This window comes from Erwinia oleae (assembly GCF_000770305.1).
Taxonomy (GTDB): domain Bacteria; phylum Pseudomonadota; class Gammaproteobacteria; order Enterobacterales; family Enterobacteriaceae; genus Erwinia; species Erwinia oleae.
On record NZ_JNVB01000005.1, the window covers coordinates 1 to 108,763 of the forward strand.

Annotated in this window: 96 protein-coding genes, 3 tRNA genes and 2 pseudogenes; 59 read left to right on the top strand and 42 right to left on the bottom strand. The window is 54.5% G+C overall.

The window, feature by feature from the left end; genetic code table 11:
* The 4 genes from GS12_RS02660 to GS12_RS02675 form a co-directional block, all read left to right on the top strand.
* On the top strand, positions 1 to 1,064 hold a 1,064-nt coding region (locus tag GS12_RS02660; protein WP_034943648.1), incomplete at its 5' end, for an Ig-like domain-containing protein.
* Between the two features lie 114 nt (positions 1,065 to 1,178).
* On the top strand, positions 1,179 to 2,642 hold the full coding sequence (locus GS12_RS02665; RefSeq protein ID WP_084089552.1) for a TolC family protein: 1,464 nt from the start codon (positions 1,179 to 1,181) through the stop codon (positions 2,640 to 2,642).
* 22 nt (positions 2,643 to 2,664) lie between these two features.
* Positions 2,665 to 4,878 carry a type I secretion system permease/ATPase gene (locus GS12_RS02670; protein WP_084089546.1) on the top strand — a complete coding sequence of 738 codons (2,214 nt, stop codon included), beginning with the start codon at positions 2,665 to 2,667 and terminating at the stop codon, positions 4,876 to 4,878.
* On the top strand, positions 4,875 to 6,065 hold the full coding sequence (locus GS12_RS02675) for an HlyD family efflux transporter periplasmic adaptor subunit (RefSeq protein ID WP_034943651.1): 1,191 nt from the start codon (positions 4,875 to 4,877) through the stop codon (positions 6,063 to 6,065). Before GS12_RS02670 ends, GS12_RS02675 begins: the two co-directional genes overlap by 4 nt.
* Positions 6,066 to 6,124: 59 nt before the next feature.
* Here GS12_RS02675 and tehB read toward each other — a convergent pair whose 3' ends face one another.
* From tehB to norV, 3 genes are read right to left on the bottom strand one after another with little or no spacing between them, the layout of a single operon-like run.
* The gene (gene tehB / locus GS12_RS02680) at positions 6,125 to 7,012 is read right to left on the bottom strand and encodes an SAM-dependent methyltransferase TehB (protein WP_034943653.1); all 888 of its coding nucleotides are present in this window, start codon (positions 7,010 to 7,012) and stop codon (positions 6,125 to 6,127) included.
* Positions 7,009 to 8,163: an NADH:flavorubredoxin reductase NorW gene (norW, locus tag GS12_RS02685; RefSeq protein WP_034943655.1), complete on the bottom strand. Its 1,155-nt coding sequence runs from the start codon at positions 8,161 to 8,163 to the stop codon at positions 7,009 to 7,011. Before norW ends, tehB begins: the two co-directional genes overlap by 4 nt.
* Positions 8,164 to 8,167: 4 nt before the next feature.
* Positions 8,168 to 9,613 (bottom strand): anaerobic nitric oxide reductase flavorubredoxin, encoded by a 1,446-nt coding sequence (gene norV / locus GS12_RS02690; RefSeq protein ID WP_034943658.1) that lies wholly within the window; start codon positions 9,611 to 9,613, stop codon positions 8,168 to 8,170.
* Between the two features lie 158 nt (positions 9,614 to 9,771).
* Here norV and norR point away from each other — a divergent pair, with 158 nt between their 5' ends.
* On the top strand, positions 9,772 to 11,286 hold the full coding sequence (norR, locus tag GS12_RS02695; protein ID WP_034943661.1) for a nitric oxide reductase transcriptional regulator NorR: 1,515 nt from the start codon (positions 9,772 to 9,774) through the stop codon (positions 11,284 to 11,286).
* Between the two features lie 170 nt (positions 11,287 to 11,456).
* Positions 11,457 to 11,669 (top strand): hypothetical protein, encoded by a 213-nt coding sequence (locus GS12_RS02700; protein ID WP_034943664.1) that lies wholly within the window; start codon positions 11,457 to 11,459, stop codon positions 11,667 to 11,669.
* Between the two features lie 109 nt (positions 11,670 to 11,778).
* Here the strand turns inward: GS12_RS02700 and GS12_RS02705 are convergent, their stop codons facing one another.
* Complete coding sequence (locus tag GS12_RS02705) at positions 11,779 to 13,197, bottom strand: glutamate synthase small subunit (RefSeq protein ID WP_034917321.1); 1,419 nt, start codon at positions 13,195 to 13,197, stop codon at positions 11,779 to 11,781.
* Between the two features lie 9 nt (positions 13,198 to 13,206).
* Positions 13,207 to 17,667: a glutamate synthase large subunit gene (gene gltB / locus GS12_RS02710; RefSeq protein WP_034943668.1), complete on the bottom strand. Its 4,461-nt coding sequence runs from the start codon at positions 17,665 to 17,667 to the stop codon at positions 13,207 to 13,209.
* Positions 17,668 to 18,439: 772 nt separating this feature from the next.
* On the opposite strand from gltB, the gene arcB reads away from it, so the two are divergent.
* Complete coding sequence (gene arcB, locus GS12_RS02715; RefSeq protein WP_034943671.1) at positions 18,440 to 20,779, top strand: aerobic respiration two-component sensor histidine kinase ArcB; 2,340 nt, start codon at positions 18,440 to 18,442, stop codon at positions 20,777 to 20,779.
* Positions 20,780 to 21,637: 858 nt separating this feature from the next.
* Positions 21,638 to 22,354 (top strand): monofunctional biosynthetic peptidoglycan transglycosylase, encoded by a 717-nt coding sequence (mtgA, locus tag GS12_RS02720; protein WP_034943674.1) that lies wholly within the window; start codon positions 21,638 to 21,640, stop codon positions 22,352 to 22,354.
* A 17-nt stretch (positions 22,355 to 22,371) separates the two neighbouring features.
* On the opposite strand, the gene npr is transcribed toward mtgA, so the two are convergent.
* The 11 genes from npr to GS12_RS02775 form a co-directional block, all read right to left on the bottom strand.
* Positions 22,372 to 22,644, bottom strand: a complete 273-nt coding sequence (gene npr, locus GS12_RS02725; RefSeq protein ID WP_034917312.1) for a PTS phosphocarrier protein NPr — start codon at positions 22,642 to 22,644, stop codon at positions 22,372 to 22,374.
* Positions 22,641 to 23,495, bottom strand: a complete 855-nt coding sequence (gene rapZ / locus GS12_RS02730) for an RNase adapter RapZ (protein WP_034917309.1) — start codon at positions 23,493 to 23,495, stop codon at positions 22,641 to 22,643. The genes npr and rapZ overlap by 4 nt, the downstream gene beginning before the upstream one ends.
* A gap of 99 nt (positions 23,496 to 23,594) precedes the next feature.
* On the bottom strand, positions 23,595 to 24,077 hold the full coding sequence (gene ptsN, locus GS12_RS02735) for a PTS IIA-like nitrogen regulatory protein PtsN (protein ID WP_197060537.1): 483 nt from the start codon (positions 24,075 to 24,077) through the stop codon (positions 23,595 to 23,597).
* A gap of 201 nt (positions 24,078 to 24,278) precedes the next feature.
* Entirely contained in the window at positions 24,279 to 24,566 is a 288-nt protein-coding gene (hpf, locus tag GS12_RS02740; protein WP_034917304.1) for a ribosome hibernation promoting factor, read from the bottom strand.
* Positions 24,567 to 24,588: 22 nt separating this feature from the next.
* Complete coding sequence (gene rpoN, locus GS12_RS02745; RefSeq protein ID WP_034943677.1) at positions 24,589 to 26,022, bottom strand: RNA polymerase factor sigma-54; 1,434 nt, start codon at positions 26,020 to 26,022, stop codon at positions 24,589 to 24,591.
* 46 nt (positions 26,023 to 26,068) lie between these two features.
* Positions 26,069 to 26,794, bottom strand: coding sequence for an LPS export ABC transporter ATP-binding protein (lptB, locus tag GS12_RS02750; protein WP_034917300.1), 726 nt, complete (start codon positions 26,792 to 26,794; stop codon positions 26,069 to 26,071).
* Positions 26,794 to 27,342, bottom strand: a complete 549-nt coding sequence (lptA, locus tag GS12_RS02755) for a lipopolysaccharide ABC transporter substrate-binding protein LptA (protein WP_034917298.1) — start codon at positions 27,340 to 27,342, stop codon at positions 26,794 to 26,796. The genes lptB and lptA overlap by 1 nt, the downstream gene beginning before the upstream one ends.
* Positions 27,314 to 27,889 (bottom strand): LPS export ABC transporter periplasmic protein LptC, encoded by a 576-nt coding sequence (gene lptC / locus GS12_RS02760; protein ID WP_034917296.1) that lies wholly within the window; start codon positions 27,887 to 27,889, stop codon positions 27,314 to 27,316. Before lptC ends, lptA begins: the two co-directional genes overlap by 29 nt.
* Positions 27,886 to 28,443 (bottom strand): 3-deoxy-manno-octulosonate-8-phosphatase KdsC, encoded by a 558-nt coding sequence (gene kdsC / locus GS12_RS02765; protein ID WP_034917294.1) that lies wholly within the window; start codon positions 28,441 to 28,443, stop codon positions 27,886 to 27,888. The genes lptC and kdsC overlap by 4 nt, the downstream gene beginning before the upstream one ends.
* A 16-nt stretch (positions 28,444 to 28,459) precedes the next feature.
* Complete coding sequence (gene kdsD / locus GS12_RS02770) at positions 28,460 to 29,446, bottom strand: arabinose-5-phosphate isomerase KdsD (RefSeq protein WP_034917291.1); 987 nt, start codon at positions 29,444 to 29,446, stop codon at positions 28,460 to 28,462.
* Positions 29,447 to 29,459: 13 nt separating this feature from the next.
* Positions 29,460 to 30,440, bottom strand: coding sequence for a calcium/sodium antiporter (locus GS12_RS02775; RefSeq protein ID WP_034943680.1), 981 nt, complete (start codon positions 30,438 to 30,440; stop codon positions 29,460 to 29,462).
* 224 nt (positions 30,441 to 30,664) lie between these two features.
* On the opposite strand from GS12_RS02775, the gene mlaF reads away from it, so the two are divergent.
* The 7 genes from mlaF (at position 30,665) to murA (ending at position 35,475) form a co-directional block, all read left to right on the top strand.
* A complete protein-coding gene (gene mlaF, locus GS12_RS02780; protein ID WP_034919450.1) occupies positions 30,665 to 31,480 on the top strand; it encodes a phospholipid ABC transporter ATP-binding protein MlaF in 816 nt (271 codons plus the stop codon).
* A 4-nt stretch (positions 31,481 to 31,484) separates the two neighbouring features.
* Positions 31,485 to 32,267, top strand: a complete 783-nt coding sequence (gene mlaE / locus GS12_RS02785; RefSeq protein ID WP_034919448.1) for a lipid asymmetry maintenance ABC transporter permease subunit MlaE — start codon at positions 31,485 to 31,487, stop codon at positions 32,265 to 32,267.
* 4 nt (positions 32,268 to 32,271) lie between these two features.
* On the top strand, positions 32,272 to 32,820 hold the full coding sequence (gene mlaD, locus GS12_RS02790; RefSeq protein WP_034917286.1) for an outer membrane lipid asymmetry maintenance protein MlaD: 549 nt from the start codon (positions 32,272 to 32,274) through the stop codon (positions 32,818 to 32,820).
* 11 nt (positions 32,821 to 32,831) lie between these two features.
* The gene (gene mlaC / locus GS12_RS02795; protein WP_034943683.1) at positions 32,832 to 33,467 is read left to right on the top strand and encodes a phospholipid-binding protein MlaC; all 636 of its coding nucleotides are present in this window, start codon (positions 32,832 to 32,834) and stop codon (positions 33,465 to 33,467) included.
* The gene (gene mlaB, locus GS12_RS02800; RefSeq protein WP_034943687.1) at positions 33,467 to 33,763 is read left to right on the top strand and encodes a lipid asymmetry maintenance protein MlaB; all 297 of its coding nucleotides are present in this window, start codon (positions 33,467 to 33,469) and stop codon (positions 33,761 to 33,763) included. Before mlaC ends, mlaB begins: the two co-directional genes overlap by 1 nt.
* Positions 33,764 to 33,885: 122 nt before the next feature.
* Positions 33,886 to 34,140 carry a BolA family iron metabolism protein IbaG gene (ibaG, locus tag GS12_RS02805; RefSeq protein WP_034917280.1) on the top strand — a complete coding sequence of 85 codons (255 nt, stop codon included), beginning with the start codon at positions 33,886 to 33,888 and terminating at the stop codon, positions 34,138 to 34,140.
* Between the two features lie 72 nt (positions 34,141 to 34,212).
* Positions 34,213 to 35,475, top strand: coding sequence for a UDP-N-acetylglucosamine 1-carboxyvinyltransferase (gene murA / locus GS12_RS02810; RefSeq protein ID WP_034917279.1), 1,263 nt, complete (start codon positions 34,213 to 34,215; stop codon positions 35,473 to 35,475).
* Positions 35,476 to 35,514: 39 nt separating this feature from the next.
* Here murA and GS12_RS02815 read toward each other — a convergent pair whose 3' ends face one another.
* Both GS12_RS02815 and ispB read right to left on the bottom strand, forming a co-directional pair.
* Positions 35,515 to 35,787, bottom strand: a complete 273-nt coding sequence (locus GS12_RS02815; protein WP_034943690.1) for a helix-turn-helix domain-containing protein — start codon at positions 35,785 to 35,787, stop codon at positions 35,515 to 35,517.
* 278 nt (positions 35,788 to 36,065) lie between these two features.
* Positions 36,066 to 37,037 carry an octaprenyl diphosphate synthase gene (ispB, locus tag GS12_RS02820; protein ID WP_034917274.1) on the bottom strand — a complete coding sequence of 324 codons (972 nt, stop codon included), beginning with the start codon at positions 37,035 to 37,037 and terminating at the stop codon, positions 36,066 to 36,068.
* 253 nt (positions 37,038 to 37,290) lie between these two features.
* On the opposite strand from ispB, the gene rplU reads away from it, so the two are divergent.
* From rplU to cgtA, 3 genes are all read left to right on the top strand, one after another.
* Positions 37,291 to 37,602 carry a 50S ribosomal protein L21 gene (gene rplU, locus GS12_RS02825; RefSeq protein WP_034917271.1) on the top strand — a complete coding sequence of 104 codons (312 nt, stop codon included), beginning with the start codon at positions 37,291 to 37,293 and terminating at the stop codon, positions 37,600 to 37,602.
* Between the two features lie 15 nt (positions 37,603 to 37,617).
* Positions 37,618 to 37,875 (top strand): 50S ribosomal protein L27, encoded by a 258-nt coding sequence (gene rpmA, locus GS12_RS02830; protein ID WP_034890467.1) that lies wholly within the window; start codon positions 37,618 to 37,620, stop codon positions 37,873 to 37,875.
* A 313-nt stretch (positions 37,876 to 38,188) separates the two neighbouring features.
* Positions 38,189 to 39,370 (top strand): Obg family GTPase CgtA, encoded by a 1,182-nt coding sequence (cgtA, locus tag GS12_RS02835; protein ID WP_034943693.1) that lies wholly within the window; start codon positions 38,189 to 38,191, stop codon positions 39,368 to 39,370.
* Between the two features lie 54 nt (positions 39,371 to 39,424).
* On the opposite strand, the gene dacB is transcribed toward cgtA, so the two are convergent.
* Entirely contained in the window at positions 39,425 to 40,858 is a 1,434-nt protein-coding gene (dacB, locus tag GS12_RS02840) for a serine-type D-Ala-D-Ala carboxypeptidase (protein WP_034917266.1), read from the bottom strand.
* A gap of 250 nt (positions 40,859 to 41,108) precedes the next feature.
* On the opposite strand from dacB, the gene greA reads away from it, so the two are divergent.
* Positions 41,109 to 41,585, top strand: coding sequence for a transcription elongation factor GreA (gene greA / locus GS12_RS02845; protein WP_034917263.1), 477 nt, complete (start codon positions 41,109 to 41,111; stop codon positions 41,583 to 41,585).
* Positions 41,586 to 41,687: 102 nt separating this feature from the next.
* Here greA and yhbY read toward each other — a convergent pair whose 3' ends face one another.
* Positions 41,688 to 41,981, bottom strand: coding sequence for a ribosome assembly RNA-binding protein YhbY (gene yhbY / locus GS12_RS02850; protein WP_034917262.1), 294 nt, complete (start codon positions 41,979 to 41,981; stop codon positions 41,688 to 41,690).
* 127 nt (positions 41,982 to 42,108) lie between these two features.
* On the opposite strand from yhbY, the gene rlmE reads away from it, so the two are divergent.
* The 20 genes from rlmE (at position 42,109) to GS12_RS02945 (ending at position 63,434) form a co-directional block, all read left to right on the top strand.
* Complete coding sequence (gene rlmE / locus GS12_RS02855) at positions 42,109 to 42,738, top strand: 23S rRNA (uridine(2552)-2'-O)-methyltransferase RlmE (protein WP_034917259.1); 630 nt, start codon at positions 42,109 to 42,111, stop codon at positions 42,736 to 42,738.
* A gap of 178 nt (positions 42,739 to 42,916) precedes the next feature.
* Positions 42,917 to 44,827, top strand: a complete 1,911-nt coding sequence (gene ftsH / locus GS12_RS02860) for an ATP-dependent zinc metalloprotease FtsH (protein WP_034917257.1) — start codon at positions 42,917 to 42,919, stop codon at positions 44,825 to 44,827.
* 132 nt (positions 44,828 to 44,959) lie between these two features.
* Positions 44,960 to 45,793 (top strand): dihydropteroate synthase, encoded by an 834-nt coding sequence (folP, locus tag GS12_RS02865; protein ID WP_034943695.1) that lies wholly within the window; start codon positions 44,960 to 44,962, stop codon positions 45,791 to 45,793.
* 36 nt (positions 45,794 to 45,829) lie between these two features.
* Complete coding sequence (gene glmM / locus GS12_RS02870; protein ID WP_034943697.1) at positions 45,830 to 47,164, top strand: phosphoglucosamine mutase; 1,335 nt, start codon at positions 45,830 to 45,832, stop codon at positions 47,162 to 47,164.
* A 261-nt stretch (positions 47,165 to 47,425) separates the two neighbouring features.
* Positions 47,426 to 47,758 (top strand): preprotein translocase subunit SecG, encoded by a 333-nt coding sequence (gene secG / locus GS12_RS02875; RefSeq protein ID WP_034917249.1) that lies wholly within the window; start codon positions 47,426 to 47,428, stop codon positions 47,756 to 47,758.
* A gap of 38 nt (positions 47,759 to 47,796) precedes the next feature.
* A tRNA-Leu gene (locus GS12_RS02880) sits at positions 47,797 to 47,883 on the top strand.
* A gap of 59 nt (positions 47,884 to 47,942) precedes the next feature.
* Positions 47,943 to 48,019, top strand: a tRNA-Met gene (locus tag GS12_RS02885).
* Between the two features lie 215 nt (positions 48,020 to 48,234).
* Positions 48,235 to 48,687: a ribosome maturation factor RimP gene (gene rimP / locus GS12_RS02890; RefSeq protein ID WP_034917247.1), complete on the top strand. Its 453-nt coding sequence runs from the start codon at positions 48,235 to 48,237 to the stop codon at positions 48,685 to 48,687.
* Between the two features lie 24 nt (positions 48,688 to 48,711).
* Entirely contained in the window at positions 48,712 to 50,217 is a 1,506-nt protein-coding gene (gene nusA / locus GS12_RS02895) for a transcription termination factor NusA (RefSeq protein WP_034943698.1), read from the top strand.
* 24 nt (positions 50,218 to 50,241) lie between these two features.
* Positions 50,242 to 52,932 carry a translation initiation factor IF-2 gene (infB, locus tag GS12_RS02900; protein WP_034943700.1) on the top strand — a complete coding sequence of 897 codons (2,691 nt, stop codon included), beginning with the start codon at positions 50,242 to 50,244 and terminating at the stop codon, positions 52,930 to 52,932.
* A gap of 68 nt (positions 52,933 to 53,000) precedes the next feature.
* Positions 53,001 to 53,402 (top strand): 30S ribosome-binding factor RbfA, encoded by a 402-nt coding sequence (rbfA, locus tag GS12_RS02905; RefSeq protein WP_034917242.1) that lies wholly within the window; start codon positions 53,001 to 53,003, stop codon positions 53,400 to 53,402.
* Entirely contained in the window at positions 53,402 to 54,370 is a 969-nt protein-coding gene (truB, locus tag GS12_RS02910; protein ID WP_034943703.1) for a tRNA pseudouridine(55) synthase TruB, read from the top strand. The genes rbfA and truB overlap by 1 nt, the downstream gene beginning before the upstream one ends.
* Positions 54,371 to 54,453: 83 nt before the next feature.
* Positions 54,454 to 54,723, top strand: coding sequence for a 30S ribosomal protein S15 (gene rpsO / locus GS12_RS02915; protein ID WP_034917235.1), 270 nt, complete (start codon positions 54,454 to 54,456; stop codon positions 54,721 to 54,723).
* A 306-nt stretch (positions 54,724 to 55,029) separates the two neighbouring features.
* The gene (gene pnp, locus GS12_RS02920) at positions 55,030 to 57,162 is read left to right on the top strand and encodes a polyribonucleotide nucleotidyltransferase (protein ID WP_034943706.1); all 2,133 of its coding nucleotides are present in this window, start codon (positions 55,030 to 55,032) and stop codon (positions 57,160 to 57,162) included.
* 123 nt (positions 57,163 to 57,285) lie between these two features.
* Positions 57,286 to 58,170 (top strand): lipoprotein NlpI, encoded by an 885-nt coding sequence (nlpI, locus tag GS12_RS02925; RefSeq protein WP_034943710.1) that lies wholly within the window; start codon positions 57,286 to 57,288, stop codon positions 58,168 to 58,170.
* 104 nt (positions 58,171 to 58,274) lie between these two features.
* Positions 58,275 to 58,331: a protein YrbN gene (gene yrbN / locus GS12_RS25265; protein WP_106382000.1), complete on the top strand. Its 57-nt coding sequence runs from the start codon at positions 58,275 to 58,277 to the stop codon at positions 58,329 to 58,331.
* Between the two features lie 16 nt (positions 58,332 to 58,347).
* Positions 58,348 to 60,222: a DEAD/DEAH family ATP-dependent RNA helicase gene (locus tag GS12_RS02930; RefSeq protein WP_034917228.1), complete on the top strand. Its 1,875-nt coding sequence runs from the start codon at positions 58,348 to 58,350 to the stop codon at positions 60,220 to 60,222.
* A gap of 160 nt (positions 60,223 to 60,382) precedes the next feature.
* Positions 60,383 to 61,342, top strand: coding sequence for an ROK family protein (locus GS12_RS02935; RefSeq protein ID WP_235421042.1), 960 nt, complete (start codon positions 60,383 to 60,385; stop codon positions 61,340 to 61,342).
* Between the two features lie 101 nt (positions 61,343 to 61,443).
* Positions 61,444 to 62,604, top strand: coding sequence for an MFS transporter (locus GS12_RS02940; RefSeq protein ID WP_034943715.1), 1,161 nt, complete (start codon positions 61,444 to 61,446; stop codon positions 62,602 to 62,604).
* A gap of 20 nt (positions 62,605 to 62,624) precedes the next feature.
* Complete coding sequence (locus tag GS12_RS02945) at positions 62,625 to 63,434, top strand: Cof-type HAD-IIB family hydrolase (protein ID WP_034917221.1); 810 nt, start codon at positions 62,625 to 62,627, stop codon at positions 63,432 to 63,434.
* 6 nt (positions 63,435 to 63,440) lie between these two features.
* Here GS12_RS02945 and GS12_RS02950 read toward each other — a convergent pair whose 3' ends face one another.
* The 3 genes from GS12_RS02950 to ubiU form a co-directional block, all read right to left on the bottom strand.
* Positions 63,441 to 64,454, bottom strand: coding sequence for a luciferase-like monooxygenase (locus GS12_RS02950; RefSeq protein ID WP_034943719.1), 1,014 nt, complete (start codon positions 64,452 to 64,454; stop codon positions 63,441 to 63,443).
* A 160-nt stretch (positions 64,455 to 64,614) separates the two neighbouring features.
* Entirely contained in the window at positions 64,615 to 65,493 is an 879-nt protein-coding gene (locus tag GS12_RS02955; RefSeq protein WP_152601339.1) for a U32 family peptidase, read from the bottom strand.
* Positions 65,494 to 65,501: 8 nt separating this feature from the next.
* On the bottom strand, positions 65,502 to 66,497 hold the full coding sequence (gene ubiU / locus GS12_RS02960; protein ID WP_034943725.1) for a ubiquinone anaerobic biosynthesis protein UbiU: 996 nt from the start codon (positions 66,495 to 66,497) through the stop codon (positions 65,502 to 65,504).
* A 205-nt stretch (positions 66,498 to 66,702) separates the two neighbouring features.
* Here ubiU and ubiT point away from each other — a divergent pair, with 205 nt between their 5' ends.
* Positions 66,703 to 67,227: a ubiquinone anaerobic biosynthesis accessory factor UbiT gene (ubiT, locus tag GS12_RS02965; protein ID WP_052118337.1), complete on the top strand. Its 525-nt coding sequence runs from the start codon at positions 66,703 to 66,705 to the stop codon at positions 67,225 to 67,227.
* A complete protein-coding gene (locus GS12_RS02970; RefSeq protein WP_034917211.1) occupies positions 67,221 to 67,724 on the top strand; it encodes a GNAT family N-acetyltransferase in 504 nt (167 codons plus the stop codon). The genes ubiT and GS12_RS02970 overlap by 7 nt, the downstream gene beginning before the upstream one ends.
* On the opposite strand, the gene GS12_RS02975 is transcribed toward GS12_RS02970, so the two are convergent.
* Positions 67,711 to 68,016 carry a GIY-YIG nuclease family protein gene (locus GS12_RS02975; protein ID WP_034917209.1) on the bottom strand — a complete coding sequence of 102 codons (306 nt, stop codon included), beginning with the start codon at positions 68,014 to 68,016 and terminating at the stop codon, positions 67,711 to 67,713. The genes GS12_RS02970 and GS12_RS02975 overlap by 14 nt on opposite strands.
* Positions 68,017 to 68,113: 97 nt before the next feature.
* Between GS12_RS02975 and GS12_RS02980 the strand changes: the two genes are divergently transcribed.
* Positions 68,114 to 68,554, top strand: a complete 441-nt coding sequence (locus tag GS12_RS02980; RefSeq protein WP_034943727.1) for a YhbP family protein — start codon at positions 68,114 to 68,116, stop codon at positions 68,552 to 68,554.
* A 27-nt stretch (positions 68,555 to 68,581) separates the two neighbouring features.
* On the opposite strand, the gene GS12_RS02985 is transcribed toward GS12_RS02980, so the two are convergent.
* The gene (locus GS12_RS02985; RefSeq protein WP_034917206.1) at positions 68,582 to 69,103 is read right to left on the bottom strand and encodes a type 1 glutamine amidotransferase domain-containing protein; all 522 of its coding nucleotides are present in this window, start codon (positions 69,101 to 69,103) and stop codon (positions 68,582 to 68,584) included.
* A 157-nt stretch (positions 69,104 to 69,260) separates the two neighbouring features.
* Between GS12_RS02985 and GS12_RS02990 the strand changes: the two genes are divergently transcribed.
* Complete coding sequence (locus GS12_RS02990) at positions 69,261 to 69,896, top strand: NAD-dependent epimerase/dehydratase family protein (protein WP_034917203.1); 636 nt, start codon at positions 69,261 to 69,263, stop codon at positions 69,894 to 69,896.
* A gap of 87 nt (positions 69,897 to 69,983) precedes the next feature.
* On the top strand, positions 69,984 to 71,018 hold the full coding sequence (locus tag GS12_RS02995; RefSeq protein ID WP_034943728.1) for a permease: 1,035 nt from the start codon (positions 69,984 to 69,986) through the stop codon (positions 71,016 to 71,018).
* A 32-nt stretch (positions 71,019 to 71,050) separates the two neighbouring features.
* Here the strand turns inward: GS12_RS02995 and surE are convergent, their stop codons facing one another.
* Positions 71,051 to 71,929 carry a 5'/3'-nucleotidase SurE gene (gene surE / locus GS12_RS03000; RefSeq protein ID WP_034943731.1) on the bottom strand — a complete coding sequence of 293 codons (879 nt, stop codon included), beginning with the start codon at positions 71,927 to 71,929 and terminating at the stop codon, positions 71,051 to 71,053.
* Positions 71,926 to 73,239: an OprD family outer membrane porin gene (locus GS12_RS03005; RefSeq protein WP_034943733.1), complete on the bottom strand. Its 1,314-nt coding sequence runs from the start codon at positions 73,237 to 73,239 to the stop codon at positions 71,926 to 71,928. The genes surE and GS12_RS03005 overlap by 4 nt, the downstream gene beginning before the upstream one ends.
* Before the next feature lie 558 nt (positions 73,240 to 73,797).
* Between GS12_RS03005 and GS12_RS03010 the strand changes: the two genes are divergently transcribed.
* Positions 73,798 to 74,133 (top strand): ASCH domain-containing protein, encoded by a 336-nt coding sequence (locus GS12_RS03010; RefSeq protein WP_034943735.1) that lies wholly within the window; start codon positions 73,798 to 73,800, stop codon positions 74,131 to 74,133.
* Positions 74,134 to 74,211: 78 nt separating this feature from the next.
* On the opposite strand, the gene nrdG is transcribed toward GS12_RS03010, so the two are convergent.
* The gene (gene nrdG / locus GS12_RS03015) at positions 74,212 to 74,676 is read right to left on the bottom strand and encodes an anaerobic ribonucleoside-triphosphate reductase-activating protein (RefSeq protein WP_034943738.1); all 465 of its coding nucleotides are present in this window, start codon (positions 74,674 to 74,676) and stop codon (positions 74,212 to 74,214) included.
* Positions 74,673 to 76,811 (bottom strand): anaerobic ribonucleoside-triphosphate reductase, encoded by a 2,139-nt coding sequence (nrdD, locus tag GS12_RS03020; protein WP_034943740.1) that lies wholly within the window; start codon positions 76,809 to 76,811, stop codon positions 74,673 to 74,675. The genes nrdG and nrdD overlap by 4 nt, the downstream gene beginning before the upstream one ends.
* Positions 76,812 to 77,196: 385 nt before the next feature.
* Between nrdD and GS12_RS03025 the strand changes: the two genes are divergently transcribed.
* Positions 77,197 to 79,749, top strand: coding sequence for a DEAD/DEAH box helicase (locus tag GS12_RS03025; protein ID WP_034943742.1), 2,553 nt, complete (start codon positions 77,197 to 77,199; stop codon positions 79,747 to 79,749).
* Positions 79,750 to 79,753: 4 nt separating this feature from the next.
* Here GS12_RS03025 and GS12_RS03030 read toward each other — a convergent pair whose 3' ends face one another.
* The gene (locus GS12_RS03030; RefSeq protein WP_034943745.1) at positions 79,754 to 81,415 is read right to left on the bottom strand and encodes an alpha,alpha-phosphotrehalase; all 1,662 of its coding nucleotides are present in this window, start codon (positions 81,413 to 81,415) and stop codon (positions 79,754 to 79,756) included.
* Positions 81,416 to 81,754: 339 nt separating this feature from the next.
* Here GS12_RS03030 and GS12_RS03035 point away from each other — a divergent pair, with 339 nt between their 5' ends.
* Positions 81,755 to 84,145 (top strand): beta-N-acetylhexosaminidase, encoded by a 2,391-nt coding sequence (locus tag GS12_RS03035; RefSeq protein ID WP_235421046.1) that lies wholly within the window; start codon positions 81,755 to 81,757, stop codon positions 84,143 to 84,145.
* 36 nt (positions 84,146 to 84,181) lie between these two features.
* Here the strand turns inward: GS12_RS03035 and ridA are convergent, their stop codons facing one another.
* From ridA to argF, 4 genes are all read right to left on the bottom strand, one after another.
* Positions 84,182 to 84,568 (bottom strand): 2-iminobutanoate/2-iminopropanoate deaminase, encoded by a 387-nt coding sequence (gene ridA / locus GS12_RS03040; protein WP_034917182.1) that lies wholly within the window; start codon positions 84,566 to 84,568, stop codon positions 84,182 to 84,184.
* 69 nt (positions 84,569 to 84,637) lie between these two features.
* Positions 84,638 to 85,102, bottom strand: coding sequence for an aspartate carbamoyltransferase regulatory subunit (gene pyrI / locus GS12_RS03045; protein ID WP_034917181.1), 465 nt, complete (start codon positions 85,100 to 85,102; stop codon positions 84,638 to 84,640).
* A gap of 2 nt (positions 85,103 to 85,104) precedes the next feature.
* Entirely contained in the window at positions 85,105 to 86,037 is a 933-nt protein-coding gene (gene pyrB, locus GS12_RS03050; protein ID WP_034943748.1) for an aspartate carbamoyltransferase, read from the bottom strand.
* A gap of 243 nt (positions 86,038 to 86,280) precedes the next feature.
* On the bottom strand, positions 86,281 to 87,291 hold the full coding sequence (gene argF, locus GS12_RS03055; RefSeq protein ID WP_034943750.1) for an ornithine carbamoyltransferase: 1,011 nt from the start codon (positions 87,289 to 87,291) through the stop codon (positions 86,281 to 86,283).
* 158 nt (positions 87,292 to 87,449) lie between these two features.
* On the opposite strand from argF, the gene rraB reads away from it, so the two are divergent.
* Positions 87,450 to 87,863 carry a ribonuclease E inhibitor RraB gene (gene rraB / locus GS12_RS03060; RefSeq protein WP_034917175.1) on the top strand — a complete coding sequence of 138 codons (414 nt, stop codon included), beginning with the start codon at positions 87,450 to 87,452 and terminating at the stop codon, positions 87,861 to 87,863.
* 63 nt (positions 87,864 to 87,926) lie between these two features.
* Positions 87,927 to 88,685 carry a tRNA isopentenyl-2-thiomethyl-A-37 hydroxylase MiaE gene (miaE, locus tag GS12_RS03065; protein WP_034917173.1) on the top strand — a complete coding sequence of 253 codons (759 nt, stop codon included), beginning with the start codon at positions 87,927 to 87,929 and terminating at the stop codon, positions 88,683 to 88,685.
* A 263-nt stretch (positions 88,686 to 88,948) separates the two neighbouring features.
* On the opposite strand, the pseudogene GS12_RS03070 reads toward miaE, so the two are convergent.
* From GS12_RS03070 to pepA, 5 genes and pseudogenes are all read right to left on the bottom strand, one after another.
* Positions 88,949 to 89,600, bottom strand: a pseudogene (locus GS12_RS03070) (hypothetical protein).
* A 297-nt stretch (positions 89,601 to 89,897) separates the two neighbouring features.
* Complete coding sequence (locus GS12_RS03075; RefSeq protein ID WP_034943752.1) at positions 89,898 to 90,395, bottom strand: GNAT family N-acetyltransferase; 498 nt, start codon at positions 90,393 to 90,395, stop codon at positions 89,898 to 89,900.
* Between the two features lie 94 nt (positions 90,396 to 90,489).
* Positions 90,490 to 93,345 carry a valine--tRNA ligase gene (locus GS12_RS03080; protein WP_034943755.1) on the bottom strand — a complete coding sequence of 952 codons (2,856 nt, stop codon included), beginning with the start codon at positions 93,343 to 93,345 and terminating at the stop codon, positions 90,490 to 90,492.
* A gap of 5 nt (positions 93,346 to 93,350) precedes the next feature.
* Positions 93,351 to 93,812 carry a DNA polymerase III subunit chi gene (locus GS12_RS03085; RefSeq protein WP_034943758.1) on the bottom strand — a complete coding sequence of 154 codons (462 nt, stop codon included), beginning with the start codon at positions 93,810 to 93,812 and terminating at the stop codon, positions 93,351 to 93,353.
* A gap of 4 nt (positions 93,813 to 93,816) precedes the next feature.
* Positions 93,817 to 95,328: a leucyl aminopeptidase gene (pepA, locus tag GS12_RS03090; RefSeq protein WP_034943761.1), complete on the bottom strand. Its 1,512-nt coding sequence runs from the start codon at positions 95,326 to 95,328 to the stop codon at positions 93,817 to 93,819.
* Between the two features lie 259 nt (positions 95,329 to 95,587).
* On the opposite strand from pepA, the gene lptF reads away from it, so the two are divergent.
* The 4 genes from lptF (at position 95,588) to GS12_RS03110 (ending at position 99,604) form a co-directional block, all read left to right on the top strand.
* Complete coding sequence (gene lptF / locus GS12_RS03095) at positions 95,588 to 96,688, top strand: LPS export ABC transporter permease LptF (RefSeq protein ID WP_034919440.1); 1,101 nt, start codon at positions 95,588 to 95,590, stop codon at positions 96,686 to 96,688.
* The gene (gene lptG, locus GS12_RS03100; protein WP_034917160.1) at positions 96,688 to 97,764 is read left to right on the top strand and encodes an LPS export ABC transporter permease LptG; all 1,077 of its coding nucleotides are present in this window, start codon (positions 96,688 to 96,690) and stop codon (positions 97,762 to 97,764) included. Before lptF ends, lptG begins: the two co-directional genes overlap by 1 nt.
* Before the next feature lie 454 nt (positions 97,765 to 98,218).
* Complete coding sequence (locus GS12_RS03105) at positions 98,219 to 98,620, top strand: DUF2382 domain-containing protein (protein WP_052118338.1); 402 nt, start codon at positions 98,219 to 98,221, stop codon at positions 98,618 to 98,620.
* A gap of 30 nt (positions 98,621 to 98,650) precedes the next feature.
* The gene (locus GS12_RS03110) at positions 98,651 to 99,604 is read left to right on the top strand and encodes a YsnF/AvaK domain-containing protein (protein WP_052118339.1); all 954 of its coding nucleotides are present in this window, start codon (positions 98,651 to 98,653) and stop codon (positions 99,602 to 99,604) included.
* Between the two features lie 13 nt (positions 99,605 to 99,617).
* Here GS12_RS03110 and GS12_RS03115 read toward each other — a convergent pair whose 3' ends face one another.
* From GS12_RS03115 to GS12_RS03125, 3 genes are all read right to left on the bottom strand, one after another.
* On the bottom strand, positions 99,618 to 100,898 hold the full coding sequence (locus GS12_RS03115; protein WP_034943763.1) for a DUF445 domain-containing protein: 1,281 nt from the start codon (positions 100,896 to 100,898) through the stop codon (positions 99,618 to 99,620).
* Between the two features lie 31 nt (positions 100,899 to 100,929).
* Positions 100,930 to 102,432, bottom strand: a complete 1,503-nt coding sequence (locus GS12_RS03120) for a helicase HerA-like C-terminal domain-containing protein (RefSeq protein WP_034943801.1) — start codon at positions 102,430 to 102,432, stop codon at positions 100,930 to 100,932.
* A gap of 174 nt (positions 102,433 to 102,606) precedes the next feature.
* Positions 102,607 to 103,104, bottom strand: coding sequence for a DUF2501 domain-containing protein (locus GS12_RS03125; protein WP_034943765.1), 498 nt, complete (start codon positions 103,102 to 103,104; stop codon positions 102,607 to 102,609).
* Positions 103,105 to 103,415: 311 nt separating this feature from the next.
* On the opposite strand from GS12_RS03125, the gene GS12_RS03130 reads away from it, so the two are divergent.
* The 6 genes and pseudogenes from GS12_RS03130 to GS12_RS03155 all read left to right on the top strand — a co-directional run.
* Positions 103,416 to 103,500: transfer RNA gene (locus GS12_RS03130), tRNA-Leu, on the top strand.
* A 164-nt stretch (positions 103,501 to 103,664) separates the two neighbouring features.
* Positions 103,665 to 104,927 carry a tyrosine-type recombinase/integrase gene (locus GS12_RS03135; protein ID WP_034943768.1) on the top strand — a complete coding sequence of 421 codons (1,263 nt, stop codon included), beginning with the start codon at positions 103,665 to 103,667 and terminating at the stop codon, positions 104,925 to 104,927.
* A gap of 336 nt (positions 104,928 to 105,263) precedes the next feature.
* Entirely contained in the window at positions 105,264 to 107,123 is a 1,860-nt protein-coding gene (locus GS12_RS03140; RefSeq protein ID WP_034943771.1) for a DEAD/DEAH box helicase, read from the top strand.
* Positions 107,120 to 107,545, top strand: a complete 426-nt coding sequence (locus tag GS12_RS03145; RefSeq protein ID WP_034943773.1) for a hypothetical protein — start codon at positions 107,120 to 107,122, stop codon at positions 107,543 to 107,545. The genes GS12_RS03140 and GS12_RS03145 overlap by 4 nt, the downstream gene beginning before the upstream one ends.
* A gap of 191 nt (positions 107,546 to 107,736) precedes the next feature.
* Positions 107,737 to 108,540 (top strand): annotated as a pseudogene (locus GS12_RS03150) (IS630 family transposase); the annotation flags it as partial.
* A 69-nt stretch (positions 108,541 to 108,609) separates the two neighbouring features.
* A partial coding sequence (locus GS12_RS03155; RefSeq protein ID WP_034943778.1) for a transposase occupies positions 108,610 to 108,763 on the top strand: 154 nt, incomplete at its 3' end.

Here is a 108,763-nt window from a genome sequence, read left to right on the forward strand (position 1 = left end):
ATGATACCGACTTTACGTTGCTCGACGGCAAAGCAGGCCATGACACTCTTACCTGGCGTGGAGAGGCCGACCTGAATCTGAGCACGATTGCTGACAAGGTGAAAAATATTGAGGTCATCGATCTCAGGATTAACGGTACGGCGACGACGTTGACGCTGACCGAACGCGATATTGAAAAGATCACCGACGATAAAAACGCGCTTTATATCCGGGGGGGAAGTAACGACGCTTTATCGCTACAGGGGATGTGGAATGTTATCGGAACAGAGACATTAAACAATATTGTTTATACGCTCTATACCCACACGACGTCTGAAGGAAAAGTGATCAAGCTTTACGTTCAGGCGGGGCTGACCTTCAACGAGATGCCAGAGTTTATCTCAGGTGTTATCACGGCTGAAGAAGTGCAAACCGTCTCTGTCGAGTCGGTCAGTCAACATGGCGAAACTGTTCATCTTTCGGAAGGCGAGGTGAGTTTCAAAGGCGCCTGGGGCACGCTGTTTATTAATGAGACAGGAGAATATACCTACGTTGCCGACGAAGCCTTTGCACATAGCGGCAATCGTGACGTCTTTACCTATACGCTTTCTGACGGAAGCAAAGCGACGCTGAGCATCGAGCTGGGTATCGATATTGATGGCAGCAACGGAGGGGAACTCACCTTCACCGGCACCGGCGGCAACGATGTTTTCCAGGTCTACGACACCGATTTCATCTCTATAAACGGGGCTGAAGGAGGCGACACGCTTGCCTGGCATGGTAGCGAAACCCTGAATCTGAGTCTTATTTCGTCAAAAGTCTATAATATTGAGAGTATCGATCTTCTGGATAATGGAAATAATGACCATCTGCTTATCAGCGCCGAAAGCTTGCTGAAAGTGACTGATGACAATAATACGCTGTATGTCAGAGGTGCAGATGGAGATACGGTAATGCTGAATGGCAAATGGGAATCGTCGGGAGATTTGCTGGTTAACGGGGTTAATTATAAACATTACACCAGTTCCACAATGGACGGTTCCGTTGTTCAGCTTTATGTTGAGGACGATGTAGCGATCGGTTAATAACGCGTTATTGAAAAATAAAAAAGGGCTGTCCCGTTTGGGGCAGCTTTTTTTATCACGCGCAAAGAAAGTTAAATTTAACTTTACGGCGCAATAAGACGCTATTTATTGATTATGAAAAGACTATTTTTATTATCCTGTTGGTCTGTTTTACTGCCTTTCTCGGCGGTGGGAGCGCCTCTTGTTCCTGAGCCGGCATCAGCCATGACGGGCGCTGCCGCTGGTTTTTGGGGCGCGTTTTACCCCTCTCCCACGCCAGGTTTCGCTGGCGGAAAAACACCGGATGGGCTATCAAACACACCGTCCGAAGAAATTGAAATGCAGCCCGTTCCAAAAGACAATCATGATGAATTACCTGACGACTGGCAGTCGGCCATTCATCTTGCTGTCAATCAACATCCTTCTATCAGCAGCAGCATTGCCGTCCTGGAATCAACCACCTTTAATATTGAAGCCGCCAGTGCAGGCTACCTGCCTGCTTTAACCGCAGGCATTACCTCAGGTCGTCAGCAGCAGGAGAAGGACGGGCAGATTGCGACAGTCGGCCTTTCGCAGATGCTGTACGATTTCGGTAAGACCGGCAGCGCAGTCGATCAGGCCAGCGCGAAATATCTGCGACAGCAGGCGACCGTACTGGGGCAAATTGATACGATCATCCAGCAAACTGCGCTGACATTAAACGAAGTTTATCGTTACAGACAGCTAACGCTGAGCGCCAGAGATCAGGTGACATCGCTGCGTAATATCCTCAACCTGACACGGCTGCGCGCAGATGCCGGGGCAAGTACGCGCGTTGATCCCGTCCAGGCGCAGGCGCGCGTTGAGGCGGCCGAAGCGCAGCAGCAAGAACTGGAAATCAGACTGCAACAGGAGAATTACCGATTGCAGTCGCTGCTTGGACGTCCCATTGCACACGCCCGGATCTCTGCGCCGGGTGATCTGCTACCTGTGATTGAGGGGCTGGGCGGACGCGCCGATCTGAATAAAAATCCTGCCATTATGGTTGCACAGGCAGACGTTGCGCTTGCCGGGGCAGAATTGCGCCAGTTCAAAGCGCAACGTTACCCGACGCTCTCACTTGAAGCTAATACAAATAAATACATTGGCGGAATGGCTAACTCGCAAAGCCGTAATCATTATCAAAACATATTTTTGTCATTGAACAGTACCCTTTATCAGGGCGGTGCAATGGTGGCGCAGGAGAATGCCGCCATCCGTGCGCTCGACGCCGCGAAAACGGCTGTTAATACAAGGAAGATGGAGCTGACCGACCAGTTACGCAGTACTTTTCAAAGTATGAAAGGTCTGCAATACAATATAAAACTGCTGAAGAAAAGGATGAAAACGATTACTGAAACGCGCATGTTATATCGCGAACAATATTTATCATTGGGTAACAGGAATGCTTTGGATTTATTAAATGCCGAGCAGGAAATATATCGCGCCGAACAGGATCTGATCAATGCTGAACGTGATTTGTGGGCCTCAGCGGTGAACTATAGTTCTCTTTCCGGAATGGCGAGAAAAATATTCAACTTTAATGGGAGCATTATTCAAGGCTTGCAGCTCTCACAATAAGTAAAAGGATTTAACGGAACTTATGATGATGGACAATGATAATCACCCGCAAAATAATTCAGCATCATGTGAAAAGAAAAAAGATTACTCCGCCTGGCTGGAAGCATTACTGCTTGTCGCAAAACATTATCGTCTTAACAGTTCCCTGGAGCGGGTGAAAAGTGAGTCTGAATGGCGTGCGCAAACGCTTTCCCAGGATTTGCTGATCGAAAAAATGGCCCGTCAACTGGGTCTGGTCGCCGTTTTTGATGATTTTAACGTGGGAATGCTCGATCCGTGGCGTTTGCCGCTGGTTGTTGACTGCGGCGAACGCGGTATCGGCGTAATAACGACGATAGGGAATGAAAATAATGTCGGCGTCATTCTTGCCGGCGAAAAACAGTTGCAAACTGCTATCTGCATTGATGACCTGGTCAGCAGCGTGCGACGCGTGCTGCTGCTCAAACCTGAAACCTCTGTTCCCGATGCGCGGGTAGATAACTATATTGAGCCACATCGCCCAGACTGGCTCTGGCAAACGATTTTGAAGGAGTGGCCTGCCTATATCAATGTGATGTTCGCGTCGCTCATTTCGAACGTACTCGGATTGTCAGCCATGCTTTTCACCATGCAGGTTTATGACCGGGTCATTCCCTCTCAGTCAGTGCCATCGCTGTGGGTACTGTTTTTTGGTGTGATGATTGCGCTGACGTTTGTTTTTATCATGCGCGTGCTCAGAACGCATATTTCTGACTCCGCTGGTAAGAAGGCTGATTTGCGTATTTCCGACCGGGTATTTGGTCATGCGCTGCGCATTCGTAATGATGTCCGGCCTAAATCGACGGGATCATTTATTGCACAAATTCGCGAGCTCGAGCAGATCAGAGAATTGATTACCTCCACCACTATTTTAGCGATAGCCGATCTCCCCTTTGTCCTCATCTTTCTGTTTATTCTCTGGTTGCTGGGCGGATGGCTGGTACTGGTGCCGCTGGCGGCTATTCCGATGATCATCATCCCTGGCCTGCTGGTTCAACGTCCGCTGGCCGCGCTTTCTAAAGCCAACATGCGTGAATCGGCGATACGCAATGCCATGCTGGTGGAAACCGTACAGGGCATGGATGATATCAAACTGCTGCGCGCAGAACCGTTCTTTCAAAATCAATGGAACCACCTGAATGAAACGATCGGCAAAACCTCTAAAAAACAGCGTCTTATCAGCGGCTTGTTAACCAGCTGGACCAGTGAAGTGCAAACCATCGCCTATGTGAGCGTGGTACTGGTTGGCGCCTTTTTTGCCATGAATGGCGATTTGTCCACGGGCGTGCTGATTGGGTGTTCAATGCTCGCTTCACGCATGATGGCGCCGCTGGGGCAGATGGCCATGATCCTGGGAAAATGGCAGCAGGCGAAGGTCGCGCGTGCGGGACTGGAAAACCTGCTGAGTAGCGCAGTCGATCAGCCTGAACGGAGTGTACAAATCCATCGTCCGAGAATCGACGGGAAGTATGAGATGTCCGATGTCAGCTTTCGTTACCAGCCGGATGCGACACAACCTGTCTTCGCTGTTAAAAAACTGGTGATCAATGCCGGCGAGAAAGTTGCGCTACTGGGTCGCAACGGTTCAGGAAAATCAACGCTTTTGCAAATGATGGCGGGTCTGCTTCAGCCACAGGAAGGCGCGCTGATGCTCGATGGCGTCCGTCTTTCCTCTCTTGATCCTCTGGATGTACGCCGCGATGTCAGCTTCGTGGGGCAAACATCGTCACTGTTTTTCGGTACCATCCGCGAGAATTTGCGGCTGGGCATGCCGTTAGCAACGGACGAGGAGATGCAGGAAGCGCTGACGCTCAGTGGAGCGCTATCGTTTGTCCGTCAGCTTCCGGATGGCATGGATTATCAGTTACAGGAGGGCGGCCAGGGGTTATCTGGCGGGCAACGGCAGCTATTGTTGCTTGCCCGCGCGCTCTTGCGGCGTCCCAGCGTGCTTTTGCTGGATGAGCCAACGGCCTGGCTTGACGACGGGGCAGAAAAATACCTGATTGAAAGACTGCAAAACTGGATGAAAGACAAAACGTTAATTATAGCAACGCACCGGCCCGCCGTGGTTCAGCTCGTTGATCGTATTCTCCTGATCGATAACGGGCAGATTGTCCGCGATGGCAATAAAGCCGACATGCTGGTTTCTCCGGCACAAGCAAAGGCCGCGCCGCATCAGGGAAAAGTTAATCTGTCATCGCAGGGAGCGGCATCATGAAAACCCCTTTTTTGTCCCTGATGAAAAAAATGAAGCAGCGGCGACCGGGCGCGCTCTTTTCCTGCAATGGTCTGATTCTCTGGTCGGTGATGGCGATGATGGCGGCCTTCTTTCTGTGGGCCAGTCATTTTGAACTGGATGAGGTGACCGTCGGCATCGGAAAGGTGGTGCCCAGCTCTCATGCGCAAATTGTCCAGTCCCTTGAAGGCGGCATCCTCAAAGAGCTTAAAGTGCATGAAGGCGATGTCGTTGAGGCAGGGCAGGTGCTGGCATTGCTGGACCCGACGCAGTTCAATTCAGGCTTACAGGATAGTATCGTTCACCTGCGTGCGGCCATGGCAACATCTGCGCGTTTACAGGCCGAGACGGAAGGTAATGAGCTTGTTTTCCCGCCTGAAGTGCTGGAGGACCAGAACCTGGTCGACGCAGAAATGGCGCTTTATCACTCACGTAGAGAAAATCTTAACAGAAGCGTTGCCGGGCTGGAGGAAGCGCTTCGGTTAATCAGACGAGAGCTGAGCCTGACGACTTCTTTAGTGGCAAAGGGCGCGGCCAGTGATGTTGAAGTATTGCGCCTCAAGCGCCAGGCGAACGATCTGCAAAGCAAACTTCATGAGGTGACCAATCAATATATTGTGCGCGCTCGCGAAGAGCTGGCAAAAGCTAACGCTGAAATTGCCTCGCAACGTTCAATTATTATTGGTCGTGCTGACTCGCTGAAAAGAACGGTCATCGTTGCGCCGGTCAGAGGTATTGTAAAAGACGTCGAGGTCAATACGGTTGGCGGTGTGATCCCTCAGCGCGGTAATCTTTTGGAAATTGTGCCGCTGGATGAACAGTTGATGATTGAAGCACATATTGCTCCGGCGGATGTGGCATTCATTACTCCCGGACAGCGCGCCGTCGTGAAGCTCACCGCGTACGACTTCAATATTTATGGGGGACTTGAAGGCAAAGTTGCGTTTATTTCACCGGATACCATTCAGGATGATGTCCAACGGGATAAATACTTTTATCGCGTCTCAATCCGCACTGAAAATGACTATCTGACGAACAAAAAAGGAAAACGCTTCCCAGCCTATCCCGGCATGATAGCGATCGCTGAAATTCACACCGGCAGTAAAACCATCATGGAATACCTGTTGAAGCCCCTGAACAGGGCGAAAGAGGCTCTGCGGGAGAGATAGAAAAAGGGGGAAGCAATCAGGCTTCCCCCTTTTCTTTGATGGCTGGCGAAACTCAGGCCTCAGCCGACTGACTGTATTGCCTGCATCTGTACTTTTTGCGCCAGCAATGTGGCAAACCGCATTTTAATGCGATTTCCCTGCGCATCCACCTTATGCAGCGCGCCGGGGTTTTCATTGTATTTGATGATCTTCCAGCCGTTGTATTTTGCCCGCAGTTCGCCAGGTTTGAAGGTAAACGGAAACGGCATCACACAGGGATAATCAGGGGTATCCATGGCGGCAACAATAAGGTTATAGCCACCATCAGCGGTGGCGCGCTGCATCTGCTCAATCAGTGGCGTGGGCGTTTCCGGTTGCAGGAACATCATCACCACCGTGGAGAGAATAAAATCATAGCGTCCCTCAAGCGTAACCTGATTAAGATCGCGCTGCGCCAGCGTAACGTTGGTGAGTTTCTCTGCCGCCATAATCGACTGAAGATGGCGCAGACTGTCGGCGCTTTTATCCCAGCCTTCAACCCGGAAGCCACGCTGATTGAGATAGAGTACGTTACGGCCGTTACCGCATCCAAGATCAAGCACGCGGCCTGGCGGGATCAGACGCGCTGCTTCAATCACTTCTGAGTGGGGCGCGGTGAGCGAGTACTTGTGATGATAATACTCCTCCGGGCGGCAGTAAAAAGCCAGTTGACACGCCACATCACTGCTGACGCTGTCGATGCGATGCCACTGCTGCGGCAGGATACGCGGCGGCTGATTTTCTGGCGTAAATATAAATGAATCAGTAACCTGGCCATTCGCGGTTAATAAAGAAAAATTTACCGTGCCTTTCAATACCGTAAGCTGCGCCCGGACGCCTTCACGGGTGTTGTGTTGCTGTTTAAACGCGTCAGGAAGGGTATCAGCATGCCAGATCGGCAGTGTTTTATAGCAAATCAGTTCTGTCATGATTGTGTATCCGGGGCGGGCGTGCCCAGCTGTTTGACAAGTGGAAAAGCCTGTTTCGTTTCCTCTTCAGTGACTACAAAACCCGTCAAGTCGCCGGCAGCGCTGTATCCTTTCGCCACAAGTCCCCGGGGGCTTAGCTGCATCTGCCATAGCAGATCCTTCGAGCCGGTATTGCCGGCAAGCTGGAATGGACAATCAGGCGTTTTAACCTTGATAAGTGCCGCAGGCAGCACCAGCGCGGCACGTTCGCCGGTAAGATTTCTTGCCAGTGTCATTGCTGCTAATTGGGCAGGCTGGAGATACGGCAGACATTTGCCTTCCACTTCGGCGCAGTCGCCAAGAGCAAAAATATCAGGATTCGACGTGGCCAGACCTGAGTCGACTACGATACCCCGCCGCGTTTCTAACCCGGCGGCGGCGGCCAGCGCCGTATTAGGTTTCAGGCCAATAGCGCATATTGCGGCATCGCAAGAGACCGTGCGGCCGTCGCGCAGAAGCACATTAAGTCCGCCTTCCTGCTTTCCGACCGCTGATATCTGGCTGTTCAGATACATATCCACGCCCGATTGGCAGAGATGTTGCTGAAGACGCGCGCTGACTTCGGCTGGCATCAGCGAAGAGAGCAGGTGACTGGCTCGGTCGATTACGGTCACCTTTTTACCGGCGCGGTTGAGATCCATCGCCAGCTCGGTGCCGATCAGCCCGCCGCCTGTCAGCACGACGTGGGACGCTTTTTGCAACACCTCCTGAGACTGACGATATGCCTGCTGGCTATTGAGCGTAATCATCAGTTCCGCACCTTCAAAGTCAGGTACGATGGCTTCAGCGCCCAGGGCAAGCACCAATTTGCCATAGGAAAACACACCGTTTGATGTGGTTATGGTACGCCTGACTGCGTCGATATGGGTGACCTGCGTATTTGCGTGCAGAAGCACGCCATTTTGTGCTGCGAACTCATCAGCGACGACGCGGGTAAGATCGTCTGCCGAGAGCCGCTGACTGGCAATGTGGCTCAGGTCAGGTTTGTTATATTCATCACAGCTGTCGGCGGCAATCAGCCTGATGGTGATGTCTTTGTTGCGCTGGCGCAGGTTTTTCACCAGTTGGCGCGCCGCAAAGCCGCTGCCGATGATAATGATATCGTCAGACATGCCGTTAGCCCTCGCACGCATCGAATACGGATTTTCCTAAGCCACATTCAGGACAGAGGAAATCATCCGGCACGTCAGCCCATGTGGTGCCGGGCAGGACATCCTGCATCGGTTCGCCGAGCGCAGGATCGTAGATCCACTGGCAGACAGAGCACTGCATACGGCCTGCCACGCCTGGCTCGCTCTCCGGCGCGGCATTGACGGCCAGCTCGCTGGCGGGCTGAACAACCGGCGCCGCAACTGCCTCGACAGGCGAAAGTGCCCACTGACGGGCGATATAGCGACCGTGTTCACGGCAAATTTCCAGCGCATCACTGTCCGGACGCCATTTCGTTTTCAATGCAATAGCCGTTTCAAAACCGGCATCCATCAGGCGGGTTTGAATGCGGTCTACCGCGCCGCCGGTCCAGCCATAGCTACCGAAAGCAGACGCTTTTTTGTTGCGAAAACGCAGGCCCGCCATCTCTTCCAGCATGCCGGCAATTTTCGGCATCATAACGTTATTCATCGTGGACGAACCTACCAGGATGCCTTTAGAGCGGAATACCTGCGTCAGGATCTCATTCTTGTCGTGGCGGGAAACGTTGAAGATTTTTACCGCTACGCGTGGATCGATTTCATGAATGCCCTGGGCGATGGCATCGGCCATCATGCGGGTATTGTTGGACATGGTATCGTAGAGCAGGGTGATGCGGTCTTCCTGGTAATCAGCGGCCCAGTCGAGATAGTGCTGGACGATCTGGGTCGGATTATCGCGCCAGACCACACCGTGCGAGGTAGCAATCATATCGACCGGTAGATTAAAGCCGAGGATCTCAGTGATCTTCGGCGTCACCAGGCGGCTGAAAGGCGTGAGAATGTTTGCGTAATAGCGTTGGCACTGCTCAAACAGCTCGCTTTGATCCACTTCATCGTTGAACAGGTGTTCATCACAATAATGCTGGCCGAAGGCGTCGTTGCTGAACAGTACGGCATCGCCAGTCAGGTAGGTCATCATGCTGTCCGGCCAGTGTAGCATCGGTGTTTCAACGAAAATCAGCTGCTTGCCATTGCCAATATCCAGCGTGTCGCCGGTTTTCACCACGTTGAAGTTCCACTCCGGATGGTGGTGATGACCATTAATAGAGTCAATCGCGTTTTCGGTACAGTAGATGGGCGTATTTGGTATACGCGACATCAGTTCAGTCAGTGCGCCCGCATGATCTTCTTCCGCATGGTTGATAATGATGTAATCAATGCGCTTGAGATCGATCTCCATTGCCAGGTTGGTGACGAAATCGCGACTGAATTTATGATCAACCGTGTCGATCAGTACGTTTTTCTCTTCCTGAATCAGATAACTGTTATAGCTGGTGCCTTTAAACGTTTTATATTCCGTGCCGTGAAAATCGCGTACTTCCCAGTCGCGCTGTCCTGTCCAGGTGATGTTGTTTTTAACATGAATGCTCATGGAGACGTCCTCAATAAAATAACCGATGTCAGCGTTTCATTGCACGCCGCATGCCACTTTTTATTTCATTGATTTTTAATGTTTTATTATTGAGGTGTTGTCATCATGACAATTATAAATTATTGTCTTTTTAACAATACCGTTGTGGAAAAGACATCATGAGCCTTGCCGTTAACACGCTCGCTGAAATCGCCGTGGAAATTCAGCTCTGTCTTTCAAAGCCCGATCGCTTCCATCGCATCATCAGCATTATCCACCGCCTGCTGGAGTGCGACGCCACGGCGCTTTTAGGCTACGAGGCGCATCTCTTTCGTCCACTGGCAACGGCTGGCCTCGCCGCCGACGTGATGGGGCGGCGTTTTCAGCTCGAAACACATCCACGACTGGAAGCGATCGCGCGTGCAGGAGACGTGGTGCGCTTTCCGGCTGACAGCGAGCTGCCCGATCCTTACGACGGCTTAATCTCTGAGCATCAGGAACTGCATGTTCACGCCTGCGTCGGGTTGCCGCTCTTTTCCGGTCAGACGCTGATTGGCGCGGTGACGCTGGACGGCATGAACGCCACACAGTTTGATGCCTGGGGTGACGAAGAGCTGCGCGTTATCGCCACGCTGGTTGCCAGCGCGCTGAACAATGCGCTGTTGATGGAAAAGCTAGAAAAGCCGGGAGCCGCGACCTTCCTTCTCCCGGTTGAAGAGGTGAACGAAGCGCAGGGCGAAGAGATGATTGGCGACTCGGTAGCAATGGCGCAGTTAAAAAAAGAGATTGGCATTGTGGCCGCCACCGATCTGAACGTGTTGATCACCGGCGAAACCGGGGTCGGAAAAGAGCTGGTGGCGCGCGCGCTTCATCGCCAGTCGGCACGGAGCAACCACCCGCTTATTTATCTGAACTGCGCGGCGTTGCCGGAAACCGTGGCGGAGAGCGAACTGTTTGGCCACGTCAAAGGTGCCTTCACCGGCGCGATCCACACCCGAACCGGTAAGTTTGAGATGGCTGATGGCGGCACGCTTTTTCTTGATGAGATCGGTGAGCTGCCACTGACGCTACAGGCGAAGCTGCTGCGCGTGCTGCAATATGGCGACCTCCAGCGCGTGGGCGAGGATCGACCGCTGAAGGTAGACGTCAGGATCCTTGCCGCCACTAACCGGGATCTGCGCCAGGCGGTGGAAACGGGGGCTTTTCGTGCAGATCTCTTTCACCGACTGAGCGTCTTCCCGCTACATATTCCGTCACTGCGGGAGCGGGGGGCGGATATTGTGCTGCTGGCAGGCTATTTCTGTGAGAAGTGTCGGGTGAAATTTGGGCTTCAGCATCTGGCGCTGGGCACAGGCGTGCGCCAGATGTTGGAGAGTAAGCCGTGGCCCGGCAATATTCGCGAGCTGGAGCATGCTATTTACCGCGCCACGATTATTGCTCAGGCCGAAGCGGCTGGCGATCGGGTTACGCTGCTGCCCTCGCATTTTCACAGCGGCGGCGCGAGGGAAGCGCTTCCCGCCGAAGCGGATGACAATGAACACACGACGTTGCGTGATGCAACGGATACCTTCCAGCGTCGTTATATTCTTCAGATGCTTCGCGCCAGTGACAATAACTGGGCGGCCTGTGCGCGGCGACTGGCGATGGACCCCGGCAATCTGCATCGGCTGGCCAGGCGTTTAAATATTAAATAGAAATTTGTACAGCTTATTTCAGTCATTTTAATTTATGGTGTAAGTAATCCGATCGGCAAATGCCAGGATTTTTAATCTACCGGGTATAAAGAATAAAATTCTTTCGATATGCTCCTTGAAAATATTTCCTTATAATTATGTTGACAATCAATATGGAGGAGTATAATTAAATGAAACTGTTAACTATTAAAGAAACGTATAATGTTGCGGGTGGCAGAAATATCGCTGAGGGTTTTTCACAAGGAACTGAATCTGTTTCAGATTATATATACAAAATTCCTCATCAAAATCCAATTATTGCGGCTATTTCAAATGTTATTGATTGGGTCAAGAGCTGGTTTAACCCACAAGGCATCGTTTTTTTAACGGCAAAATCTAAATAGTTAAAAAGTATTAGTGCTCAATACAAACCACCAGTTTATATAAAAACCTCGCAGTTTTTCTCTGCGAGGTTTTTTTACCATCCGTTATTTCATACGCTCTGACGTTATTTTACACTTCAAGATAATCCATGATGCCTTCCGCCGCCTTACGTCCCTCGGCGATGGCCGTCACCACTAAATCAGAACCGCGTACGGCATCGCCGCCCGCAAAGATTTTTGGGTTGCTGGTCTGGAAAGCGTTATCGCTGCCTTCCGGCGCGATAATGCGGCCCTGTGAATCCAGTTCAACGCTGTGCTGCTCCAGCCAGCTCATCGCGTGTGGGCGAAAACCAAACGCCAGGATCACCGCGTCAGCAGGCACAACATGTTCAGAACCCGGCACGATCTCCGCGCGGCGGCGGCCGTTCGCGTCCGGCTGGCCCATTTCGGTACGCGCCATTTTTACGCCGCATACGCGGCCGTTGCCGTTGATCTCAACGCCAAGCGGCTGCACGTTAAACTGAAATTCCACGCCCTCTTCGCGCGCGTTTTTCACTTCACGTTTAGAGCCGGGCATATTCTCTTCATCGCGACGATAGGCACAAATCACATGGGTTGCGCCCTGACGCACGGCGGTGCGCACGCAGTCCATCGCGGTATCACCGCCGCCCAACACCACCACGCGTTTTGCGCTCATGTTGATGTAAGGCTCTTCTTCGCTGTGCGCAAAGCCCATGGTGTTTTTGGTGTTGGCGATCAGGAACGGCAGGGCATCGTAAACACCCGGCGCCTCTTCGTTCTCCAGGCCACCTTTCATCGACTGATAGGTGCCGACGCCGAGGAACACCGCGTCATAATCCGTCAGCAGATCGTTTATCTGCACGTCGCGACCTACTTCGGTATTGAGGTGAAACTCAATGCCCATCTCGCTGAATATTTCGCGACGGCGGGTCATCACTGATTTTTCCAGCTTGAAAGCAGGAATGCCGAAGGTCAGCAGGCCGCCGATTTCAGGATGGCGATCGTATACCACCGCCTTCACGCCGTTGCGCGCCAGCACGTCGGCGCAGGCGAGACCGGCCGGGCCTGCGCCGATGATCGCAATACGCTTGCCGGTTGGCTTCACGCCGTCCAGGTTGGGTTTCCAGCCCATCTCCAGCGCCTTATCATTGATATAGCGCTCAATATTACCGATGGTGACCGCGCCGAATTCGTCGTTCAGGGTGCAGGAGCCTTCGCAGAGGCGATCCTGCGGACAAACGCGGCCGCACACTTCCGGCAGGCTGTTGGTCTGGTGAGAAAGCTCTGCGGCCTCAATAATGCGTCCTTCGTTGGCCAGCTTCAGCCAGTCGGGAATGTAGTTATGCACCGGGCATTTCCACTCGCAGTAGGGGTTGCCGCATGAAAGACAGCGGTCGGCCTGCGACTGCGCCTGCGTTTCCGAGAAGGGCTCGTAGATCTCCACAAATTCGATTTTGCGGACTTTAAGCGGCTTCTTGGGCGGATCAACGCGCTGCAAATCGATAAACTGATAAACGTTTTGACTCATCGTAACCTCTTACTGCGCCTGCACCCGCAGCTCCGCTGCGGAACGACTGCGGTGACCCAACAATGCTTTCACATCGCTTGATTTTGGTTTAACCAGCGAGAACTTTGACGACCACGCCGGCCAGTTAGCCAGCATCTCTTCGCCGCGTGATGAACCAGTATGGCTGACGTGTTCGGTGATCAGGCCGCGCAAATGCTCCTCATGGATGGCCAGATCGTCAACGTTCAGCACTTCCACCAGCTCCGGATTCACCCGCTTACGGAACTCACCGTCTTCATCGAGCACATAGGCGAAGCCGCCGGTCATGCCTGCGCCAAAGTTGACGCCGGTGCGTCCCAGCACGCAGACAATGCCGCCGGTCATGTATTCACAGCCGTTGTCGCCAATACCTTCAACCACGGTAATCGCCCCGGAGTTGCGCACGCCGAAGCGTTCACCCGCGCGGCCCGCAGCAAACAGTTTGCCGCCGGTGGCGCCATACAGACAGGTGTTGCCGATGATGGTCGCTTCATGACTGCGGAAAGCCGAACCTACCGGCGGACGCACCGCCAACATGCCGCCCGCCATACCTTTGCCGACGTAGTCGTTGGCATCGCCGGTCAGCGTCAGTTCAACGCCGCCTGCGTTCCAGACGCCGAAGCTCTGGCCCGCCGTGCCGCTGAAGTGCGCGCGGATCGGATCGGCAGCCAGCCCCTGATCGCCGTGGATCAGCGCAATGGCGCCGGACAGCGTAGCGCCCACTGAGCGATCGGTGTTGCGAATGTCGAAGTAAAACGTTTTGCTCTGCTTCGCTTCCACAAACGGCATCGCCTGATCGTGTAAGGCCTTGTTCAGTGCGCCGTTATCAAAGGGCGGATTGCTTTCGGTGCAGTACACGGCTTTTCCCGGCATCGGCTCTGCGGTTTTCAGCAGCGCAGAGAGATCGAGGTTTTGCTGTTTCGCGGTGAAGCCTTCCAGCTCGGTCAGCAGATCGGTGCGACCAATCAAATCGACCAGCCGCTTCACGCCCAGCTCCGCCATGATTTCACGGGTTTCCCGCGCGATAAATTCGAAGTAGTTCGTCACGCGGTACGGCAGACCGTGGTAATGGTTTTTACGCAGTTTCTCATCCTGCGTTGCCACGCCCGTTGCGCAGTTATTGAGGTGACAAATGCGCAGGTATTTACAGCCCAGCGCGACCATCGGCCCGGTGCCGAAGCCAAAGCTTTCCGCGCCGAGAATGGCCGCCTTAATGATGTCGCGACCGGTTTTCAGGCCGCCATCCACCTGGAGGCGGATTTTGTGGCGCAGGCCGTTAGCCACCAGCGCCTGCTGCGTCTCCACCAGACCCAGCTCCCACGGACAGCCGGCATATTTCACCGAACTCAGCGGGCTGGCGCCGGTGCCGCCGTCATAGCCGGCAATAGTAATCAAATCGGCATAGGCTTTCGCCACGCCGGTGGCGATGGTGCCCACGCCTGGTTCTGAAACCAGTTTCACGGAGATCATCGCTTTCGGATTGACCTGTTTCAGGTCGAAAATCAGCTGCGCCAGATCCTCAATCGAGTAGATATCATGATGCGGCGGCGGAGAAATCAGCGTCACGCCCGGCACGGAATAGCGCAGTTTAGCGATATAAGGCGTGACTTTATCGCCCGGAAGCTGTCCGCCTTCGCCTGGCTTGGCGCCCTGCGCGACTTTGATCTGGATAACGTCGGCGTTAACCAGATAAGCCGGCGTCACGCCAAAGCGGCCGGAAGCCACCTGCTTGATGCGCGACACTTTGTTGGTGCCGTAGCGGGCGGGATCTTCGCCGCCTTCGCCGGAGTTGGAATAGCCGCCCAGGCTGTTCATCGCCTCGGCCAGCGACTCGTGCGCTTCAGGGCTGAGCGCGCCGATAGACATTGCGGCGGTGTCGAAGCGTTTGAACATTTCGCTGGCGGGCTCCACGTCGTCAAGGCTGACGGCCGTGGCATCGCCAGGCGTTACCGCCAGCAGGTCGCGCAGCATGGCAACCGGGCGCTCGTTAACCAGCTTTGCATATTGCTGATAATCGTCGTACTCGCCGCTGCGCACCGCTTTTTGCAGCGTTGCCACCACGTCGGGGTTATAGGCGTGATACTCGCCGCCGTGGACGTATTTCAGCAGGCCGCCCTGGTCCAGCGGTTTACGCGCGAGCCAGGCACGACGCGAAAGATTCAGCAGATCCTGCTGGAAATCCGCGAAGTTGGCGCCGTTGATGCGACTGACCACCCCCTGGAAACAGAGCCCGGAGACATCGCGATGCAGGCCCACCGCTTCGAAAAGCTTTGAACAGCGGTAAGAGGCGATGGTTGAGATGCCCATTTTGGACATGATTTTGTACAGGCCTTTATTGATGCCGTTACGGTAGTTCAGCATCAGGCTGCGGTAATCCTTCACAATCACGCCGCTGTCCGCCATTTTCGCCAGCGATTCATAGGCGAGATAGGGATAGATAGCGGTCGCGCCGAAGCCCAGCAGCACGGCGAAATGGTGCGGATCGCGCGCGCTGGCGGTTTCAACAATGATGTTGGCGTCGCAGCGCAGGTTCTTCTCAACCAGGCGGCTTTGTACCGCACCCACGATCATCGGCGCAGGCACCGGCAGGCGCGTTTGGCTGATAGCGCGATCCGACAGCACCAGCAGCACGGTATCGGCTTTCACCAGCGCTTCTGCCCGGTCGCACAGCGTATGGATGGTTTCCTCCAGCGAGGCGTCGGCAGGATTGAAAGTACAATCCAGCGTGTCGGCACGGTAGTGCTCATCGCCCTGGCTGATTAACTGCTGAAAATCTGAATAGAGCAAAACCGGCGATTTAAAGCTCAGGCGATGCGCCTGACCTTCTGCTTCGCAGAACACGTTCATTTCGCGGCCGATGCTGGTCGCCAGCGACATCACATGCGCCTCGCGCAGCGGATCGATCGGCGGGTTGGTTACCTGCGCAAACTGCTGGCGGAAGTAGTCATAGATGATACGCGGACGGCTGGAGAGCACGGCAAACGGCGTATCGTCGCCCATTGAGCCCGTCGCTTCCTGGCCGTTTTCGCCGAGAACGCGAACGATCGCGTCCAGCTCTTCGCCGCTGTAGCCGAACTGCTTCTGGAAGGTGGCGAGCAGATCGTCGTCCAGCTGGCGGCTGCCCACCTGATCGTCAGACAGGCTTTCGAACGGCACCAGGCGGCGTACGTTTTTCTCCATCCACTCTTTATAAGGATGGCGGCTTTTCAGGTCGTTATCGGTTTCCGCCGAATGCAGAATGCGGCCTGCGCGCGTATCAATAACCATCAGTTCGCCAGGGCCGACGCGGCCTTTTTCAACCACTTCATCAGGCTGGTAGTCCCAGATGCCCACTTCGGAAGCACAGGTGATCAGCTTGTCTTTGGTTATCACGTAGCGCGCCGGGCGCAGGCCGTTACGATCCAGGTTACAGGCGGCGTAGCGTCCGTCGGACATCACGATGCCCGCCGGGCCATCCCACGGTTCCATATGCATGGAGTTGAAGTCGAAGAAGTCACGCAGCTCCGGGTCCATATTCGGGTTATTCTGCCAGGCCGGCGGCACCAGCAGGCGCATCGCACGCACCAGATCCATGCCGCCGCTGAGAAACAGCTCAAGCATGTTATCCATTGAACTGGAGTCAGAACCGGTTTCATTAACGAAAGGCGCAGCGTCCTGCAAATCGGGGATCAGCGGCGTTTTAAATTTGTAAGCGCGCGCGCGCGCCCATTGGCGGTTACCGGCGATGGTGTTGATTTCACCGTTGTGCGCCATATAACGGAACGGCTGCGCCAGCGGCCAGCGCGGCACGGTATTGGTGGAAAAACGCTGGTGGAACAGGCAGATGGCGGATTCAAGACGCAGATCCGCCAGATCCAGATAAAAGCGCGGCAGATCCGCAGGCATGCACAGGCCTTTATAAATATTGACCTGGTTTGAGAAGCTGCACACGTAGAACTCTTTATCGTCGACGCGTTTTTCAATGCGGCGGCGCGCCATGTAGAGGCGGCGCTCCATATCACGCGGACGCCAGCCCGCAGGCGCGTTAACAAAGAGCTGCTCAATACGCGGCATTGAGGAGAGGGCGATTTCGCCCAGCACGTCCTGGTTGACCGGGACTTCGCGCCAGCCGACCACGGACAGCGTTTCCCGCAGCACTTCCTCTTCCACGATGCGGCGGCTCTCCTGAGCCTGTTCATCATCCGGATTGAGGAACAGCATGCCGACCGCGTAGTTTTTGGCCAGCCGCCAGCCGCGCTCTTCCGCTACCACGCGAAAGAAACGATCGGGCTTCTGCAACAGCAGACCGCAGCCGTCGCCGGTTTTGCCATCGGCAAGGATTGCACCACGATGCTGCATTCGGGCCAGCGCGTGAATGGCGGTACGCACAACTTTATGGCTTGGTTCGCCTTCTATATGGGCGATCAGACCGAAACCACAGTTATCCTTTTCAAGGGATTTATCGTACAACATATCAGTGAACCTCCCCAGGCTCTGCGGACTCCCTGCGCCGACGACGGGCAGACGTAGAAAGGGCATGGCGACAGGTTTTACGAGCAGTGCTCACCTTTTAAGTCGCCCCTCACGTCTTTCCGTTAGCGTCGGTGTCACAAGCATTGAGGACTTGCTTCAGAGGGAAATCTCAATTACTGCATAAGTATGACGGGTTACTACCCATCCAGAAAGCTTCCAGCGGATTTCCAACTTATCGGGAAAGCGAACGCAGGTCAACCAGCGCCCTTACTGGAGGATTTTCCTCTCTTTTATCGTTTAACTTCCTTATTTATAAAGCATTTATTCCGATTTTTCTTATCCGAATTTCACCTTGTGAGGTGGAAGAAGTGTGAGCTGTCTCACTATGGTGCAGGGGGCAAATCTCTGCACCATGCTGGTGCCGGGGAGAATATCAGCATAAAAAACTGCCTTATCTCGCTTTATCGCTGAAATAGACTGTTTTTCAGTGTGTCATCTGTTTGAATGAAACAGCGCGACGTCATTAGTAAAATTAATTACTGCTGAAATGATTAAATCGCCATTTTTAATGAATTTTTATTCGTTTTTACACGGCGAACAGGGCACTTTTCCACACAAACTATCCTGGTTTGGGGCTGGCAGGCGGGCAACCGCGCGATAAATCTGCACAAATGCGGAGCAAATCCGCAGTGACAGGTTATGCCGGGCGCGCGCAAGTTTCTGTTATCCTTTTACGTTATTATTGCGCATCGAAGCCCGCAAGGAATCCTTTATGAAACAAATTCGTCTGTTAGCGCAGTACTACGTCGATCTGATGGTGAAGCTGGGGCTGGTGCGTTTTTCGCTGCTGCTGGCCTCTGCGCTGGTGGTGTTGGCGATGATTGTACAGATGGCCGTGACGATGGTGCTTCGCGGGCACGTTGAGAGCATTGATATTGTGCGCTCAGTCTTTTTTGGGCTGCTAATCACGCCCTGGGCGGTCTATTTTTTGTCGGTGGTGGTCGAGCAGCTTGAAGAGTCGCGCCAGCGCCTGACGCGTCTGGTTGATAAACTGGAAGAGATGCGCCATCGCGATCTGCAACTGAATCAGCAGATGAAAGAGAATATCACCCAGTTGAATCAGGAGATTGCCGATCGTATCAAGGCGGAGGAAGCACGCCTGCTGGTGGTCGATAAACTGAAGGAAGAGATGGCGCGTCGCGAGCAGGCGCAGACGGAACTCGAGCAGCAATCCTCTTTCCTGCGCTCTTTTCTGGACGCCTCGCCCGACCTGGTTTTTTATCGCAATATCGATCAGCAGTTCTCCGGCTGTAACCGGGCAATGGAGCTGCTGACCGGCAAAAGTGAAAAGCAGCTGATTGGCCTGACGCCGCGCGAGGTGTACGACGACGAAGCGGCCAGTAAAGTGCTGGAAACGGATGAGAAAGTGTTCCGCCACAACGTTTCGCTGACTTACGAACAGTGGCTGCATTATCCGGACGGGCGCAAGGCGTGCTTTGAGATCCGCAAGGTGCCTTATTACGATCGCGTGGGCAAGCGCAGCGGGCTGATGGGTTTCGGACGCGATATCACCGAACGTAAACGCTATCAGGACGCGTTAGAGAGCGCCAGCAGGGAGAAGACCACCTTTATTTCTACGATCAGCCACGAGCTTCGTACGCCGCTTAACGGCATCGTTGGCCTCAGTCGTATCCTGCTTGATACTCATCTTAATCAGGAGCAGCTCAACTACCTGAAAACGATTCACGTCTCGGCCATTACGCTGGGCAATATTTTCAATGACGTCATTGAGATGGACAAGCTGGAACGGCGCAAGGTGCAGCTTGATAATCAACCCATTGATTTTACTGGTTTCCTTTCCGACCTTGAAAATCTCTCCGGGCTGCTGGTACAGCCGAAAAATCTGGACTTTGTTCTGCAAGCGCAAACGCCGCTGCCGCATAAAATTATTACCGATGGCACCCGCCTGCGGCAAATTCTGTGGAACCTGATCGGCAACGCGGTGAAATTTACCCGGCAGGGCAGCGTCGTGGTGCGCGTCGCCTGTGAAGCAGACGATATGCTGCGCTTTGAGGTGGAAGACTCCGGCATGGGGATCCCGGCGTCCGAGCAGGAAAAAATCTTCGCGATGTATTATCAGGTGAAAGATCAGCACGGCGGAAAACCCGCAACCGGCACCGGCATTGGCCTCGCCGTATCGCGCCGACTCGCGCAGAACATGGGCGGCGACATCACCGTCCGTAGCGCGCCGGGTGCCGGTTCCTGCTTTACGCTCACCGTCAACGCGCCGCGTATTGCTGAACAGATTGAAGATGCGCAGTCCGATGACGATATGCCGCTGCCAGCGCTTCACGTGCTGCTGGTAGAGGATATTGAACTTAATGTCGTGGTGGCGCGCTCCGTGCTGGAGAAAATGGGTAGCAGCGTTGAGGTGGCGATGACCGGCGAGGCGGCGCTGGCGATGTTCGATCCTGATGAGTTCGACCTGGTGTTGTTGGATATTCAGCTACCGGATATGACCGGTCTTGACGTGGCGCGCGAAATTCATCAGCGCCACAGCGGTGTCCGGTTGCCGCCGCTGGTGGCGCTGACTGCCAACGTACTGAAAGATAAAAGAGAGTACCTTGCGGCGGGTATGGATGACGTGCTGAGCAAACCGCTGGCGGTGCCTGCGCTGGCGGCGGTCATCAAAAAATATTGGGATTTCCAGTCTGAAAAAAGCCCTGACGCTCAGGAGAAAAAAGTGGATGAGAAAAAGCTGGCGCTTCTCGATGTTCAGATGCTTGAGCAATACATTGAGCTGGTTGGGCCGCAACTGATTACGCAGGGCCTGGAGATGTTTGAAAAAATGATGCCGGGATACCTTGAGGTGCTGGATCTGAATATGACAGCGCGCGACCGGAAAGGGATTGCTGAAGAAGGTCATAAAATCAAAGGCGCAGCCGGCGCGATAGGCCTGGTGCACTTACAGAACATTGCCAAACAGATTCAAAGCCCGGAGCTGCCAGCCTGGTGGGATAACGTTCAGGAATGGATTGATGAACTTAAGCAGGAGTGGCGAAATGACGTTGAGGTGTTACGTGAATGGGTAGCAGGGTTAGAAAAAAAATGACCCCGACCGAAGCCGGGGTGCGCGAATACTGCGCCAACACCAGGGAAAAGGGTAACCTGCGCTATTCTTTTAAGGAGAATGTTTAGCCCAGGCAAGGTATTGGTTAAACGCTATGTTACTACTTTAACAAAGTCCGAAATAAATGTGATCAGATTCATTAAAATGTGTGATGTAGAGCAGCGTCTGTAGTAAGGAAACATTAATTTGCTGACACAGTCAAGTCCGGAATGAATTTTCATGCATTGTTGCGTTTTTTTTATGCGATTGTAGTCTCTTTTAACGTAGGGTGATTTACCCTCTCCCGCTAAACGTCGACAATTGTGCTAGCAATTTTTTTAATAAAATCAGTAACAATGCCAGGAACTTTAAGCTGCTGTAAATACTCTTTTTTAACGAGACGCCTTGTCGGTGGTCTGACGCGGGTGTTTTACGCTGCGATAAAAAAAAAGCGGCGCCGCATTGTCAATGTATGTTGACGAAATGGAAAGTTAATCGCACCACCGAAGTGAATGCAGATGGCATGACGCCGCCATACGCAGGTGGAGCATTCAACGTTATTTGCAGCGCCTTTGATGAGTTTTGCAAATGCTTACGCTGAAAACTTATAAGCATCATGAATCAATTAACGCCAGGCAAATCTTATTTTTCTTACGAAATTCGTGCCGTCGCGGCGGACAAATTTTGCACATGGAACCGATTCCTGAAAACGGAAGTGGCTCAACAATAACGGCATTTTTAACGCGGCAACCGACGGTAAGGAAAAAGATTCATGCAGTGTTAATTTTTGATCAGCGGCAAAAGAGGGCAGTAACCTCGGATTGTTACAGGAATTGATAAGAGAGCGATGGAAATATCACTATGAGTCAGAGGAAAGCTTCCGCTGTGGGGCGCATCAGACAGTGGCTGCTACGCGCGGTATTAGCGGTAGCCACTATCTGGATTGCAGGCATTTTACTTTTTTCATTTTTACCCGTGCCGTTTTCAGCCGTGATGGTCGAGCGACAGTTGGGCGCGTGGCTGAGTGGAAACTTTCGCTACGTCGCGCATTCTGACTGGGCCGGGCGGGACGCGATCTCGTCATGGATGCCGCTGGCGGTCATTGCCTCTGAAGATCAAAAGTTCCCGACGCACTGGGGGTTTGACGTGCAGGCCATTCAGTCGGTGCTGGATAACGAAGGCGGGCGGATGCGCGGTGCTTCGACGCTGTCGCAGCAGACTGCAAAAAACGTCTTTTTGTGGGACGGGCGAAGCTGGGTACGGAAAGGGCTGGAAGCAGTACTGACGGTTGGCATTGAAACCGTCTGGACAAAAAGACGGATCGTCACGGTTTATCTGAACGTGGCGGAGTTTGGCGACGGCGTATTCGGCGTTGAAGAAGCCTCTCAGCGCTACTTCCATAAGCCTGCCAGCCGCTTAACGATGTCGGAAGCCGCGCTGCTGGCGGCCGTTCTGCCTAATCCCATCAGGTTTCGCGCCGATGCGCCATCGGGCTATGTCCGCCAGCGTCAGCAGTGGATTTTACGACAGATGAAGCAACTGGGCGGTGAAGGATTTATTCGCGAACACCGGCTTTAACGACAGCGCGGGAACGGTCAGTCTTCGTCGAAACCGGCGTTGAACAGCGCAATCACGGCCGTTAATGCCTGCTGCTCTTCCGGGCCGGTGGCTTCGATCTCTATTTGTCCGCCCTGCGCCGAATCCAGCATCAGCAGCGCGATAACGCTGCTGGCTTCGGCTTCGGTGCCGCTCTCGTTGCGCAGCAGAACTTCAGCGTCAAAACTCTGAACCAGTTCAAACAGCTTCATCGCCGGACGGGCGTGCATTCCCAACTTGTTGGTGATTTCAACGGTATGTCTGATGGTCATGATTTGCGTTTTTCCAGCGTGCGATGCCGCGACTGAACGTTCTTACCGCGCGAGCGGAAATAGTCGGCAAGCTGCTCGGCAATGTAAACGGAACGATGCTTACCGCCTGTACAGCCGATGGCAACCGTCAGATAGCTGCGATTATTGGTTTCAAGCATTGGCAGCCACAGTTCCAGATAGCTACGCGTCTGATAAATAAAGTTATGGACTTCCGTATGGCGGTCGAGGAAGGCGGCAACCGGACGATCGAGACCGGTCATCGGGCGCAGTTTCGGATCCCAGTGCGGATTGGGCAAAAAGCGCACGTCGAAAACGTAGTCAGCATCGATAGGGAGGCCGTGCTTAAAACCAAACGATTCAAACACCATCGTCAGTTCACGCTCGCGCTTGCCAAGCAGGCGGGTGCGCAGCATTTCAGCCAGCTCATGTACCGACATCTCTGACGTATCGACGATAAGGTCGGCGCGCGAGCGCAGCGGTTCAAGCAGATCGCTCTCTTCATCAATGGCGCTTTCCAGCGAAAGATTTTTACTGGAGAGCGGATGAAGTCGGCGCGTGTCGCTGTAGCGACGGATCAGCGTATTGCGATCGGCATCCAGAAACAGTAGCTGAGGGGAAAAGCTGTCCGGCAGATTCGTCAGGGCTTTCTCAAACACTTCCGGCGATTCAGGCATATTGCGCACGTCAATGCTTACTGCCGCCGAAATATTTCTGTCAGCAAGCGACTTTGCCAGTTCAGGCAGCAGGGTGACGGGCAGATTGTCAACGCAGTAAAAGCCCATATCCTCAAGCGCCCGCAACGCAACGGATTTGCCGGAGCCTGAACGACCGCTGACGATCATCAGCACCATGAGATATTCTCCTGATTTGCCTGTTGGCGGTTGGGAAGTCGCCTCAGCGCGACGGCTTCCCTTCCATATTACATGCCATCCCGTCTGCCGACGACTGGCTTAGTGGCTTTGTTCATGATCTTCCGCCATGATTTCATACAGTTCTTCATCGCTCTGGGCAGCGCGCAGACGGCGGCAAACGGTTTTGTCCGCCAGACGTTTAGCCACCAGCGAAAGCGTATGCAGATGCGTTTTACACTGATCGGCAGGCACCAGCAGCGCAAAAAGCAGATCAACCGGCTGGTTATCAATGGCATCAAAGGCGATAGGCTGGTCAAGTCGGATAAAGACACCGACCGCGCGCAGCGTATCTTCAATCAGCTTGCCGTGCGGGATCGCAATGCCGTTGCCAATGCCGGTACTGCCCATACGCTCGCGCGTCAGTATCGCCTCAAAGATCGTCTGATGAGGCAGATTAAGCTGTTTTGCCGCCAGTTCGCTGATGATTTCCAGCGCCCGTTTCTTGCTTTGGCAGTGTACGCCGCTCCGGGTACAGTCCACGCTCAGTACCGAGCGTAGTTCCAGTGTTGCATCATTGTTCATCATAGTTTCACTTACGTGCTCGCTTCCGCCTGGTCAATGGCGCTTTTTTATTACGTCGCCAGAACCGCAGCGCGGCGCCCCGGTCAACGACAGGCATGATACAGAGGTTAACGGCTCGTTCTCTTTGCAAGAGGACGAGCCGGACATCCCATCCTTATCATAGATAAGGATGTTGAAAAAATAATCAATGCCTGCGCAAAATTAGTGTTGTTTTAACTTGTCTTTATGTTTGTTTAACTGGCGTGTCAGCTTATCAATTAAGCCATCAATCGCCGCATACATATCTTTTTCTTCCGATGTGGCATGCAACTCGCCGCCGTTAACGTGCAGCGTCGCCTCCGCTATCTGGGTCACTTTCGCGACCTTCAGAACAATATAAACCTGATTGATGCGATCAAAATACTGCTCAAGCTTGGCAAATTTGCTGGTAACAAAGTCGCGCAGCGGCTCGGTGATTTCAACGTTCTGTCCGGTAATATTGAGTTGCATACTGTCTTCCTTATCTGTTCATTCAGACCAGCTGTTTACGCTGATTTGAAGGCGGGATGGATAAAGACTCTCGGTACTTCGCGACGGTGCGGCGAGCCACCATGATCCCCTGGCCGGAGAGCAGGGTGGTCAGCTTACTGTCACTCAGAGGCTTAGCGGGATTTTCCGCCGAGATTAATTTCTTCACCAGTGCGCGTATCGCCGTTGATGAGGCTTCGCCGCCACCTTCCGTACTGACGTGACTGGAGAAAAAATATTTGAGTTCAAAAATGCCGCGCGGGCTGTGCAGATATTTCTGCGTGGTGACGCGAGAGATCGTCGATTCATGCATCTCCACGGCGCTGGCGATATCGGCCAGCACCATCGGACGCATAAACTCCTCGCCCTGCTCAAAGAACGCCTGCTGCTGCTCAACGATGCAGCGGGTGACCTTCAGCAGCGTATCGTTGCGGCTCTCCAGACTCTTGATCAGCCATTTCGCTTCCTGCAAGTTGCTGCGAATAAACTGGTTGTCGCTGTCGTTGCGCGATGAGCCTCCCAGCGACGCATAGTGCTGATTAATGCGCAGTCTCGGCACGCTGTCGCTGTTGAGTTCCACCGCCCAGCGCCCGCTGACCTGTTTCACCAGTACATCGGGGATCACGTACTCCGGCTCGCTGGTGTTGATCGACTGGCCGGGACGCGGGTCGAGGCTCTGGATCAGCTGCATCGCATTTTTCAGCACGTCCTCTTTCAGACGCGTAATCCGCATCAGGCTGCGAAAGTCATGATTGGCCAACAGGTCGAGATGTTCGCCGACAATCAGCCTGGCTTCCGATAAAAACGGCTGATCGGGTAAGAACTGTGAAAGCTGAACCAGCAGACAGTCGCGCAGGTTGCGCGCGCATACCCCGATGGGGTCAAAACGCTGAACGCGCTTCAGCACCGCCTCGACTTCGTCAGGGGACAGATCTTCATCGCCAATGCTCTCAAGTATCTCTTCGAGCGTGGCGGTGAGATAACCGGTGTCGTCAACGGCGTCGACAATCGAGGTGGCAATGGCGCGATCCGTCTCGGTGAACGGCGTCAGCCCAACCTGCCACATCAGGTAGTCCTGAAGCGACTGGGTGGTTTCGCCCTGATAAACAGGCAGTTCGTCATCATGATAATCCGTACCGGTGCCCGAAGGCGTGCCGGCGGTGTAGATCTCGTCCCAGGTGGCATCCAGAGGAAGCTCTTCCGGCATCTCTTTCTGCTCAAGCGCTTCGCGCGTGTCCAGCGCTTCCTTCTCCTGGTACTCGCGGGTTTCGACCTCTTCGTGAAACTCCGTCTGTTCAAGCAAGGGGTTGGTTTCCAGCGCCTGCTGAATCTCCTGCTGAAGCTCAAGCGTGGAGAGTTGCAGCAGGCGGATGGCCTGCTGTAGCTGCGGCGTCATGGCAAGCTGTTGACTAAGCCTGAGTTGCAAACCTTGCTTCATATTCAGGGTACTATTTCCTTAAAACTTAACAGCGATGAATACCTTATCAGAGTCTGAACTCTTCTCCCAAATAGACGCGTTTTACCTGTTCGTCAGCAAGGATCGCTTCCGGCGAACCGTGGGCGATTAAGTGTCCCTGGCTGACGATGTAAGCCCGTTCGCAGACCGCCAGCGTTTCACGCACGTTGTGATCGGTGATCAGCACGCCCAGACCGCTGTCGCGCAGGTGCTCAATGATCTTTTTGATATCAATAACCGAGATGGGATCGACACCGGCAAATGGTTCGTCCAGCAGGATGAATTTGGGATTTGCCGCCAGCGCGCGGGCGATTTCAACGCGACGGCGTTCGCCGCCGGAGAGCGCCTGACCGATGTTGTCGCGCAGGTGCTCAATGTGAAACTCGCTCATCAGCTCGTTAGCGCGATCTTCTCGCTGTTCGGTGGTGAGATCTTCACGGATCTGCAAGACGGCCATCAGATTGTCATACACGCTTAAACGGCGGAAAATCGAGGCTTCCTGCGGCAGGTAGCCGATGCCGCGACGCGCGCGCGCGTGAAGCGGCAGGATGCTGATATCCTCATCATCAATAACGATGCGGCCCGCGTCGCGCGGCACAATGCCGACCACCATATAAAACGTGGTGGTTTTACCCGCGCCGTTCGGGCCAAGCAGGCCAACAATTTCGCCGGATTTAACTTCCAGGCTGACATCTTCCACCACGCGACGGCCTTTGTAAGCCTTCGCCAGATTTTCCGCAATTAAAGTCGCCATCAGTTACTCTTTTTTTGTCCGTCAGGGGCGTTGCCTTTGTCCTGAAGCTGTGACGGCACCAGGATCGTGGTGACGCGCTTGCCGCTGCTGCCGTAAGCCTGCATTTTCTGCTCTTTAACCAGATAGGTAATGCGGTCGCCTTTCACGTTGCTGTCGAGCTGTTCAAGAAACGCATCGCCCGTCAGCTCGACAAAGTCTTTCGCCAGCTCGTAATGCATTTTCTGCGCATGGCCTTTGACCGGTTTGCCGCTGTCCTGCATTTGATAGAAGGTGGCGGGCTGGCCGTAAGCGTCAACGATGGTTTTGTTGCTGTCGCCGCCCGGACGGGTGACCACTACTTTATCAGCGGTGATTTTAATCGAGCCCTGGGTCACGATAACGTTGCCGGTAAACGTGGCGACGTTGCCCTGCATATCCAGCGCCTGATTTTCAGAATCCACGTTGACCGGTTTGTCCGAGTCGCCTGTCAGCGCAAACGCCGGCAGGCTGGTGGCCAATAACAGGCCAAGCGTTAAGCGCTTAAGGTTGTTTTTCATTTTGAATTTCATAAGAGGTTTTGACCTTTTCAATCAACTCGGCAGTTTTTTTCCGTAAGTTTCCACGCATTTTCATGCCTGTAGAGTTAAAGCTGCTGCCATAAAGCGTAACACGATCGTCGGACGTGACGTCCTGCGTCACCAGGTTGACGATGGCATTATCCGTTTTTATGCGTTCCAACTGCGCATCTTTCGTCAGGCTATTCACCTCAACGTGACCGTAAAGGTACAGCATTCGGTCATTGGTCAGTTTGGCTTTGTCCGATCTTACCGACCAGGTCGGCACTTTATTGTCATCGTAGGTGGTCATTACCGGGTTATCGAACCAGCTAACCGACTCTTCAGAAAACCAGGTGACGGTATCGGAAACCAGTTTGTAGCTCAGCGTACCTTGCGGGTTATAGACCACCGTGTTGGAGCTTTGGCTGGTGTAGGTCGGCTCTTCACTGTTCGTTTTTTTTCTGGCGGCATCGTTATCGGTATCCGCGAGGTTCCAGCCGATCAATACGATAGCCACCAACGCCAACAACAGCGTCATCCAGCGCCTTGTTTTACTCATACAGACTGCCCTTTGGCATCATCAAACTTATCCTGTGCGATGAGAATCAGATCGCAAATTTCCCGCACTGCGCCGCGTCCGCCATTGATACGGGTGACATATTTTGCGCGTGGAAGCAGCACCGGGTGCGCATCGGCCACGGCAACGCTGAGGCCCACCTTTTCCATTACCGGCCAGTCGATCAGGTCATCGCCAATGTAAGCGACCTGTTCAGGCGTTAGCGACAGTGTATCCAGAAGTTCATGGAAGGCCAAAAGCTTATCGGACTGTCCCTGGTAAAGATGCGTAATGCCCAGCGTGGCGCAGCGATCTTCCAGCAGCTTTGCTTTACGGCCGGTGATAATGGCGACCTCTACGTCGGCGTTGAGCAGGCAACGGATGCCATAACCATCGCGGACGTTAAATGCCTTCAGTTCTTCGCCGCTGTTGCCCTGAAAAATGACGCCGTCCGACATCACGCCGTCCACGTCGCAAATCAGCAGTTTGATCTGCGCAGCACGAGTCATAACGTCTTTGCTGACCGCGCCGTAGCAGGTTTCAACCCAGGTACTCATTCGTCTTTCTTCCTCGTTAAACCACGCCCGCGCGCAGCATGTCATGCATATGCACCACGCCAAGCAGGCGATCGCCATCGGCGACCATCACGGCGGTAATATTTCGGCTCTGCATCAGATTGAGCGCTTCCACCGCCAGCGTGTTAGGCCGCACCCGAACGCCGCCGCTGGTCATCACGCTGGCGATGCCGGCATGCTGAATATCGATGCCCATATCAAACACGCGACGGAGATCGCCATCGGTGAATACGCCTTCGATCTTCATTAAATCATTGCAGATCACCGTCATGCCCATGTTTTTACGGGTGATCTCCAGCAGGGCATCACGTAATGAAGCATCGTGGCTGACGTGAGGAATATCATCGCCCGTGTGCATGATGTCATTAACCGTGAGCAACAGCTTGCGACCTAACGCGCCGCCCGGATGAGAGAGCGCAAAATCTTCGGCGGTAAAGCCACGCGCCTTCAGCAGCGCAACGGCCAGCGCATCGCCCATCACCAGCGTGGCGGTGGTGCTTGAGGTTGGCGCCAGGCCCAGCGGACAGGCTTCTTCCGGTACTTTAACACAGAGATGGATATCCGCAGCACGCCCCATCGCGCTCTCCGGTCGGCTGGTCATACAAATCAGTAACACATGCAGGCGTTTCAGTACCGGGATCAAGGCGAGGATCTCAGCAGACTCGCCTGAGTTGGAGATGGCGATCACCACATCGTCCGCGCTGACCATGCCCAGATCGCCGTGGCTGGCTTCGGCAGGATGAACAAAAAAGGCGGGCGTACCGGTACTGGCGAAGGTTGCCGCCATCTTTTTACCAATATGGCCTGACTTGCCGATACCCATCACCACCACTTTGCCTTTGCAGCCGTAAATACGCTCACAGGCCCGGGAAAAGTCGTGATTAATGTACTGATCGAGATGCTCCAGGCCCGCGCGCTCGATAGAAAGAACCTCTTTGCCTGCCTGTTGAAAATCAAAATTCGGGTCGAGCGGTTGCGGTGACATAGTTTTCAATCCTTTACCAGAGGGTAGCCGAGGGCAGCCAGAACAGCGTAGCAACCCAGGCCACAAAGCCACATAAAAGAAGCGCGCCAGCGGCTCTGCCGATACGGCGGCCACGCTGTAAGCACAGCACGGTAAACAGCGCGCTGACGCCCAGCATCACCCAGTAATCGCGCGAAAACGCCTGCGGATCGATGCTGCCCGGCTGCACTAAGGCAGGTACGCCCAGCACGATAGCCATATTGTAGATATTGGAACCGATTAGATTGCCGATAGCAATATCGTCTTCACCCTTAAGCGCCCCGGCAATGACCGTTGCCAGCTCCGGCAGGCTGGTGCCGACGGAAACGAGAGTCAGGCCGATAATCAGCTCGCTGATGCCAAAAAAGTCGGCAATAACGGTGGCGTTATCGATCACCATGCGCGTCGACATCGGCAGAATAATCAGCGCTACGGCCAGCCACAGGAAAGCCACGGTGTTGCCTGTTTCATCGCGCGGCAGTTCTTTGAGCTGTTCCTGGGTGAGCGTGTCATTGTTATCACGCTCGGCGCGCCGGGCGATTCTGATAATGAACAGCAGCCATGCCAGAGCGATAACAATCAGCGCCAGGCCGTCGTTGCGGCTGAGGGTGTTATCAAACAGCACCACGCCGCACAGCAAGGTGACCAGCAGCATCAACGGCAGTTCGCGACGCACCAGGTTGGAGTGCACGGTGAGGGGATGAAAGAGCGCGGCGCCGCCGACAATCAATAAGATATTAGTAATATTGGAGCCGACGGCGGTGCCAACAGCCATATCCATCTGTCCGTGCGTGGCGGCGGAAAACGCAACGATGAGTTCAGGCAGCGAGGTGCCGATGCCGACAACCGTCATGCCGATGATCAGCGGAGGAATGCCCAGCGAGCGGCAAAGGATGGCCGCGCTAAATACCAGACGATCTGCACCATATACCAGCAAAACTAAACCGATAATCAATAGTGCTGTAGCTACGAACATGAAAGATCCTTTGATCGGGTATAATTGCCGCGCGCCTTACATGACGATAAAACAGGGCGTTAACAGAAAGTGCCGCAATTTTGACGGTCTGCAAGCAAAAAGTAAACTTATGCCAGTTTTCGCCACGTCTGCGCGGTAAGTTTCTGTAAAACTATTCGATTCGGTAGGTAATAAGCTACCATCGGAGATACGTAATCCGCCTGAAGAAGAGGATGATAAGCATTATGAGCCAGACGGAGACGAATTTGGTGGACGTGCGCGGCGTCAGCTTTGCCCGCAGCGGCCGGCCGGTATTCGACAATATCTCGTTGACGGTGCCGAAAGGAAAGGTCACCGCCATCATGGGGCCATCGGGTATCGGTAAAACTACGCTGCTGCGATTGATTGGTGGTCAGCTTCAGCCGGACAGCGGTGAAATCTGGTTTAACGGCGAAAACATTCCCCGCCTTTCGCGCGCGCGACTCTACGAAACGCGGAAAAAAATGAGCATGCTGTTTCAGTCCGGCGCGCTGTTTACCGATCTGACCGTCTTTGAAAACGTGGCCTGGCCGCTGCGCGAACATACCCAGCTTCCGCCTGCGCTGTTACACAGCACGGTGATGATGAAGCTGGAAGCCGTCGGGCTGCGCGGCGCGGCGAACCTGATGCCTTCGGAGCTGTCAGGCGGTATGGCGCGGCGTGCGGCGCTGGCCAGGGCCATTGCGCTTGAACCCGAGCTGATTATGTTTGATGAGCCGTTTGTCGGGCAGGATCCCATCACCATGGGCGTGCTGGTTGCGCTGATTGATGAACTAAACCATTCGCTTGGCATGACCTGCATCGTGGTATCGCACGACGTGCCCGAAGTATTAAGTATTGCCGACTACGCTTATATCATTGCCGGGCAGAAGGTTATTGCCCAGGGAACGGCACAGGCGCTGCGTGAAAACAGCGACGACCGCGTGCGGCAGTTTATTGATGGCATTGCAGATGGTCCGGTGCCGTTCCGATTTCCCGCAGGGGATTATCTGCACGATCTGACCGGTTCAGGGAGTTATTAGCGTGATGTTTTATCAAACGCTGGCGTCGCTGGGACGTCAGGGAATCAATACCTGCGCCTCGTTTGGCCGTGCCGGGCTGATGCTTTTTCATGCGCTGTTCGGTATACCTCGTTTTCGTAAGCATGCGCCCCTGGTGATAAAACAGCTCTACAGCATCGGCGTGATGTCGCTGCTGATTATCATTGTTTCCGGCCTGTTTATCGGGATGGTGCTTGGGCTTCAGGGCTATCTGGTGCTGAATACCTATGGTGCGGAGAGCAGCCTTGGCATGCTGGTGGCGCTTTCGTTGCTGCGCGAGCTGGGGCCGGTGGTGACGGCGCTGCTATTCGCTGGGCGCGCGGGCTCGGCCCTGACGGCAGAAATCGGCCTGATGAAAGCCACCGAACAGCTCTCCAGTATGGAAATGATGGCGGTCGATCCGCTGCGTCGGATTATCTCTCCCCGATTCTGGGCGGGCTTCATCAGTATGCCGCTGCTGGCGCTGATCTTCGTGGCGGTGGGCATTCTGGGCGGTGTGATTGTCGGCGTGAGCTGGAAGGGGATCGACAGCGGATTTTTCTGGTCGGCGATGCAGAATGCGGTGGATGTGCGTACCGATATTCTTAACTGCATCATCAAAAGCGCCGTCTTTGCCTTCACCGTGACCTGGATTGCGCTGTTTAACGGCTACGACGCCATCCCGACGTCGGAAGGGATCAGTCGGGCGACCACGCGTACCGTAGTGCATGCTTCTCTGGCGGTACTCGGTTTGGATTTTGTGCTTACGGCACTGATGTTTGGGAACTGATGTAATGCAAACGAAAAAAAGCGAAATTTGGGTTGGGGCGTTTCTGCTGCTGGCGCTGTGCGCGGCGCTTTTTCTCTGCCTGCGCGTGGCGGATCTGAAGTCATTAGGTAACGAACCCACCTGGCGGCTGTACGCCACCTTCGATAATATCGGCGGCCTGAAAACCGGCTCGCCGGTGAAAATTGGCGGCGTGGTGATCGGTCGCGTTTCCGACATTGCGCTGGACGACAAAACGTTGTCGCCGCGCGTCACCATGGACATTGAAGAAAAATATAATCAGCTGCCCGATACCAGCTCGCTGGCTATCAGAACCTCCGGCCTGCTGGGCGAGCAGTACCTGGCGCTGAACGTGGGTTTTGACGATCCTGACATGGGAACCGCTATGCTTAAGGACGGCAGCGCCATCCAGGACACCAAATCCGCTATGGTGCTGGAAGACCTGATAGGGCAGTTCCTGTACAAGAGCGGTGACGGCAACGATAAACAGAATGCATCGCCGACGGCGCCGGAAGCCAGTGGGCAACCTGCACCTGACGCAACGACTCATCCATAAGAGGGCCCGGTATGTTTAAACGTTTTCTGATCATGGCAATGCTGGTTATTGCCCCTGTTGTCACCCACGCGGCGGCCGATCAAACCAATCCTTATAAGTTAATGAACGAGGCGGCCGACAAAACCTTTACCCGCCTTAAAACGGAACAGCCTAAAATCAAGCAGGATCCGAACTATCTGCGTCAGATCGTCCGTGAAGAGCTGCTGCCCTACGTACAGATTAAATATGCGGGCGCATTAGTGCTCGGACGCTACTACAAAGATGCCACGCCAGCGCAACGCGAAGCCTACTTCAAGGCGTTTGGCGATTACCTGGCGCAGGCTTACGGTCAGGCGCTGGCCCTTTACCACGGACAGACCTACCAGATTGCGCCCGAACAGTCGTACGCCGGCTCCAATATCATCGCGATTCGCGTCACCATCGTCGATCCTAACGGACGTCCTCCTGTACGTCTGGATTTTCAGTGGCGTAAAAACAGCCGCAACGGTGAATGGCAGGCGTATGACATGATTGCCGAAGGCGTGAGTATGATCACCACCAAGCAGAACGAATGGAGCGACACGCTGCGTCAGAAGGGCGTGGATGGTCTGACTCAACTGTTGAAATCCTACGCAAACCAACCGATTACGTTGGATAAACAGCAGTAATGGACGAGCAGCTTAACTGGCACAGCGAAGGCAGCCAGCTCACGTTGGCAGGCGTTCTGACCCGCGACACGCTCGCACCGCTGTGGGCGCAGCGGGAAACGTCAATGAAACAGATCGATACAATCGATGTTTCAGCGCTTGAACACGTCGATTCGGCGGGCCTGGCGCTGCTGATTCACCTGCGGCAGATTGCGCAGCGACAGGGACAAACGCCCGCCTTTACCGGCGTGACCGATAAACTGCAATCGCTGATTACGCTCTACAACCTTCAGCAAATTATTGCGTCCCGTCCCTGAAAGAAACCACGAATCGATGAACAGAAAAAGCCTCTGCATGGTCAGAGGCTTTTTGCCTGTTTAAGATAGCGGCGCTTTCCACTAAGATGTGTGCCTGTTTCAAACAACCTAATCCGGATCTCATGGAAAATAGTGAAATTCAAACCGTGCTGATGGACGCGCTGCCGCTCCAGGAAGTACATGTCACCGGCGATGGCAGCCACTTTCAGGTCATTGCCGTTGGCGAACTCTTCGGCGAACTGAGCCGCGTGAAAAAACAGCAAACGGTTTATGCGCCGCTGATGCCCTATATTGCGGATAACCGCATGCACGCGGTGTCGATAAAAACGTATACGCCTGAAGAGTGGGCGCGCGATCGCAAGCTGAACGGCTTTTAAGCTGCTGTCATCATCGCCCCGGAGTGCGGTGAGGCAGGCAGCATTGTATGGTTGATTAAGAGAACTGGTGCAATGGATAAATTTCGTGTGCAGGGGCCGACCCGTTTAAGCGGAGAAGTCACAATTTCCGGCGCTAAAAATGCTGCGCTGCCGATCCTGTTCGCCGCGTTGCTGGCTGAAGAGCCGGTAGAGATTCAAAATGTCCCGAAGCTGAAGGACATTGATACCACCATGAAACTGCTCGGCCAGCTGGGCGTAAAAACTGAGCGCAACGGTTCAGTCCATCTGGATGCCAGCAACGTCGATATTTACTGCGCGCCTTATGAGCTGGTGAAAACCATGCGTGCCTCTATCTGGGCGCTGGGCCCGCTGGTAGCGCGCTTCGGCCAGGGGCAGGTTTCTTTGCCGGGCGGCTGCGCTATCGGCGCGCGTCCGGTCGACTTGCATATTTCTGGCCTGGAGCAGCTGGGCGCGGAAATCACCCTGGAAGAGGGCTATGTGAAAGCGGCCGTTGACGGCAGGCTGAAAGGCGCGCATATCGTGATGGATAAGGTCAGCGTCGGCGCGACCGTGACCATCATGAGCGCCGCCACGCTGGCGACCGGCACAACGGTGATTGAAAACGCCGCGCGTGAGCCGGAAATCGTCGATACGGCGAATTTCCTTAACACGCTGGGCGCGAAAATCAGCGGCGCGGGCAGCGATCGCATCACCATCGAAGGCGTTGAACGCCTTGGCGGTGGAACCTGGCGCGTGCTGCCGGATCGCATTGAAACCGGCACGTTTCTGATCGCCGCGGCGATTTCTGGCGGAAAGGTGCTCTGCCGCAATACGCAGCCGGACACCCTCGACGCGGTGCTGGCGAAGCTGCGCGAAGCGGGGGCGGATATCGAGCTGGGAGAGGACTGGATAAGCCTGGATATGCACGGCAGGCGGCCAAAAGCGGTAAACTTCCGCACCGCGCCGCATCCGGGGTTTCCGACCGATATGCAGGCTCAGTTCAGCCTGCTCAATCTGGTGGCTGAAGGCACAGGCGTGATCACCGAAACCATCTTTGAAAATCGTTTTATGCACGTACCTGAGCTGATCCGTATGGGCGCGCGTGCGGAAATCGAAAGCAATACGCTGATTTGTCATGGCGTGGACAAGCTCTCCGGTGCGCAGGTAATGGCAACCGATCTTCGCGCATCGGCGAGCCTGGTGTTAGCAGGATGCATTGCTGCGGGAACCACGATCGTCGATCGCATCTATCATATCGATCGCGGCTATGAACACATTGAAGACAAACTCAGGGGCCTTGGCGCTAATATCGAACGCATCAGCGGCGAAGAGTAAGTTTGTCTCCATCAGCATTGCATTATGAGGCGGTGAATTTTACCGCCTCTTTCTTTTCCTGATCAGTACCTTACGATCGATCAATTTACGACTGAGCGGATCATAATAGCGGCTGGGCCAGATCTCTGCCGGATGAACCCGTAACGCCTCGGCAATCAGCCACTCGCCTTTCGGCCAGGGGCGGAACAGCGCATTTGCCAGCGTTGATGAACTTAAACCTGCCTCGCGCGAAACTCTCGCCAGCGTAGTGCCGCGTTTGTGTAGCGCTGCGATAATGTCTGCATTGTGCCAGTCTTGTTTTGCTATAAGCATGTGTTTTCCTCCTTGGACACATGAAATCTTTCGATTATGTAATTTTGTTTCCTGTTGTGATGTCATATTATCAATATGATTAATCAGGACATTGCATGAAAGAGCCGGATGATTCTATATTGTTATTGGCGCTTGGTTTCCAGTTTTTTCCACAAAATCTCGTTTTTGTGTGACTCAGCGCATAAAAATGCAACGAAGCGGCAACGTTTCTGAAGGGGAAGAACGAAAAGGAGTTACAAAAATTAAGGCGGGAAGCGCGGTTGCCCGCGCTGAGGGGATTAAAATTCGCGCTGTACGGACATATGCGCCAGCGATTCAAGCGCGCTGCGCCACGGCGACTCGGGCAGGGCGCTCAGTGCCGCGATGGCTTTATCTGCTTCCCGTTCCGCCGCTTTGCGCGTCCACTCCAGTGAGCCGCACTGCCGCATGGTTTCCAGCACAGATTCCAGCAAATGGCGACCGTTTCCCTGCTCGATGGCTCCGCGGATCATAGCGGACTGCGCCGGGGTGCCGTGACGCATGGCATGCAGCAGCGGAAGCGTCGGTTTGCCTTCACTGAGGTCGTCGCCGACGTTTTTCCCTAATGTCTGACCATCCGCACTGTAATCCAGCAAATCGTCGATCAGCTGAAAGGCCGTGCCGATAAAGCGCCCGTAATCCTGCAACGCTTCTTCCTGCTCAGGCGTGGCGGAGGCCAGAATGGCAGAGGATTGCGCGGCGGCCTCAAACAAGCGCGCGGTTTTGCTGTATATCACCCGCATGTAGCTCTCTTCGGTGATATCAGGATCGTTGCAGTTCATCAGCTGTAACACTTCGCCTTCCGCGATCACATTAACGGCTTCCGACATCAGCGCAAGCACGCGCAGCGAGCCGATGCTGGTCATCATCTGGAAGGCGCGGGTATAGATAAAATCGCCGACAAGAACGCTGGCTGCATTGCCGAAAGCGGCATTTGCCGTCGCCTTGCCGCGTCGCATATCTGATTCGTCTACCACGTCGTCGTGCAGCAGCGTGGCGGTATGAATAAATTCGATCAGGGCAGCAACGGTGATGTGATGTGAACCGCTGTAATTGAGCGCTCTGGCAGCGAGAATCGCAATCATCGGACGAATGCGTTTGCCTCCGCCGCTGACGATGTAGAACCCCAGTTGATTGATGAGGGAAACCTCAGAGTTCAACTGCTCCAGTATGGTTGCATTGACGTCCGCCATATCCTGCGCGGTGAGTTCGTTTATCTGTTCTAAGTTCATCAGTCTTTTCAGCTATTGCTCATTATGCTGTTATGATAAGCGTCTTTACCGGTGCCTGCGGCATGGAATGTATTACAGATTGTACTTGAAAATGACCGCTGTGGAACGTTTGCATTTGCTTTGCGTTTTTTTCTGCAATACCGCGCAACAGGCTCTTGTCATTCCTCCGGAAGTTGCGTAGAATTCGCGCCCTATTGTGAATATTTATAGCGCAGCCTGAAACCAAGACGGCAAGCGCGAAAGCGGAGTTTATATGTACGCGGTTTTCCAAAGTGGTGGTAAACAACACCGAGTAAGCGAAGGTCAGACCGTTCGCCTGGAAAAGCTGGACATCGCAACCGGCGAAACCATTGAGTTCGACCAGGTTCTGATGATCGCTAATGGCGATGATGTGACTATCGGCGCGCCGTTAGTTTCAGGTGGTGTGATTAAAGCAGAAATCGTTGCTCACGGTCGTGGCGATAAAATCAAAATCGTTAAGTTTCGCCGTCGTAAGCATTACCGTAAGCAGCAGGGTCATCGTCAGTGGTTTACTGATGTTAAGATCACTGGTATCAGCGCCTAAGAGGAGTTCTGACAAATGGCACACAAAAAGGCTGGCGGCTCCACTCGAAATGGTCGCGATTCCAATGCAAAACGCCTGGGCGTTAAACGTTTTGGCGGCGAAGCCGTACTGGCAGGCAGCATCATCGTTCGTCAGCGTGGCACTAAATTCCACGCGGGCACTAACGTAGGCTGTGGCCGTGACCACACGCTGTTTGCAACAGCAGACGGTAAAGTGAAATTCGAAGTTAAAGGCCCGAACAACCGTAAATACATCAGCATCGTTGCTGAGTAAGGTTTTCGAGTCTGAGAGCGATGGCAGCATCGCTCCTGGTAGCGAATTGAAAAGCCCCGCTATGATGGCGGGGCTTTTTACATTCTGTATTTCCGATCTGCGGCATGGCTGTTATGGCCCGCAGATTGACTGGCTTGCTGTACACTTTATATTCAGTTTAACGCGTTGTTACGGCGGAACCTGCTCTGGAGACCGACGCAACACACGTTTGCTGCGCCGGACGCTTCGTCACCTCGTATGACTTTTGCGGTGACGATCCTCTCCCCCGGCCCGTCGTTACCGGCTGCGGGCGAATGATTTACGGAGAAGTAACATGAAGTTTGTTGATGAAGCGACGATCCTCGTCGCTGCGGGCGATGGCGGCAACGGCTGCGTCAGTTTCCGCCGTGAAAAATATATTCCGAGAGGCGGCCCTGACGGCGGCGACGGCGGCGACGGCGGCGACGTCTACATGCAGGCTGATGAAAACCTCAACACGCTGATCGACTACCGTTTTGAAAAATCCTTCCGCGCCGAGCGTGGACAGAACGGCCAAAGTCGCGACTGTACCGGTAAACGCGGCAAGGACATCATAATCAAAGTCCCGGTCGGAACGCGTATTATCGATCAGGGCACCGGCGAGACGCTGGGCGACATGACCCATCATGGTCAGATGCAGATGGTGGCGAAGGGCGGCTGGCATGGCCTGGGCAATACCCGCTTCAAATCCTCCGTTAACCGTACGCCGCGTCAGAAAACGATGGGTACGCCGGGAGAAAAGCGCGATCTGCAACTGGAACTGCTGCTGCTGGCTGACGTTGGCATGCTCGGGCTGCCAAACGCGGGGAAATCCACCTTTATTCGTGCCGTTTCCGCCGCCAAACCGAAAGTGGCTGACTATCCCTTCACCACGCTGGTGCCAAGCCTCGGTGTGGTGCGCATGGATAATGAGCAGAGCTTTGTGATCGCCGACATTCCGGGCCTGATCGAAGGCGCTTCAGACGGCGCGGGTTTAGGCATTCGCTTTCTGAAGCATCTGGAGCGCTGTCGCGTGCTGCTGCATCTGATCGATCTCGCGCCTGTTGATGAGTCCGATCCGGTGGAGAACGCCCGTGTGATCCTTGGCGAACTTGAGAAATACAGCGAGAAGCTTTTTAACAAGCCGCGCTGGCTGGTGTTCAACAAAATCGACCTGTTGGATCAGGAAGAGGCGGAAGCGCGCGCCAAAGCCATTGCCGATGCGCTGGGCTGGACGGAGAAGTACTATCTGATCTCCGCGGCGAATCGCGTGGGTGCCACGCCGCTGTGTTGGGACGTGATGTCATTCATTAATGCCAATCCTAAAGAGGCTGAACCCGAGGCAACGCCGCCTGAGAAGGTTGAGTTTATGTGGGATGATTACCATCGCCAGCAGATCGAAGAGGCTGAAGCGGCGGTAGAAGCGGAAGACGATGACTGGGATGACGACTGGGACGATGAGGACGACGAAGGCGTCGAAATCATCTACAAACGCTGATCTGAAGGGGCATATCGATGCCCCTTTTTCTTTTGTACCGTAGCACTGCGATGATCAGTTGTTTTGATAGACGTCTTTATACAGTCGGCTTTCAAAACGCACCAGAGGAATGCGGCGCTGTTTGTGATCCTGCGGCGGTACAGCGTAGCCCGAAAGAAACTGTACAAAGGCGACACGCTGCCCGCTGGCCGTGGTCATAAAACCGGCAAGATTATACACGCCCTGAAGCGAGCCCGTTTTGGCCGACACCTTGCCATCAACGCCCGCTTCGTGCAGACCGCCACGATAGCGAAGCGTGCCGTCGTAGCCTGCCAGCGGCAGCATTGAGATAAAATTTAACTGCTGGTCATTTTTGGCAATGTACTGCAATACCTGCATCATGGTATCTGGCGAAATCAGATCGTGACGTGAAAGGCCGGAGCCGTCCACCTGGATACTGTTGCCCATATCAATATTGGCTTTCTGCCGCATGATCTGCCGTACCGCATCCGAGCCTGCGCGCCAGGTGCCCGGCACGCCAAAGCGTTCGCGACCAATGGTACGAAAAACCGTATCGGCGATCATGTTATCGGATTTTTTCAGCATGATTTTCAGCAGGTCATGCAGCGGCGCGGATTGTGTTTCCGCCAGCACCGTTGCAGGCTGGGTCGCCTGCGTCTGGCGCACCAGATGCCCGGTGTAATCAATACCCGCCTCCTGCAACTCCGCTTTCAGCAGCGCACCGGCATAGCTGGCGCCGTCCTGAATGGCAAACGCCATAGGCAGAGGCTCAGATCGCTGCGACATGCAGCCAGTTAAGGTAAAGCGGTTAAGTTCGCCCGGCACCACATCCAGTTCGCAGTACTGCGCTTCCGCCGAGCCACGCGCCAGCGTACGCACTTCGCTGAACATATTTACCGGATAATAAGAGGCCACACGAATAAAGGCTTTGTCGCCCGCCGTTGGCGCGCTGTAAAGCGAAACGGAGAAGCAGTTACGATCCACGATAGCGGCCGCAGGCGGCGCGCTGAAGCACTGCGTCATATCATTCCACGGCCAGCCCGGCGCCTTGTCGTGGCTGGCGAACACGGACGTGTCGATAACCAGATTGCCATCAATATGCTGCACACCCTGTTTTTTCAAACTGTTGACCATATTGCGCAGATCCTGACGCGTCAGGGTTGGATCGCCGCCAAAGCGCGCCACCAGATCGCCATTAAGCGTGCCGCCGCGCAGGCTACCCTTGCTTTCAAGTTGGGTATGAAAGCGAAAATCAGGCCCCAGCTGTAACAGCGCGGCCAGTGCCGTTACCACCTTCATCGTACTGGCGGGTAGAGCCATCTGCTTACTGTGATAATCGACAGAGGGTGCGGGTGCGCCTATTTTTTGTACCATTAACGCCAGGTTTGCGCCGTCGGGTAGATATTGTGTGTAGTTTTCAACCTGTGCCGCGTGTGCATTCAGCATAAATGCGCAGGCCAGGCCGCTAAAAATTCGTGAAAATCGCATAATCTCGCGTTAACTGACGGGTGATGCTGTCATACTACGGTGCATCAAGGTGGAAAGTAAACGATGACCCATAAGGAACTCTGAGGTAAAATACGTATCAAAATGCAAAACCTGCCGGGCCCAGGGCATGTCTCAGGGTCGGGTTTTTTTTCGTTTGTAATTTAGAGGTGAGCGCCGCAGAACGCTTTTTCTGTATCAACCTGTCAGGATGACAACATTCCGCACAGGACAGAGTTAACGAGGTATTGAAATGAATCAGATTCCGATGACGCTAAGGGGCGCAGAAAAGCTGCGTGAAGAGCTCGAAGAGCTGAAAACCATTAAACGCCCCAGAATTATCGCCTCAATCGCCGAAGCACGTGAACACGGCGACCTGAAAGAGAATGCAGAATACCATGCCGCGCGCGAAGAGCAGGGCTTCTGTGAAGGTCGTATTCAGGAAATCGAGGCAAAGTTGTCTAATGCGCAGGTAATAGACATCTCAAAAATGAGTGCAAATGGCCGGGTGATCTTTGGCTCTACGGTGACCGTCCTCAATCTGGACAGCGACGAAGAGTCCACCTACCGCATCGTGGGTGATGATGAGGCAGATTTTAAACAGAATCTGATCTCTGTAAATTCGCCGATGGCGCGCGGCCTGATTGGTAAAGAAGTTGATGACATTACGGTGATCAAAACGCCGGGCGGCGACGTAGAGTATGAGATTTTGAAGGTGGAATACCTCTGAATCTCTCGCCGCAGGCAGGGCGTACAATGTAAAGAAAAGAAAAAGGCCGCAGAGCGGCCTTTTATCAGCATCGGGAGCGTGGCATTTTCTCCGCGCTGCATCTTAGCGTGGAATGACGATTTTTCGTTCTTTGGTGGGACGATACAGCACCAGCGTCTTGCCGATGACCTGTACGTTCGCTGCACCGGTTTCACGCACGATGGCGTCGACCACAAGCGCTTTCGTTTCACGGTCTTCCGTGGCGACTTTAACTTTAATCAGCTCGTGGTGTTCCAGCGCCTGTTCAATTTCGGCCAGCACGCCTTCTGTCAGGCCGTTATTACCCAGCATCACGACAGGTTTCAACGGGTGAGCCAGCCCTTTCAGGTGCTGTTTTTGTTTGGTACTCAGATTCATCGTATTTTTTACTTACATTGGGATTGAAAACGGGTCATTCTACCGCCATGTCTCATGTATCACCAAATCGGCATTCTGATTTGCGCGGTTTATTTATCGCATACGTTGAATCGTCATTGGAAATTTTATGACTGGTAAAAAGCGTTCGGCCAGCTCCAGCCGCTGGTTGCATGAACATTTTAGCGATAAATATGTGCTTCAGGCGCAGAAAAAAGGGCTACGCTCGCGTGCCTGGTTTAAACTTGATGAAATACAGCAGGCTGACAAGCTGTTTAAACCGGGAATGACGATAGTTGACCTCGGTGCCGCGCCCGGCGGCTGGTCGCAGTATGTGGTCACGCAGATTGGCGCCAAAGGTCGGGTTATCGCCTGCGATATTTTACCCATGGACCCCATTGTTGGCGTTGACTTCCTTCAGGGTGATTTCCGCGAGGAAGCCGTACTAAACGCTCTGCTGGAACGCGTTGGGGATAAAAAAGTTCAGGTTGTGATGTCAGATATGGCGCCCAACATGACCGGTACGCCAGCGGTGGATATTCCCCGCGCAATGTATCTGGTCGAGCTGGCGTTGGAAATGTGCCGCGATGTACTGGCACCCGGCGGCAGTTTTTTAGTAAAGGTATTTCAGGGAGATGGTTTTGAAGATTACCTCCGGGAAATTCGCTCCCTGTTTACGAAGGTAAAAATTCGTAAGCCGGACGCTTCGCGCTCACGTTCGCGCGAAGTGTATATTGTAGCGACAGGGCGCAAATTATAGCCAAAATAATTGGATTCGCCGAAAGGCGACACGTAGTGCATCCCGGTGAGCTTACGCAGGTAGGTGAGTTGGGTGAACGAACGCAGGCACGCCGCAGCGATTCCAAGTATGACGGATATATAGTACCCTACGCTGTCTGTTAACACAGTTGTAATAAGAGGTTAATCCCTTGAGTGACATGGCGAAAAACCTGATCCTCTGGCTAGTCATCGCAGTCGTGCTGATGTCTGTTTTCCAGAGTTTTGGGCCCAGCGAGTCGAATGGCCGTAGGGTTGATTACTCAACCTTCCTGTCGGAAGTGAACCAGGATCAGGTCCGTGAAGCGCGTATTAACGGACGTGAAATCAACGTTACCAAAAAAGACAGTAATCGATATACGACCTATATACCCGTCAACGATCCCAAGTTGCTCGATAACCTGTTGACTAAAAACGTAAAAGTAGTGGGTGAACCGCCTGAAGAGCCGAGCCTGTTGGCATCAATCTTCATCTCCTGGTTCCCAATGCTGTTACTGATTGGCGTCTGGATCTTCTTCATGCGGCAGATGCAGGGCGGCGGCGGCAAGGGCGCGATGTCCTTCGGTAAAAGTAAAGCCCGCATGCTGACGGAAGATCAGATCAAAACGACCTTTGCTGACGTTGCAGGCTGTGACGAAGCGAAAGAAGAAGTGAGCGAGCTGGTTGACTACCTGCGTGAGCCAAGCCGTTTCCAGAAGTTGGGCGGTAAAATTCCCAAGGGCGTGCTGATGGTTGGCCCGCCGGGAACGGGTAAAACGCTGCTGGCAAAAGCCATTGCCGGCGAAGCAAAAGTGCCTTTCTTTACCATTTCCGGTTCCGACTTCGTTGAAATGTTTGTCGGCGTCGGCGCCTCGCGCGTTCGCGATATGTTCGAGCAGGCGAAAAAAGCTGCACCGTGCATTATCTTTATCGATGAGATCGATGCCGTAGGGCGCCAGCGTGGCGCAGGACTGGGCGGCGGTCACGATGAGCGTGAGCAAACCCTGAACCAGATGCTGGTTGAGATGGACGGCTTTGAAGGCAATGAAGGCATTATCGTCATCGCGGCGACAAACCGTCCAGACGTGCTTGATCCGGCGCTGCTGCGTCCCGGCCGCTTCGACCGTCAGGTTGTCGTGGGCCTGCCTGACGTGCGCGGTCGTGAGCAGATCCTGAAAGTGCATATGCGTCGCGTACCGCTGGCAACCGATATTGATGCGGCAATCATTGCGCGCGGTACGCCGGGCTTCTCCGGTGCCGACCTGGCGAACCTGGTGAACGAAGCGGCGCTGTTTGCCGCGCGTGGTAACCGTCGCGTGGTATCAATGGTCGAATTCGAAAAAGCGAAAGATAAAATCATGATGGGTGCGGAACGTCGCTCTATGGTGATGACAGAAGCGCAAAAAGAATCTACCGCGTATCATGAAGCGGGGCATGCGATCATCGGTCGCCTGGTGCCTGAGCACGATCCGGTTCATAAAGTGACGATTATTCCGCGTGGTCGCGCGCTGGGTGTCACGTTCTTCCTGCCGGAAGGCGATGCCATCAGTGCGAGCCGTCAGAAGCTGGAGAGCCAAATCTCCACGCTCTACGGCGGTCGACTGGCGGAAGAGATCATCTACGGTTCTGAGCATGTTTCAACCGGCGCATCAAACGACATTAAAGTTGCTACGTCGATTGCACGTAACATGGTTACGCAATGGGGCTTCTCAGAAAAACTGGGGCCGTTGCTCTATGCGGAAGAAGAAGGCGAAGTGTTCCTTGGTCGTTCAGTGGCTAAAGCGAAACACATGTCGGATGAAACCGCGCGCATTATCGATCAGGAAGTAAAACTGCTGATCGAGGGCAACTACCAGCGCGCGCGTCGCATTCTTAATGAAAATCTGGACATTCTTCACACGATGAAAGACGCGCTGATGAAGTATGAAACCATTGATGCGCCGCAGATCGACGATCTGATGGCACGCCGTGAAGTGCGTCCGCCAGCGGGCTGGGAAGAGCCAGGCAGCTCTGACAATTCCGACAACGGCTCGCCTAAGGCACCGCGCCCGGTTGACGAACCGCGTACGCCAAACCCAGGCAACACCATGTAATCACTGGCTGGATGACCGAAACGTCTCCAGACAATGACGCAATAAACAAAACCCCGGCGCAGACCGGGGTTTTTTATATCCTCATAGCCGCTAAAATAGCGAAATCACTTATTAACGCCAACCGGAGACGCCATGAAGCTTTACGCCAGAGAATCCGTTCTCGATCTGTCACATCCCCATGTAATGGGCATTTTAAATGTGACACCGGATTCCTTTTCCGACGGCGGAAAGCATAACGATCTGATCCCCGCACTCACGCATGCCAATGCGATGATCAATGCCGGTGCGACCATTATTGATATCGGCGGCGAGTCGACCCGGCCCGGCGCCGGTGAGGTGAGCGTAGAACAGGAACTTGAGCGCGTGATACCGGTTGTGGAGGCGATAGCACAGCGCTTTGAGGTCTGGATTTCCGTTGATACGTCGCGGCCAGAGGTGATCAGCGCCTCGGCGCATGTCGGCGCGCACATGATCAACGATATCCGCTCGCTTCAGATGCCCGGCGCCCTTTCTGCGGCAGCGGAGAGCGGTCTGCCGGTTTGCCTGATGCATATGCAGGGCGAACCGCGCAACATGCAGCAGGCTCCTGAATATTCCAACGTCTTGCAGGAAGTGGATGACTTTTTTGTCGGGCAGATCGCACGTTGTGAGGCGGCAGGGATCAAAAAACAGCAACTGCTGCTCGACCCCGGCTTTGGTTTCGGTAAGAATCTCTCTCATAATTATCAGCTTCTGGCGCATCTGGCCGATTTTCATCGCCACGGACTGCCGCTGCTGGTGGGGATGTCGCGCAAAAGCATGATTGGTCAACTGCTTAACGTTGGCCCGTCCCAGCGGCTGAACGGCAGCCTCGCCTGCGCAACCATTGCCGCCATGCAGGGCGCGCATATTCTGCGGGTGCATGATGTAAAAGAAACGGTTGAGGCGATGCGCGTGGTTGAAGCAACGCTCAGCGCAAGAGGATAAGCGGCAACGTATCTCAATACTAAAAATGAAGGGTCTATGAGTAATCGTAAATATTTTGGTACAGATGGTATTCGCGGCAGAGTCGGTGAAGCGCCAATCACGCCGGACTTCGTGCTGAAGCTGGGCTGGGCCGCCGGTAAAGTTCTGGCCCGAAACGGCTCGAAAAAAATCATTATTGGCAAAGACACGCGCATTTCAGGCTACATGCTGGAGTCGGCGCTGGAAGCAGGCCTCGCCGCTGCCGGCCTGTCTGCTGCGTTCACCGGCCCGATGCCGACGCCCGCCATCGCCTATCTGACGCGTACCTTCCGCGCTGAGGCGGGCATTGTTATTTCCGCCTCGCATAATCCCTTTGATGACAACGGCATCAAGTTCTTCTCTATTGAGGGTACAAAGCTGCCTGATGATGTGGAAGAAGCCATCGAAGCGGAAATGGAAAAACCGATTACCTGCGTGGACTCGGCGGAACTGGGTCGCGCCAGCCGCATTGTCGATGCCGCCGGACGTTATATCGAATTCTGTAAGGGCACGTTTCCCAGCCAGCTCAGCCTTAGCGGTCTGAAAATCGTGGTTGATTGTGCTAATGGCGCAACTTATCACATTGCGCCAAACGTTCTGCGCGAACTGGGCGCAACGGTGATTACGCTTGGCGTGCAGCCGGACGGCATGAATATCAATAAAGAGTGCGGCGCGACGGATGTACGCCAGCTTCAGGCGCGCGTGCTGGCGGAGAAAGCCGATATCGGCCTGGCCTACGACGGTGACGGTGACCGCATCATGATGGTTGATCATCTGGGGCACAAAGTGGATGGCGATCAGATCCTCTATATCATCGCGCGCGAAGGGCTGCGTGAAGGGCAGTTGCGTGGCGGCGTGGTGGGCACGCTGATGAGCAATATGGGGCTGGAGTTGGCTCTGAAACAGCTCGGCATTCCTTTTGTTCGCGCTAAGGTAGGCGACCGCTACGTGCTGGAAAAACTTCAGGAGAAGGGCTGGCGACTGGGCGCGGAAAACTCAGGCCATGTGATCCTGCTGGATAAAACCACCACCGGCGATGGCATTGTCGCTGGTTTGCAGGTGTTGTCGGCTATGGTGCGCAGCCATATGAGCCTGCACGACCTTTGCAGCGGCATGAAGCTGCTGCCGCAGATCCTGGTGAATGTTCGCTTCAGCGGCGCAACGGACCCGCTTGAAAACGAAACGGTAAAAGCGGTAACGGCAGAGGTGGAGCACGAACTGCATGGCCGGGGCCGCGTACTGTTACGTAAATCCGGAACCGAACCGTTGATTCGTGTGATGGTTGAGGGTGAAGATGAGGCGCAGGTCACCGCGCTGGCGCATCGTATTGCCGATGCCGTCAAAGCGGTATAGCGGTATAGCGGTATTCAGCCAGTGTTGCTTTTTTTTAAAACGAGTTGCGCAAATAAGCATCGGTTGCGGGTGGTTTTTTGAGGTAAAACATCGCTTCTGTCGCTTTTTTCTGCAATCAGCAGCCACGTGATAAATTGCCCTTGCGTAGGGTGCGCGCTTTGGTTAGTATTCTCACCCGCTTCTGATGGGTAGCAGCAATGCTATTTCTCTGACTGGTTTGAAGCTATTACTGTACGGTTAACGTACAAGGAACAGGTTAATATGTACGAAGCTCTTTTAGTAGTTTTCCTTCTTGTAGCGATTGGCCTTGTTGGTCTGATCATGCTGCAACAGGGTAAAGGCGCTGATATGGGCGCGTCATTCGGTGCAGGCTCGTCCGCAACGCTGTTTGGTTCTAACGGTTCTGGCAACTTTATGACCCGTATGACCGCAGTGCTGGCGACGTTGTTCTTCATCTTCAGCCTGATTCTTGGTAACCTGAATAGCAACAAAACGCAGAAAGGAAGCGAGTGGGAAAATCTGTCTCAGCCTGCCCAACAGCAGCAGAGCCAGCCAGCGAAACCGGCCGCGCCGGGTAGCGATATTCCACAGTAAGATGTTGAGTTAAGTAAGAGTAAGTCGCAATCTTTAGTGCCGTGGTGGTGGAATTGGTAGACACGCTACCTTGAGGTGGTAGTGCCCGCATGGGCTTACGGGTTCAAGTCCCGTCCTCGGTACCAAATCTCAGTTTTGCTTGCATTTTCTGCAAGATCGGCGTAGTATTTGCCACGTTTTCGGACGCGGGGTGGAGCAGCCTGGTAGCTCGTCGGGCTCATAACCCGAAGGTCGTCGGTTCAAATCCGGCCCCCGCAACCACTTTCCCTTAGAGTTCTTTTTCAAATATACTGTATGCAGTATGCGGCACAGTTAGCTATAGTTGATTTTGAAAAAAATTCTTTTGGATTGTGCCGAACCGCCAGTGATGGCGTACAGGGTCCAGTCGCATTAAGCCCCGATTTATCGGGGTTTTTTGTTATCAGGAAACAGCATACTGGGCTATTAAGCCCTTTTTTTATGTCTTGGGGGTGGGATTGTCCACATTAGAGCAAAAATTAACAGCGTTGATTTCAGCACCGGTTGAAGCCTTGGGCTATGAACTGGTCGGTATCGAGTTTGTGCGCGGGCGCACTTCTACTCTGCGCATCTATATTGATAGTGAAAATGGCATCACTGTTGACGATTGTGCTGATGTTAGTCATCAGGTAAGCGCAGTATTTGATGTTGAAGATCCGATTACTGTTGCTTATAACCTTGAAGTCTCCTCGCCAGGCCTTGAGCGCCCTCTCTTCACTGCTGAGCACTATGCTCGTTTTATTGGCGAAGAAGTGAGCCTTGTGCTGCGTATGGCCGTTCAGAACCGCCGCAAATGGCAGGGAATCATTAAATCTGTTGAAGGTGAGATGATCACTGTAGCCGTTGAGGGTAAAGACGAAGTGTTCGCGCTGAGTAATATCCAGAAGGCGAACCTGGTCCCCCACTTTTAAACGTCCGGATTGAGGCATACCAGGATGAACAAAGAGATCTTAGCTGTAGTCGAGGCCGTATCTAACGAGAAGTCACTCCCGCGCGAGAAGATTTTTGAAGCGTTGGAGAGCGCGCTGGCCACGGCGACCAAGAAAAAATATGAGCAGGAAATTGACGTTCGCGTCAGCATCGATCGTAAAAGTGGTGATTTTGACACCTTCCGCCGCTGGGTTATTGTTGAAGAAGTGACCATGCCAACGCGTGAGATTACGCTGGAAGCGGCACGCTTTGAGGATGAATCCTTTAACGTTGGCGAGTTTGTTGAAGACCAGATCGAGTCTGTTACCTTTGACCGTATCACCACCCAGACCGCAAAACAGGTTATCGTGCAGAAAGTGCGCGAAGCCGAGCGCGCAATGGTTGTTGACCAGTTCCGTGAGAACCAGGGTGAAATTATCACCGGCGTGGTGAAAAAAGTTAACCGCGACAACATTTCCCTGGAAGTCCGTCCGGCTGACGGTTCGAACACCAGTGCGGAAGCGGTCATCATTCGTGAAGACATGCTGCCGCGCGAAAACTTCCGTCCGGGCGACCGTATTCGCGGCGTGCTTTACGACGTTCGTCCCGAAGCTCGCGGTGCGCAACTGTTCGTCAGCCGCTCTAAACCTGAGATGCTGATCGAACTTTTCCGCATTGAAGTGCCGGAAATCGGCGAAGAAGTGATTGAAATTAAAGCCGCCGCGCGCGATCCCGGCTCACGAGCTAAAATCGTGGTGAAAACCAACGACAAGCGTATCGATCCGGTCGGCGCCTGCGTAGGGATGCGCGGTGCGCGCGTTCAGGCGGTGTCCAGCGAACTGGGAGGCGAACGTATTGATATCGTGCTGTGGGACGATAACCCGGCTCAGTTCGTGATCAATGCGATGGCCCCGGCGGATGTCGCGTCTATCGTCGTGGATGAGGACAATCACACCATGGATATCGCCGTTGAAGCCGGCAACCTGGCTCAGGCGATTGGGCGTAACGGCCAGAACGTGCGTCTGGCTTCGCAGCTTAGCGGCTGGGAGCTGAACGTGATGACGGTTGACGACCTGCAAGCGAAGCATCAGGCTGAAGCCCATGCCGCCATCGACGTCTTTACCCGACACCTCGATATTGACGAGGAGTTTGCCACCGTTCTGGTTGAAGAGGGCTTCTCTTCGCTGGAAGAGCTGGCCTATGTGCCGATCAATGAACTGCTGCAAATCGACGGTCTGGATGAAGAGACGGTAGAAGCGCTGCGCGATCGGGCGAAAAATGCGTTAACCACCCTTGCGCTGGCGAAAGAAGAAAGCCTGGGCGACAACCAGCCGGCTGAAGATTTGCTAAACCTGGAAGGTCTTGATCGCGAGCTGGCATACAGGCTGGCTAAGATCGGCGTTTGCACGCTGGAAGATCTTGCCGAGCAGGGCGTTGACGACCTGACAGATATTGATGGCCTGAGCGATGAGCAGGCAGGCGAGCTGATTATGGCCGCACGTAATATCTGCTGGTTCGGCGACGACGCGTAATAAACTGTAGCAGGAAGGAACAGCATGACAGATGTAACCGTAAAATCGCTGGCCGCAGAAATTCAGACCCCGGTAGAACGCCTGGTACAGCAGTTTGCTGATGCAGGGATCCGTAAGTCTGAAACAGATTCTGTGACGCAGCATGAAAAAGAAACGCTCCTGAACCACCTGAACCGCGATCATAGCGGCGGTACGGGAAAACTGACTTTGCAGCGTAAAACGCGCAGCACCTTGAATATTCCCGGCACCGGGGGTAAAAGTAAATCCGTACAGATCGAAGTCCGCAAAAAGCGCACCTATGTGAAAGGCGATCCTGCCGAAGCCGCACAGGCGGAAGCAGAAGAGCAGGCGCAGCGTGAAGCGGAAGAACTGGCTCATCGCGAGGCTGAAGAAAAAGCCAAACGCGAAGCTCAAGAAAAAGCGAAACGTGAAGCCGAGGAGCACGCTAAACGTGAGGCCGCAGACAAGGCCAAACGTGCAGCAGCGGAAAAAGACAAAGTGAGCAATCAACATACCGACGAAACCATGAAGGCTTCGCAGTCCGACAAAGCCCGCCGTGAAGCAGAAGCCGCTGAACTGAAGCGTAAAGCTGAAGAAGAAGCGCGTCGTAAAATCGAAGAGAACGCGAAGCGCGTAGCGGAAGAAGCCCGCAAAATGGCCGAAGAGAAAGGCGAAGAGTGGGCGGCAGCGGAGAAAGTCGTTGAGGATACGTCTGACTATCACGTAACCACCTCAACCCATGCGCGCGCGGCCGAAGACGAAAACGATGCGCAGGTTGAAGGCGACCGCCGTACGCGCGCCGCGCGCCCTGCGAAAGCACCGCAGCGCAAGAAAGGCAATAAGCATTCGGAAGCGAAAACCGATCGCGAAGAAGCCCGTGCGCAGTTCCGCGGTGGCAAAGGCGGCAAGCGCAAGCCAAGTACGCTGCAACAGGGCTTCAACAAGCCTGCGCAGGCGGTCAACCGCGATGTGGTCATCGGCGAAACCGTTACCGTTGCCGAACTGGCTAACAAAATGGCGGTGAAAGGCTCTCAGGTCATCAAAGTGATGATGAAAATGGGCGCCATGGCCACCATTAATCAGGTTATCGATCAGGAAACCGCACAGCTGGTTGCCGAGGAGATGGGACACAAAGTGACCCTTCGCCGCGAGAACGAACTGGAAGAAGCGGTAATGAGCGATCGTGATACCGATGCGGCAATGGAATCTCGTGCGCCGGTCGTGACCATCATGGGCCACGTTGACCACGGTAAAACCTCGCTGCTGGATTACATTCGTTCCACCAAGGTTGCCTCCGGCGAAGCGGGCGGCATTACCCAGCACATCGGTGCTTACCACGTCGAAACCGATAACGGCATGGTGACGTTCCTTGATACCCCAGGTCACGCCGCGTTTACCGCTATGCGTGCTCGTGGTGCGCAGGCAACGGATATCGTTATTCTGGTTGTGGCTGCTGACGATGGCGTGATGCCTCAGACCATCGAAGCAATCCAGCACGCCAAAGCGGCGAAAGTGCCGGTTGTGGTTGCGGTGAACAAGGTCGATAAACCGGAAGCGGACCCGGACCGCGTTAAAAACGAACTGACTCAGTACGGTATCATCCCGGAAGAGTGGGGCGGCGAAAACATGTTCGTCAGCGTTTCAGCGAAAGCCGGAACGGGTATTGACGATCTGCTGAACGCTATCCTGCTACAGGCGGAAGTGCTTGAACTGACCGCAGTACGTCAGGGCATGGCGAGCGGCGTGGTCATTGAATCCTTCCTGGATAAAGGCCGCGGCCCGGTTGCTACCGTACTGGTGCGCGAAGGTACGCTGAATAAAGGCGACATCGTGCTGTGCGGCTTTGAATACGGCCGCGTTCGTGCCATGCGCGACGAACTGGGACGTGAAGTTCTGGAAGCCGGTCCGTCGATCCCCGTTGAGATCCTGGGCCTTTCAGGTGTGCCTGCCGCCGGTGACGAAGCAACCGTTGTGCGTGACGAGAAGAAAGCGCGCGAAGTGGCACTGTATCGTCAGGGCAAATTCCGCGAAGTTAAACTGGCGCGTCAGCAGAAATCTAAGCTGGAGAACATGTTTGCGAACATGACCGAAGGCGAAGTTTCCGAACTGAATATCGTGATGAAAGCAGACGTGCAGGGTTCAGTTGAAGCTATCGCTGACTCTCTCCAGAAACTCTCCACGGAAGAAGTTAAAGTTAAAATCGTCGGCTCCGGCGTGGGTGGCATCACCGAAACCGATGCCACGCTGGCTGCGGCGTCAAACGCTATCCTTATCGGCTTCAACGTACGTGCTGATGCTTCTGCCCGTCGCGTCATTGACGCTGAAAGCCTGGATCTGCGCTACTACTCCGTCATCTATAATCTGATTGATGAAGTGAAACAGGCGATGAGCGGTATGCTGGCGCCTGAATACAAACAGCAGATTATTGGCCTGGCTGAAGTGCGTGATGTCTTTAAATCACCGAAGTTCGGCGCTATTGCCGGCTGTATGGTGACCGAAGGTAATATTAAGCGTCACAATCCCATCCGCGTGCTGCGCGACAACGTGGTTATCTATGAAGGCGAACTGGAATCCCTGCGCCGCTTCAAAGATGACGTTAACGAAGTCCGCAACGGCATGGAGTGTGGTATCGGCGTCCGCAACTATAACGATGTGCGTCCTGGCGATATGATAGAAGTCTTTGAAATCATTGAAATCCAGCGTACTATCGCTTAACGGTCCCTTAAACGAGTGACCTGTTTGGGAGGCCATTGCGCCTCCCAAATTATTTGGAGAGTTCTATTATGGCGAAAGAATTTGGTCGCCCGCAGCGCGTTTCTCAGGAGCTGCAAAAAGAGATCGCAATTATTTTACAACGCGAGATCAAAGATCCGCGTCTGGGCATGATGGTAACCGTTTCCGGCGTTGATGTTTCTCGCGACCTGGCCTATGCCAAAGTGTTTGTGACCTTCCTGAACGACAAAGACGAAGAGGCAATCAAAGGCGGCCTGCGCGCGTTAGGCGATGCTTCTGGCTACATCCGTAGCCTGCTGGGTAAAGCGATGCGCCTGCGTATCGTGCCTGAGCTGACCTTTTTCTACGACAACTCTCTGGTCGAGGGGATGCGGATGTCCAACCTTGTCACTAACGTGGTGAGAAGCGACGCTGAGCGTCGTGGTTCTGCGGAAGAAGACCAGGAGGAGTAATGAGTCGCCCACGTCGTCGCGGACGCGATATTCATGGCGTGCTGCTGCTGGATAAACCGGCGGGTCTTTCCAGCAACGACGCGCTGCAAAAGGTGAAACGCCTGTACAACGCGAATCGGGCCGGTCATACCGGCGCGCTGGATCCGCTGGCTACCGGCATGCTGCCAATTTGCCTTGGCGAAGCCACCAAGTTTTCACAATACCTGCTTGATTCGGACAAGCGCTATCGCGTGATTGCGCGTCTTGGCGAGCGCACCGATACCTCAGACGCGGATGGTCAGATTATCAGTGCGCGTCCCGTAAACGTCACCCAGGCGCAGCTCGACGCGGCGCTGGAAAGCTTTCGCGGCGAAACGCAACAGGTGCCGTCGATGTATTCAGCGCTGAAATATCAGGGCCGCAAGCTCTATGAATATGCGCGTGAAGGCATCGAGGTTCCCCGCGAATCGCGCAGCATCACGGTCTATGACCTGAAGCTGATTCGCTGGGAAGGCACGGAGCTGGAGCTGGAAATACACTGCTCCAAAGGCACCTACATCCGCACCATTACTGACGATCTGGGTGAGCTGCTTGGCTGTGGCGCGCACGTTATCTACCTGCGGCGCTTGCAGGTAGCGACCTATCCGCTAAACCGGATGGTGACGCTGGAGCAGCTGAACGCGTTGCTCGAAGAGTCCACCGTTGCCGGGAAAGCAGCGGCAGATCTGCTCGATCCGTTGCTGATGCCCATGGACAGCCCGGCTGCGGCTTATCCGGAAGTGAACCTGATGAGTTCGGTGGCGGCCTGGTTCAAACAGGGCCAGCCCGTGCAGGCGGCCTCGGCTCCGGCTTCAGGGCGCGTTCGCGTTACGGAAGGGGAAGCGCGTAAATTCATTGGCATGGCTGAAATTGCCGATGACGGTCGCGTTGCGCCAAAAAGACTGGTGGTTGAATATTCTGAACCGCCGTTTGCGAAAGCGGCAGGCTAAGAGTAGAATAGCGCGGCTTTACCATTGGGTTGCTGAATTAGAGATCGGCACCTGTACATTTATCTTAAAATTGGAGTTGTAATATGTCTCTAAGTGTTGAAGCTAAAGCGCAGATCGTTGCTGATTACGGTCGTGATGCAAATGACAGTGGTTCTACCGAAGTGCAGGTTGCTCTGCTGACTGCGCAGATTAATCACCTTCAGGGTCACTTCTCTGAGCACAAAAAAGATCACCACAGCCGTCGCGGCCTGCTGCGTATGGTTTCTCAGCGTCGTAAACTGCTGGATTACCTGAAGCGTAAAGATGTTGCACGCTACACCAGCCTGATCGAGCGTCTGGGTCTGCGTCGCTAAGATCTTAAAACCCGCCTGCCGTATTTAGCCTCACTTAAGGCTTCAGGGTGGCAGACGGGTTGGTCACTGCGAGTTTTGCTAAAGAAGGAGCCTTAAGGCTCCTTTTTTCCGATAAGCGGCAGCAATCCAGCGCAAACTAATGTATTGTTAACAGGTGCGATCTTTCAGTTGCAGCGTTTCGCGCGGCTATTGAGAAACCTTATTTTCTGCGGGGATATGAGGTTTGTCATTAGTCGCGAGGATGCAATGAAAGATTATAGATTGACGGCGGAGTCAGTACTCCGCTAACACGTTAAGGACACAATTTTGCTGAATCCGATCGTAAAAAAATTCCAGTATGGTCAGCATACTGTCACGCTTGAGACGGGCATGATGGCTCGTCAGGCAACGGCAGCCGTCATGGTAAGCATGGACGATACCGCCGTATTCGTTACCGTTGTAGGTCAGAAAAAAGCGAAGCCAGGTCAGGACTTTTTCCCGCTGACCGTTAACTACCAGGAGCGTACCTACGCCGCTGGCCGCATCCCTGGCAGCTTCTTCCGTCGTGAAGGCCGTCCAAGCGAAGGCGAAACGCTGACCTCACGTCTGATTGACCGCCCGGTGCGTCCACTGTTCCCGGAAGGCTTCGTTAACGAAGTGCAGGTTATCGCGACCGTCGTTTCCGTTAACCCACAGGTGAATCCTGATATCGTTGCTATGATCGGCGCCTCTGCCGCGCTGAGCCTTTCCGGTATGCCTTTCAATGGCCCTATCGGCGCCGCGCGCGTAGGCTATATTAACGATCAGTATGTGCTGAACCCCACCACCGACGAGCTGAAAGAGAGCAAGCTGGACCTGGTGGTCGCCGGTACGCAGGGCGCGGTATTGATGGTTGAATCAGAAGCTGAACTGCTGAGCGAAGATCAGATGCTGGGCGCAGTGGTATTTGGTCATGAGCAGCAGCAGATTATTATTGAGCAGATCAACGCGCTGGTCGCCGAAGCGGGCAAGCCACGTTGGGACTGGAAACCAGAAGCTGTCAACGAAACGTTACACTCACGCATTGCTGCACTGGGCGAGTCCCGCCTCAGCGACGCTTACCGAATTACCGAAAAGCAGGAGCGCTACGCGCAGGTTGACGTCATCAAGTCAGACGTTGTGGCTGCATTGAAAGCTGAAGACGAAAGCCTGGATGAAGGCGAAATCGGCGATATTCTGCACAGTCTGGAAAAAGACGTGGTGCGCAGCCGCATCCTGCGCGGTGAGCCGCGTATCGATGGACGTGAAAAAGACATGATCCGCGGTCTGGACGTGCGCACTGGCGTACTGCCACGCACTCACGGTTCCGCGCTGTTTACCCGTGGTGAAACACAGGCGCTGGTAACGGCCACGCTGGGAACGACGCGTGACGCGCAGAACCTTGATGAACTGATGGGCGAACGCACCGACAACTTCCTGTTCCACTACAACTTCCCTCCGTACTCTGTGGGTGAAACCGGCATGGTCGGATCGCCGAAGCGCCGTGAAATCGGTCACGGTCGTCTGGCGAAGCGCGGCATGCTGGCAGTGATGCCAAAAGCCGATACCTTCCCGTACACCGTGCGCGTGGTGTCTGAGATCACCGAATCGAACGGCTCCTCATCAATGGCTTCCGTTTGCGGCGCGTCACTGGCATTAATGGATGCGGGCGTACCGATCAAAGCCGCCGTTGCGGGTATCGCTATGGGCCTGGTGAAAGAGGGTGAGAACTTTGTGGTGCTGTCCGATATCCTGGGTGATGAAGATCACCTTGGCGACATGGACTTCAAAGTAGCCGGTAGCCGCGAAGGGATTACCGCGCTGCAAATGGACATTAAAATTGAAGGCATCACCCGCGAAATCATGCAGGTTGCGCTGAATCAGGCTAAAGGTGCGCGTCTGCACATCCTTGGCGTGATGGAACAGGCTATCAGCACGCCGCGCGGCGATATCTCTCAGTTTGCTCCACGCATTCACACCATCAAGATCAGTCCGGACAAGATCAAAGACGTGATCGGTAAAGGCGGTTCCGTTATTCGTGCGCTGACTGAAGAGACCGGCACCACCATCGAAATTGAAGATGATGGCACGGTTAAAATCGCAGCGACGGATGGTGAAAAAGCGAAATATGCGATTCGTCGTATCGAAGAGATCACCGCTGAAATCGAAGTGGGTCGCATCTACAACGGTAAAGTGACGCGTATTGTGGACTTCGGCGCGTTCGTCGCGATTGGCGGCGGCAAAGAAGGCCTGGTTCACATTTCTCAGATCGCCGACAAGCGTGTTGAGAAGGTGACCGACTATCTGCAAATGGGTCAGGAAGTGCCGGTGAAAGTACTGGAAGTTGATCGTCAGGGCCGTGTGCGCCTGAGCATCAAAGAAGCCACTGCGCAGGCCGAGCCTGAAGCGACGGCTGAGACGCCAGCGCCGGAAGCCGAGTAACGACAGACCGTTAAGCTCTCCATTTTTTGGAGAGCTGTTTCATCGCGAGGGCAGGACGACACCTTGTGCATGGCAGGCGGATGAAAGGACATTCATCCCATTGTTTGTATTCGGGAGTGGGAAATGAAGCCTTTTTTGCGCTGGTGTCTTGTTGCTACAGCTTTGACGCTGGCAGGATGCAGCAACCCGAACTGGCGCGAAAGCGATGTACTGGCGGTTCCGTTGCAGCCTACGCTGCAACAGGAAGTCATTTTGGCACGTATGGAACAAATACTTGCCAGTCGTGCCCTGAGCGATGATGAACGCGCACAGCTATTATATGAGCGCGGAGTGTTGTATGATAGTTTGGGTTTGCGGGCCCTGGCGCGAAATGATTTTTCACAAGCGCTGGCCATCAGACCTGATATGCCTGAAGTATTCAATTACTTAGGCATTTATTTAACGCAGGCAGGCAATTTTGATGCTGCCTATGAAGCGTTCGATTCTGTACTTGAGCTTGATCCAACTTACAATTACGCGCACTTAAACCGCGGTATCGCCTTGTATTATGGCGGACGGTTTAAACTGGCGCAGGATGATCTGCTGGCGTTTTATCAAGACGATCCTAACGATCCTTTCCGCAGCCTGTGGCTCTATCTCGATGAACGAGAAATGGATGCCGACAAGGCAAAAGTGGCGTTGAAACAGCGCTACGATCGTGCGGAAAAAGATCAATGGGGATGGAATATTGTCGATTTCTACCTGGGCAACATCAGCGAAGGTAAGCTGATGGAGAGTCTCAAGGCGGATGCAACGGATAACACCTCGCTCGCTGAACATCTCAGTGAAACCAACTTCTATTTAGGTAAACATTACCTAAGTCTGGGGGAGAAGGACAACGCAGAAGCGTTGTTCAAGCTGACGGTCGCTAACAATGTCCACAACTTTGTTGAGCACCGGTATGCATTGTTGGAGCTGGCGCTTCTTGGCCAGACACAAGACGATTTATCAGAATCTGACCAGCAATAGCTGACGAACTTTTATTGCCCTTTTTTCGCGCATGTCATCATCCTGCCGGGTGAGGGCTTTCGTGTTCGTCAAAACCACTAATTTGAGCCGGTTCACACTTTTTGATGAAAATGACTGAATGTTTTCACGACGAGTTATGTAGACTGGCCGCCGCAATCTAAGAGGCACGTGTACTACATGACTGATATTGAAACCACTTTTGCTGACCTTGGCCTGAACGACGCCATCCTCGAATCACTGAACGGTATGGGCTACGTGAAGCCTTCTCCGATCCAGGCAGAGTGTATCCCACATCTGCTGGCGGGCCGCGATGTGCTGGGTATGGCGCAGACCGGGAGCGGCAAAACCGCAGCGTTTTCGCTGCCGCTGCTGCACAACATTGACAGCAACCTGAAAGCACCCCAAATCCTGGTGCTGGCGCCAACTCGCGAGCTGGCTGTTCAGGTCGCCGAAGCCGTCACCGAATTCGCTAAACACATGCGTGGTCTGAACGTGGTGGCCCTTTACGGCGGCCAGCGTTATGACGTACAGCTGCGCGCACTGCGCCAGGGTCCACAGGTTGTTGTGGGCACGCCGGGCCGTCTGCTCGATCACCTGAAACGCGGCACGCTGGATCTTTCCAACCTGCGCGGCCTGGTGCTGGATGAAGCAGACGAAATGCTGCGCATGGGCTTCATCGAAGACGTTGAAACCATCATGGCGCAGATCCCAGCCGATCATCAGACCGCGCTGTTCTCTGCGACTATGCCGGAAGCGATCCGTCGTATTACCAAACGCTTTATGAATGATCCGCAGGAAGTACGGATCCAGTCGAGCCTGACCACGCGCCCTGACATCAGCCAGAGCTACTGGACCGCCTACGGTCGTAAGACCGATGCGCTGACGCGTTTCCTTGAGTCAGAAGATTTCGACGCAGCGATCATCTTCGTGCGTACCAAAAATGCCACGCTGGAAGTAGCTGAAGCGCTGGAGCGCAGCGGTTATAACAGCGCCGCGCTGAACGGCGACATGAACCAGGCACTGCGTGAGCAGACGCTGGAACGCCTGAAAGACGGCCGCCTGGATATCCTGATTGCCACCGACGTCGCCGCTCGCGGTCTGGACGTTGAGCGCATCAGCCTTGTTGTGAACTATGACATCCCGATGGATGCAGAGTCTTACGTTCACCGTATCGGCCGTACGGGTCGTGCAGGCCGTGCAGGTCGCGCGCTGCTGTTTGTTGAAAACCGCGAGCGCCGTCTGCTGCGTAACATTGAACGCACCATGAAGCTGACCATTCCTGAAGTTGAGCTGCCAAACGCAGAGCTGCTGGGCGAGCGTCGCCTGACCCGCTTTGCTGCGAAAGTACAGCAGCAGCTGGAAAGCAGCGATCTGGATATGTATCGCGCGCTGCTGTCCAGGCTTCAGCCGGAAGCCGAGCTGGATATGGAAACGCTGGCCGCCGCGCTGCTGAAAATGGCGCAGGGCGAACGCCCTCTGATCGTGCCAGCGGATCCGGCTCCGCGTCCGCGTCGTGAATTCCGCGAACGTGACGACCGTCGTGATGAACGCCGTGGCGACCGCGCCGAGCGTGGGCCACGTGAAAACCGCGAAGGCGGCGATCGTCCACGTCGTGAACGTCGTGACGTTGGCGATATGGAAGTTTACCGTATTGAAGTGGGCCGTGATGATGGTGTTGAAGTTCGTCATATCGTTGGCGCTATTGCTAACGAAGGCGATATCAGCAGCCGCTACATCGGCAACATCAAGATGTTCGGTACGCACTCTACCATCGAGTTGCCGAAAGGCATGCCGGGTGAAATCCTGCAACACTTCACCCGCACGCGTATTCTGAACAAGCCGATGAATATGCAGCTGATTGGTGATGCGCAGCCTCGCGACGGCGAACGCCGTGGCAGCGGCCCGGCTCGCGGTGCGGGTCGTGGCGATCGTCCTGAAGGCGCTCGTCGCTTCAGCAACGATCGTGGCGGCGAACGTCGCGGCGGTGGCTTTAATCGCGAAGGCGGCCCGCGTCGTCGTGAAGATGGTCCCGTGCGTCGTCGCGACGCCTAAACGTACATCTTCCTGATCCCGATAAGCCGGTCACCTGACCGGCTTTTTTTTGCCTGTAATCTGGCTGCCGATGCCAGCAAACCTTGTGGTAAATTAAATCCCATCATCAACCAGCCAGTGAGGCGATATGCGTTTTCCCATCACCCGCACGACGCGAGAAATGAAAAAGAATAACGTCGTTATGGTCAGCGACGTGCTTAAAGCGTTGGGTTCGGCGACGAAAGCAGAGGTGGCGCTGCAAACCGGTTTGAGCGTGGCAACCTGCGGTACGGTGCTGAACGCGCTGCACCACTCAGGCGAGGCGATTGTCATTGAGGCAGAGCCGTCGCGTGGCGGGCGTCCGGCGCTGCGCTACGCCTGCAACCCTGACTACTTCTCCCTGCTGAGCCTCTATGCGGAAGGCGATGATCACGCCGCAACGTTGGTCTGGTCCGTCTCGTCGGCGACCGGCGATCTCCTGGCGCAGGGCGAAGAAGCCTTTCAGACGCAGACGCTGGAATGGTTTTATCAGCAGGTTGATGAGATCCTGCAAGCGCATCCTAACGTGCAGGCGCTCGGTGTGGGTTTGCCCGGCGTTGTGGCGGAAGGCGTGGTTCTCTCGTGTGACATCAGCCTGTTTAACGACGTGCCGATTATGCGGCATCTTCAGGAGCGGTTCGGCTTGTATGTGCAAACTGACAATGACATGAACTATATCGCCTGGGGCTTCTACCGCAGTAGCTGCGCGGGCGTTACGGCTCCGGTCGCTTACATCCATAAGCCTGCCGTTCCCTGCACCGGCTGCGGCATTGTGGTTAACGGGCAGGTACTTCAGGGCGCCAGCTACTTTGCCGGTGAAGTGAGCAATCTGCCCGGCCTGGCCGGTCAATCGCTGGTTGATGAAATGGCAACGATCGTGGTTTCGCTGGTAGCCATCATCAACCCGGTGACGGTTGCGCTGACCGGCCCTAATCTGAACGACACGTTACTGCCTGAGATCGCCCGGCGCTGCGCCGGGACTCTCCCTCTGCGCCATATTCCACGGCTGATTTATCGTCCCTCTGCGCGTCAGGACTATCTCCAGGGCATAGCCGAGCTGACCAGCCAGGAATTTATCCGACACCGCCTGTTCAGCGATTAAACGCCATAACATTTGCGCCATCGCCTTGACGGCAGCGATGAATGCACTTAACTTATTAAAAGTATTTTAATAACTATTCTGACTGCAAGAAGGAGCAAGGCATGGCGCAAAGTGCCGCTGAGATACGCGTTGATACCCCGGCAAATCGCATGGCGACACGGGCGACCTTTTTTGTTACCGGCATGGCGATGGGGCTATGGGCGGCACTGGTACCTTTTGCACAGCAGCGTACGGGCGCGGAGGCCAACCAGCTCGGGCTGCTTCTGCTTTGCCTCGGAGCAGGATCGCTGCTCTCGATGTCTGGCTCCGGCCCGCTGATTGGCCGACTGGGCTGTCGGGCCGTGATTATCATCTCGGTCACGCTGTACATTCTGATGCTGCCGCTGCTGGCAACGCTGAACGATCTCTGGCTGCTGGGCGGCAGCCTGTTTCTGTTTGGTATGGGTATCGGTCTGACCGATGTGGCAATGAATGTGCAGGGATCGATCATTGAACAGGCGGCCGATAAGCCGCTGATGTCGGGTTTCCATTGCCTGTGGAGCGTCGGCGGCATCGCGGGCGCGGGCGGCGGCGCGCTGCTGTTCAGCGTGGGGCTCACGCCGTTGACCAGCACATTCTGCGCGATGGCGGCGACCGCAGTCGTTCTCGGCATTTCATACCGCTCGCTGCTCACCGTTGGCAATCAGGAGAAGAAGGGCGAAAAGCGCGGTGGCAAACCCGATTTTTACCTGATCCTGATCGCCCTGATGACGCTGTTGTGCTTTATGGCGGAAGGCGCGGTCATTGACTGGAGCGGTGTCTTTATGCACCAGCAGCGCGGTATGGACGTGGCACGCGCCGGATGGGGGTTCGCGGTGTTCTCACTGATGATGTCGCTGATGCGTCTGACCGGCGATGCCGTGGTACAGCGCCTGGGACGCAAGCGGATACTGGTGATGGGCGGCCTGTTGGGCACAATCGGCTATTCGATGGTGGTGCTGCTGCCGGGATGGGTCTTTTCGCTGGTCGGCTTTGCGCTGATCGGCATCGGTGCCGCTAATATCGTGCCGGTGCTGATCACCCTGGCGGGCCAGCAAAAAAGTATGCCGGTCAATATGTCGGTGGCGCTGGTAACGGCAGTGGGCTATCTGGGCGTGCTGGGCGGCCCGGCGCTGCTCGGCTGGGTCGCGCACTACGCCAGCCTCTACGTTGCTTTTTCGTTTCTTATCGTCGGCTTTTTGATCATTACTCTCGGCGCATTAAAACTGCGCTATTCACGCTGATCATAGTTAATGGAGTGCTCATGAGCATAAAACTTATCGCCACCGACATGGACGGCACCTTTCTTGATGGCAACCATCAGTACAACCGCAGCCGTTTTCGGGAGCAGTATCAGCAGATGCAGCAGCGAGGAATCAAGTTCGTGGTGGCCAGCGGCAATCAGTATTACCAGCTCAAAAGCTTCTTCGATGATATTGATGTAGATATTGCCTACGTTGCAGAAAACGGTGCTTATCTGGTCGATAAACAACAGGAGCTGTACTGCGGCGAAATATCAACCGGGCAGGTGCAACAGGTAACGTTGTGTCTGGACCAGACCGAAGGTATCGAAACGGTTATCTGCGGCGCAGAAAGCGCGTATCTGCTTGATAGCTGTTCTGAGCGTTTTTTTAACATTATGCAACGCTATTATCATCGGCTGCGCAAGGTCAGTGATTACGGGCAAATCAGCGACAGGATATTCAAATTCGCGCTGGGCTACCGGGAAGATGACGTGGGGCCGCTGATGGCAGAGCTTGACGGCAGGCTGACAGGGATCGTAACGCCGGTATCAAGCGGTCACGGCTCGGTGGATTTGATCATCCCTGGCAACCACAAAGCAAACGGCCTGAAAAAGATCCAGCAAATTTACGGTATCAGAGACGACGAAGTGCTGGCCTTTGGCGACGGCGGCAACGATCTGGAGATGCTGCGTCAGGCGGGATACGGCTTTGCGATGGACAATGCGTCGCCCGCGGCGAAGGCGGCGGCAAAATACCGCGCGCCTGGTAACGGTGAGCAGGGCGTATTGCAGATCATTGACGACTGTCTGGCCGGTCGTCATCCGTTCTGAAAACGTTTAGTCCTGAAGCGACTGATGCGCCTCCATGGCCAGCGAGAAGGAATGCAGGCGCGCTTCCCGATCGAAGATCTGTCCGTTGACCATGACTTCATCCGCCTGCGTTTCGCGGATCAATGCGGCAAGCCCGTGACGGACTTTCTCTTTATCGCCCACAATCGACATGCTCAGCGCCTGCTGTACGCCATACTGCTCTGAAGGCGACCACAGGCTTTCCATATTCTCAACCGGCGCGGGCAGCGGGCCAGGCATGCCGCGACGCAGATTGATAAACTGCTGCTGCATGGAGGTAAACAGGAAGCGGGCGTCGCGCTCGCTGTCGGCAGCAACAATATTGATGCATACCATCGCATGCGGTTTTTGCAGCCGGGCCGACGGTTTAAAGTTTTCGCGATAAAGGTGCAGCGCCTGAAGCAGCATATCCGGCGCGAAGTGCGAGGCGAAGGCGAAAGGCAGGCCGAGTTGCGCAGAGAGTTGCGCGCTGTACAGGCTGGAGCCCAGCAGCCAGACCGGGATCTTCAGTCCCAAACCCGGCACGGGCTGTACCGCAGGACGCGCGTCGTCTTCCGCATCAAACCAGTTCAGCAACTCCTGTACGTCGCCGGGAAAATTATCAACATGGCTGCTCATATGGCGGCGCAGCGCCATCATGGTGCGCTGATCCGAACCGGGCGCGCGGCCCAGTCCTAAATCGATACGGTCAGGATAGAGCGAGGCGAGGGTGCCAAACTGTTCGGCGATCACTAACGGCGCGTGGTTAGGCAGCATCACGCCGCCGGAGCCGAGTCGCAGCGTTTGCGTGTTGGCCGCCAGGTAACCAATCAGCACGGAGGTCGCCGCGCTGGCGATACCGGTCATGTTGTGATGTTCCGCCAGCCAGTAGCGGTTATACCCCAGCTTTTCACACTGCCGGGCCAGCGCCAGCGACGCGTGGAAGGCATCGCGGGCGGTTGCGCCCTGCGGGACAGGCGCCAGGTCGAGGACTGACAAGGGTACGTTTCTGGTCTCAGACATCGTCGCTCACTTATTCGTAATCAGGGAATACCACAGCTTAAGCGATCGCATTCCGGGAATATTGGCAGTTTGCAGCACTTTACGCACAGACAAGCTCACAACGAAGTATTGTCGATAATGCCTGATATGGAAATGAAAGCGGGCGCACGGCCCGCATTGATTAGCTTACCAGCGCCAGCCCCGCGACCTGTCGCCAGTAGCCGTTGCACTGCTGACCGTTTTCCAGCACCAGTGGATACTTACCCGTTTCGTTAGCACGGAACTGGTCGATGAGCATCAGCGTCTCTTTGCCCTGGGGCGACAGACGCACGATATCCACCAGCCCCTGCATAGAAATCAGATCGTTACCGAGGTTGTAGCAATATCCGCTCATGGTCTGGATGCCGTTGAGGACAAACACCTGCTGATCCTCCTGTGAGCGCAGCGCTCTGCCCAGCGGATAGTTAATGCAGCAGGTCTGGCAATCATCCTTACCGCGATTTTCCGCCCGCGCGGTAAAGCAGCGTGCCGATAAGGCCAGCGGCAAATAGCCATAGCTCAACACCTCTACCTCAAACTGCTGGCGAATGCCTAATGTTTCGCACTGCTTCAGCAGGTTTACCAGCCAGTCGCGCGACAGCTCCACCGGCATGCACCAGCGCGTCATGCCCATTTTCACCAGCCTGCGCAGCGTAACGGCGTTGTAGCAGTTCAGTGCATGGCCGGCAACAAAAGGCAGGCCCGCTTCGGCGGCCATATTCACCGTACCGAGATCGTTCGCCTCAATCAAAAAGTCGCCGTTATCGACATAGCGCTTCAGCTCGCCCAGTTCCGACGGCGACTGCACCAGCGCCAGCGTGCTGAGCGCAACCTGCTTACCGGCTCCCGCCAGCGCTTTTGCCATGGCCAGCCAGTCGCCGACCCTGGTGGCGCGACGCTTGCTGCACACGGCCTCGCCCAGATAGACGATGTCCGCAGAACTCTGTGCTGCCGCCTGGTAAAAATCTTCCAGCGTCTCTTTCGGCCAGTACCAGAGCACCGGGCCCAATGAATATTGCATACGATCTCCTACTGCCATTTACGGTGGTACGCGCCCAGCGTGGTCTGGGTGCCTTCGCTGAGCGCGCTGAGCGCCGTCATCCAGTTTTGCTGCGCGGTAAAACCTTCCGGGTTTGCTTTACAGCTATCGATGGCCTGACGCCAGATGCGCGCCACCTGCGCCACATAGGCCGGGCTGCGCTGACGGCCTTCGATTTTCACCGAGGCGATATTGGCGGCGAGCAGCTCCGGCAGCAGCGCCAGCGTGTTCAGGCTGGTCGGTTCCTCAAGGGCGTGATAGCGCGTGTCTTCTACCTTGTAGCGCCCTTTGCACAGCGTTGGATAACCGGCGTTTTCATTGGCATCGTAGCGATCGATCAGCACCTCGTTCAGGCGCGACTCCAGCCCGGCAGGCGTCTGCTGCCAGCGAACAAAACGCGCGGGTGAGCAGGCGCCGACGGTATTTGGTGATTCGCCGGTCAGGTATGAAGAGAGATAGCAGCGCCCTTCAGCCATAATGCAGAGGCTGCCAAAGGCGAACACCTCCAGCGGAACGGTGGTGGCGCGCGCCAGCTGCCGTACCTGATGAATTGACAACACGCGCGGCAGCACCACGCGGGCCACCTCAAAATTACGCTGATAGAAGCGGACCGCTTCGGCGTTGGTGGCGGAAGCCTGCACCGAAACATGGCGCTCGATGTGCGGGTAGCGCTCGGCAGCGTATTCCAGCATGGCGATATCGGCAAGGATCAGCGCATCAACGCCCGCGTTGGCGGCCATATCCACCGCGCGCTCCCAGCGGTCGTAGCCGTCAGGATGGGCGAAGGTATTAATGGCAACGTGCAGTTTACGTTTATGCTGATGAACGTAGCGCGCCGCCTCGACCAGACGTTTCTCGGTGAAATTAAGACCGGCGAAATGGCGGGCGTTGGTGTCATCTTTCAGCCCGATATAGACGGCGTCGGCGCCGTTCTCAATGGCGGCCTTCAGCGCGGGGAGATTCCCCGCGGGGCAGAGCAGTTCCATAGACATTTTCCGAACAAACAGAAGAACCGTCGAGTGTAGACAGGCTCATCAGAGCACGTTTTGATTTAAGGCAGCTAATGGGTTAATGATGGGAAAGGATGTGCTGAAAAAAGGGCCGCCTTCGCACTGTTTGTTGATCCAGCCGCCGGACGCATTATTTCAATGTGGCAAAATAGGCGGAATTTTCCCAACAGGAGCGCTCGCTGTGTTCAATTCGTTATGTGCGAAATTTGTCAAAAATGGCCCAAAAGTTCTGCGATTTACCCTAGAGTTTGCGCCTTTTTCGCTGAAAAAACAGTGCCTGCAACAATTATTGAGCTGGCAATTTAATTATGCTCTGGCTGAAGGTGAGTTAGACTTCCTTGAGGGACGCTGGTTAGGTGTTGAAATTCGCGATCTGGGGCTGCGTTGGTCAACGACGGTTGAGTCAGGAAAACTGCGGGTTGCCGAAGGACACCAGGCGGACGTCTGGTTTCGCGGCGATGCGAACGACTTACTGTTGGTTGCCGCACGACGACAGGATCCCGATACGCTGTTTTTTCAGCGTCGACTGGTGATTGAAGGGGATACCGAACTGGGCCTTGAAGTAAAAAATCTGATGGATGCGATTGAGCTTGAACACATGCCGGCGCCGTTGCGATGTGGACTTATGCAACTGGCCGATCTGGTAGAAACGGGACTGACTGAGGACGCGAATTCCCCGGAGGGGCGCGCAGGTGCATCATGTTAATTCGTAGTGAGATTGGAGTGGATGCTGCGGGCATCGACACGCTCTTACGCCGCTGTTTCGACACCGGTAAAGAGGCCGACCTGGTCACGCAGCTTCGTGAGGACGGGCTGCTGACGCTGGGGATGGTCGCCACCGATGACGAAGGCCAGGTGCTGGGCTATGCCGCGTTCAGTCCGGTGACGCTGAACGGTGAAGACAACCAGTGGGTGGGTCTGGCGCCGCTGGCGGTCGATGAAAGCGTACGTAGTCAGGGCATTGCCAGGCAGTTGGTTTATGAAGGGCTGGATACGCTGAATGAATTCGGCTATGCGGCGGTAGTGGTGATGGGCGATCCGGCGTGGTTCGGCCCGCTGGGCTTCGAGCCTGCCGCACGTCATCAGCTCCACTGCCGTTTTCCTGGCGCAGAGGCCGCTTTTCAGGTTTACAAACTCGCCGATGGCGCCTTCAGCGACGCAGAAGGGCAGATCGATTTTGCCCGGCCCTTTACCGGCGCTTAAGCGCTGCCAGCCACGCGCTCAGGCAGGCGGGCTGGTGGGCAACCAGCCTGATCTTGTCGTCCCGCTTAAGCTGTTTAACCTGATACTCCAGCTTCGACGCGCTGGCGCGATCGCCCGCCTCGCAGTCAAACAGCAGCGCCAGCGGGCCTTTACCACGCAGCGCACGGGCGCCCTTGCCAGACTGATGCTGTAGAAACCGCCGCGCTACGTTGTTGGTGATACCGGTGTAGAGCGCGCCGCTGGCGGTTTGTATAATATAAAGACGCCACCCCGTGGCTTCACTGTTTTGCATCGGTTGCACTTTATGACATGTTAAACGGGTACAGGCGGATTTTACCCGTTTCCGACGCGCAGGAAAGCTCCGATGAAGCCGCTAACAGGAAAGTTAAATGTCTGAAGAAGCCTCTCTTGACGCCATCAGCCGCTATCTGAAAAAGCAGCACGTGCTTTCCGTCTGCGGCGGCGATCCGCTCTGGTGTGCCAACTGTTTTTATGTTTTCGATGCGCAAAGGGTGGCCTTCTGGCTGATGACCGACACCGACACGCGCCACGGCGAACAGATGCTGAAGCACGCGCAGGTGGCCGGAACCGTGAGCGGCCAGCCGAAATCGGTAATGCTGATCAAAGGCGTGCAGTACGCCGGACGTATCAGCCTGCTGGAAGGTGACGCGGCGCAGGTGGCGCGGCAGGCCTATATCCGGCGCTTTCCGGTTGCGCTCAAGGCTTCTGCGCCGCTGTGGGAGATCCGGCTCAGCGAACTGAAAATGACCGATAACACCCTGGGATTTGGCAGCAAGCTGCGCTGGGCGCGGGAAAAGGACAAAGAATAAGCCGGACAGGCCGGCTTTTTTTATCGATCAGAGTGTTTCAAGAATACGCAACGATTCCCGATTGAAAGCAGGCAAATCGTCAGGCGTGCGGCTGGTAACCAGTTTGTCGTTATCAACCACCACTTCTTTATCGTAGTAGTCCGCCCCGGCATTTTTCAAATCGACCGCAATGGCTTTGACGGTGGTCATCTTGCGTCCGCGAACGGCGTTAGCGCTGATCAACAACTGAGGCCCGTGGCAGATGGCAAACACCGGCTTCCCCAGGGCAACAAAATCTTTCGTGAAGTTCACAAAGCGATCGTCACTACGCAGACTGTCCGGAGAGTGTCCGCCCGGCAGCAGCAGCGCGTCAAAATCAGCGGCCTGAACGTCATCAATATTTTTATCGATGGTCACCGTCGCTTTTCCCTGCTTGCCCGTTACGGTATTTCCTGCTTTTTTCTCAATGGTGACCACTTGATGGCCCGCTTTGGTATAGGCTTCAGCAGGTGAAGTAAATTCTGAGTCCTCAAATTCGTCGGTGATCAGTACCGCAATCTTCTTGCTCATTGTTTCCTCCGGTTGTTCTGTCTGGCAATGCCATTAAGTGTGGTTGGTCATTCTGAAAAAGCAAGGAAGCACCGGTGAGTAAGCAGAATTTCACCGATCGGATTGGCATATTCTGTTGTGTGTTTATCAGCGTCATCAGTCATATAAGGAGAGAACGATGAGTCGCGTATTGATTACCGGTGCCACCGGTCTGATCGGCCGCCACCTGCTGCGCAGGCTGATTGCTGAACCTTCCGTCTCGGAAATTATTGCGCTCACCCGACGCAAACTGCCGGAAATGGATAAAGTGACCAACCTGGTTGAAGCCGACCTGACCGACCTTCTCCGTCCGTTAAAAACGCCGCTGGATATGGCCTTTTGCTGCCTGGGAAGCACAATGCGTGAGGCCGGGAGCAGAGAAGCCTTTATTCACGTTGATTATACGCTGGTGGTGGATACGGCCATCGCCAGCCAGCGACTCGGCGCAAAGCATCTGCTGGTGGTCAGCGCGCACGGCGCCAGTTCCCGATCGCCGTTTTTTTATAATCGGGTGAAGGGAAAAATGGAGGAGACGCTACGACAGAAACAGTGGCCACGGCTGACGCTGATCCGCCCGTCGCTGCTGCTGGGCGAGCGGGGCAGAAAGCGTGGCGCAGAGTCGCTGTTCGCCCCGCTGTTTAAGGTTCTGCCGGGAAACTGGCGCGCGGTAGCCGCTGATGACGTGGCGGCGGTGATGATGCGCGAAGCGTTTTCCGCCAGCAGCCGTCGCGTTACCGTCATTGAATCTGGCGAGATACCGCGTAGCGTTCCCTGAAATGCAGGGTGGATCAAGCTACCACAACAACTTTATGAGTAATATGGTGGTCTGTCGGGCGTGGCCTGCATTTTTTGGATCATAGCAATGTCTCACTTTTCTTCTTCGCGTACTTCTTCTTTTGCCGTATGGAAACCTCTCCTGTTTGTGGCGGTTGCCGTTATCGGCCTGTGGTGGGTTAAATGGCAGCCGTACTACTTTAAAGCATTTCTTGCGGCGGATACGCACAGCATCGGTAAATCCATCCTGGCCGGTGAGGCCGCTGACCCGCTTCAGGCTGCCTGGGCCTATGCGCAGATTTACTTTCTCGCGGTGTGGAAAGCGGCAGTGCTGGGCGTGATTCTGGGATCGCTGGTGCAGGTGCTGATCCCGGTCAACTGGCTGCAACGCACGCTGGGCCAGCCGCGCTTTGCGGGAACGCTGTTCGGTACGCTGTTTTCACTGCCGGGCATGATGTGCACCTGTTGCGCCGCGCCGGTGGCGGCAGGAATGCGAAAGTCGTCCGCATCGGTTGGCGGTACGCTGGCCTTCTGGCTGGGTAACCCGCTGCTTAACCCGGCCACGCTTATCTTTATGGGCTTTGTGCTCGGCTGGCAGTTTGCTGCTGTCCGGCTGCTGGCGGGCCTGGCGATGGTCATCGGCATCGCGCTGATTGTGCAAAAGCTCACGCCGGTTGAGGCCGCGACCAACGTGGTGCCGCTGGTCAATCGGGCCGACGACAGGCCTTTTCTGCGTCGCTGGATACGCGCGCTGTGGACGCTGTTCTGGAATACCATCCCGCTTTATATCCTTGCGGTGTTGCTGTTGGGCGCGGCGCGGGTATGGCTTTTTCCCCATGCAGAAGGCGCGGTGAGTAATACGCTGTTCTGGGTGATTGCTATGGCGATTGCGGGCTGCCTGTTTGTGATCCCGACGGCGGCGGAAATCCCCATTGTGCAGACGATGATGCTGGCTGGCATGGGCACCGCGCCGGCGCTGGCGCTGTTGATGACGCTACCCGCGGTAAGCGTGCCTTCGCTGATTATGCTGCACGGCGCGCTGCCGTCGCGTTCGCTATGGCTGACCGGCGGACTGGTTGCGCTGAGCGGCGCTGTTGTGGGTGCCATCGCGCTGCTGTTCTGACCCGCCGCCGTTCTGGGCGGCGGGCCAGTCGATTATTTAAACAGCGTCCGGTATTGCGCCTCAAACTGAGGCGCATTCCATTCACCATCAAAAATCGTCCAGGTGATGTAACCCTTATTGAGCCAGCCGGTATCGGTATCCGCCTCGCTCGGCGTGAGGATTTTCTCGCTCATGATCTGCTGAGCGCGTCCATCCTTCAGCAGCTTATAATAGTGCTGCGGTTCAGGAAACTGCTCATTATCGATATATTTCAATCCCTTAATGTCTGCCTTTGCTAAGGCCGGATAGTTAATGCTTAAACCCGAACCGCCTGGCAGCACGCTCTGCCCCGGCTGCCATTTGCCGTTGAGGGTTTCAACCAGCGAAACCACATAGTCCACCGCATCCGGCCAGTATTTATGCGTACTCGGCCAGCCCGCCTTCATTTCCTCCTCGCTGATGATATAACCAATGCTGGCAGCAATGGCCGGATAACCGTAACGCACCGCTCTGGCGGCAGCGCCTATGGTGCCTGAATTGAGCTGCGCAACGCCGGTATTCGGGCCATCGTTGACGCCGGAGAGCACCAGGTCAGGCGGGTTGTCCTTCAGCACGCCCAGCAGGCCGAAATCAACCGCGTCCGCTGGCGTGCCCGGAAAGCAGAATCGCTTGTCGGCCACTTTTTCAACGTTAAATATTTTGTTGGGCTTAAAGGTGATGGCTGAGCCGATGCCGCTCTGGTTGGTGGACGGCGCCACCATCCAGACGTCAAACCCTTTGGCCGCCAGCTTCTCCTGTAGTGAGGTGGTGCCGACGGACTGACAGCCGTCATCATTAACGATAAGAATGCGCATTGCGCGCTCCGCCGCCTGCGCGCCGGAGGAGAGAAGGCAAAGCGCTGCCAGCGTGGTAGTGAGATATTTTTTCATCATATTGCTCCCTGATTGCTGTTTCCAAACCGATATTCAATGGCCACCGTGCCGCCTACGCCTTTGGCGCGATGGAAAGTACGCTTATCTTCCGTCAGCCACGGCTTGCCGTTCAGCATCTTCCAGCTGTAGCTGGGGCCGAAGCCGGCAAACAGATTGAGGTTATCAATGGCTTCCGGCGACCAGGAGAAGAAGCCGCCAAACTCCCACTCTTTCAGCGCCACGCCCTGATATTTCGCATCCCAACCGTAGTTGCCAAAAATGCCATATTTAAACGCGGGCGTGAGCTGATGCTGTGCCCAGGCGTAGACCATCTGTTCACCGTCGTTAACATAATCATTGCCTTCGCCGTCGGCAGCGCTGTTAATAAAGCCGCGGGTATTTTTACCTAAATGCCAGTAAAAATGGCCCAGCCCGTTTTTAAGCGGCGCCTTCGTTGTTGACCAGCCCACGCCGGACTCGACGTTTTTATGCTGATAACCGGTCAACAGAAAAAGATGCCGGGCGGTATCGGTAAATCCACGCGTGCCTTCCCAGTTGTCCAGGCCCTGATTGAGGTATCCCGCGCCGCGTAATATAAGATGCGAGTCGGCATTAAGCGGCAGGCGCGCAGCGGCTTCAATACCCTGGCGGCGCAGATAGTTTTGGCTTTGCCCGAAGGCGTAGCGGATATAATTACCTGTAGACGGGTTCCAGCTCACGTCGCCGGTGGCGATATAGTCAATGGGCTTGTTCGATTGCAGCGTGAAAAAGCGTTTCTTTTCCGGTTCATCGCGCTCGGAGAAGCGCGTTACCCATGCGCCGTTGAGCGCGAACGTATCCCAGCCGGTTTCGGCGCTGATGCCCTCCCAGGTATCAGGTATGGCGCGGCCACGGGTAATGTTGATCATGCCAACCTTACTGAGCTGCTTCCAGCCGGCATAGAGCCTGGCGTAGCGATCGTTATCACCCCATCGCGCTTTGCCGTACAGCTGGCCGACCTTACTCAGGCCTTCTGCGTGGCCGTTGTTATCGCGCACCAAATCCCTGCCGGCGAAGCTTCTGTTAGCGTAGAGTTTGGTAACGTTATACCAGGACGCATCAACGCCCAGCGTGTCGGCGAGCCAGCCGCTGCGGTAGTTGAGGTGCAGACCCTGCGCCCAGGCATTTTGTGTCCCGACGTCGTGCTCAGAAAGTGAATCTGACGTATTCAGCATCCATACGTTGCGCAGCGTAATATCATATTCACTGTCTGTAAAAAACGCGTTTATTTCCGATGCGCCAGCGGTTCCGGCAATAAATAAGAGAGGTAAAGAGCAGATTTTCCCGATCATTATAACTTTCCCTGATTGGTGTTTTAAATAATAACGTCGACATTTTCAATGGAGAAAATGTTATCTGATAGTTTCTGATTGATATCAGTATGATAAATATTGACGCTTTTGAACGAGATTGAACCTTTCTCCTTATTTAGTTGAAGAAATGAAGTTATTTAATGAAGTCATGTCGATATGTTCGACCAGGGAAGCCTACAGGGCGGGGAAGGAGTAATCCAGTATTAATCTATGCGTGAATTCAAAATTGTGATCCAATTAACTCTGGAAGAGATATATTAAGTTATGTGTTTCATCTGTTAATTACTTATTTATTTAACAGGCTTTGGTAATTATTACCTGCCGTGTAATATCATGAGCATAAGAGTTCAGTAATAGTGTGTCACACCGGAAAGAGTTTCCTGGCAGATGGCGTTAACGCTGTACTATCCACACCCGATCCTGCCTTCTCCGTCTTTTTGGAGACCACGAAGGATATCGGAAGGTGATACAGAACTCGCGCTGGATAATATCGTGAACGGGCACAGTGAGAACCGTTGTCTGAATGTGGAGGACAGAGTGCAGAGCCTGAAAATTGTTCCCCGCCTTATTCCCGAGGTGCGTGCAGGCAGTAAAACGCACACCATACGCTGGTGTGAACGGGTAATTACGCCGGGGCCGATGCTTTATATCAATACAGAAGATGTGACAGACAGGGTTGAAGTGCTGGTGACCGGCGTCAGCAGGATGCCCTTGTCAGCGGTTGCGGATTATCTGGGGAAAGCGGAAGAGTGGCCGGATGCGGTTTTACTCGCCGGAATGCGTGAGCATTACCCTGATATCAACATGGTTTCCGGGGTTGAGGTGATACATCATCTTCCGCCATCAGCCGGAGGTGATGACCGGAAGAAATAACCCCGTTTCATAGCTGGGTAGCTAATGACCACATAATTTTAGAGAGAGGGCAGGCGGTAGTAATGTAAACGGATTTATTTAACGTAAATAGTGAATAACCTGATTACTGCTGCCGCGCCACCGCAGGGCGGGATCTTTCAACGCTTCGACAAACTTACCGTCAATCAGCACGTTGATCTGCGCCGCGACCTGGCGCTGCGCATCGCTGAGCTCATCCAGCCGGTAGCCGGTCCACAGCCAGATATTCTTCCCTTCGCACTCGCGACGGACGCGCTTTACCAGCCTCAGCACGTCGGCCACGTTGGCCGGATGCAGCGGATCGCCGCCGGAGAGCGACAGCCCCTGGCGAGGAATGCGCGTATCGTTAAGATCGGCAATCAGCTGCTCTTCCATCTGAACCGTGAAAGGAACGCCGGAATTCACCCGCCAGGTGCGCTTGTTGTAGCACCCCACGCAGGCATGCTCGCAACCCGCCACAAACAGCGTGCAGCGGGTTCCCGGCCCGTTAATCACATCGACCGGATAGTATTGATGAATATTCACTCCAGTTGCCCGCTGTTCAGATGCTTGACGCGGCGTTTCACCTCTTCCTGCTTACCGGCGTTAAAAGGACGTGCGTCCGGGCTGCCGAGATAGCCGCAAACGCGACGCGTCACAGAGACGCGCGCGGCGTCGTGATTACCGCATTTCGGGCAGGTGAAGCCTTTGCTGGTGCAGGCGAACTCACCGGTAAAGCCGCATTCGTAGCACTCATCAATCGGCGTGTTGGTGCCGTAATAGGGCACGCGACTGTAGCTGTAGTCCCACACGTCTTCCAGCGCTTTCAGATTGTGTTGAAGATTGGGGTATTCGCCGTAACAGATGAACCCGCCGTTTGCCAGCGGCGGATAGTCGGCTTCAAAATCGATTTTGTCGTAGGGATTTACCTTTTTTTCCACGTCGAGATGAAACGAGTTGGTGTAGTAGCCTTTATCGGTCACGCCTTTGACCACCCCGAACTCTGCCGCATCCAGACGACAGAAGCGGTCACAGAGGTTTTCGCTTGGCGTGCTGTAAAGGCTGAAGCCGTAGCCGGTTTCGTTTTTCCACGCCTCTACCGCCTCGCTCAGACGACGCACGATAGCCACGGCTTTTTCGCGCAGTTGCGCATCGTCATAGACGTGCGTGTCGCCACCGCTCAGCGCATTAATCGTTTCATGTATGCCAATGTAACCCAGCGAAATCGAGGCTCTGCCGTTTTTAAAGATCGCCGCAACGTTATCATCCGCTTTCAGCCGCACGCCGCAGGCACCTTCCATATAGAGAATCGGTGCGACGCGCGCTTTCACGCTTTCCAGCCGGGCGATACGCGTCATCAGCGCTTTTTTCGCCAGCAGCAGCCTTTCGTCAAGCAGCGTCCAGAAGGTGGCTTCGTCGCCTTTGGCTTCCAGCGCGATACGCGGCAGGTTAAGGCTGATAACGCCGATATTATTGCGGCCTTCGTGCACCAGCTTGCCGTTTTTCTCCCAGGCGCTGAGGAAACTACGGCAGCCCATCGGGGTTTTAAACGAGCCGGTCACTTTCACCACCTGCTCGTAGTTGAGAATATCCGGGTACATGCGCTTGCTGGCGCACTCCAGCGCAAGCTGTTTGATGTCGTAATTCACCTCGCCAGGCGCGCGGTTCAGCCCTGCTTTAATGGCAAAAACCAGTTTCGGAAACACCGCCGTTTTGTGGTTTTTGCCGAGGCCTGCAATGCGGTTACGCAGGATCGACTGCTGGACCAGACGCGCCGACCAGCTGGTGCCCAGGCCAAAGCCAAAGGTGACGAAAGGCGTCTGTCCGTTGGCGGTATGCAGCGTGTTGACCTCGTATTCCAGCGACTGGAAAGCGTCATAGCACTCTTTTTCCGTGCGGGTGCGCGCATACGTTTCCGCGTCGGGGATCTGCCACTCCTGCGCGATGGCGCGATGCTTCACCAGGCTGGCCTCAACGAACGGTGCCAGAACCTCGTCAATGCGGTTAATGGTGGTGCCGCCGTAAATATGGCTGGCGACCTGGGCAATAATCTGCGCGGTCACGGCGGTGGCGGTAGAGATCGATTTAGGCGGTTCAATCTCCGCATTGCCCATTTTAAAACCGTGGGTCAGCATGCCTTTCAGATCGATCAACATGCAGTTGAACATCGGGAAGAACGGCGAGTAGTCGAGATCGTGGTAGTGGATTTCGCCGCGCTCGTGAGCGGTCACCACGTCGCGCGGTAAAATATGCTGCGTGGCGTAGTGTTTTGCGACGATGCCCGCCAGCAGATCGCGCTGGGTAGGGATCACCTTGCTGTCTTTGTTGGCGTTTTCGTTCAGCAGGGCGGGGTTGCTCTGTTCAACCAGACCGCGAATGGCCTTGTTCAGTTTACCGCGCAGCTCGCGGGCGATGTCCCGGTCATGGCGATATTCAATGTAGGTGCGGGCAAGCTCGGGGTAGCGGCCGGCCATCAACTGATTTTCGACCGTTTTCTGCACATCGCTGATGTCGACCTGTTCACAATCCTGTAGCCGCTGGCAAATCTGTTCGGTGAGGGTAGCGCAATAATCGCTGTCTGTAATATCGGCCGCCCGCGCCGCGCCGAGAATCGCGTCGTGAATGCGTGTTTTATCGAAAGCCACACGGCAACCATCCCGCTTTATCACCATACAAACCATCTCATGCTCCCTTACCTGAAATCTATATATTGATTTATATTGGTATAGTAAGCGCTATATGTGGTGTTTTCGCCTTTTTTAACTACAGATTTATTGACCTGACGCAAAGATTAAAAATGGGCGTAGTAAAATCAGTCAGCTAAAGAGTGAGGCACATGGGATAATCTGAAGGCACGGGAAGAGGCTCCGGCCCGCACTCTGAAACGCAGTGGCCGACGTGGTCGTCATCCTCTGCTTTGACCTTCCGTCAGCCGTAAACGCTGTTACCGATCGACGCAACGCGCTTTTTATCGGCCAATTGCCCCCTGATGGTTGCAATAGCCGGGTCGGAATTCATATTATTGCCTGTTACGCTTTGCAAGCATGCCCTTCAGGATACCGTCTGATGCCTTCTGTAACGTACAATGAAAAACAGGTTAATCGATGGATCGGTGCGCGCACCGTCGCCAGAGCGAAAGACCTGGTTGAAAAAGTTCAGAAACTGGCGTGGCAAAACAATCTGCTCACCGCTGAAGTGCCCGGCAGTAAAATCGAACCTTTCCAGGTGATGGTGCATTTCAGTCGCCCGCAGGGGAAGCTGCACGCCAGCGGCGAGTGCACCTGCCCGGTAAAAAACAACTGTCGACACGTGGCCGCCGTGATGCTGGCTGATCTGCGCCAGCCCCGGACGATGGCCGAACAGCCCGTTGTCGATGCGCTGACGGCGATGCCGGTTCCCCGGCTGCGTCTGACTTCCCGCGCCAAATTTATCAGCGGCTTTGGCCGCTACGGTCATCGCCAGAAGCGGCTGGATTTTGCTGCGCTCTGTTTCGATTACGCGGGCGTGGCGGTGGCGGCAGGCAGCGATGGCGAAAGGTTTGCCGATCAACTCGGCAGGCTGTTTCTTCTTCATCGCCAGCCAGCGCTGGAGCAGCGCTGGCTGGAAACGCTTAATGCGGCGGGCCTCGCCACTATCCCGGCCACGCATATCTATACGCCCGCCTCGGCGCCGCTGCCGCCGCTGATCTTCGCGCCTGAGTCGCCGCTGCTCTGGCGTCAATTTATGCAGGAGAAGCTGCCCGCGCTGCGCGCGCAGGGCTGGCGCATTGAGATTGATGACGACTTCACCTGGAACGTCACCGAAATCGACGCCGTTCACGGCCACGTCGCGCAGGGCGACGACGGCTGGCTGACGCTGGAGGTCGCGGTTCAGGTCGGCGCGCGTCAGCAAAATCTTCAGCCGCTGCTCAGCCCGCTGTTCCAGCGCGATCGCCGCTGGTTTTCCGGCAATCTTGCCAGCATCCCTGACGATGAGCGCATAGAGCTGCGCGGCGAGGAGAACGAACGGCTGCACGTCAGCGCCGCCACGCTCAAGCCGGTGATTGGCAGCCTGATCGACTTTTTTGCGCAGGGCGCCACCACGCCGCTGCGGCTGCCCTTGTATGAAGCGGGCAGGTTGACGGCGCTGGGCGATCGCTGGCAATTTTCCGGTGAAGACGGCCAGCTCGCCGGACGCCTGCGCGCGGGTGAAGGGATTGTGGCGGTGGCGCCGCCGTCCGGGCTGCGGGCGCGGCTGCGTGACTATCAACAGCAGGGTGTGAACTGGATGCAGTTTCTGCGCGCTAACGAGCTCTCGGGCGTGCTGGCGGACGATATGGGACTGGGTAAAACCGTGCAGACGCTGGCGCACCTGCTGCTGGAAAAAGAGAGCGGGCGGCTGGATCGTCCTGCGCTGATCGTGGTGCCGACCACGCTGGTCTACAACTGGACGCAGGAAGCCAGCCGCTTTGCGCCCGATCTGCGCGTGCTGGCGCTGACCGGCGCGCAGCGAAAAGAGTCGTGGCATCTTATCAGCGAGTACGACGTGGTGCTGACCACCTATTCGCTGCTGTGGCGCGACCAGCCGCAGCTGATCGGCACCAGCTACCATTTTCTGATCCTTGATGAAGCGCAGTACGTAAAAAACAGCGCATCGCGCGCCTCTGGGGTGATCCGCACGCTGAAGGCGCGGCATCGCCTTTGCCTTACCGGCACGCCGCTGGAAAATCACCTCGGCGAGCTCTGGTCGCAGTTTGATTTTCTGCTGCCGGGCTTCCTTGGCAGCGAAAAACAGTTTACCCAGGAGTGGCGCGTGCCGATTGAGCGTAACGGTGACCGCGTGCGCCAGGAACTGCTCGCCAGAAGAATACGCCCCTTTATGCTGCGCCGTCGCAAGCAGGAGGTGGCAAAAGAGCTGCCGCCGAAAACCACCATTGTTCGTCAGGTGGCGCTGGAGGGCGCGCAGTGCGATCTCTACGAGTCGGTGCGCAGTGCAATGCAGGCTCGCGTTCGCCGCGCGGTTGAGCAGCAGGGCGCAGGACGAAGCCATCTGCTGGTGCTGGATGCGCTACTCAAGCTGCGGCAGATCTGTTGCGATCCGCGCCTGATGCAAAAAGAGAGCGACGTGGGCAGCGCCAAGCTTGCGCTACTGCGTGAGATGCTGGTCGATCTGCTGGCGGAGGATCGCCGCATTTTGATCTTCTCGCAGTTTACCACCATGCTGTCGCTGATCGCCGCAGAACTGCAAAAAGCGCATATCCCGTTCGTGACGCTGACCGGCAGCACGCGCGATCGCATTGAACCGGTTCGACGCTTCCAGGACGGTGAAGTGCCGGTGTTTCTGATCAGCCTGAAGGCAGGCGGCGTCGGCCTGAACCTCACTGCGGCGGATACGGTGATCCATTACGATCCGTGGTGGAACCCGGCAGTCGAAAACCAGGCTACGGATCGTGCGTATCGTCTCGGCCAGGAGAAGCGCGTATTTGTGTATAAGCTGATTGCGGCAGGCAGTATTGAAGAGAAGATCGTCGCACTTCAGCAGCAGAAGGCCGATCTTGCAGGCGGTATTCTCGAAGATGCCCTCAGCGAACCGGCCAGCTTCACCGCAGATGAGCTGGCCGCGCTGTTTGAACCGCTCTAGCGACTCATCCTTTTTTTTGATACCACCACACGGCCTCCCAGGGACGCAGCATGATCTCGCCTGGCGTGACGTGTGTGTCAGGATAGTTGCTGATCAGCACCTCCCAGCGCCCGCGGTAGGCCGGCGGGTGCCACACCTGGGTGTCGCCGCTGAAGTTTGCAGCCACCACCAGCGTCTCGTTCTCATAACGGCGGCCGTAACACCATAAATGCGGATGCTCCGGCAGCAAATCGAGGTATTCGCCCCATGTCAGAATGGGATAGCGTTTACGTAGCTGAATCAGCTTTTGATAGGTGTAGAACACCGAATTTTCGTCGGCGAGTGCCGCCTCAGCGTTGATCGTTTCCGTGTTGTCACACATGCCGATCCACGGCGTGCCGCTGGTGAAACCGCCGTTCTCGCCCGCGTGCCAGGGGATGGGCGCGCGTCCGTTGTCGCGTGATTTGCTGGCGAGGATTGCCAGCAAATTATCGCTGTCGCGTCCCTGGGAGCGCAGATCGGCATACATGTTGTGGCTTTCAATGTCGCGATAATCGATAATGCGGCTGTAGTGCGGGTTGGTCATGCCCAGCTCTTCACCCTGAAAGATATAGGGCGTGCCCTGCATGCCATGCAGCACCAGCGCCAGCATCTTCGCCGACTGCACCCGATACTGTCCTTCATCGCCCCAGCGCGACACCACGCGCGGCTGGTCGTGGTTACACCAGAACAGCGCATTCCACGCTTTGCCATGCATGCCGTGCTGCCAGTGGGTGAAAATGGCCTTTTGCGCGACCAGATCGAGCGGCGTTAACGTCCATTTCTGCCCGTTATAAAAATCCACCTCAACGTGATCGAAACTAAATACCATTGACAGCTCTTCGCCGCCCAGCGATCCGTAACGCTGGCAGTGCGCAAGCGTAGCCGAAGACATTTCGCCGACGGTCATCAGTTCACGTGGACGGAAGACGTCATTGCTCATCTCCTGCATAAACTCGTGGATGCGCGGCCCGTCGGTATAAAGACGCAGCCCGTCGCCATTGGGATCGTCAGGAAAGTCCTGATGCTTGGACACCAGATTCACCACATCAAGCCGCAGCCCGTCGATGCCGCGATCGGCCCAGAAGTTGACGATCTGCTTCAGTTCGGCGCGCAGGTTTTCATTTTCCCAGTTAAGTTCGGCCTGCTCGGGCGCCCAGAGATGCATATAGTACTGACCGCTCTCCGGGTGCCAGCGCCAGGCGCTGCCGCCGAACTTTGACATCCAGTTATTTGGCGGCTCGGTGGGCGTGCCGTCGCGCCAGATATAGTAAGAACGGTAGGGGCTTTCTTTGTTCAGCGCTTCGTGAAACCAGTGATGCTGCGTGGAGCTATGGTTAAAAACCATATCTAAAATCAGGCGCATACCGCGGCGGTGCGTCTCTGTCACCAGGTTATCGAAGTCGGCCAGCGTGCCGTAGGCGGGATCGATAGCGGTATAGTTTGCGACGTCGTAGCCGTTGTCTACCTGCGGCGAAAGATAGAACGGCGTCAGCCAGATGGCATCCACGCCGAGCGTTTTAAGATAGTCGAGATGTTCAATCACCCCGGCGATGTCGCCGGTTCCGCTGCCCGTCGTGTCCTGGAAGCTTTTGGGATAAATTTGATAGATCACGCCGTTCTGCCACCACGGTGGAATTTTATTCATTGCTCAATCCCGTTATAGGGTGAAAACATCCACCCACGCTTTATAAGATGATTTTTATTCTTCTATAAGGTTAGCCATTAACTCGCAAGGTGGAACCACGCAGAGAGGGGGAAACAGAAAAAAATTGTCAATAAAACGCGTCACTGTCGGGTGAATCGCAGCGCATCAGCGCTCGTTTCCTTTCGTCCTTCCGACAAACTGAGATTTTTCCGGCGGCAGGCGCGTCACAAATTGCAGAAAACGCGGGAAAAGCAGGCGAGTTGTAACTTGATGTGTCACGCGAATTATGTTTTATGGATAACAGCCCGCACTGGATTGTTATGCTACAGGAGAGTTAACGTGTCTGGATCACTTCGCTTTACGCTGCTTGCTACCTCGCTTTTTGCCTCTCTGTCCGCCTTTGCCGCTCCCGCCGGAAACCTGCCGCTGATGCCCTGGCCGCAGCAGGTGGAACAGCCTGCGGGCGGCGGACGCTTTGCGCTGGATAATCGCCTGACTATTCGCGTTGAGGGCGATGACCTGGCCGGAGCGGTAACGCGCTGGCGAGAGCGCATTGGTCTTCAGACCGGTTGGCAGATGATGCCGCAGAACGGGACGCCTGATAAACCGACCATCGCCATTACGGTGAAAACGCGCGTCGATGCGCAACCCCTGCCTGACAGCGACGAAAGCTACAGCCTGAAGGTTGATGCGAATGGCGTGAAGCTGGACGCCGCGACCCGCTTTGGCGCGTTGCGCGGCATGGAGACGCTGCTCCAGCTGGTGGAAAACAGAGCGGACAACAGCGCCATCCCGTTTGTTGACATCCACGACAGCCCGCGTTTCCCCTGGCGCGGCATCCTGATCGATTCGGCCCGCCATTTTATGCCACTGGACACCCTGCGTCGTCAGATCGATGGCATTGCGGCGGCGCGTATGAACGTTTTCCACTGGCATCTGACCGACGATCAGGGCTGGCGATTCGCCTCGCGGCATTTCCCGCAGCTTCAGGAGAAAGGCAGCGACGGCCTCTTTTATACGCAGGACGAGATGAAGGCGATTGTGCAGTATGCGACGGATCGCGGCGTGCGCGTGGTACCGGAGATCGACCTGCCTGGCCATGCCACGGCGCTGGCCGTGGCGATGCCCGAACTGATCGCGGCGCCGGGCCCGTATCAGATCGAACGCGGCTGGGGCGTGTTTAAACCGCTGCTCGATCCCAGTAATGAAAAAGTTTATGAATTTATCGACACGCTGATCGGTGAAGTAACGGAGATCTTCCCCGATCCCTGGCTGCACATTGGTGGTGACGAGGTGGACGCGTCGCAGTGGAAAGCGTCGCAAAAGATTCAGCAGTTTATGCGTGATAACACGCTGAAGGACGAGCACGCGCTACAGGCCTGGTTTAACCAGCGGGTGGAGAAGATCCTCGAAAAACACCAGCGCCGGATGGTGGGCTGGGATGAGATAGCCCACCCGGATCTGCCGCACAGTATTCTTATCCAGTCGTGGCAGGGGCAGGACGCGCTGGGCGAGGTGAGTAAAAATAACTATCGCGGCATTCTCTCCGCCGGTTTTTATCTCGATCAGGCGCAGCCAGCGTCTTATCACTATCGCAATGAAGTTCAGCCTGCCGGATTAAACGGCCAGGATCGCATTAAGGCGGGCGAAACGGCGCAGAGCTGGGCATTTACCCTGCCGCGCCTGAAGGGCAGCGCCGTAAAGGGCAGCTTTACGTTGATCAGGCAGGAGGGCGGCTGGCGCGGCTTTATCGATTTTGCCGGTAAATCGCGGCGCATGGTGCGCGACATTGACTGGCGGACGCCGGAGCAGGTGAGCTTTCGCGTGGATACGTGGATGGGCGAACTGAAGCCGGTGCTGACGCTGTCAAAAGAGACGCTCAGCGGCTATATGCTGGTGGGGAACGTTCGCTATCCCACCGACGGCCAGAAGCTGGCGGCGGTGCCGACGGGCATCCAGCCGGGCGTGCCTGATGAACAGCAGGCAAAGAATAATCTGCTGGGCGGCGAGGTTGCGCTGTGGGCCGAGATTATCAATCCGCAGGTGATCGACACGCGCCTCTGGCCGCGCGCCTTTGTGGTGGCCGAGCGGCTGTGGTCGGCAAAAGATGTCAACAACGAAGAGAATATGTATCAGCGGCTGGCGGCGGTGGACGCCTGGTCCGCCGTTTCCGTCGGGCTTCAGCAGTACGCTCAGGCACAGCGGCAGATGATCCGCCTGGCGAACGGCAGCGACACCATTCCCCTGCAAATTTTTGCCGAGGCGCTGGAACCGGCGCAGTACTACACGCGCCAGCACCTGAAGTTTCAGGCGGGTCATTACGATCTCAGTGAACCGCTGAACCGCCTGGCGGACGTGCTGCCCGCCGAAAGCAATAAGGTGCGTGAACTGAATCGTCAGGTGGACGCGCTGATCAAAAACCGTGGCGATCGCGCGGCGTTGCAGGCGGTGCGCCAACAGCTTCAGTACTGGCAGCAGAATGTGCCGGCGGTGATGCCGCTGCTGGCGCAAAACTATCAGCTGAAGCCGCTGGTGCCGGTAGCGCAGCAGGTGGACGCGGTCAGCGCAATCGGGCTGTCGCTGCTCGAGGCGATGGAAAACGATCGCCTGTTTGGCGCCGGAGAGGTGGCCACGATGCAGGCGCAGCTTGATAAAGCCGCGCAGGCGCAGGATGAAACGATCCTCGCGCTGGTTTCTCCGGTTGAGAAACTGCTCAGGGCGGGAAAATAGGGCAGGATGCCTCTCACGTTTTGAGAGGCAACTCGCTTAGCGACGAACCGCGATGGCTTCGATCTCGATTTTCACGTCTTTTGGCAGCCGGGCAACTTCCACGCATGAGCGCGCCGGGAAGCTTGCCTGATGTTCAGTAAAGAAGGCCTCATAGGCCGCATTGACGGTGGCAAAATCGTTCAAATCCTTCACGAATACGGTGGTCTTGACGATATCGCCCACCTTAAGTCCCGCTGCTTCAACAATAGCCTTCACGTTTTCCAGCGACTGACGCGCCTGTGCCGTGACATCGTCGGCAACCGTGCCGGTTTTCGGATCGACCGGGATCTGGCCCGAGGTGATGATCATGCTGCCCAGATCGACGCCCTGCACGTAAGGGCCAATGGCGGCGGGTGCTTTTTCTGTACTGATTTCGCGTGACATAAGTACTCCTTAAAAATTGGAACATCTCTTCCGTACGGTTTAGTCGCGTGATACGTCGCTGACCGATGCTTACCAGTTTGCCAGCACCACGTGATGGGCAAAAGCTTTTTCACAGTAGCGGCAGGTTAACTGCACGTCATCATTACGTTTTTTCACCGTGAAACTGGTGCTGACCGGCTCATTGTGGCTGATACAGTTGCCGTTCGGGCAGGTCAGCACGTGATCGATGCGCTCCGGCAGCGTGGGTGAAATTTTGCCCACCACCTCGTAGTTATCAATGCGGTTCACCGTGGCGTGCGGCGCATACACCGCCAGTTGATTAATCTGATCGTCGGTCAGAAAGGTGTTCTCGATCTTTATCAGATCTTTGCGGCCCAGCTCACGCGAAGGCAGATTCAGTCCGATGGTGATGCGTTGATCGGTCTCGGTCAGGCGAAACAGCGAAAGCAGCTTAAAGCCGACCTGCGCCGGTATATGATCGATCACCGTACCGCGGTTGATCGCTTCGACCTGAAGTTTATTATCCTGCGTCATCGTTACTCCTCCTCACCGTTCAGCACCAGCGCCAGCAGCGCCTGGCGTGCATAGATACCGTTACCGGCCTGCTGGAAATACCAGGCGTAAGGCGTTTTATCAACGTCGGGGGTGATTTCATCAATGCGCGGCAGCGGGTGCAGCACCTTCATACCGTCACGCGCGCCGGCCAGATCGGCGGCCCGAAGCACGAACTGCGCCTTGACGTTGGCGTATTCGGACGGGTCCAGTCGCTCTTTCTGCACGCGGGTCATATAAAGAATATCCACCTGCGGCACCACCTCTTCAATGCTGTCGTGACGGCTCCAGACAATGCCTTTTTCATCCAGCATATCGGTAATGTAAGCAGGCATCGCCAGCGCGTCCGGGGCGATAAAAAAGAAGCGATTGCCATCGAATTTCGCCAGCGCCTGGGTCAGCGAATGCACGGTGCGGCCATATTTCAGATCGCCGACCATCGCCACGTTGAGCTGGCTCAGGCGGCTCTGCGTCTCCTGGATCGTGAAGAGATCCAACAGCGTTTGGGTCGGATGCTGATTGGCGCCGTCGCCTGCGTTAAGGATCGGAATGCCGCCGGAGAACTCCGTAGCCAGGCGCGCCGCCCCTTCCTGCGGATGGCGCATCACGATGGCGTCCACGTAGGTGCCAATAACGGATATTGTATCGGCCAGCGTTTCACCTTTTTTGCCCAGCGAGGTATTGCTGCCGTCGGCAAAACCGACCACCGACGCGCCAAGGCGATGGATCGCCGTTTCGAACGACAGGCGGGTGCGGGTTGACGCCTCAAAGAAGCAGCTGGCGACCACGCGGTGCTTCAGCAATTCCGGTTGCGGATCCGCCTTCAGGCTGGCGGCGGTGCGCAGCACCAGCTCCAGCTCTTCACGGTTAAGGTCGTTGATAGAAATGATATGTTTTTGATAGAGCGGGTTAGCCATCGTCACACCCCTTGCCGGCTGAAAATGCGGACAAAAAAAGCCCCTCAATGAGGGGCTTTTTTTTAACGATCGGTGATGCCAGAGAAGGAAAACGGCGCTGCCCCTGATTCAGGCGCGTCAGTGCAGCAATGTTAACGGCGTTAAGTTTCATGCATCCTCCCGGCAAACGGGGGGCATTATACGCCATCGTCACCTGCCCGCAAGCAAAAACGGCTGGCCGGGTAAACGATTGCGTCGCCCCGGCTAGCGCAGGTCAGCCAGCGTGGCGACCATCACGGCTTTGATGGTATGCAGCCGGTTTTCCGCCTGATCGAACACCACGCTGTGAGCCGACTCAAACACCTCGTCGGTCACTTCCATGCCGCCGTGCAGATCGTACTGTTCGGCCATCTGCTGGCCCAGCGTGGTCTGGTCGTCGTGAAAGGCGGGCAGGCAGTGCAGAAATTTCACCTGGGGATTGCCGGTCAGCGCCAGCATCGCCTTATTGACCTGATAAGGCCGCAGCAGGGCGATGCGCTCCTGCCACACTTCCTTCGGTTCGCCCATCGACACCCAGACGTCGGTATAGATAAAGTCCGCGCCGGCGACGCCTTCGTGAATATCTTCCGTCAGCGTGATCCTGCCGCCGGTTTTCTCTGCGGCTTTACGGCACTCTGCCACCAGCGCTGCGTCAGGCCAGCAGCGCTTCGGCGCGACCAGGCGCAGATCGAGACCGACCAGCGCGGCGGCCTCCATCATGCTGTTGCCCATATTATTATGTGCATCGCCCACGTAGGTGAACGCCATTTCGCTGAAGGCTTTTTCCGGCAGATGTTCCTGCATGGTTAACAGGTCGGCCAGCAGTTGTGTCGGGTGAAACTCATTCGTCAAACCGTTCCAGACCGGCACGCCCGCATGCTCAGCCAGCGACTCAACCAGCGCCTGGCCGTGACCGCGATACTGAATGCCGTCATACATGCGGCCAAGCACGCGCGCGGTATCCTTCATCGACTCCTTATGGCCGATCTGGCTACCGCTTGGCCCCAGATACGTAACGTTGGCGCCCTGATCGTATGCGGCAACTTCGAAAGAGCATCGCGTGCGGGTCGAGTCTTTTTCGAAGATGAGCGCAATATTCTTGCCTTTCAGATGCTGAATTTCTTCACCATTTTTCTTGTTTGTTTTAAGCGTGGCGGCAAGCGCCAGCAGTGCGGTGATTTCGGCAGGGGTAAAATCCAACAGCCTGAGAAAGTGACGCTGATAAAGATGACTCATAACGCGCTCCGTGTGTGGGTATTGAATTAAAATTCAATTTAACTGTATGAATATTCATTTTCAAGCATGACGTAGAGAAACTTTTGGATAAATGTAGTGGCGCGAAGGGCACTGTGGGAAAATACTTGTAAGAGATGCCACACACTGAGGAACGGATCATGGCAAATGAAGCATTGCTGGAAGAGCAGCGCGAAGAAACGCGACTGATTATCGAAGAGCTGTTGGAAGACGGCAGCGACCCGGACGCGCTCTATACCATTGAGCACCATTTCTCCTGCCCAAACTTCGACGCGCTGGAAAAAGCGGCGGTTGAGGCGTTTAAGCTCGGCTACGAAGTGACGGAGCCGGAAGAGCTGGAGCTGGAGGACGGCACTACGGTTATGTGCTGTGACATCCTCAGCGAAGGCGCGCTGAACGCCGAACTGATTGATGCGCAGGTTGAACAACTGGTCGAACTCTCCGCGCGCTTTAACGTTGACTACGACGGCTGGGGAACCTACTTCGAGGATCCTGACGCCGAAGACGATGACGACGACGCTATCGATGACGAAGACAACGGCGTTCGCCACTGATCCTTTCCTGTTGCGGGCCGGTGCGTTCCGGCCCTGAATGTTATTAACGGACCGCTCTGCCCCATGAATACCGCGCCACTTCTCGCCCCGATTCATCAGTTTTTGCACTGCCGGACGCCTCAGGCCTGGATCGATGAAGCCCGCAGGCCTGACAATCTGCCGCTGCTGTTGACCGATCATCTGGTTTGCGAACTCAAGGCGGCACAAACCGCCATGTGGCTGATCCGCAAATATGTTGCCGACAAAGCGAGCAGCGACGCGCTGCTGGCGTGGCTGAAGCCGTGGGAGCAGTTTGTTCACAGCGAAAACGCCGACCTCGCTTTTCTGGAGCAGCACAAGGCGCTGTCGAAATCGGTGATCAGCCGCATTGAGGTGCCGTGGGGCGATTCGCTGGTAGATAAAATGGTGCTGCTGATTAAGGAAGAGCTGCATCACTTTTATCAGGTGCTGGAGATTATGCAGGCGCGCCGCATTCCCTATGTGAAGATCACCGCCAGCCGTTACGCGCGCGGATTACTGCGCGAGGTGACCACCCATGAACCCCAGACGCTGGTGGATAAACTGATTTGTGGCGCCTATATTGAAGCGCGGTCCTGCGAGCGTTTCGCCAGCCTTGCGCCCTACCTGGATGAGGAACTGGCGGCGTTTTATCTGTCGCTGCTGCGCTCCGAAGCGCGGCATTATCAGGATTATCTGGCGTTAGCGACAGAGATCTCAGCCACCGATATCAGCGTGCGGGTGAGGAAGATTGGAGAGACGGAAGCCGAACTGATACAAATGCCGGACAGTGAACTCAGATTTCACAGCGGCGTGCCTGCGTGAGAATGATCGATTAAACCAGGCATTATTGGCGAATAATTTTCTGTAGAAGAAGGTGCTAACTAATTTACTGATGAGGTCTTTCAGGTATTAGCTTTGCTATTATCCAAACGACTATTATTGATAACAAAATAGCTGTGAAGCGTTTGCACCACGTTTCATAATGAAAAAACCAATAGCAACAGACGAAAAAAAGCAGGCCACCCAAAATCGACGCGCTGCTTTCTGTCAGTATATATAAGATCCGCTTAATCAGGCTTATCCTGTTATCGTTTCGCATGAAGCTCTTTCTCTACCATGTCAATAATTTTTTCGAATGCATGTTGACCATATTTTCGTCTGACATTTAACGCGTCAACAAAAAGGATTTAAGGCTGGCTCCACAAGAAAATATAGCAGATCATAGTTATGATATCTCAGTAGATTATAGATCGTTGGATTATTTTGACTAAGACGCTCGGAGGTATAAATACTTCGCTCGGCCATACCTCCGGCAAGAAGTGAATTTCCAATAACACCTCCTCTTATTGAAACAAGTGCTGAGCTGCGCTGTACAATTGCGGTGACCAGCTTACCGGCGATAATTGAGTTTGTTAACGTACGGCCTGCTATAGAAGCTACAGTTTTGCTGTAAATCGCATCTTGTTTTTTTTCAGGGACATGTCGGTTAAAATTTTCCAGAACAATTTGGATAGTTTTGGTGAAGTGATGGTTGTCGAATATACCAAAGCGAATAGCTTCGATCATCCTGGTCTTCTCTCTTTTACGATCCCGATAAGAGTCCGTATCAATAAAACCATATGCAAGATAACCGATATCAGTGGGAACTGATATAATGCCATGCATCAGACCAATGGCTGATTCAGGTGAAACTATAATTTTGCTTATACGTCTGGCTATTTCTTTGTAGCTCCGCATGGTGGAATCCTTTCCATGATGCTGTGGCAAACGCTGCGCCGATTACAGATATTGAAGGGCTGACACAGTCCATTGGTATTATACAGCAAACTTAGTCAATCATTAAGAGAGTCATTTTAAGATAATTTCTTTGTCTGAACTATATTGGCTTTATTATGTTGTGATCCGCTTAGTAATTCAATTGAAATTGCCTGCATTAAGGGCACTATTATATTTTTAATTACAACGCTCGATATAATATGCTCGCATTTAATTCAGGAATCTTTTAATTAAATTATTTGCATAGTTTAACATTGCCTACAGCCTCTTCAACATCGTTACTTCGCAGTCCACATGGCCGGTGCAGCCCAGCGGGCCGTCGATATGCTCAAAGCCTAAATGCTCATACAGGCGGATTGCGCGGGTTAAGGTCGCGGTGGTTTCCAGATAGCAGCGTTTAAAGCCGTGCTCGCGCGCGAAATCCATTGCCTGCATCGCCAGCTCGCGCGCCAGGCCCATGCCGCGCACGGCGGGTAAAAAATACATTTTTTGCAGTTCGCAGATGTCCGCTTCGCTGCACGATAACGGCGCGACGCCGCCGCCGCCCACGATTTTGCCTTCCCATTCAATCACCCAGTAGGAGCTGTCGGGCTGGCTGTAGAGTTCAAAAAGGTGGTCAAGATTGGGATCGGAAACGGTGTAGCCTTTATCCGCCGTCAGGCCGAATTCGGCGGAGACGATGCGGATCACCCGGGCGATATGCGGATTGTCTGCCGCGGTAATTGGGCGTACGTGCAAATTGAGTTGAGTTGTCATAATGCACACTCGTTCTGGATCAGGTCGGAAAAAGGCCGGGCAAGCCCGGCCACTTCGTTAAACCAGAAAGGGCCGACCGGCGGCCCGACCCGGTTTACAGCGCGGCGATCACCGCCTGCTGTTCAATCAGCTTGATTTTGGCCTGTTCGAATTCAGCCATACGCTCACGCTCCTTCGCCACAACCGCTTCCGGCGCGCGTGAGACAAACCCTTCGTTCGACAGCTTGCCTTCGATCTTGCCGATCTCTACGTCCAGCTTCGCCACTTCTTTCGCCAGGCGCTCCAGTTCGGCTGATTTATCCACCAGATCCGCCATCGGGATCAGCAGCTCGGCGCCGTCGACGATCTTGGTCACCGAAACCGGCCCTTTGTCACCGGCGGGCAGCAGGTTGATGCTCGCCAGGCGCGCCAGGCTCTTCAGGAAGCTGTGGTTATCGCTGACGCGACGCGCGGCTTCTTTACTGGCACCGCGCAGCAGCACGTCCAGCGGACGCGAAGGGGCGATGTTCATTTCGGCGCGAATATTACGCACCGCCACAATCGCCTGCTTCAGCCATTCGGTATCGCTGAGCGCCGCTTCGTCGACCTTGCTGGCGTCAAAAGCAGGCATCGGCTGCAACATAATGGTGTCGTCGCTGATATTTTTCAGCACTTTCACCCGTTGCCAGATGGTTTCAGTAATGAACGGAATAATCGGATGCGCCAGGCGCAGCAGCGCTTCCAGCACGTCGACCAGCGTGTGCCGCGTGCCGCGCAGTTCGGCTTCCGAGCCGCCGTTCATAACGGGTTTGGTCAGCTCCAGATACCAGTCGCAGAACTGATTCCAGGTGAACTCATACAGAATATTGGCAGCAATATCGAAACGATAATTGTCCAGTGCGTCGCGATAGGCCTTCACCGTGTTGTTGAACTCAGCCAGAATCCAGCGATCCGCCAGCGACAGCACGCGCTCGCCGCCGTTCTGTCCGCAGTCCTGACCTTCCGTGTTCATCAGCACAAAACGGCTGGCGTTCCACAGCTTGTTACAGAAGTTGCGGTAGCCTTCAAGGCGCTTCATATCCCAGTTGATGTCGCGGCCGGTGGAAGCCAGCGCCGCCAGCGTGAAACGCAGCGCGTCGGTGCCGTGTGGCTCGATGCCGTTCGGGAACTGCTTCTCCGTGCGCTTACGAATTTTTTCCGCCAGCTGCGGCTGCATCATATTGCCGGTGCGTTTTTCCAGCAGGTTTTCCAGCGAAATACCGTCGACCATATCCAGCGGATCGATCACGTTGCCTTTTGACTTGGACATCTTCTGCCCTTCGTCATCACGGATCAGGCCGGTCATATAGACGGTTTTAAACGGCACCTGCGGCTTGCCGTTTTCATCTTTAATGAAATGCATGGTCAGCATGATCATGCGGGCGATCCAGAAGAAAATAATGTCGAAGCCGCTGACCAGCACGCTGGAGGGGTGGAAAGTGCGCAGCGCCTCGGTATTTTCCGGCCAGCCCAGCGTCGAGAACGTCCACAGTCCGGAGGAGAACCACGTATCCAGCACGTCTTCGTCCTGGTTCAGCGCCACGTCGGCGGCCAGGTTGTTTTCAGCACGCGCTTCTTCTTCGGTACGGCCAACATAGACGTTGCCCGCTGCGTCGTACCAGGCCGGAATGCGGTGGCCCCACCAGAGCTGGCGGGAGATACACCAGTCCTGAATGTCGCGCATCCATGAGAAGTACATGTTCTCGTACTGCTTCGGCACAAACTGAATCTCGCCATTTTCAACCGCTTCCACCGCCACTTTCGCCAGCGGCGCAGTACGCACGTACCACTGATCGGTCAGCATCGGCTCGATAACCACGCCGCCGCGATCGCCGTAAGGCACGGTCAGATCGTGCGGTTTGATCTCTTCCAGCAGGCCAAGCGCATCAACCGCCGCCACGATCGCTTTGCGTGCCGCGAAGCGTTCCAGTTTTTGGAATTCGGCGGGCACGGCAGCGTCGTATACGTCGGACTCTTCGCCGTTGGTGTCAAAAACCTGCGCGAACTCGCGGATGTCGCCGTCGAAGGTCAGGATGTTGATCATCGGCAGTTTATGACGGCGGCCCACTTCATAGTCATTGAAATCGTGCGCCGGCGTGATTTTTACGCAGCCGGTGCCTTTTTCCATGTCGGCGTGTTCGTCGCCAACAATCGGAATTCGGCGGTTCACCAGCGGCAGCATCACAAATTTGCCGATCAGATCCTTATAACGCGGATCTTCAGGGTTTACCGCCACGCCGGTATCACCCAGCAGCGTTTCCGGACGGGTGGTGGCAACCACCAGATAATCTTTACCGTCGGCGGTTTTCGCGCCGTCGGCCAGTGGATAGCGAATATGCCACATGGAGCCTTTTGACTCGCGGTTTTCCACTTCCAGATCCGAAATTGCCGTGCGCAGTTTCGGATCCCAGTTTACCAGGCGCTTGCCGCGGTAAATCAGGTTCTCTTTATAGAGGCGAACGAAGACTTCTTTCACCGCGTTGGAGAGGCCTTCATCCATGGTGAAGCGCTCGCGCTCCCAGTCCACAGAGTTGCCCAGGCGGCGCATCTGGCGGGTGATAGTCCCGCCGGATTCCGCTTTCCACTGCCAGATTTTATCGATAAAGGCGGCGCGGCCGTAGTCCTGGCGTGTTTTGCCCTCTTCGGCAGCGATTTTACGTTCCACCACCATTTGCGTCGCGATACCGGCGTGATCGGTACCGGCCTGCCACAGGGTGTTTTTCCCCTGCATGCGCTGGTAGCGGATCAGCGTATCCATGATGGTTTGCTGAAAAGCGTGACCCATATGCAAGCTGCCGGTGACGTTTGGCGGCGGGATCATTATGCAGAAGCTTTCCTGGCTGGTGTCGCCATTAGGTTTGAAGTAGCCCTGTTTTTCCCAGTGCTCGTAAAGCGGCTGCTCAATCTCTTGCGGGTTATATGTCTTTTCCATTTCTGCTATATCGTTGGCGGCACCACGGGCGGCGTTGCCGTATTCAAGTGGAATCCGACGCTGCGATACGCTTTGTAGCGTTCGCGCGCCAGCTCTTTCAAAGATTCTTCATAAGGCACGAAGTCTATCACTTCATGGAAAGCAGTAGCAAAATCTACAAACTGCGGCAGCAGGCTGATCAGCAGATCGCGCGGGGCATTGCCGCGCCGCTGCGGCCAGGCCAGCTCAACCGGCGCGCCGTAGTGCGGCCCTTCGCCCGCCAGATTATGGGGAACGAAGGCGCTGGCCGGACGCTGCCACAGCGCCTCGTCCAGCCGGATGGCCTGCGCTTCGTCCTCGCAGGCGACCAGCACGCGCGCGCCACCGCGCCAGCGGGCTTCTGCCAGATCGCAGACCAGCGCCTCAAGGGCGCTGAGTCCGTCAACCGGCGTAGCGTTTTCCAGTAGCCAGAACGTCACATTTTTCATGGCGTTAATCGTCGCCGTTCAGTCCGGCGCGATTCAACAGGAACTGCGACAGCAAGGCGACCGGGCGACCGGTGGCGCCTTTGGCCTTGCCGGAGCGCCATGCGGTGCCGGCGATGTCCAGATGCGCCCAGTTGTAGCGGCGGGTAAAGCGCGCCAGGAAGCAGGCGGCGGTGATGGCGCCGCCGGGACGGCCGCCAATGTTCGCCATATCGGCAAAGTTGGATTCAAGCTGTTCCTGATACTCATCGGACATCGGCAGACGCCAGGCGCGATCGCCAGCCTGTTCGGACGCGCCGATCAGCTCGTGCGCCAGCGGATTGTGGTTCGACAGCAGCCCGCTGATATGGTGGCCAAGCGCGATCACGCAGGCGCCGGTCAGCGTGGCAACGTCGATCACCACTTCAGGATCGAAACGCTCGACGTAGGTCAGCGCGTCACACAGCACCAGCCGACCTTCCGCGTCGGTATTCAGCACTTCCACGGTCTGGCCGGACATAGTGGTTAACACGTCGCCCGGACGATAGGCGCGGCCGTCAGGCATGTTTTCACAGCCCGCCAGCACGCCCACCACGTTGAGCGGAAGATTAAGTTCGGCCACCATGCGCATTACGCCGTAAACTGCCGCCGCGCCGCACATGTCATACTTCATCTCGTCCATCGCCTCGCCGGGCTTGAGCGAGATACCGCCGGAGTCAAAGGTCACGCCTTTGCCTACCAGCACGATAGGTTTGCTGTCTTTGTCCGGGCTGCCTTTATAGTCGATAACCGACATCAGCGACTCATTTTGCGACCCCTGGCCAACGGCCAGGTAGGCGTTCATGCCCAGCTCTTTCATCTGCTGCTCACCAATGACGCGCGTGGTGATATTGTTGCTCCAGGCGTCCGCCAGCTGGCGCGCCTGGGACGCCAGATAGGCGGCGTTACAGATATTGGGCGGCATGTTGCCCAGATCTTTCGCCGCTTTCACACCGGCGGCCACGGCCAGCCCGTGCTGGATCGCACGCTCGCCGCTGGTCAGCTCGCGGCGGGTTGGTACGTTAAAAACCATTTTACGCAGCGGACGACGCGGTTCAACCTTATTGCTTTTGAGCTGGTCGAAGCAGTAGAGCGTCTCTTTTGAGGTTTCCACCGCCTGACGCACCTTCCAGTAGGTGTTGCGGCTTTTAACATGCAGCTCGGTAAGGAAGCAAACCGCCTCCATCGAACCGGTATCATTCAGCGTGTTGATGGTTTTCTGGATAACCTGCTTGTACTGACGTTCATCCAGCTCGCGTTCTTTGCCGCAGCCGATCAGTAAAATGCGCTCGGAAAGGATATTGGGCACATGATGAAGCAGCAGCGTCTGGCCGACTTTGCCTTCCAGTTCACCCCGGCGCAGCAGGGCGCTGATATAACCATCGCTGATCTTATCAAGCTGTTCAGCAATCGGTGAAAGCCTGCGCGGCTCGAATACGCCAACCACAATGCAGGCGCTACGCTGCTTTTCCGGGCTACCGCTTTTTACACTGAACTCCATGTACTCTCCTGAATCTTAAAGACAACGGCGCTGGCTACGGCTAGAATAGTGAACTTTCGTACCCGCAGTACCGCACCGTTAGGGTAACGGGCGACAGATTTTGTTTCGGTGATAATAATTTTTTTTTGCATCACCAGAACGCGATTGTTGTCATACTATTTTAGCTATGACCGCAGCCATTGATGAGAAAAAATGGCGTATAAGCGATGAAACTATCGATTTTCCTGCAAAAAGACAAGTTTTCACAGGCGTACTCAGCGTGATTATCATTAGATATCTGGTTAAAGAAACGCTCAAAAGCCAGCTGGCCATCCTGTTTATCCTGCTATTAATCTTCTTTTGTCAGAAGCTGGTCAGGATCTTAGGGGCAGCGGCGGACGGCGAAGTTCCAACAAATTTAGTTCTGACGTTACTTGGCCTCGGTATTTCCGAAATGGCGCAGCTTATCCTGCCGCTAAGCCTGTTTTTATCCATTTTGATGACGCTTGGGCGGCTCTATGCCGAAAGCGAGATCACCGTGATGCACGCCTGCGGGTTGAGCAAAGCGGTATTAGTGAAGGCGGCGATGGTGCTGATGCTGTTTACCGCCGTGGTGGCGGCAGCAAACGTGGCGTGGCTTGGGCCGTGGTCGGCGCGTTATCAGAACGAGGTCACCAAAAACGCTAAGGCCAACCCTGGCGCGGCCGCGCTGGCTGCCGGTCAGTTCCAGCAGGCGGCGGACGGCCAGTCGGTGCTGTTTATTGAGAACGTCAAAGGCAACAATTTCGGCAACGTCTTCCTTGCGCAGCTTCGGCCAAAAGGCAACGCGCGGCCGTCGGTGGTGGTCGCTGATAAAGGCCACATGGAGCAGCGCCCGGACGGTTCGCAGGTCGTCACGCTGGACAGCGGCACGCGCTTTGAAGGCACGGCAATGCTGCGCGACTTCCGCATTACCGATTTTAAAAATTACCAGGCCATTGTCGGTCATCAGGAAGTGCTGCTGGATCCGAACGACGCCGAACAGATGGACTTCAACACGCTGCTGCACTCGCCGAAGCCGGAGTTTGCCAGCGAGCTGCACTGGCGGTTGACGCTGGTGTTCTCGGTGCTGGTAATGGCGCTGATGGTGGTGCCGCTCAGTGTGGTTAACCCGCGTCAGGGTCGCGTGTTGTCGATGCTGCCCGCCATGCTGCTCTATCTTATTTTCTTCCTGCTGCAAAGCTCGCTGCGCTCCAGCGGCGCGAAAGGGCGCCTCGATCCGGCTGTCTGGATGTGGGTGGTGAACCTGTCATATCTGGCGCTGGCGGTGCTGCTTAACCTGTGGGACACGGTGCCCATGCGCCGCGTGCGTGCGCGCTTCAGTAAGGGAGGCTCGGTCTGATGTTTGGCGTACTCGACAGATATATCGGCAAAACGATTCTTAATACCATTATCGCTACGCTTTTCATGCTGGTGTCGCTTTCGGGCATCATTAAGTTTGTTGATCAGCTGCGTAAAACCGGCCAGGGCGAATATACCGCTCTCGGCGCGGGGCTGTATACGCTGCTCAGCGTGCCAAAGGATATTGAAATTTTCTTCCCGATGGCGGCGCTGTTAGGCGCGCTGCTCGGGCTGGGTACGCTGGCGCAGCGCAGTGAACTGGTGGTCATGCAGGCATCAGGTTTTACCCGCATGCAGATTGCCGCGTCGGTAATGAAAACCGCCATTCCGCTGGTGCTGCTGACCATGGCGATCGGGGAATTTGTTGCGCCGCAGGGCGAGCAGATGGCGCGCAACTATCGCGCTCAGCAGCTGATTGGCGGTTCGTTGCTCTCCACCCAGAGCGGTCTGTGGGCGAAGGATGGCGACAACTTTATTTTTATCGAACGCCTGAAGGACAACAGCGAGCTTGGCGGCGTCAGCATCTACAGTTTCGACAACGCGCGGCGGCTGCAATCGGTTCGCTACGCGGCATCAGCAAAATATAACGTGGAGGCAAAAGCCTGGGATCTGTCGCAGGTGGATGAGTCGCGGCTGACCGACCCCAAACAGGTAACCGGCAGCCAGACGCTGAGCGGGCAGTGGAAAACCTCGCTGACGCCGGACAAGCTCGGTGTGGTGGCGCTTGATCCGGACGCATTGTCGATTCGCGGGCTTTACAACTATTCGAAGTATCTGAAGCAGAGCGGGCAGGTTGCCGGGCGCTATCAGCTCAATATGTGGAGCAAGATTTTCCAGCCGCTGTCGGTGGCAGTGATGATGCTGATGGCGCTGTCGTTTATTTTTGGTCCGCTGCGCAGCGTGTCGATGGGGATGCGCGTGATAACCGGCATCAGCTTCGGCTTTTTGTTCTACGTGCTCGATCAGATATTTGGCCCGCTGAGTCTGGTTTATAACATTCCGCCAGTGCTGGGCGCGCTGTTGCCGAGCGCTGCTTTCTTTGCGATCAGCGTCTATATGCTGCTTAAGCGTCGCTAAAACACGCCCGCCCGCCGTCAGGTGGACGGGCATTCGTTACCTTTCTCCCGACTGCCGACGGGCGCTTTCAAAACCTCCCTGCGCCCAGTTGCGCCATTTTGCGGTAAATAACTCCAGCGTTGACTGGCCCGATTTATTTTTCGGAACTTACGGTTATTGCAGCATATTTTTAAAATAGGTCATCATTATTTATTTTAGGCATATTCTTACCCGCATAAAATATTACATTCATTACCGCATTTTTCATGCTTTTAATTACCTGAAAAGAAGGGAGAACCTCCGCTTTATGTAAGCTATTTACGTGGCAAAAAAGATGTTGTTACATTTTGAAGGTAAGCGTAAACGGCAAAATCAAAAACTTCTCCTATAGTTAAAAGGGTGAGGCAAACAGGTAAGTGAATGATTTATTCAGCTCGGTGGCTCATTTTTATCACATCCTATTTAAGGTATTACGATGCGAAATAAAAACGCGCCTCCGGTTGGTAGCATAAAAACGGAACAGAGCATGCCGCTGTCGGAGGAACAGGTTGAGATCTCGACCGAACGCCAGGTTGATGGCAAAGTCACGCTGACGCGCTCTACCCGTTATGCTGAAGAACTGGTGCAAACTGAGCTTAATCGTGATGAAGTGCAGATTAAGCACATAGCCATAAACGAACCTGTAGCCGATGATTATTCAGCTGTTCCCCGTCAGGAAGGTGATGTTCTTATTATTCCTGTGATTGAAGAACAGGTGGAAATTATCCGCCGACGCATAATAAAGGAAGAAATTCATATTATTAAGCGCCGTACCACAGAAACATTTAAGCAGAACGTCACTCTGCGTCATCAGGAAGTTAAAATCGAAAAAACCTGACATAAACATAACCACGAGGATCTATTTATTATGGCACATGAAAAAATTGTCACCGCATTCAACCAGATTCAACAGGCCGAAGCGGCTAAAGAAAAATTGATCGTCGAAGGTATTGCAGAAAAAAACATTGATATCATCTCTGGCGAAAGGCTGCGGGTTGAAGATAAAGAACTTCGTCATCCCAGCTTCTGGCAGCGTCTGTTTGGTGACGATCTGGATGATGATTATGCAAGCGAGTACAGCAAGGCTATCCGTTCCGGCGGCGTCCTGTTAACGGTCAGAGCGCCGAAAGATCAGGCCGACCATATTGAACAGGAACTGAGCCAGTTCGCAGCGGATTACTCTTCACTGTCATCCCGTGACACCGGCGCCTTCGCCAGTCGCGAATTTGCAGGTGAAACTAACGATCGCAGTATTAATGCGCCGGGCGTAGCGCCTGATTCGCTGACATCGGTTTCGCAAAGCGCGATCACGCCGCCGGATGCCACGACAGGCAGTATCAATACAACCGCCACTGGTGGCAAATTTGCGGCAGATCGCGACCTTGAGCGTGACAGCCTGACCACCGACCGCGATGCGCTGAAGCTGGCAGAAGAGCAGGTTGATATCAGCAAACGTCAGGTTAACGATGGTTCAGTGCGTCTGCGTCGTTACACGGTGGAAGATGAAGTGACTGAAGATGTGTCGTTGTTCGATCAACATGCCGAAGTGTTCCGCAATGCTGTTGATGAACCCGCCTATCTGAATGATGTTGACTGGTCAGATAAAACTATCGAAGTCGAAGAGTCGCATGAAGTGCCGGTTATTTCTAAAACTGCGCGCATCAAAGAAGAAGTGGGCCTGCGCGGCGAAGAAACCAGCCGCGTTGAGACAGTGAAAGACAGCGTGCGTCGCCAGGAAGTGGATATCGACCACACTAAGGACTCCACGCGTCTTGAAAGCGACACGCGTCTTGAAAAAGACAAGTTCGACAAAAAGTTCTGACGGCTCTCCCGCGCTAATGCAACAGCGTGGGAAGCAGTGAAAGCCCCCAAAGAAGCAATCCAATGGCACCGCCAACCACGGTGCCATTAATACGTATCCGCTGTAAATCCTTCCCGATATTCAACTCTACCTGATGTGACATATCCTTCTCATCCCAGCTTTTTACCGTATCGCTGATATGGCGGCTGAGGAAGGCAGAAAACTCCGGCGCAACCCCCGTTGCGGCATCTTCCAAATGCTGATTGAATGAGGCGCGCAAATTCGCATCCTGCATCAGCGTTTCGCCCAGCCACTGCCCCGCAGCGCTGACCTTCGCATGCAGCACCGAGTCAGGCTTGTCGAGATCCTCTTTCAACCAGGCGCGTAGATCGCCCCAAATCTGGCTGATATAGGTGTTCAACGCCTCATCCTGCTTCAGCCAGGTTTTGATGTTTTCCGCTTTAACCTGCATTTCCGGGTCGCTCTTCAGGCGCTCAATCAGCCGCTGCACGGCGCGATTAAAACCCTGACGCAATTCGTGCGCGTTATCCTGCTCAATATCATTCAGGATTGAACGCACCGCGTTGGCGGTGACTTCGGCGCTTTTCTCGCCCACCCATTCCGTTGGCAGCATTTTTTCTTTAATGGGATGCTCACGCTTCAACCAGCGCATCACCTGTTGCGCAATAAAATCATGGGTTCCGGGCTTATTAATGAGCTGCAAAAGCTGGGCGACCGCGTCGTCCAGCAGCGCCTGATGGCGATTGTTTTTCGTCAGACTCTCCAGCACCATCGCCGTTGACTGCGTCAGATCCACCTTATCAATGGCCTTATGGATGGCGCGGCGCATAAAGCTCTGGATACGGCTGTCGTCAGCCATATCAAGAAAGCCGCGCACCACCCGCAGCAGATAGCCGCCGAGCCGCGCTGCGTTTTCAGGCGCGCTGAGCCAGTTGGCAATAATCTGCGCCGGATCGTGACGGCGGATCAGCGCCAGTAGCGAGTCAGTGTTGAGAAATTTGTCCTGCACAAACAGCGCAAGGTTATCGGCAATGCGATCTTTATTGCGCGGAATAATGGCGGTATGACGACCCACCAGTGGGATTGGCACCCGTCGGAACAGCGCGCTGACCGCGAACCAGTCCGCCAGCGCGCCGACCATTGCTGCTTCCGATACCGCCCTCAGCGCGCCAACCCAGGCATTTGCCGGATACCACAGCGGATAAAGCACGGTAACGATAAAAAGTGCCGCCGCGCCGCACAGCAGCAGCAGCGGCAGACGTTTGGCGCGGGTGAGCTCATTTTCTTTATTCATGCGGGAGGAAATATCCTTCTGTGACGGATTATTAACGCTTGCGGCCGCCCATGATGCTGCCCAACACGCCGCGAACAATCTGGCTGGCAATCTGCCTGCCGGCGCTTTTCATCATGCTTTGCAACATGCCGTCGTGCTGGCCGCCGCGCGGGCCGGTGCTGCCAATCAGTATTTTTTTAAGGCCGTCTGTCAGCACGTTGCTGCCCGCTTTTTCCGCCTCGCCAACCGGTGGCGCGCTGGCGTTGTTGGCTGCCGCCTGCGTCCCTTTCGCCAGCATCTCATAGGCTGACTCGCGATCAACCGCTTCTTCATATTTGCCGGAGAACGGTGAGTGGTTGATTAGCGCGTTGCGCTCATCATCGCTAATCGTACCCATGCGTGAGAAGGGCGCGATAACCGACGCGCGCTGCACCACCGACGGGCTGCCTTTTTCATCAAGGAAGGAGATCAGCGCCTCACCGGTGCCCAGTTGCTGAATTGCGGTCTCGGTATCAAAGTCGGGATTTGCGCGCAGGGTTTGTGCCGCCACCTTCACCGCCTTCTGATCCTTCGGCGTAAAGGCACGCAGCGCATGCTGCACGCGGTTGCCCAACTGGCCGAGCACCGCATCAGGCACGTCCGCCGGGTTTTGTGTCACAAAATAGACGCCAACCGCTTTGGAGCGGATCAGGCGCACCACCTGTCGAATTTTATCCAGCAGCACCGGCGGCGCGTCGTTGAACAACAGATGCGCCTCATCAAAGAAGAACACCAGCTTCGGCTGCGCCAGATCGCCCACTTCAGGCAACTGCTCGTACAGTTCGGAGAGCATCCACAGCAGGCTGGTCGCGTAGAGCGACGGCATCTGACAGAGTTTCTCCGCCGAGAGAATATTGATGATGCCTTTACCGCTGGCATCGGTACGCATCCAGTCTTTGATATCCAGCATCGGCTCGCCGAAGAAATATTCCGCGCCCTGTTGCTCCAGCGTCAGCAGCCCGCGCTGAATGGCGCCGACCGATGCGGCGCCAACATTGCCATACTGATTCTGAAACGTTTTCGCGTTTTCGCCGATATACTGCGTCATTGCGCGCAGATCTTTGAAATCAAGCAGCAGCAGTCCGCGATCGTCAGCCACGCGGAAGATGATTTGTAATACGCCGCTCTGTACCTCATTGAGGTTCAGCAGACGCGCTAAAAGCAGCGGGCCGAGATCGGAAACCGTGGCGCGCACCGGATGGCCTTTTTCACCAAAAATATCCCACAGCACCACCGGGTTGCCCTGCGGCGACCAGTCGGTTACGCCGATATTCGCCAGCCGGGCCAACAGCTTTTCAGACGCCGCGCCTTCCCTGGCGATACCGGCAAGGTCGCCTTTGACATCGGCCATAAACACCGGCACGCCGATATCAGAAAAAGATTCCGCCAGTTTTTGCAACGTGACGGTTTTACCGGTGCCGGTTGCGCCGGTGATCAGCCCGTGGCGATTCGCCATTTCCGGCAGCAGGTGCAGTTCATCGTGAGCGGTTTTAGCAATCAGAAGTGGTCTGGTCATCAGTCTCATCCCTAAACATGAATAAAATGGCGTTGGAAACTCCCTGCGGCTGACGGGCGCGCTTTCCTTTTCGCCTGATTGAGTATGGTATAACGGATGCGGTAAGAAACACGCATTTAAGAGAAGGATTTCGGGCCGCTCGATGCAGCCCGCAGAATGGATAAGCGGCGCGGCTCAGGAGATAAACTGTTTACCCTGTTTCAGCACCAGATCGCAGGCTTTGGTTTTAACCTTCTGCGCCACCGGCGTGTTGCCGAGGCTGCTCAGATTTACCTGCTGATCGCTGCCGGTATTCAGCAGGCCCATCAGCCCCTGTTTGTAGTCGGTGGTTTGCTGCGCTTTTTGCGTATCCGCCAGGCCCAGTTTGCTCATCAACTGATCCTTCACCGAGGTGACGTTATTGTTCACGATATTGTTCTGCACGCAGTACTGCAAAATACCGGCGGCGTTGGTCATGCTGTTGGCGCTCAGCGATTTGTTGCCGCCGTTCAGCAGGCCGGTCAGCGCCGCCATTGACGAGTTGCCGCCGTTGGCATTGGTGCCTGAATTGGAATTTTGATTCAGCGCGGTGGCGGCGCTGTTAAGCTGATCCTGCCAGCTTGCCGCCTGCGCGGTGCCCGCCAGCAGAGTGGAAACCGCCAGTACGAAGCCCATCTTTGTTGCTGCTTTCATAGTATGCCCTTCAGGAGTGTTATCTGATGCGGTGACTTTCCCGACGCCGCGCTCTTCCTTCGGACTCTGCCATACACGATCGGTTCCCGGTAACACGCGGCGCGGCGTAGGGTTTGGGATTTGTCTTAAGTATAATCCCTTGAATGGGATTGGGTAGAGAAGGTGTTTGGGCATTGAATGACGACCTTACGCCTTTCGGTCGCCTGTGTAACGGTGATTTTTCCAGCGTTCAGCCGCTGGAAGAGAGGATAGATGTTGCGCATGGGAAGGGTAACGGTATAATTCACCTCGTTTTCCGCATACCCTTCAGTGCCGAAGTGGCGAAATCGGTAGACGCAGTTGATTCAAAATCAACCGTAGAAATACGTGCCGGTTCGAGTCCGGCCTTCGGCACCATTATCCTGTCCATCCCCGTCCGGGGAAGTCCAAAAAAACCTTTAAAATCAACACGCAGTCTGATTTTATCATCCTGTATCGTCCGGGCACATCCGTTGCAATCCAGACCATGCTGGGGGCATAATTGGGGGCATTCCCACTTCGATAAGAAATGTGCCCCCAAAATGAAACTGAATGCCCGCCAGGTCGACACTGCAAAGCCTAAAGAAAAAACCTATAAAATGGCTGATGGTGGCGGTTTGTATCTTGAGGTCACGACCAAAGGATCAAAGTACTGGCGTATGAAGTACAGGCGGCCAGCCGACAGAAAAGAAGACCGGCTTGCGTTTGGCGTCTGGCCGACAGTAACGCTTGCTGAGGCACGTACTAAGCGGGACGAAGCCAAAAAGATGTTAGGGCAGGGGATTGACCCCAAAGCTGAACACAAAGAAGCCCAGGCTGAAAATGCGGGAGCCTACACTTTTGAAAGGATCGCCCGCGAATGGCATGCCAGTAACAAGCGATGGAGTAATGATCATCGCTCACGCATCCTGCGCTACCTTGAGCTGTATATCTTTCCTCATATTGGATTGGCAGATATTCGTAAGCTGAAAACCAGCCAGCTGTTAGCCCCCATTAAGGCCGTTGATGCCAGTGGCAGGCATGACGTCGCTCAGCGCCTTCAGCAGCGCGTTACGGCAATAATGCGCTATGCCGTGCAGAACGATTACATTGAATCTAATCCCGCTGTTGATATGGCCGGGGCACTTTCAACGGTAAAGGCTCGCCATTACCCCGCATTACCTTTCAGCCGTTTTCCTGAGTTTCTTACGCGTCTTGCCGCATATCGTGGACGAATTATGACGCGTATTGCCGTAGAGCTTTCACTACTGACTTTTGTCCGTTCCAGTGAGTTGCGCTTTGCCCGGTGGGATGAGTTCGATTTTGAAAGAGCCTTATGGCGGATCCCTGCACAACGCAAAGAGATAGAAGGGGTTCGTTACTCTCATCGTGGCATGAAGATGAAAGAGGAGCATCTTGTACCGCTAAGCCGCCAGGTTTTAGCACTCTTGGAGAAGCTGAAGCAGTTAAGTGGAGACAATGAGAGGCTATTTCCCGGCGATCACGATCCTAAAAAAGTCATGAGCGAAAACACGGTTAACAATGCCCTGCGCGCTATGGGGTATGACACAAAAACCGAAGTTTGCGGGCATGGCTTCAGGACAATGGCACGAGGTGCGCTGGGTGAATCGGGGTTATGGAGTGATGATGCGATAGAGCGGCAGTTGAGCCACTCCGAGCGTAACAATGTGCGGGCAGCTTATATTCATACTTCGGAGCATTTGGATGAGAGAAGGCTAATGATCCAATGGTGGGCGGATTATCTAGATAATAATAAATCAAACTTTATTTCTCCTTTCGATTTTGCTCGATTATCCGAGTATTAATTAGCTCATATTTCAATAAATACCATCTCTATGAAAATATGGTGTTGCAATATCATTGGTGTTGTGTTAGTCATACTCATGAATTGGCTCTCCGGATAGAGCGTAGTAACATGGACGATTCTCTGGACATTATTGTAGCGCAGCATGTCATGAGTAATGCTTAAAGAAGACATTGAAAGTGCTATTATTGGAACACGGCTTGCTCATGCCGATAAAGACATCATCCATAAAGATTATAGTCAGATCCAGCATATGGGAGATAGAACCCATATTCATTAATATCATACGAATCAGCTTTTAACCGTGAAACCCCCTGGCTAATTAAGGATAATTGAAATGTCATACTTTTTAAACACAGTGGTAAATATCGAAGGTAATACAAAGCTTAGATCACCACAAATTGAAGCCTATATAAAAATTAAAGAATTTTTCAGTGACGAGGAAAATAAAGAGGCTTTAGTAGTTTTACCAACGGGTACCGGTAAAAGTGGTTTAATATCAATAGCCCCTTTTGGTGTTTCTCATAAAAGAGTCTTGATCATTACTCCGGGACTCATTACAAAGGATAGTATAAGGAAAACTCAAGAGGTTCTGGCTGATAATTTCTGGGTTAATTTTGATATTGTTTTTAGTAGTAAAGACATCCCTGTAGTAAATGAATATCTACCAGAGCTATCCGAAGAACATCTTTTAAGCAGTAATATTGTTTACACGAATATTCAAAGAATAAATTCTTCGAGAGGTGGCGGGTTGATTAACCGGGTGCCAGCGGATTTCTTCGATTTTATTATTATTGATGAAGCTCATCATGCTCCAGCTCAAAGCTGGCGCGATACTCTTCATTATTTCTCTAACGCGAAAGTATTGCATGTTACTGGAACACCATATAGAGGAGATAATCAAGAAGTTCCAGGCGTAAAAATTCATGAAACACCTTTATCAGAAGTTATGAGGGATAAATATGTTAAATGGCTAAGGAAAGAAACTGTAAATGCGCATGAGTTTTTTTTTACAACGCCGGAACAACCGGGAGTAAAGTTATCTAAAGAGCAAGTGCTGATGCTTAAAGATAAAGAATGGATTGAAAAAAGCATTGCTCTATCTAAAGAGTGCTCTTTAGATGTTATTGATCACAGTATTTCAAAACTCAAAGAATTAAAAAGTGCTTCTAAAAAAGTTCCTCATAAGATTTTAGCTGTAGGTTGTAGCATAGCTCATGCAGAAGATTTGTTCAGTTGGTACAAGGCCAGAGGAATGACTTCTGTCATAGTACATAGTGAAATGGATCCTAGTGACCTTTCTGAAGCTTTAATGAAAGTAGATAATCATCAGTGTGACGTGGTTATCTCCGTAAATATGTTGATGGAAGGTTACGACCATAAATATCTTACTGTTTTAGCAATATTCCGTCCCTATAGAAGTCTTAACGCTTTCGCTCAGGTAGTGGGAAGGATATTGCGAGCCATACCAGAGTCAGAAATAACGCATTTCGAAATTGATAATAATGGAATTGTGATATTTCATGAGGAAATTGGCTTAAACGTTATGTGGGAAAGCTTCCAAAAAGAAGTGGAGAAAGCGCGTAGGGCGACTGTGCGTGAATATACTTTTACTGACAGGGATTACGTTGAAAGAGGTAGCGAGTTAGCTGGAGTTGAAAGCGAAAGTGTATATGTGAGCGATCAAGATTCTTATCTAGATGATATTGATTTTAACGCTCTTTTTGAACAAAAACGTCATGAGATAAGCGATTCAGTAAACCAACAAATAGAGAAGATAAGATTAGCAGGTGTAGACCTTCCTGATGATGCGCTAGAAGCATTACGCCAGACATTAGCAGAAAAAGAAGTTCAGAAAGCTGCTGAAGTCATTGATCCTGAGTTGATTGAGAAAAGGCCTCATCAAGCAAGAAAATTAATGAGAGAAATCCTGAAAACCCGCACTCAAGATGCCGTGTCTAATTTACTGATTGATAATGGCATTGATGAAAAAAGTTCAGAATTGTATGAAATTTTCAAGCCGTACGTACCTTATTTAAAGACAAATGATGCTAATGATGGTATCTTAGTAAGATATGTATTTATTAAACTGTCCAGCGCTTACGGACCGGTTGATAAGCGAGATAACAAAACCCTTCTCCAGTCAATTAATGACTTGGATAGAGTGCTTGCAGAAGTTGAGAGGATGATAAAATGAAAAGCTATGCTAAAATAATGGAAGAGATTAATAAAATAATATCTTTTTGCATGGTAAAAGGTGTTCAGCCTCATGAGTTGATTACATCTATATTTGAAAATGAATATCAGCACATTGAGACTTATAAGAAGGGTGAACAAATTCATTTTATTTTGACTTATTCGGATGCTCATGATCACGGTGTCAGTGTAATCAAAATGAAATATGTATATACTAATAAGCAGCAGTTGTTATCTATTGCGCAAAAAATTGACTCATCAAACTATAAAATCCAATGGGATCGCAGTGAAAAACTGGAAGCGATGCTTTGTGAACTGTCATTAAAGCTGCCTAATGATTCTTCTATAATTAATCAGCTTAAAGAAGCAATTCCTGATGATTATAAAATGATGTTTTACCCTGCATTGAAAATAGCATGTTGAATATTTTATTGGAGCCGTCCTTTGGACGGCTTTTTTTATTAAATATTAATGGTTTTTCTATTTAGAACGTTAAATGATATTTTAGAGCCTAAATAGCTGCTCGGAATAGTAGATCACTTTGAGGGAACTCAGTCCGGATTGTGCGATCTGATCAATCGCTAAACATCACAAATCACCAACCGGACTGAGCAATGCCGATCATAGCACCCATTCCCCGCGACGAGCGACGGCTGATGCAGAAAGCTATCCATAAAACGCGCGATAAAAATCATGCACGCAGACTCACCGCCATACTGATGTTGCACCGGGGAGACCGCGTCAGCGATGTCGCCAGAACGCTCTGCTGCGCACGTTCATCCGTCGGACGCTGGATTAACTGGTTTACGTTGTCGGGTGTCGAAGGCCTTCAATCCTTACCCGCAGGACGTTCCCGTCGCTGGCCGTTTGAGCATATCTGCGCATTGTTACGTGAGCTGATAAAACACTCTCCCGGCGATTTTGGCTACCAGCGTTCACGCTGGAGTACAGAATTACTGGCAATAAAAATCAATGAGATAACCGGCTGTCAGTTACATGCGGGAACGATTCGCCGCTGGCTGCCGTCAGCCGGGCTTGTATGGCGCAGGGCAGCACCAACCCTGCGTATCCGTGACCCGCATAAAGATGAAAAGATGGCAGCCATTCATAAAGCGCTGGACGAGTGCAGTGCAGGACATCCGGTATTTTATGAAGATGAAGTGGATATCCACCTCAATCCGAAAATCGGTGCCGGCTGGCAACTGCGCGGGCAGCAAAAGCGCGTAGTGACACCGGGACAGAATGAAAAATATTATCTGGCCGGGGCGCTACACAGCGGCACGGGAAAAGTCAGCTACGCAGGCGGGAACAGCAAAAGTTCGACGCTGTTCATCAGCCTGCTGAAACGCCTTAAATCCACGTACCGGCGGGCAAAAACCATCACGCTTATCGTGGATAACTACATTATGATCTCTTCCCTTTGTTCAGTACCGGCGTAAAGTGGGGTTTCCGGCCTTTCTTTCCATGAACAAATGAGGTCATCCGGCATGAAAAAGACGCGTTATACCGAAGAGCAGATCGCTTTTGCCCTGAAACAGGCAGAAACAGGTACGCGGGTGGAGGAAGTCTGCAGAAAGATGGGGATTTCCGAGGCTACTTTTTACAACTGGAAGAAGAAGTTTGGCGGCATGGGCGTGACGG

Excerpts from the sequence above, each read along its gene's own strand:
- miaE (WP_034917173.1), top strand. The coding sequence starts at position 87,927 with ATGAATACCGCGCCACTTCTCGCCCCGATTCATCAGTTTTTGCACTGC.
- rapZ (WP_034917309.1), bottom strand. The coding sequence starts at position 23,495 with ATGGTGCTGATGATCGTCAGCGGTCGTTCAGGCTCCGGCAAATCCGTT.
- pyrI (WP_034917181.1), bottom strand. The coding sequence starts at position 85,102 with ATGACGCAGGATAATAAACTTCAGGTCGAAGCGATCAACCGCGGTACG.
- lptB (WP_034917300.1), bottom strand. The coding sequence starts at position 26,794 with ATGGCGACTTTAATTGCGGAAAATCTGGCGAAGGCTTACAAAGGCCGT.
- ibaG (WP_034917280.1), top strand. The coding sequence starts at position 33,886 with ATGGAAAATAGTGAAATTCAAACCGTGCTGATGGACGCGCTGCCGCTC.
- GS12_RS03145 (WP_034943773.1), top strand. The coding sequence starts at position 107,120 with ATGAAAAGCTATGCTAAAATAATGGAAGAGATTAATAAAATAATATCT.
- GS12_RS02985 (WP_034917206.1), bottom strand. The coding sequence starts at position 69,103 with ATGAGCAAGAAGATTGCGGTACTGATCACCGACGAATTTGAGGACTCA.
- GS12_RS02675 (WP_034943651.1), top strand. The coding sequence starts at position 4,875 with ATGAAAACCCCTTTTTTGTCCCTGATGAAAAAAATGAAGCAGCGGCGA.
- nrdD (WP_034943740.1), bottom strand. The coding sequence starts at position 76,811 with ATGGTTTGTATGGTGATAAAGCGGGATGGTTGCCGTGTGGCTTTCGAT.
- rraB (WP_034917175.1), top strand. The coding sequence starts at position 87,450 with ATGGCAAATGAAGCATTGCTGGAAGAGCAGCGCGAAGAAACGCGACTG.
- rbfA (WP_034917242.1), top strand. The coding sequence starts at position 53,001 with ATGGCGAAAGAATTTGGTCGCCCGCAGCGCGTTTCTCAGGAGCTGCAA.
- GS12_RS03005 (WP_034943733.1), bottom strand. The coding sequence starts at position 73,239 with ATGATCGGGAAAATCTGCTCTTTACCTCTCTTATTTATTGCCGGAACC.
- mlaC (WP_034943683.1), top strand. The coding sequence starts at position 32,832 with ATGTTTAAACGTTTTCTGATCATGGCAATGCTGGTTATTGCCCCTGTT.
- GS12_RS02945 (WP_034917221.1), top strand. The coding sequence starts at position 62,625 with ATGAGCATAAAACTTATCGCCACCGACATGGACGGCACCTTTCTTGAT.
- GS12_RS02700 (WP_034943664.1), top strand. The coding sequence starts at position 11,457 with ATGAAACTGTTAACTATTAAAGAAACGTATAATGTTGCGGGTGGCAGA.
- GS12_RS02815 (WP_034943690.1), bottom strand. The coding sequence starts at position 35,787 with ATGCTTATAGCAAAACAAGACTGGCACAATGCAGACATTATCGCAGCG.
- folP (WP_034943695.1), top strand. The coding sequence starts at position 44,960 with ATGAAGCTTTACGCCAGAGAATCCGTTCTCGATCTGTCACATCCCCAT.
- GS12_RS02930 (WP_034917228.1), top strand. The coding sequence starts at position 58,348 with ATGACTGATATTGAAACCACTTTTGCTGACCTTGGCCTGAACGACGCC.
- greA (WP_034917263.1), top strand. The coding sequence starts at position 41,109 with ATGAATCAGATTCCGATGACGCTAAGGGGCGCAGAAAAGCTGCGTGAA.
- ptsN (WP_197060537.1), bottom strand. The coding sequence starts at position 24,077 with ATGAACAATGATGCAACACTGGAACTACGCTCGGTACTGAGCGTGGAC.
- norW (WP_034943655.1), bottom strand. The coding sequence starts at position 8,163 with ATGTCTGACGATATCATTATCATCGGCAGCGGCTTTGCGGCGCGCCAA.
- GS12_RS03135 (WP_034943768.1), top strand. The coding sequence starts at position 103,665 with ATGAAACTGAATGCCCGCCAGGTCGACACTGCAAAGCCTAAAGAAAAA.
- GS12_RS02665 (WP_084089552.1), top strand. The coding sequence starts at position 1,179 with ATGAAAAGACTATTTTTATTATCCTGTTGGTCTGTTTTACTGCCTTTC.
- lptC (WP_034917296.1), bottom strand. The coding sequence starts at position 27,889 with ATGAGTAAAACAAGGCGCTGGATGACGCTGTTGTTGGCGTTGGTGGCT.
- ridA (WP_034917182.1), bottom strand. The coding sequence starts at position 84,568 with ATGTCACGCGAAATCAGTACAGAAAAAGCACCCGCCGCCATTGGCCCT.
- ispB (WP_034917274.1), bottom strand. The coding sequence starts at position 37,037 with ATGAACTTAGAACAGATAAACGAACTCACCGCGCAGGATATGGCGGAC.
- murA (WP_034917279.1), top strand. The coding sequence starts at position 34,213 with ATGGATAAATTTCGTGTGCAGGGGCCGACCCGTTTAAGCGGAGAAGTC.
- GS12_RS03140 (WP_034943771.1), top strand. The coding sequence starts at position 105,264 with ATGTCATACTTTTTAAACACAGTGGTAAATATCGAAGGTAATACAAAG.
- GS12_RS02670 (WP_084089546.1), top strand. The coding sequence starts at position 2,665 with ATGATGATGGACAATGATAATCACCCGCAAAATAATTCAGCATCATGT.
- nlpI (WP_034943710.1), top strand. The coding sequence starts at position 57,286 with ATGAAGCCTTTTTTGCGCTGGTGTCTTGTTGCTACAGCTTTGACGCTG.
- kdsC (WP_034917294.1), bottom strand. The coding sequence starts at position 28,443 with ATGAGTACCTGGGTTGAAACCTGCTACGGCGCGGTCAGCAAAGACGTT.
- norR (WP_034943661.1), top strand. The coding sequence starts at position 9,772 with ATGAGCCTTGCCGTTAACACGCTCGCTGAAATCGCCGTGGAAATTCAG.
- pepA (WP_034943761.1), bottom strand. The coding sequence starts at position 95,328 with ATGGAGTTCAGTGTAAAAAGCGGTAGCCCGGAAAAGCAGCGTAGCGCC.
- dacB (WP_034917266.1), bottom strand. The coding sequence starts at position 40,858 with ATGCGATTTTCACGAATTTTTAGCGGCCTGGCCTGCGCATTTATGCTG.
- nusA (WP_034943698.1), top strand. The coding sequence starts at position 48,712 with ATGAACAAAGAGATCTTAGCTGTAGTCGAGGCCGTATCTAACGAGAAG.
- GS12_RS03115 (WP_034943763.1), bottom strand. The coding sequence starts at position 100,898 with ATGAATAAAGAAAATGAGCTCACCCGCGCCAAACGTCTGCCGCTGCTG.
- GS12_RS03025 (WP_034943742.1), top strand. The coding sequence starts at position 77,197 with ATGCCTTCTGTAACGTACAATGAAAAACAGGTTAATCGATGGATCGGT.
- ubiU (WP_034943725.1), bottom strand. The coding sequence starts at position 66,497 with ATGGAACTGCTCTGCCCCGCGGGGAATCTCCCCGCGCTGAAGGCCGCC.
- yhbY (WP_034917262.1), bottom strand. The coding sequence starts at position 41,981 with ATGAATCTGAGTACCAAACAAAAACAGCACCTGAAAGGGCTGGCTCAC.
- secG (WP_034917249.1), top strand. The coding sequence starts at position 47,426 with ATGTACGAAGCTCTTTTAGTAGTTTTCCTTCTTGTAGCGATTGGCCTT.
- truB (WP_034943703.1), top strand. The coding sequence starts at position 53,402 with ATGAGTCGCCCACGTCGTCGCGGACGCGATATTCATGGCGTGCTGCTG.
- ftsH (WP_034917257.1), top strand. The coding sequence starts at position 42,917 with ATGGCGAAAAACCTGATCCTCTGGCTAGTCATCGCAGTCGTGCTGATG.
- cgtA (WP_034943693.1), top strand. The coding sequence starts at position 38,189 with ATGAAGTTTGTTGATGAAGCGACGATCCTCGTCGCTGCGGGCGATGGC.
- pyrB (WP_034943748.1), bottom strand. The coding sequence starts at position 86,037 with ATGGCTAACCCGCTCTATCAAAAACATATCATTTCTATCAACGACCTT.
- GS12_RS02955 (WP_152601339.1), bottom strand. The coding sequence starts at position 65,493 with ATGCAATATTCATTGGGCCCGGTGCTCTGGTACTGGCCGAAAGAGACG.
- hpf (WP_034917304.1), bottom strand. The coding sequence starts at position 24,566 with ATGCAACTCAATATTACCGGACAGAACGTTGAAATCACCGAGCCGCTG.
- npr (WP_034917312.1), bottom strand. The coding sequence starts at position 22,644 with ATGACCATCAGACATACCGTTGAAATCACCAACAAGTTGGGAATGCAC.
- rpmA (WP_034890467.1), top strand. The coding sequence starts at position 37,618 with ATGGCACACAAAAAGGCTGGCGGCTCCACTCGAAATGGTCGCGATTCC.
- GS12_RS02705 (WP_034917321.1), bottom strand. The coding sequence starts at position 13,197 with ATGAGTCAAAACGTTTATCAGTTTATCGATTTGCAGCGCGTTGATCCG.
- lptG (WP_034917160.1), top strand. The coding sequence starts at position 96,688 with ATGTTTGGCGTACTCGACAGATATATCGGCAAAACGATTCTTAATACC.
- tehB (WP_034943653.1), bottom strand. The coding sequence starts at position 7,012 with ATGACAGAACTGATTTGCTATAAAACACTGCCGATCTGGCATGCTGAT.
- mtgA (WP_034943674.1), top strand. The coding sequence starts at position 21,638 with ATGAGTCAGAGGAAAGCTTCCGCTGTGGGGCGCATCAGACAGTGGCTG.
- rpsO (WP_034917235.1), top strand. The coding sequence starts at position 54,454 with ATGTCTCTAAGTGTTGAAGCTAAAGCGCAGATCGTTGCTGATTACGGT.
- infB (WP_034943700.1), top strand. The coding sequence starts at position 50,242 with ATGACAGATGTAACCGTAAAATCGCTGGCCGCAGAAATTCAGACCCCG.
- kdsD (WP_034917291.1), bottom strand. The coding sequence starts at position 29,446 with ATGTCACCGCAACCGCTCGACCCGAATTTTGATTTTCAACAGGCAGGC.
- argF (WP_034943750.1), bottom strand. The coding sequence starts at position 87,291 with ATGAGTCATCTTTATCAGCGTCACTTTCTCAGGCTGTTGGATTTTACC.
- rplU (WP_034917271.1), top strand. The coding sequence starts at position 37,291 with ATGTACGCGGTTTTCCAAAGTGGTGGTAAACAACACCGAGTAAGCGAA.
- GS12_RS02975 (WP_034917209.1), bottom strand. The coding sequence starts at position 68,016 with ATGCAAAACAGTGAAGCCACGGGGTGGCGTCTTTATATTATACAAACC.
- rlmE (WP_034917259.1), top strand. The coding sequence starts at position 42,109 with ATGACTGGTAAAAAGCGTTCGGCCAGCTCCAGCCGCTGGTTGCATGAA.
- norV (WP_034943658.1), bottom strand. The coding sequence starts at position 9,613 with ATGAGCATTCATGTTAAAAACAACATCACCTGGACAGGACAGCGCGAC.
- GS12_RS03080 (WP_034943755.1), bottom strand. The coding sequence starts at position 93,345 with ATGGAAAAGACATATAACCCGCAAGAGATTGAGCAGCCGCTTTACGAG.
- GS12_RS03030 (WP_034943745.1), bottom strand. The coding sequence starts at position 81,415 with ATGAATAAAATTCCACCGTGGTGGCAGAACGGCGTGATCTATCAAATT.
- mlaF (WP_034919450.1), top strand. The coding sequence starts at position 30,665 with ATGAGCCAGACGGAGACGAATTTGGTGGACGTGCGCGGCGTCAGCTTT.
- GS12_RS02990 (WP_034917203.1), top strand. The coding sequence starts at position 69,261 with ATGAGTCGCGTATTGATTACCGGTGCCACCGGTCTGATCGGCCGCCAC.
- glmM (WP_034943697.1), top strand. The coding sequence starts at position 45,830 with ATGAGTAATCGTAAATATTTTGGTACAGATGGTATTCGCGGCAGAGTC.
- mlaE (WP_034919448.1), top strand. The coding sequence starts at position 31,485 with ATGTTTTATCAAACGCTGGCGTCGCTGGGACGTCAGGGAATCAATACC.
- GS12_RS03075 (WP_034943752.1), bottom strand. The coding sequence starts at position 90,395 with ATGACAACTCAACTCAATTTGCACGTACGCCCAATTACCGCGGCAGAC.
- lptA (WP_034917298.1), bottom strand. The coding sequence starts at position 27,342 with ATGAAATTCAAAATGAAAAACAACCTTAAGCGCTTAACGCTTGGCCTG.
- GS12_RS03125 (WP_034943765.1), bottom strand. The coding sequence starts at position 103,104 with ATGAAAGCAGCAACAAAGATGGGCTTCGTACTGGCGGTTTCCACTCTG.
- arcB (WP_034943671.1), top strand. The coding sequence starts at position 18,440 with ATGAAACAAATTCGTCTGTTAGCGCAGTACTACGTCGATCTGATGGTG.
- GS12_RS02775 (WP_034943680.1), bottom strand. The coding sequence starts at position 30,440 with ATGTTCGTAGCTACAGCACTATTGATTATCGGTTTAGTTTTGCTGGTA.
- GS12_RS02980 (WP_034943727.1), top strand. The coding sequence starts at position 68,114 with ATGTCTGAAGAAGCCTCTCTTGACGCCATCAGCCGCTATCTGAAAAAG.
- GS12_RS02935 (WP_235421042.1), top strand. The coding sequence starts at position 60,383 with ATGAAAAAGAATAACGTCGTTATGGTCAGCGACGTGCTTAAAGCGTTG.
- GS12_RS02970 (WP_034917211.1), top strand. The coding sequence starts at position 67,221 with ATGTTAATTCGTAGTGAGATTGGAGTGGATGCTGCGGGCATCGACACG.
- GS12_RS03120 (WP_034943801.1), bottom strand. The coding sequence starts at position 102,432 with ATGACCAGACCACTTCTGATTGCTAAAACCGCTCACGATGAACTGCAC.
- GS12_RS03110 (WP_052118339.1), top strand. The coding sequence starts at position 98,651 with ATGGCACATGAAAAAATTGTCACCGCATTCAACCAGATTCAACAGGCC.
- GS12_RS02940 (WP_034943715.1), top strand. The coding sequence starts at position 61,444 with ATGGCGCAAAGTGCCGCTGAGATACGCGTTGATACCCCGGCAAATCGC.
- GS12_RS03085 (WP_034943758.1), bottom strand. The coding sequence starts at position 93,812 with ATGAAAAATGTGACGTTCTGGCTACTGGAAAACGCTACGCCGGTTGAC.
- GS12_RS02950 (WP_034943719.1), bottom strand. The coding sequence starts at position 64,454 with ATGTCTGAGACCAGAAACGTACCCTTGTCAGTCCTCGACCTGGCGCCT.
- mlaB (WP_034943687.1), top strand. The coding sequence starts at position 33,467 with ATGGACGAGCAGCTTAACTGGCACAGCGAAGGCAGCCAGCTCACGTTG.
- GS12_RS03105 (WP_052118338.1), top strand. The coding sequence starts at position 98,219 with ATGCGAAATAAAAACGCGCCTCCGGTTGGTAGCATAAAAACGGAACAG.
- GS12_RS02995 (WP_034943728.1), top strand. The coding sequence starts at position 69,984 with ATGTCTCACTTTTCTTCTTCGCGTACTTCTTCTTTTGCCGTATGGAAA.
- rpoN (WP_034943677.1), bottom strand. The coding sequence starts at position 26,022 with ATGAAGCAAGGTTTGCAACTCAGGCTTAGTCAACAGCTTGCCATGACG.
- surE (WP_034943731.1), bottom strand. The coding sequence starts at position 71,929 with ATGATGAAAAAATATCTCACTACCACGCTGGCAGCGCTTTGCCTTCTC.
- mlaD (WP_034917286.1), top strand. The coding sequence starts at position 32,272 with ATGCAAACGAAAAAAAGCGAAATTTGGGTTGGGGCGTTTCTGCTGCTG.
- gltB (WP_034943668.1), bottom strand. The coding sequence starts at position 17,667 with ATGTTGTACGATAAATCCCTTGAAAAGGATAACTGTGGTTTCGGTCTG.